94 protein-coding genes and 1 pseudogene (2 of these 95 only partly in view) are annotated in these 115343 nt (G+C 57.1%); 47 read left to right on the top strand and 48 right to left on the bottom strand.

The features are described from left to right. On the bottom strand, positions 1–1433 hold the 5' portion of the coding sequence (mbhE, locus tag LC059_RS10580) for a hydrogen gas-evolving membrane-bound hydrogenase subunit E (protein WP_226703819.1). 892 nt of this gene lie to the left of the window's left edge; 1433 of the gene's 2325 nt are visible here — the first part of the coding sequence; its start codon is at positions 1431–1433; its stop codon lies off the left edge, out of view. A 181-nt stretch (positions 1434–1614) separates the two neighbouring features. Further along, positions 1615–2844: a Na+/H+ antiporter NhaA gene (gene nhaA / locus LC059_RS10575; protein ID WP_226703818.1), complete on the bottom strand. Its 1230-nt coding sequence runs from the start codon at positions 2842–2844 to the stop codon at positions 1615–1617. A gap of 150 nt (positions 2845–2994) precedes the next feature. Between nhaA and LC059_RS10570 the strand changes: the two genes are divergently transcribed. Both LC059_RS10570 and LC059_RS10565 read left to right on the top strand, forming a co-directional pair. Further along, the gene (locus LC059_RS10570; RefSeq protein WP_226703817.1) at positions 2995–4527 is read left to right on the top strand and encodes a cryptochrome/photolyase family protein; all 1533 of its coding nucleotides are present in this window, start codon (positions 2995–2997) and stop codon (positions 4525–4527) included. A 96-nt stretch (positions 4528–4623) separates the two neighbouring features. After that, positions 4624–6483 carry an amidohydrolase gene (locus LC059_RS10565; protein ID WP_226703816.1) on the top strand — a complete coding sequence of 620 codons (1860 nt, stop codon included), beginning with the start codon at positions 4624–4626 and terminating at the stop codon, positions 6481–6483. A 7-nt stretch (positions 6484–6490) separates the two neighbouring features. Here the strand turns inward: LC059_RS10565 and LC059_RS10560 are convergent, their stop codons facing one another. After that, entirely contained in the window at positions 6491–7180 is a 690-nt protein-coding gene (locus LC059_RS10560) for a glutathione S-transferase family protein (RefSeq protein WP_226703815.1), read from the bottom strand. 155 nt (positions 7181–7335) lie between these two features. Between LC059_RS10560 and LC059_RS10555 the strand changes: the two genes are divergently transcribed. Beyond that, positions 7336–8070 (top strand): glycine zipper 2TM domain-containing protein, encoded by a 735-nt coding sequence (locus LC059_RS10555; protein ID WP_226703814.1) that lies wholly within the window; start codon positions 7336–7338, stop codon positions 8068–8070. Positions 8071–8126: 56 nt separating this feature from the next. Here the strand turns inward: LC059_RS10555 and LC059_RS10550 are convergent, their stop codons facing one another. Then, the gene (locus LC059_RS10550) at positions 8127–9092 is read right to left on the bottom strand and encodes an SH3 domain-containing protein (RefSeq protein WP_226703813.1); all 966 of its coding nucleotides are present in this window, start codon (positions 9090–9092) and stop codon (positions 8127–8129) included. Between the two features lie 284 nt (positions 9093–9376). On the opposite strand from LC059_RS10550, the gene LC059_RS10545 reads away from it, so the two are divergent. Continuing rightward, positions 9377–9877: a hypothetical protein gene (locus LC059_RS10545; RefSeq protein ID WP_226703812.1), complete on the top strand. Its 501-nt coding sequence runs from the start codon at positions 9377–9379 to the stop codon at positions 9875–9877. Positions 9878–9943: 66 nt separating this feature from the next. On the opposite strand, the gene LC059_RS10540 is transcribed toward LC059_RS10545, so the two are convergent. From LC059_RS10540 to LC059_RS10530, 3 genes are all read right to left on the bottom strand, one after another. Next, positions 9944–10612, bottom strand: a complete 669-nt coding sequence (locus LC059_RS10540) for a hypothetical protein (protein ID WP_226703811.1) — start codon at positions 10610–10612, stop codon at positions 9944–9946. A gap of 273 nt (positions 10613–10885) precedes the next feature. After that, on the bottom strand, positions 10886–13795 hold the full coding sequence (locus LC059_RS10535; protein ID WP_226703810.1) for a M16 family metallopeptidase: 2910 nt from the start codon (positions 13793–13795) through the stop codon (positions 10886–10888). A gap of 188 nt (positions 13796–13983) precedes the next feature. Next, a complete protein-coding gene (locus LC059_RS10530) occupies positions 13984–14610 on the bottom strand; it encodes a hypothetical protein (protein ID WP_226703809.1) in 627 nt (208 codons plus the stop codon). Between the two features lie 291 nt (positions 14611–14901). Between LC059_RS10530 and LC059_RS10525 the strand changes: the two genes are divergently transcribed. Then, the gene (locus LC059_RS10525) at positions 14902–15417 is read left to right on the top strand and encodes a DUF1993 domain-containing protein (RefSeq protein WP_226703808.1); all 516 of its coding nucleotides are present in this window, start codon (positions 14902–14904) and stop codon (positions 15415–15417) included. Positions 15418–15539: 122 nt separating this feature from the next. Here LC059_RS10525 and LC059_RS10520 read toward each other — a convergent pair whose 3' ends face one another. Continuing rightward, on the bottom strand, positions 15540–16283 hold the full coding sequence (locus tag LC059_RS10520) for a type 1 glutamine amidotransferase domain-containing protein (RefSeq protein ID WP_226703807.1): 744 nt from the start codon (positions 16281–16283) through the stop codon (positions 15540–15542). A 132-nt stretch (positions 16284–16415) separates the two neighbouring features. Here LC059_RS10520 and LC059_RS10515 point away from each other — a divergent pair, with 132 nt between their 5' ends. The 6 genes from LC059_RS10515 (at position 16416) to LC059_RS10490 (ending at position 23383) form a co-directional block, all read left to right on the top strand. Further along, positions 16416–17342 carry a LysR family transcriptional regulator gene (locus LC059_RS10515; RefSeq protein ID WP_226703806.1) on the top strand — a complete coding sequence of 309 codons (927 nt, stop codon included), beginning with the start codon at positions 16416–16418 and terminating at the stop codon, positions 17340–17342. A 71-nt stretch (positions 17343–17413) separates the two neighbouring features. Beyond that, the gene (locus LC059_RS10510; RefSeq protein WP_226703805.1) at positions 17414–17713 is read left to right on the top strand and encodes a hypothetical protein; all 300 of its coding nucleotides are present in this window, start codon (positions 17414–17416) and stop codon (positions 17711–17713) included. A 197-nt stretch (positions 17714–17910) separates the two neighbouring features. Further along, positions 17911–19203, top strand: coding sequence for a DEAD/DEAH box helicase (locus LC059_RS10505; protein ID WP_226703804.1), 1293 nt, complete (start codon positions 17911–17913; stop codon positions 19201–19203). Continuing rightward, positions 19187–19372 (top strand): hypothetical protein, encoded by a 186-nt coding sequence (locus LC059_RS10500; RefSeq protein ID WP_226703803.1) that lies wholly within the window; start codon positions 19187–19189, stop codon positions 19370–19372. Before LC059_RS10505 ends, LC059_RS10500 begins: the two co-directional genes overlap by 17 nt. Before the next feature lie 215 nt (positions 19373–19587). Then, positions 19588–22065 carry a hypothetical protein gene (locus LC059_RS10495; RefSeq protein ID WP_226703802.1) on the top strand — a complete coding sequence of 826 codons (2478 nt, stop codon included), beginning with the start codon at positions 19588–19590 and terminating at the stop codon, positions 22063–22065. 268 nt (positions 22066–22333) lie between these two features. Then, the gene (locus LC059_RS10490) at positions 22334–23383 is read left to right on the top strand and encodes an NAD(P)-dependent alcohol dehydrogenase (RefSeq protein ID WP_226703801.1); all 1050 of its coding nucleotides are present in this window, start codon (positions 22334–22336) and stop codon (positions 23381–23383) included. A gap of 73 nt (positions 23384–23456) precedes the next feature. On the opposite strand, the gene LC059_RS10485 is transcribed toward LC059_RS10490, so the two are convergent. The 7 genes from LC059_RS10485 to LC059_RS10455 form a co-directional block, all read right to left on the bottom strand. Further along, a complete protein-coding gene (locus LC059_RS10485; RefSeq protein ID WP_319005096.1) occupies positions 23457–24065 on the bottom strand; it encodes a glutathione S-transferase family protein in 609 nt (202 codons plus the stop codon). A 67-nt stretch (positions 24066–24132) separates the two neighbouring features. Then, the gene (locus LC059_RS10480; RefSeq protein WP_226703799.1) at positions 24133–24483 is read right to left on the bottom strand and encodes a hypothetical protein; all 351 of its coding nucleotides are present in this window, start codon (positions 24481–24483) and stop codon (positions 24133–24135) included. Between the two features lie 67 nt (positions 24484–24550). Next, positions 24551–24961, bottom strand: a complete 411-nt coding sequence (locus LC059_RS10475) for a YciI family protein (RefSeq protein WP_226703798.1) — start codon at positions 24959–24961, stop codon at positions 24551–24553. A 108-nt stretch (positions 24962–25069) separates the two neighbouring features. Next, positions 25070–26311, bottom strand: a complete 1242-nt coding sequence (locus LC059_RS10470) for an RNA polymerase sigma factor (RefSeq protein WP_226703797.1) — start codon at positions 26309–26311, stop codon at positions 25070–25072. A gap of 18 nt (positions 26312–26329) precedes the next feature. Next, positions 26330–29473 carry an efflux RND transporter permease subunit gene (locus LC059_RS10465; RefSeq protein ID WP_226703796.1) on the bottom strand — a complete coding sequence of 1048 codons (3144 nt, stop codon included), beginning with the start codon at positions 29471–29473 and terminating at the stop codon, positions 26330–26332. Between the two features lie 9 nt (positions 29474–29482). After that, positions 29483–30670, bottom strand: coding sequence for an efflux RND transporter periplasmic adaptor subunit (locus tag LC059_RS10460; protein WP_226703795.1), 1188 nt, complete (start codon positions 30668–30670; stop codon positions 29483–29485). A gap of 56 nt (positions 30671–30726) precedes the next feature. Beyond that, on the bottom strand, positions 30727–31965 hold the full coding sequence (locus LC059_RS10455; RefSeq protein WP_226703794.1) for a TolC family protein: 1239 nt from the start codon (positions 31963–31965) through the stop codon (positions 30727–30729). A gap of 337 nt (positions 31966–32302) precedes the next feature. On the opposite strand from LC059_RS10455, the gene LC059_RS10450 reads away from it, so the two are divergent. The 4 genes and pseudogenes from LC059_RS10450 to LC059_RS18115 form a co-directional block, all read left to right on the top strand. Further along, positions 32303–32671 (top strand): PH domain-containing protein, encoded by a 369-nt coding sequence (locus LC059_RS10450; RefSeq protein WP_226703793.1) that lies wholly within the window; start codon positions 32303–32305, stop codon positions 32669–32671. Between the two features lie 98 nt (positions 32672–32769). After that, on the top strand, positions 32770–33498 hold the full coding sequence (locus tag LC059_RS10445; RefSeq protein ID WP_226703792.1) for a spermidine synthase: 729 nt from the start codon (positions 32770–32772) through the stop codon (positions 33496–33498). Further along, the gene (locus LC059_RS10440) at positions 33495–33659 is read left to right on the top strand and encodes a hypothetical protein (protein ID WP_226703791.1); all 165 of its coding nucleotides are present in this window, start codon (positions 33495–33497) and stop codon (positions 33657–33659) included. The genes LC059_RS10445 and LC059_RS10440 overlap by 4 nt, the downstream gene beginning before the upstream one ends. Before the next feature lie 12 nt (positions 33660–33671). Continuing rightward, positions 33672–33905: pseudogene (locus tag LC059_RS18115) on the top strand (DUF1294 domain-containing protein); the annotation flags it as partial. On the opposite strand, the gene LC059_RS10430 reads toward LC059_RS18115, so the two are convergent. Continuing rightward, positions 33888–35531, bottom strand: coding sequence for an acetolactate synthase large subunit (locus tag LC059_RS10430; protein ID WP_226703790.1), 1644 nt, complete (start codon positions 35529–35531; stop codon positions 33888–33890). The pseudogene LC059_RS18115 and the gene LC059_RS10430 sit on opposite strands and share 18 nt — an antisense overlap. Before the next feature lie 173 nt (positions 35532–35704). On the opposite strand from LC059_RS10430, the gene LC059_RS10425 reads away from it, so the two are divergent. Further along, the gene (locus LC059_RS10425; RefSeq protein WP_226703789.1) at positions 35705–36514 is read left to right on the top strand and encodes a hypothetical protein; all 810 of its coding nucleotides are present in this window, start codon (positions 35705–35707) and stop codon (positions 36512–36514) included. Positions 36515–36605: 91 nt separating this feature from the next. Here LC059_RS10425 and LC059_RS10420 read toward each other — a convergent pair whose 3' ends face one another. Further along, positions 36606–37493, bottom strand: coding sequence for a hypothetical protein (locus LC059_RS10420; protein ID WP_226703788.1), 888 nt, complete (start codon positions 37491–37493; stop codon positions 36606–36608). Positions 37494–37506: 13 nt separating this feature from the next. Beyond that, positions 37507–39165: a hypothetical protein gene (locus LC059_RS10415; RefSeq protein WP_226703787.1), complete on the bottom strand. Its 1659-nt coding sequence runs from the start codon at positions 39163–39165 to the stop codon at positions 37507–37509. Positions 39166–39624: 459 nt separating this feature from the next. On the opposite strand from LC059_RS10415, the gene LC059_RS10410 reads away from it, so the two are divergent. The 3 genes from LC059_RS10410 (at position 39625) to LC059_RS10400 (ending at position 43099) form a co-directional block, all read left to right on the top strand. Then, positions 39625–40854, top strand: a complete 1230-nt coding sequence (locus tag LC059_RS10410; protein ID WP_226703786.1) for a DUF3667 domain-containing protein — start codon at positions 39625–39627, stop codon at positions 40852–40854. A gap of 170 nt (positions 40855–41024) precedes the next feature. Continuing rightward, positions 41025–42632, top strand: coding sequence for an ABC-F family ATPase (locus tag LC059_RS10405; protein ID WP_226703785.1), 1608 nt, complete (start codon positions 41025–41027; stop codon positions 42630–42632). Between the two features lie 257 nt (positions 42633–42889). Further along, positions 42890–43099 carry a cold-shock protein gene (locus tag LC059_RS10400; protein ID WP_066960971.1) on the top strand — a complete coding sequence of 70 codons (210 nt, stop codon included), beginning with the start codon at positions 42890–42892 and terminating at the stop codon, positions 43097–43099. A 71-nt stretch (positions 43100–43170) separates the two neighbouring features. Here the strand turns inward: LC059_RS10400 and LC059_RS10395 are convergent, their stop codons facing one another. Together LC059_RS10395 and LC059_RS10390 are read right to left on the bottom strand one after the other, a co-directional pair. Then, the gene (locus LC059_RS10395; RefSeq protein WP_413231554.1) at positions 43171–44994 is read right to left on the bottom strand and encodes an ABC transporter transmembrane domain-containing protein; all 1824 of its coding nucleotides are present in this window, start codon (positions 44992–44994) and stop codon (positions 43171–43173) included. A gap of 84 nt (positions 44995–45078) precedes the next feature. Beyond that, positions 45079–45495 (bottom strand): VOC family protein, encoded by a 417-nt coding sequence (locus tag LC059_RS10390; protein WP_226703784.1) that lies wholly within the window; start codon positions 45493–45495, stop codon positions 45079–45081. A gap of 308 nt (positions 45496–45803) precedes the next feature. On the opposite strand from LC059_RS10390, the gene LC059_RS10385 reads away from it, so the two are divergent. The 3 genes from LC059_RS10385 to LC059_RS10375 all read left to right on the top strand — a co-directional run bounded on the left by LC059_RS10385 (position 45804) and on the right by LC059_RS10375 (position 49422). Then, on the top strand, positions 45804–46601 hold the full coding sequence (locus tag LC059_RS10385) for an outer membrane protein OmpK (RefSeq protein ID WP_226703783.1): 798 nt from the start codon (positions 45804–45806) through the stop codon (positions 46599–46601). Between the two features lie 16 nt (positions 46602–46617). Then, positions 46618–47958: an NCS2 family permease gene (locus LC059_RS10380; RefSeq protein ID WP_226703782.1), complete on the top strand. Its 1341-nt coding sequence runs from the start codon at positions 46618–46620 to the stop codon at positions 47956–47958. Between the two features lie 198 nt (positions 47959–48156). Next, on the top strand, positions 48157–49422 hold the full coding sequence (locus LC059_RS10375) for an OmpP1/FadL family transporter (RefSeq protein ID WP_226703781.1): 1266 nt from the start codon (positions 48157–48159) through the stop codon (positions 49420–49422). Positions 49423–49675: 253 nt separating this feature from the next. On the opposite strand, the gene LC059_RS10370 is transcribed toward LC059_RS10375, so the two are convergent. Next, complete coding sequence (locus tag LC059_RS10370; RefSeq protein WP_226703780.1) at positions 49676–50668, bottom strand: LysR family transcriptional regulator; 993 nt, start codon at positions 50666–50668, stop codon at positions 49676–49678. A gap of 62 nt (positions 50669–50730) precedes the next feature. Here LC059_RS10370 and LC059_RS10365 point away from each other — a divergent pair, with 62 nt between their 5' ends. From LC059_RS10365 to LC059_RS10355, 3 genes are all read left to right on the top strand, one after another. Continuing rightward, the gene (locus LC059_RS10365; RefSeq protein ID WP_226703779.1) at positions 50731–52071 is read left to right on the top strand and encodes an aspartate aminotransferase family protein; all 1341 of its coding nucleotides are present in this window, start codon (positions 50731–50733) and stop codon (positions 52069–52071) included. Between the two features lie 150 nt (positions 52072–52221). Continuing rightward, positions 52222–53715 (top strand): CoA-acylating methylmalonate-semialdehyde dehydrogenase, encoded by a 1494-nt coding sequence (locus LC059_RS10360; RefSeq protein WP_226703778.1) that lies wholly within the window; start codon positions 52222–52224, stop codon positions 53713–53715. Positions 53716–54002: 287 nt separating this feature from the next. Continuing rightward, positions 54003–54950, top strand: coding sequence for a transglutaminase domain-containing protein (locus tag LC059_RS10355; protein WP_226703777.1), 948 nt, complete (start codon positions 54003–54005; stop codon positions 54948–54950). An 81-nt stretch (positions 54951–55031) separates the two neighbouring features. On the opposite strand, the gene LC059_RS10350 is transcribed toward LC059_RS10355, so the two are convergent. Next, entirely contained in the window at positions 55032–57254 is a 2223-nt protein-coding gene (locus LC059_RS10350) for a transporter substrate-binding domain-containing protein (protein ID WP_226703776.1), read from the bottom strand. 258 nt (positions 57255–57512) lie between these two features. On the opposite strand from LC059_RS10350, the gene LC059_RS10345 reads away from it, so the two are divergent. Together LC059_RS10345 and LC059_RS10340 are read left to right on the top strand one after the other, a co-directional pair. Then, positions 57513–59738: a hypothetical protein gene (locus LC059_RS10345; protein ID WP_226703775.1), complete on the top strand. Its 2226-nt coding sequence runs from the start codon at positions 57513–57515 to the stop codon at positions 59736–59738. A 212-nt stretch (positions 59739–59950) separates the two neighbouring features. Then, positions 59951–62464: a choice-of-anchor D domain-containing protein gene (locus LC059_RS10340; RefSeq protein WP_226703774.1), complete on the top strand. Its 2514-nt coding sequence runs from the start codon at positions 59951–59953 to the stop codon at positions 62462–62464. 85 nt (positions 62465–62549) lie between these two features. On the opposite strand, the gene LC059_RS10335 is transcribed toward LC059_RS10340, so the two are convergent. The 6 genes from LC059_RS10335 to LC059_RS10310 all read right to left on the bottom strand — a co-directional run bounded on the left by LC059_RS10335 (position 62550) and on the right by LC059_RS10310 (position 67374). Beyond that, positions 62550–63299: a TerC family protein gene (locus tag LC059_RS10335; protein WP_226703773.1), complete on the bottom strand. Its 750-nt coding sequence runs from the start codon at positions 63297–63299 to the stop codon at positions 62550–62552. A gap of 101 nt (positions 63300–63400) precedes the next feature. Continuing rightward, entirely contained in the window at positions 63401–63781 is a 381-nt protein-coding gene (locus tag LC059_RS10330; RefSeq protein ID WP_226703772.1) for an STAS/SEC14 domain-containing protein, read from the bottom strand. 100 nt (positions 63782–63881) lie between these two features. Further along, positions 63882–64193 carry a hypothetical protein gene (locus tag LC059_RS10325; RefSeq protein WP_226703771.1) on the bottom strand — a complete coding sequence of 104 codons (312 nt, stop codon included), beginning with the start codon at positions 64191–64193 and terminating at the stop codon, positions 63882–63884. Between the two features lie 193 nt (positions 64194–64386). Beyond that, a complete protein-coding gene (locus tag LC059_RS10320) occupies positions 64387–65892 on the bottom strand; it encodes an aldehyde dehydrogenase (RefSeq protein WP_226703770.1) in 1506 nt (501 codons plus the stop codon). A 200-nt stretch (positions 65893–66092) separates the two neighbouring features. Next, the gene (locus LC059_RS10315; protein ID WP_226703769.1) at positions 66093–66617 is read right to left on the bottom strand and encodes an asparaginase domain-containing protein; all 525 of its coding nucleotides are present in this window, start codon (positions 66615–66617) and stop codon (positions 66093–66095) included. A gap of 94 nt (positions 66618–66711) precedes the next feature. Next, on the bottom strand, positions 66712–67374 hold the full coding sequence (locus tag LC059_RS10310; protein WP_226703768.1) for a fumarylacetoacetate hydrolase family protein: 663 nt from the start codon (positions 67372–67374) through the stop codon (positions 66712–66714). A gap of 154 nt (positions 67375–67528) precedes the next feature. On the opposite strand from LC059_RS10310, the gene serA reads away from it, so the two are divergent. Both serA and rarD read left to right on the top strand, forming a co-directional pair. Then, positions 67529–68776, top strand: coding sequence for a phosphoglycerate dehydrogenase (gene serA, locus LC059_RS10305; RefSeq protein WP_226703767.1), 1248 nt, complete (start codon positions 67529–67531; stop codon positions 68774–68776). A gap of 192 nt (positions 68777–68968) precedes the next feature. Then, positions 68969–69898, top strand: a complete 930-nt coding sequence (gene rarD, locus LC059_RS10300) for an EamA family transporter RarD (RefSeq protein WP_226703766.1) — start codon at positions 68969–68971, stop codon at positions 69896–69898. A gap of 61 nt (positions 69899–69959) precedes the next feature. Here rarD and LC059_RS10295 read toward each other — a convergent pair whose 3' ends face one another. The 3 genes from LC059_RS10295 to LC059_RS10285 form a co-directional block, all read right to left on the bottom strand. After that, the gene (locus tag LC059_RS10295; RefSeq protein ID WP_226703765.1) at positions 69960–70940 is read right to left on the bottom strand and encodes an alpha/beta hydrolase; all 981 of its coding nucleotides are present in this window, start codon (positions 70938–70940) and stop codon (positions 69960–69962) included. Positions 70941–71033: 93 nt separating this feature from the next. After that, complete coding sequence (gene fba / locus LC059_RS10290) at positions 71034–72098, bottom strand: class II fructose-bisphosphate aldolase (RefSeq protein ID WP_226703764.1); 1065 nt, start codon at positions 72096–72098, stop codon at positions 71034–71036. Positions 72099–72276: 178 nt separating this feature from the next. Continuing rightward, positions 72277–73440, bottom strand: coding sequence for a phosphoglycerate kinase (locus tag LC059_RS10285; RefSeq protein WP_226703763.1), 1164 nt, complete (start codon positions 73438–73440; stop codon positions 72277–72279). A gap of 324 nt (positions 73441–73764) precedes the next feature. On the opposite strand from LC059_RS10285, the gene LC059_RS10280 reads away from it, so the two are divergent. From LC059_RS10280 to LC059_RS10265, 4 genes are all read left to right on the top strand, one after another. Then, positions 73765–74568 (top strand): alpha/beta hydrolase, encoded by an 804-nt coding sequence (locus tag LC059_RS10280; RefSeq protein WP_226703762.1) that lies wholly within the window; start codon positions 73765–73767, stop codon positions 74566–74568. A 2-nt stretch (positions 74569–74570) separates the two neighbouring features. Then, the gene (locus LC059_RS10275; RefSeq protein ID WP_226703761.1) at positions 74571–74765 is read left to right on the top strand and encodes a CPXCG motif-containing cysteine-rich protein; all 195 of its coding nucleotides are present in this window, start codon (positions 74571–74573) and stop codon (positions 74763–74765) included. A gap of 313 nt (positions 74766–75078) precedes the next feature. Continuing rightward, entirely contained in the window at positions 75079–76641 is a 1563-nt protein-coding gene (locus LC059_RS10270) for a S8 family serine peptidase (RefSeq protein WP_226703760.1), read from the top strand. Between the two features lie 217 nt (positions 76642–76858). Further along, complete coding sequence (locus LC059_RS10265; RefSeq protein ID WP_226703759.1) at positions 76859–77257, top strand: globin; 399 nt, start codon at positions 76859–76861, stop codon at positions 77255–77257. 93 nt (positions 77258–77350) lie between these two features. Here LC059_RS10265 and LC059_RS10260 read toward each other — a convergent pair whose 3' ends face one another. The 3 genes from LC059_RS10260 to LC059_RS10250 form a co-directional block, all read right to left on the bottom strand. Beyond that, positions 77351–77731, bottom strand: coding sequence for a hypothetical protein (locus LC059_RS10260; protein ID WP_226703758.1), 381 nt, complete (start codon positions 77729–77731; stop codon positions 77351–77353). A gap of 105 nt (positions 77732–77836) precedes the next feature. After that, the gene (locus tag LC059_RS10255) at positions 77837–78259 is read right to left on the bottom strand and encodes a hypothetical protein (RefSeq protein ID WP_226703757.1); all 423 of its coding nucleotides are present in this window, start codon (positions 78257–78259) and stop codon (positions 77837–77839) included. Between the two features lie 12 nt (positions 78260–78271). Then, a complete protein-coding gene (locus LC059_RS10250) occupies positions 78272–79096 on the bottom strand; it encodes an SPFH domain-containing protein (RefSeq protein ID WP_226703756.1) in 825 nt (274 codons plus the stop codon). 232 nt (positions 79097–79328) lie between these two features. Between LC059_RS10250 and LC059_RS10245 the strand changes: the two genes are divergently transcribed. Then, on the top strand, positions 79329–79559 hold the full coding sequence (locus tag LC059_RS10245) for a DUF350 domain-containing protein (protein WP_226703755.1): 231 nt from the start codon (positions 79329–79331) through the stop codon (positions 79557–79559). A gap of 11 nt (positions 79560–79570) precedes the next feature. Beyond that, entirely contained in the window at positions 79571–80386 is an 816-nt protein-coding gene (locus LC059_RS10240; protein WP_226703754.1) for a transglutaminase-like domain-containing protein, read from the top strand. A gap of 102 nt (positions 80387–80488) precedes the next feature. On the opposite strand, the gene LC059_RS10235 is transcribed toward LC059_RS10240, so the two are convergent. After that, positions 80489–82879: a zinc-dependent metalloprotease gene (locus LC059_RS10235; protein ID WP_226703753.1), complete on the bottom strand. Its 2391-nt coding sequence runs from the start codon at positions 82877–82879 to the stop codon at positions 80489–80491. A gap of 347 nt (positions 82880–83226) precedes the next feature. Between LC059_RS10235 and LC059_RS10230 the strand changes: the two genes are divergently transcribed. Both LC059_RS10230 and LC059_RS10225 read left to right on the top strand, forming a co-directional pair. Next, on the top strand, positions 83227–84045 hold the full coding sequence (locus LC059_RS10230) for a sulfite exporter TauE/SafE family protein (protein WP_226703752.1): 819 nt from the start codon (positions 83227–83229) through the stop codon (positions 84043–84045). Between the two features lie 52 nt (positions 84046–84097). Continuing rightward, positions 84098–85246, top strand: a complete 1149-nt coding sequence (locus tag LC059_RS10225; protein ID WP_226703751.1) for a pyridoxal phosphate-dependent aminotransferase — start codon at positions 84098–84100, stop codon at positions 85244–85246. A gap of 145 nt (positions 85247–85391) precedes the next feature. On the opposite strand, the gene LC059_RS10220 is transcribed toward LC059_RS10225, so the two are convergent. After that, complete coding sequence (locus LC059_RS10220; protein ID WP_226703750.1) at positions 85392–87941, bottom strand: TonB-dependent receptor plug domain-containing protein; 2550 nt, start codon at positions 87939–87941, stop codon at positions 85392–85394. 280 nt (positions 87942–88221) lie between these two features. Here LC059_RS10220 and LC059_RS10215 point away from each other — a divergent pair, with 280 nt between their 5' ends. Then, the gene (locus tag LC059_RS10215) at positions 88222–89037 is read left to right on the top strand and encodes a DUF2884 family protein (protein ID WP_226703749.1); all 816 of its coding nucleotides are present in this window, start codon (positions 88222–88224) and stop codon (positions 89035–89037) included. 140 nt (positions 89038–89177) lie between these two features. Here LC059_RS10215 and LC059_RS10210 read toward each other — a convergent pair whose 3' ends face one another. Beyond that, the gene (locus LC059_RS10210) at positions 89178–89699 is read right to left on the bottom strand and encodes a peroxiredoxin (RefSeq protein ID WP_226703748.1); all 522 of its coding nucleotides are present in this window, start codon (positions 89697–89699) and stop codon (positions 89178–89180) included. 328 nt (positions 89700–90027) lie between these two features. On the opposite strand from LC059_RS10210, the gene LC059_RS10205 reads away from it, so the two are divergent. Continuing rightward, entirely contained in the window at positions 90028–91290 is a 1263-nt protein-coding gene (locus LC059_RS10205; protein WP_226703747.1) for a hypothetical protein, read from the top strand. 107 nt (positions 91291–91397) lie between these two features. Here the strand turns inward: LC059_RS10205 and LC059_RS10200 are convergent, their stop codons facing one another. Then, complete coding sequence (locus LC059_RS10200) at positions 91398–93554, bottom strand: PKD domain-containing protein (protein WP_226703746.1); 2157 nt, start codon at positions 93552–93554, stop codon at positions 91398–91400. Positions 93555–93827: 273 nt separating this feature from the next. Between LC059_RS10200 and LC059_RS10195 the strand changes: the two genes are divergently transcribed. Then, entirely contained in the window at positions 93828–95132 is a 1305-nt protein-coding gene (locus tag LC059_RS10195) for a metal-dependent hydrolase family protein (protein ID WP_226703745.1), read from the top strand. A gap of 31 nt (positions 95133–95163) precedes the next feature. Here LC059_RS10195 and LC059_RS10190 read toward each other — a convergent pair whose 3' ends face one another. The 3 genes from LC059_RS10190 to tkt form a co-directional block, all read right to left on the bottom strand. Then, complete coding sequence (locus LC059_RS10190) at positions 95164–95655, bottom strand: DTW domain-containing protein (protein ID WP_226703744.1); 492 nt, start codon at positions 95653–95655, stop codon at positions 95164–95166. Between the two features lie 20 nt (positions 95656–95675). Next, on the bottom strand, positions 95676–96692 hold the full coding sequence (gene gap / locus LC059_RS10185; protein ID WP_226703743.1) for a type I glyceraldehyde-3-phosphate dehydrogenase: 1017 nt from the start codon (positions 96690–96692) through the stop codon (positions 95676–95678). A gap of 231 nt (positions 96693–96923) precedes the next feature. Continuing rightward, entirely contained in the window at positions 96924–98924 is a 2001-nt protein-coding gene (tkt, locus tag LC059_RS10180) for a transketolase (protein ID WP_226703742.1), read from the bottom strand. Positions 98925–99256: 332 nt separating this feature from the next. Here tkt and LC059_RS10175 point away from each other — a divergent pair, with 332 nt between their 5' ends. The 5 genes from LC059_RS10175 (at position 99257) to LC059_RS10155 (ending at position 106012) form a co-directional block, all read left to right on the top strand. Next, on the top strand, positions 99257–100234 hold the full coding sequence (locus LC059_RS10175) for a metalloregulator ArsR/SmtB family transcription factor (RefSeq protein WP_226703741.1): 978 nt from the start codon (positions 99257–99259) through the stop codon (positions 100232–100234). Positions 100235–100313: 79 nt separating this feature from the next. Further along, positions 100314–101534 carry a methionine adenosyltransferase gene (gene metK / locus LC059_RS10170; RefSeq protein ID WP_226703740.1) on the top strand — a complete coding sequence of 407 codons (1221 nt, stop codon included), beginning with the start codon at positions 100314–100316 and terminating at the stop codon, positions 101532–101534. 72 nt (positions 101535–101606) lie between these two features. Further along, entirely contained in the window at positions 101607–102992 is a 1386-nt protein-coding gene (ahcY, locus tag LC059_RS10165) for an adenosylhomocysteinase (protein WP_226703739.1), read from the top strand. Between the two features lie 68 nt (positions 102993–103060). Beyond that, positions 103061–103903 carry a methylenetetrahydrofolate reductase [NAD(P)H] gene (gene metF, locus LC059_RS10160; protein WP_226703738.1) on the top strand — a complete coding sequence of 281 codons (843 nt, stop codon included), beginning with the start codon at positions 103061–103063 and terminating at the stop codon, positions 103901–103903. Between the two features lie 102 nt (positions 103904–104005). Continuing rightward, positions 104006–106012 (top strand): OPT family oligopeptide transporter, encoded by a 2007-nt coding sequence (locus tag LC059_RS10155; RefSeq protein ID WP_226703737.1) that lies wholly within the window; start codon positions 104006–104008, stop codon positions 106010–106012. Positions 106013–106131: 119 nt separating this feature from the next. Here LC059_RS10155 and LC059_RS10150 read toward each other — a convergent pair whose 3' ends face one another. Next, complete coding sequence (locus tag LC059_RS10150; protein WP_226703736.1) at positions 106132–106752, bottom strand: OmpA family protein; 621 nt, start codon at positions 106750–106752, stop codon at positions 106132–106134. A gap of 263 nt (positions 106753–107015) precedes the next feature. Between LC059_RS10150 and LC059_RS10145 the strand changes: the two genes are divergently transcribed. Then, positions 107016–107768 carry a hypothetical protein gene (locus tag LC059_RS10145; RefSeq protein WP_226703735.1) on the top strand — a complete coding sequence of 251 codons (753 nt, stop codon included), beginning with the start codon at positions 107016–107018 and terminating at the stop codon, positions 107766–107768. Between the two features lie 24 nt (positions 107769–107792). On the opposite strand, the gene LC059_RS10140 is transcribed toward LC059_RS10145, so the two are convergent. The 6 genes from LC059_RS10140 to LC059_RS10115 form a co-directional block, all read right to left on the bottom strand. Further along, on the bottom strand, positions 107793–107957 hold the full coding sequence (locus LC059_RS10140; RefSeq protein WP_226703734.1) for a hypothetical protein: 165 nt from the start codon (positions 107955–107957) through the stop codon (positions 107793–107795). 33 nt (positions 107958–107990) lie between these two features. After that, the gene (locus tag LC059_RS10135; protein WP_226703733.1) at positions 107991–108650 is read right to left on the bottom strand and encodes an HAD family hydrolase; all 660 of its coding nucleotides are present in this window, start codon (positions 108648–108650) and stop codon (positions 107991–107993) included. A gap of 17 nt (positions 108651–108667) precedes the next feature. Continuing rightward, positions 108668–109030 carry a hypothetical protein gene (locus LC059_RS10130; protein WP_226703732.1) on the bottom strand — a complete coding sequence of 121 codons (363 nt, stop codon included), beginning with the start codon at positions 109028–109030 and terminating at the stop codon, positions 108668–108670. A 13-nt stretch (positions 109031–109043) separates the two neighbouring features. Continuing rightward, positions 109044–109784, bottom strand: a complete 741-nt coding sequence (locus tag LC059_RS10125; protein WP_226703731.1) for a 16S rRNA (uracil(1498)-N(3))-methyltransferase — start codon at positions 109782–109784, stop codon at positions 109044–109046. A 140-nt stretch (positions 109785–109924) separates the two neighbouring features. Further along, the gene (locus LC059_RS10120) at positions 109925–113059 is read right to left on the bottom strand and encodes an efflux RND transporter permease subunit (RefSeq protein ID WP_226703730.1); all 3135 of its coding nucleotides are present in this window, start codon (positions 113057–113059) and stop codon (positions 109925–109927) included. Positions 113060–113061: 2 nt separating this feature from the next. Further along, positions 113062–114315, bottom strand: a complete 1254-nt coding sequence (locus tag LC059_RS10115) for an efflux RND transporter periplasmic adaptor subunit (protein WP_226703729.1) — start codon at positions 114313–114315, stop codon at positions 113062–113064. Between the two features lie 359 nt (positions 114316–114674). On the opposite strand from LC059_RS10115, the gene LC059_RS10110 reads away from it, so the two are divergent. Further along, positions 114675–115343, top strand: partial view of a Tex family protein gene (locus LC059_RS10110; RefSeq protein ID WP_226703728.1) — the 5' end (the start) only. Its footprint extends 1683 nt past the window's final position; the window shows 669 of its 2352 coding nt (coding positions 1–669); its start codon is at positions 114675–114677; its stop codon lies off the right edge, out of view.

Genomic DNA, 115343 nt, shown 5'->3' with positions numbered 1-115343 from the left:
GGGCGCCCGAGAATGGCAGTTACCGCCGGCTGCACTAAAGTGTCGGCCACCAGCCCCGGCGCCACCCCGAAGGTAAACCCGAGCAGTGCCAGCACCAGCGGACTCAGCCACAATCCGGCACTGGCTTCGCGCGAGGACGCCAGTGTCGGCGGCAGTTTTCCGAGAAATGGGCGCAGTGCCACCGTTGCCGATACCGCGACCATCAGCGCGTTGGCAAACACCGCGGCAATGGCCACCAGTAAGGGCTCTTCGGCTATCGCCAGCGCGCCTTCGTATTTGAGCTCCTTGCCGATAAAGCCGAGAAACGGTGGAAACCCCGCCATCGATAACCCCGCCGCCAGTGCGATGCCGAAGGTAATTGGCAGCCGCCGAATCAGCCCGCCTAATGCATGCAGGTCCCGGGTGCCGGTCTGGTGATCGATGATCCCCACCACCATAAACAGCGCGGCCTTGTACAGGGAGTGCACCAGCACAAAGGTAATCGCCGCGGCGATGGCAACACTCGCATCGGAGCCGAGAAACATGGTGAGTGTGCCCAGTGCCACCACCGTGGTGTAGGCCAGCGACAGTTTCAGATCTGTTTGCCGCAGCGCCAGAATCGCGGCGACCACCGCGGTCGCAGCACCGACCAGGGTGAGTATCCACAACCACAGGCCGCTGCCGCCGAGTACCGGGTGCAGGCGTGCCAGCAGGTAGATACCGGCCTTTACCATGGTGGCGGAGTGCAGGTAGGCGCTCACCGGTGTGGGGGCGGCCATCGCGTTTGGCAGCCAGAAATGCAGAGGCAACTGTGCCGACTTGGTAAAGGCCCCGATCAGCACAAGAATCAGAATGGGCGTGTACAGTGCATGGCCTTGCACCTGGCCCCGCGATGAAAGTACCTGCACCAGGTCATAAGTGCCGGCGACGCTCCCCAACAGGATTAACCCCGCCAGCAGTGCTAGCCCACCCAACGCTGTAATGAGTAATGCCTGCAGCGCTGACCGCCGCGCACTGGCGCTCTCGTGGTTGAAGCCGATCAGCAGATAACTGGCAACGGTGGTCACCTCCCAGAACACAAACAGGGTGATCAGGTTTCCCGCCAACACCAGCCCGAGCATGCCGAGCATGAACAGCAGCAGATACAGAAAAAAGCGCTTGAGTAACGGATGGCCACGCAGATAAAACGCGGCGTAAAGAGATACGAAAAAGCCAACGCCACTGACAAGCAGGGCGAACAAAAGGCTCAGGCCATCGATCAGAAATGCCAGGTCAACGCCGAGGCTCGGCACCCAGCTGAGGGAGAACACCAGCGGCGCCTGATCATGCACAGGGCCGATCAGCGACACCAGCCACAGCGCTATGAAGAGGGAAAATATAAGTAGTCCCAGCGACCAGATCTTGTCGCCCCACCCTGCGGGACGCCGGTCGCCGGCATGCACATCGGTATACATCGCAATCCGTGCGCGGCACGCATCCGATATAAAAATCGAAAGCTGCGTTACCGTTTAATCCATTGGGGAAGGCCCCGAGTCCGCCAAGTATAGACCCGGAGTAACTCCCGACTGCGATGCATCGAGATACTGCGCACAACGCCGGCACTGATGCTTCAGCACAGCCGTCGCCAGAGTGTTATCAGCTAGTGGTCGCGGGCTCCAGAGCGCGCGCAGTGTCTTCGCTCCCGGCGCGTTTGCGCAGTGCAAACCTCAGCAGCAGGTAACCGGATACCCCGGAGAGCAAAGACCCCGCCAGAATCCCGACACGTTCGTCAAAGAAGCGGTCAATGCCACTCTGCTCAAACGCCAGTGAGCCGATAAACAAACTCATGGTGAAGCCAATACCACAGAGCATGGCCACGCCGTAGAGCATCAGCCAGTTCATATCTTTTGGCAGCTGGGTCAGCCCAAAGCGCACCGCCAGCCAGCAAAGACTCAGGATACCCAGCTGGTTACCGAGAAACAGGCCCAGGGCAATACCCACTGGCACCCCGTGCAACAGGTACTGTGGATCGGTGGAACCAAAGGTCACCCCAGCGTTGGCAAAGGCGAATACCGGCAGAATCATGAAGGTCACAATGGGGTGAATGCCGTGTTCCAGCTCTCGCAGCGGTGAGCGACCCGGATGCTTGCGTGACTTCATCGGGATAAACATTGCCAGCAGCACCCCGGCGAGGGTGGCATGCACCCCGCTTTTCAGCATCGACGCCCACATCACGAGACCGACCAGAATATAGGCGCGACGATTCTCGACCCCGGCGAACTTCATGAGCGACAGCACCACAAGACAGCCACCGGCCACGGACAGTGCCAGCAGGGAAATACTGTCGGTGTAGAACAGTGCAATGATGATGATCGCGCCGACATCGTCGAAGATCGCCAGTGAGGCCAGGAAGACCTTGGCGGCACGGGGCACGCTCGGCCCGAGCAGGGACAGCACGCCAAGTGCAAACGCAATATCGGTCGCGGCAGGAATGGCCCAGCCCTGCAGCGCCTGCGGGTTATCCCAGTTGAATGCCACATAGATCAATGCCGGGAACAACATGCCGCCAATGGCACCAATCCCCGGCAAGATGACTTGTGAGGGTCGCGACAGCTCGCCCTCGGTCATCTCCCGCTTGAGCTCAAGCCCGATCAAAAAGAAGAAGACCGCCATCAGGCCGTCGTTGATCCACAGCAACAGTGGTTTATCGATGCTGAACTCAGCAATGGAGACTTGCACCGGTGTCTGCAGCAGCAGGGCATACAGTGGTTCCAGAGGCGAGTTCGCCAGCACAATGGCAAGGAACGCGGCCACTATCAGCAAGATTCCCCCGGCGGCTTCCATCTGGAAAAAGCGCTGGATGGCGCCGGTGTCGAGTGTCTTCATCGAAATGCAAATCCCCCAATCTATTGTTCGGATACAAAACTTGTCTTTCCAGCTCGTTATCTACGCTGGCTGGCACAGTATGGATTTGTTTGCTACAACCCAAATTCAACCCCTGAATGTCGTAATCTCCCACAATCAGAGGAATCCTCTTTGAAAATCCTCAGGCTGATCCTCGGCGACCAGCTGAACCACAAGCATTCCTGGTACCAAAATGACGATGAAGACACTCTGTACTTTATCGCCGAGATGCGACAGGAAACCGACTACGTAAAACACCACATACAGAAAGTGGTGGCTTTCTTTGAAGCCATGGAGACCTTTGCCGATTGGCTGAAATCACGCGGCAAGCAGGTTATCCACTACCGGCTCGATCACCCGGACAACGCACAAAAACTGGGTAGCAATATCGCCGCACTGGTTCAGGCCCACGGCATCGAAAAATTCGAATACCAGCTGCCGGACGAGTACCGCCTTGACCAGCAATTGCAGCAACTGGCCGACGACCTGAGCATCGATGTGGAAGCGTTCGACAGCGAACATTTCCTTACCAGCCGCAATACGCTGGCAGAATTCTTCGAAGGCAAGAAATCCCTGCTGATGGAAAGCTTCTACCGGTATATGCGCCGGGAGCACGACATCCTGATGGAGGGCACTGATCCGGTAGGCGGCAAGTGGAATTTTGATGCCAGCAACCGCAACAAATGGAAGGGCTCACCGGAAATCCCCCACGAAAAGGGCTTCCGCAAGGATGTGCGCACCACGCTCAAGCGTATCGAGGATGCCGGAGTCAAAACCTTCGGTAATATCGATCCGCAACACTTCAGCTGGCCCACCAGCCGTGAAGACTGCCTGAAGGTGTTGCGGTACTTCTGTGACAACCTGCTGGTGCACTTTGGCGACTACCAGGACGCTATGGACCCGGAGCAGGTTTACCTGTTCCATAGCCGCCTCAGCTTTGCCATGAACAGCAAGCTGCTGCACCCGCGGGAAGTCATCGATGCGGTGATTGAACACTGGCAGGCCAACAAGAGTACGATTTCCATCAATGAGGTCGAGGGTTTCGTGCGGCAGATTCTCGGCTGGCGCGAGTATATGCGCGGCGTCTACTGGCGGGAGATGCCGGGATACGCGCGCTGCAACCGGCTGCGCAACCAGCGGGACCTACCGGCGTTTTACTGGAGCGCAGAGACCAAAATGCGCTGTTTGCACCACGCGATAAAAAACAGCCTGGACCACGCCTATGCCCACCACATCCAGCGCCTGATGATTACCGGCAACTTCGCGCTGTTGATTGGCGTGCACCCGGACCAGGTAGATGCCTGGTACCTGGGAATCTACATCGATGCCATCGAATGGGTGGAGATCACCAACACCCGAGGCATGAGCCAGTTTGCCGACGGCGGTCTCGTAGCTACCAAGCCCTATATTTCCAGCGGCAGCTATATCCAAAAAATGAGTAATTACTGCAATGGCTGTGCGTATAACGTCAAGGAAAAGACCGGTGAGAACGCCTGCCCATTCAACAGTCTTTACTGGCACTTTTTGGCGGAAAAGCGCGAGCACTTCCAGGGAAACCAGCGCATGGCGATGATGTTGAGCCTGCTGAATAAAATGGATAGCGAGGATCTGGAGGCGCTGTCTGCCCGGGCCAGGCAGATTATCCGGAACCCGGACGCATTCTAGCCACCCCCTCCGTCTCCCAACACCCCATCAACAGTGGAGGGGGCAAGGTATGTCTAAACTGGGTGAAATCGAAATTTTCCCAGACCGGGCAATCCAATGAATGATCTTCTGAAACTGGCCCTCAGTTACCTATTTCTAGTGCATTCACCATTTGTCTTCGCAGCACAAACCGCGGACACCATATTTCACAACGGCACCATTATCACTATCGATGACAATCAGCCCAAGGCAGAAGCCGTCGCGATCAAGGAAGGGAAGATTATCGCGGTGGGTACGCGCGAGGAGGTGCTGAAGACCGCCGGCGCCAATACCCAGAAAATCGATCTGTCGGGCAAAACCTTGCTCCCCGGTTTTTTCGACTCCCACGGCCACGCATGGATGATCGGCTTTCAGTCGCTGACGGCCAACCTGTTGCCTCCGCCGGATGGCAGGGGTAAAGACATCGCTTCTCTAATCAAACTACTGCAGAGCTGGGCCGCAGCCAATAAGAAATCAGTCAAGCAGCTTGGCTGGATTGTTGGCTTTGGCTATGACAATTCACAACTTGCAGAGCAACGTCATCCAACCCGCCAGGATCTCGACAAGGTATCTACAGAAATCCCCATTCTCATCGTGCACCAGTCCGGACACATCGGGGTAGCCAATTCCAGGGCACTCGAAATAGCCGGAATCTCTGCCGACACAGAAAACCCGAAAGGTGGTGTGTTCCAGCGCGAAGCCGATGGCAAGACGCCCAACGGGGTTGCCGAGGAGTATGCGTTCTTTCAACTGATCGGCGCGTTTGGCAAAGCACTGAACAAAGACGTGAACGATCTGTTTGCTGTCGAGGGCACCAAGCTACTCGCCACCTATGGATACACAACCGCGCAGGAGGGGCGCGCCACCCAGGCATCTCTCAACTCGCTAAAACGGGTCGCGGAAAACGGTGCATTGAAGATCGATGTGGTGGTCTACCCGGATATTCTCGAAATCGAGGACATACACCCGACACGGGAATACCGGCACCGCCTGCGTGTCGGCGGCGCCAAACTGACCATTGACGGCTCACCACAGGGTAAAACCGCCTGGCTGAGCAAGCCCTATTTCAAACCACCAGCCGGGCAGAAAGCGGATTACCGGGGTTACGCATCGATCACCGAAAAGCAGGCAATGGACGCCGTGGCCAAAGCCTATGCGCACGACTGGCAAATTATCACCCACGCCAATGGTGATGCCGCCATCGACCTGCTGATCAAGGCAGTGAAAGCCGCGGAAGCCAAGTACCCCAAAGTGAAAAATCGCCCGGTGCTTATCCATGGGCAAACCCTGCGTCGCGATCAGGTGGACGAAATCAAGGCGCTGGGTATCTTTCCCTCCCTGTTTCCCATGCACACCTTTTACTGGGGCGACTACCACCGCGACTCCGTGCTGGGCCCGGAGCGCGCGGAAAATATTTCACCCACCGGCTGGGTCCTTGAGCAGAAGATGATGTTTGGTACCCACCACGATGCGCCGGTAGCACTGCCGGATTCCATGCGCGTACTCTCCGCCACGGTAACCCGCCGCACCCGCAGTGGAAAAATTCTCGGCACTCAACATCGGGTGCCTGTCGCCACCGCGCTCAAGGCCATGACGCTATGGCCCGCGTGGCAGCATTTTGAAGAGGAGCGCAAAGGCTCGATAGAAGTGGGGAAACTGGCCGACCTGATCATCCTCTCGGAGAACCCGCTCGAGGTTGCCGAGGACAAGCTGGATGACCTGAAGGTAATGGAAACCTTCAAGGAAGGTGTATCCGTATACAAGCGTGGCCAGGAAACAGCGGAAGCGCCCTCTCCCGCCCTGTTCGGCCTCACTTTGCGCAACACGATCGAAGACCACCAGCATCCGCAGACAGCCAGCCACCTTCACGGCGACGGGTGCTTCAATGATGCGCTGGAGCTGATGATCCGGGCTATCGAGCAGGTACCGACAAATTAGCTGCGCCTCAACCGATCATCTTTCGCAGCGAGCGCTCTATCTGGCCGCCGCAGTAGTCGCGTCCATAACGCTCCCGCGCCCCGCTCAGGAACTCCGCGATACGCGGCCTTGCCTCGACGCGAGCACACAGTTTCGCAACCCCCGGAGCATTTTCCTCAAGGTCATTTTGCAGTGCGGGAAATGAATAGGTCATAGTCCCGAACAGCGCCGCAGTAGCGATATCGGCGACGGAGATGGTCGACCCCAGCAGATACCCCTTGCCGTCGTTGAGGCCGTGGGCGCGACCGGTCTGTTCGAACACCTGCATCCAATCCGGCAGGCGCCCGTAGCGGAACGTCTCCCAGGCACCCTTCTCCCACATCTGCATGCCGTTGAAGTTGGTGATTTCCATTAGCACATCGTTGCAATCCAGAAGAGCCTTCAGGGCCAGGGTGTGGGTTTCACTGCGTTTGGGCAGATAGTCATAGTCCCGCGCCAGGTGCATCAGGATCGCGGGCATCTGTGCGATGGTCTTGTCGATGCTGCCATCGTACAGATACGGGGGGGCCATCCCCGGATTGTGGATTTTCAGGCGCTTGTCGGGGTAGATCTCACTCGTATCCAGGCGCTGGTAGCTCACCCCCACTTCGTGCAGGAACATCTCGATAAACACGCCGCGAAATGGCAGTTCCCAATAGTAGAGCCTGTAGTCCGGCATCGCGTTTCCCCGTGTGGTTGCTACACGCAGCATAGACGCCGGGGCTCATCACTCCCGAAAACGTAGACGTATTCACTGTCTGTTCAGGCGACCCTTGTTAGGATTCGTGCCATTCGTCAAACATCGAACAATGAATAAGCGGTGGACACCAAGTCATGAAATATCTCACCACAGCCCTCGTCGCCATTCTGTGCGGCAGCCTCTCGACAGGCCTATTAGCGGAGCCACCGGAAGGTCGCGGCTGGAAGAAGCACAAGAAACACGGCTCGTACAAAGAAGAGTACTGGGACGGCAACTGCAAGGTAGAGCGCAAGTGGAAGCGCAATGGCGACTACGAGGAAGAGCGCAAATGCCGGGCTCCCCGCAACTACGGCCACCATCACCACGACCACGGCACCCGTGTGGTTGTGCTGCCGCCCTGGTTTGACCAGCGCGCCCCGGAACCCGAGTACCGCCCGGAATGGCGCCCGGCGCCGCCGCCCCAGCACACGACCGTTTCCCGCTGTAACAGCGACAAGGTCGGCAGTGTATTGGGCGGCCTGATTGGCGGTGTTATCGGTCACCAGATTGGCGATGGACGCGGCAACACCGCGGCCACTATTGGTGGTGCCATTGCCGGTGTTCTCGTTGGCGGCAACATCGGTCGCCGGATGGACCAGCGCAACCAGGCGTGCGTGGGACAGGTACTGGAATTTGCCCCCGAAGGCGAGCGTGTGACCTGGCAGAACCAGAACGGCCACGAACAATACGCCGTCACTCCGGGCGCTTATGAACAGCGTGGCGACCAGTACTGCCGCTCTTTCGTCACCGAGGTGATTGGGCAGAACGGCCAGAGCACCCAAAGCGTCGCCTGTCGCCGTCCAGACGGCAGCTGGGCACCCGCTTACTGATCATTCCACCGCAGTCGCCGGCCTTCTGTGCCAGCGACTGCGGCCTACATCCCCCTTCAGCCACCGTATATCACCGCATCCGGTATTTTGTAGCGCTCCGGACCGACCCGAATCAGAAAGTTGTCATCCTCTCTGCGGACACTGAACGCACGCGGTCCCTCCGCTTCTGCGGTGTCGGCCCCCGTCGCAACGCCCATTCTGAAAAACAGCGCCCGCTTGCGGCCGTTGGTGCGCGTAATCACCACCGTGGCAAATCCGCCGCCTGCGCGCGCCACCCCGAAATCACACCGCTGATCGCCACAGGGGACTTTGCCCGTTGCATCGAATTCTCCCCTGCCCGCGCGCAGCGCCGAATCGTCCTCGCCCGCAGGCATGGTGCCATCGGGGGCAATCGCCGGCCTCAGGTAATCCGCGGCAACGTAACCTACCGGGCCGCCGCCAAACCGCTGTACATAGCACCAGAGCCGGACACCTGCCGTCTTGCAACCCAGATTGTCGAGACGATGGCCATTCGCAAAGCGCCCGACAATACGGGCAGAGGCTGACGCCGAAGACCTCAGATTTAACCCGGAAGGCGCCCCGGTCACTTCCCACACGCGCGGACCGCCATCTTCGGTACTCGCTTTCGGGGGAACCGGGTCGAAAATATAGATGCCCGCATCGGCCATCAGGCTGAGGGAAAGCCGGCCATCGCGGATCATATAGCCGCGCAACATGGGCGCGTCCTTGGCAAACTTCCCGCCCAGGTTACTACCTAGGTTAGTGCCCGGGCAAAGGGCGAGCGTCGCCGCCACCGGACCAATTTCGATCTGGCCATTGGACGGGTCCGACGAGGGTGTGTGTTGCCATCGCGCACTTCCCAGATTGCAGTCGAGCTGCATACTGGCGGCACCGTCAGCACCGAATCGAATCTGCACGCTGCGCGGCGACGCCGGCCGCAGTGACCCGACCTCATCGCTCATGGAGCGGAATTCGGACAGGCGCCACGCGGTATCCTCGAGTACGCCGGCACGGGCAAACATCGTGTTTGATAGAAATACAGCAAGGACGACCCCCGTCCATTTTCCCCAATGCGGGAATATCAAGTTCACTGGTTTATCACCCCATGCATTGCGCATTTTCCTGAACACTCTCTTGATCATGGATTTTAGCGGGGGCCCGTCCTATTAAGCACGAAAGTTGCATGTTATAACTCGTGCTTACTCCTGTGGATTACTCACACCTGATTCGGTCCCAGCCGAAGAGTACTACAGGCTGCTTCTGGCGATCGCACAGCAAATAACAGCACTAAAAAGAGCGAAATCCAATGAAAAAGACCCTGCCTGCGGTGTTCGGCATGGCCCTGCTACAGGGGTGTACCGCCCTGTTACCCCCGAATACGCCCAATGACTTCGTTACCACACTGAGCGACTCCACGTTCGGAAACGTCTACACCGCCGCGCCGTCCATTCCCTACCAGGACTCCGTGCGCAACCTGAAGGCCAACATGGATGCCTGTGTCGAAGGCGTCATTCAGGGGCCCAGCATACGCTCGCAAAGTATCGTGATCGGGACTGGCTCGGGCGTCTGGCACTACGACATTACCGCGGCCAGTGACAACCTCACCCAATTCACCCTGCGCAGAAAAGTCATGGGATGGACCGGCCCCCAGCACGAGGGCGGCAATATCGTGGCGGTGATCAACGTCGAGCCGCAACCGGAGAGCGGCGCCTCCATTACCGGTTACTCCCCCTGGGGCTCTGCCTGGTTAATGGAACCGATCATGGCCTGGGGCAAGGGGGAGAATCCTGGCTGCCCGATTGGCTGAGAGAGCCGGTCATCGAACCCTGGGGACTTTTTCTGACAACCGTCCTCAGGGTTCTGACAACCGCCCTCAGGGACAGTCAGTACAGAAAGACCCCGCAAGGGTGCCGGTGACACCGCCAAACCAGTTATCTCCACTGCCATCAGACAATCTATTGTATTCAAGCGCGGTACCGACGGACGTACTCGTCAACACACCACTCGCACCCGCAAAATCTCCTGTGCCGCCTATGACCTTGTATTCAACGACAAGATCAAAGCTACCAGGTAATTCTTCGACCAGCTCTCCGGTCCCGGTATTGACGGTGAGATAAAAACATCCGCTGCCTGCCGGCATATCATTCACCGGCACCGCCTGCAGGAACACCTGCCCCTTCTCGAACGTCAACACCACATTGGATTTCACAACAAAGAACGGTGACTCTACAACAACCTGATCTGCACTGTCGGCCTCCGGGGCCGCCATGTTTGTCTCACAGGATCCGCTGACCGCATTAAAATCAGTTGCCGTATGGCTAAGAAATTTCCCAAGACCTTTCTTTTTGATTTCTCCCGTGGTCGTTGTGGAAATTGTTTTTTCATCGATTTCGTATTTGAAAAAAGACGTAATGAACGACCCTGAGAAGTCTTCCGGCCCGATCTCATAAACCTCGGCCTTTGTCACTCCGGCAAAGCCCAGACTGGCAACCAGTGTGACACCTCCCAAGATTGGGCCCCATGCTCTAGTAAAAGTTTTCATCCGTTGATCTCACGAAAATAACCCCCATTCTCGCGCCACAGTAATCGCTGCCAGACCGGGGGAAGATTGATGGAACCCCCTCGCAAAACCAGCCTGCGGGGGACACCGGAAGAGTAGACACACGTACAAAAACCGCTGAGTAAATGGCGGCAATGGAGACCAGACACTACAGAATTGTGCACTGGGTTAAGCGGGGAGAGGGGGGCAATCTGCAGAGATGCAATGGCCCGACAACTGCCGGGCCGCATTGAACGCTCGAGCGAATGGTTTAGGTTAATTGTTTGGCTTGGCGACCTCGTTCGCATCGATCAAAGTAACATCGCCCAGCTCCAGCGCCTTGAGCGGATCCAGCTGCGTGGCGCGATCGCCCACCACCAGCCAGATCATGGTCTCCGGTTGCATATATTCCTCGGCAATCTTCTGCACCTTGGGAATGGTCATCGCCTTGGCGATCGCCTCGCGCTCGCGCACATAGTCGGCGGGCCAGCCGTATTCGCTCATGTTCTCCAGCAGGCCCAATTTCGCGCGAGCGGTCTCGAAGGCGCGGGTATTGGCGCGCACCAGATAGGAGCGGGAGTTTTCCAGGTCGGCTTCGGTATAGGTGGGCGCGTATTGTTCGAGGATATCGTTGATCAGCTGCACCGACTCCGCGGTGACATTGGCACGCACACCACTGGCGATGGCGAAGCGACCCTGGGTTTTACCGCCGGACACACTGGAACCAATGCCGTAGGTATAGCCCTTGCCCTCACGCAGTTGCTGCATCAGACGCGAGGCGAAACCGCCACCGCCGAGAATGTAGTTGGTGAAGACCGCCGGATAGTAATCGTCCGATACCGCCGGCATCGCCAGGCGACCGATACGCAGTACGGACTGTTTGGAATCCGGCACATCCACAAAGTAGATACCCGGCTTGGCGGGTTCGGATTTCGGGCTGGGGATGGTTACCGGCTTGGCGGGCCACTGCTCGGCCAGCTTGGCAGCGGCGGCCATAAAGTCTACCTGCGCAATATCCCCCACCACATGAGCGCGGGCCACTGAGGGTGACAGGGCCTTGTTGTAGTAGGCCTTGAGGTCATCCATGGTGATTGCCGCCACGGATTCCTCGGTACCCAGGCCGCTGTAACCGCGAATACTGTCCTTGCCGTGCAACAGGCGCGCGAAGGTCTTGCCGGCGATTGCGTTGGGCTCGGCTTGCGAGCGCTTGATCTGGCTGGTGACGCTCTTCTTCGCCAGTACCAGTTCCTTTTCATCCCAGCGTGGCTCCAGCAGCATTTCCTGCAACAGTGCGAACACCTTGTCGAAGTTGCGCGCCAGGGTGGTGACATCAAAGCGGAAGCTATCCTGCCCGGCGTTCACGCTGATGCTTGCACCGAGTTTCTGGATTGCGGTTTCCAGTTCCTCCGGGGTGCGGTTCTTGGTGCCACGCTCCATTAGCATCGAAGTAAGCCCGGCAACACCGGTCTTGTCGATGCTGTCCTGCAACATGCCGCCATTGATCACCAGGCTGAAGGTCACCGTGGGCACTTCGCTGTTTTCGATACCGTAGACTTTAATCCCGTTTTCGAGCTTGTCTTGCCACACATCCGGCACCGCGGTTTCTGCCGGATCGCCGTAGGCCGGCTCTTTGGAGCGGTCAAACTTTGAAGGGGTTTTCTCGTACTCTGCACTGGCAGACGCATCGAACTGCGCTTCGGCGCCCTCTATAATCTTCTCTTCCACCACTTGTGCAGCGGTAGAGCCAGACAATGCCAGCACCTTTTCACCGCGTGGTACGAAGCTTGTCGCCACATAAGGCTTGTCCTTGATGTACTTGTCGTACACCCGCTTAACGTCTTCTTGCGTGACCGCGAGTAGCCGCTCGATGTCTTTGGTCACATAACCCGGGTCATCCGCGTAAATCTGGTACTGGGCCAGCTGGAAGCCCTTGCCCACCACGCTGGAGAGGCTGTTGTAAAACGCCACTTCCTGCCCGGCCTTGATTCGCTCCAGGTCTTCCTCGGTAATGCCCTCTTTCTCGAACAGGCCAAAGGCCTTCTGGATACCCGCGTAGACCGCGTCCAGATGGCCGCCGCTAAACGCCTGCACCTTTAATTGCATTTGCCCCGCCAGCTCGGACTCGTAAGCGCCCATGGATACATTCGCGGTGAGCTGCTCGTCTTCCACCAGCACTCGGTAAAGCGGCGCGCGCTTGCCGTCGGAGAGGTACTCCGACAGTACCGCCAGTGGATAAGTATCGGCGCTGTAGCGCGGCACCGTGGGCCAGGCCATGGTCAGTTCCGGCTGGCGGGCGAAGTTATCCTCGTAATACAGACGCTTGGTTTCCTTCAGGGTGACCTGCTGCTTGGGTGCGCGCTCGATGGGCTCCCCCGCGGGGATCTCACCAAAATACTTCTCTACCAGCTCCCTAGCCTCTTTCGGGTCAAAATCCCCAGCCACCACCAAGGTCACGTTGTTGGGCACATACCAGTGACGGAAGAAGGTCTTCACATCGTCCAGGGTGGCGTTGTCCAGATCCTCCAGCGAGCCAATCACCTGCCAGCTGTAGGGGTGCCCCTCCGGGTACAGATTGCGATCGATCACATACTGGGTGTGGCCGTAGGGGCGGTTATCCACAGCCTGGCGCTTCTCGTTCTTCACCACCTGCTTCTCTTTCGCCAGCACCGGATCGGTCACCGTATTGATAAACCAACCCAGCTTGTCCGCCTCCGCCCACAGCATCTTCTCCAGCGCATCCTTGGGCACCGTCTGGTAGTAATTGGTGACATCGCGGGAAGTCGAGCCATTGGCGCCGGAACCACCAATACGCGCACTCATCGCATCCAGCCCGCCCTTGCCCAGGTTCTCCGACTCCAGGAACAGCAGGTGCTCGAACAAATGGGCAAAGCCGGTGCGGCCCTCTTTCTCCCGTGCGGAACCGACATGTGCCGTCAGCGACACCGCCACCACGGGGTCAGAGCGGTCGATGTGGAACAACACGTTGAGGCCGTTATCCAGCTGGAACTGCTGGTAGTCGATGGCGAAATCGGGCTTAGCCTCTTGCTGGCCCGGGGCTTTTGATGTCGCCTCTGTTTGCGGCTTCGGCTCGGACTGGGTACTGGAGCGGTCGCAGCCGAACAGGCCGAGAGCCGGGATGGAAAGTGCGGTCAGCAACGCCAGGGAGGCGGTAAGGTTGCGGGGCATGGGGCGATCCTTTGCATTGTTATGCAGAGGAAGATAGCAGGAGTGATTAACTTGAGCGACATAGTGTTTCAAGTACGCGCGATGCAAATCAAGACAAGCTTTTCTGGAACTGCTCTACTTTTACTGCATATACAGCGGTTCAAGAGATGCATTAAAGAGGCGCCCCATATACGGTCGCATCTCCTCACTCAACTACTTAATATCATTGAATCGGGCCCATTTACTTGTTGCCAATCAGAGCCCGGGTAAAGTGACTGTAAACATTCAATGATCGTACAGAGATTCAATGGTTGGTTTTCAGGCATTCTACCTACCATAGCGATTAATCCGTTTGGACACTGGCGTATTTCTAATTTCGGGCATCCAATGTCCTCGGACTTAAAAACCTCGATTGGGCCCCAGAATTCGCCCGGCGTTCGAAACGTTCCATCAAAGAACTGCATATCCTCATCAAGTACAAGATCGCTACTTATTTGATAGCTTGAACCCAGGAACATTCTCTCCTCGGCATGAGAAGCGAGAGAAGTCAGGTCTTGCTCAAAACAGGTAGGAAACTTACAACAGGATCCATTGAAGGATATTGGCTGATCCAGTTCGATCAAATGCACCCAGTCAGTCGGTATGTCACGTCTTGTTGAAATACGATGCTCGGACCATATAACCGTCCCCGTTTTTCCGATGAGAGGCCCATAAAAATGGTGTTGGATTTTTACACGCTCAAAGCGAGTTAGTCTCGGAGGGAATGGTTTGATCTGTTTCTTATTACGGAATGCCTGCTTGATATGCTCAACAAGCTTTTCTTCGTCGATTTCCATGCTTTTAGCGACAGTCATCGCTTGGGATTGGAAGAGAGCCGCACAGTAAACTGGTAGATCTGGCGCGGCAAGATAACATCGCGCCAGATATTGAATGATTAGAGAAGTTGTCGCTTATTGAGCCAGCGGGCTCGCGGGGAAGTCCCACAGGTTACCATGGCCACCGGCGAACAGGATTGCATCTGGCGTTAATGCGTGCCTGACGGTTTATTCCCCGCTGCGCACTAGATACGCTAAAGTTTTGCCAATTATTGCGTGCCCAAAGCGCGCCCCCTTTATTGAGAGAGCATTATGGCCAACGAGCAAATTACTGAGATAAAACGGATTTTTACGTCACGGCTGGACGTTCTCGACCATCTCCTGGACGTTGCCGAGAAACACGTCGCCGATACCGACACGCTGATGCAGGAGCGCCTGGCGGATGATATGTTGCCGTTTGGCGCGCAGATTGTGTTTATGTGCAACCAGCCCCGCGGCTTTTCACAATGGTGTGCCGGCGAGCCGGTGGATAACCGCAAGCCGGAGCTGGCGACACTGGCGGAGGCGCGCGCGCTGATCAAAGAGACCCGCACAATGGTGGAGGGGATCGACGTGGACGACAGCAAGCTGGACGAGATCAAGCGCCTTGGACTCGGGCCCGGTGCCTTTTGCGAGATACCGGGGCACCAGTATGTGAACGATTACCTGATTCCCAACCTGTATTTCCACATCACCACCACCTACGCGATGCTGCGCAAAATGGGCATACCCCTCGGCAAGGCGGACTATATGACGTTCCTGCGCCCGCATATCCAGAAAGAGGCGTAACGAACCTCTGCAACATTACGCGTCCGCAGAAACAACAGAGCCCGGTGACTGTCTGTGCAATTCTCAACACAGGCAGTCACCGGGCTCTTTGCGTTTACGAACTCTTGCTTTGTTTGTAGCGCTTACTTGTTCAGGGCCTTTGCCAGCACCCGTCCCAGCTCCGCCGCAGACTGCGGGTTCTGACCGGTGATGATGCGGCCGTCCTGCACCACAAAGCTCTCCCACGCTTTACCTTCTTGGTAGTTGGCGCCCAGTGCGATGAGTTCGTCCTGCAGCAGGTAGGGCACGACCTCTTCCAGGCCAACCGCCTTTTCTTCCACATTGCTGAAGCCCGCGACCTTCTTGCCGGCAATGATCGGCTTGCCGTCCTGGCCGGTAACGTTCAGCAATGCCGCCGGGCCATGGCACACGGCCGCTACATAGCCGCCGTCGGCGAAAATAGCAGAGGCGACGCTATTGACCGCCGGGCTCTTGGGGAAGTCCCACACGGTACCGTGACCACCGGCAAACAGGATGGCCTGGTAGCGCTTGGGGTTTACGTCCGCGAGCTTGCGGCTGTTATCCAGCAGGCTGCGGGTTTGTGGGCTGGCGATGAATTCAAAGTTAATGGCGTCATCATCCGCAAGGCTGCGCGCGTCCACCGGCACGGCGCCGCCCTTGATGCTGGCGATTTCCACTTCAAAGCCCGCCTTCTTGAGCTCGTGGTAGGGGTGGGTCAGTTCCGACAGCCACAGGCCGGTTTTCTCGTCGGTATCACCCATTTGCTCGTGGCTGGTGGCCACGATCAGTACTCGCGGCGCGGCCAGGGCGAGGCTTGCGGACGATAACGCCAGTAGCGCCACAACGATCGAAAACAGTTTCTTCATGTAAGGTCTCCAATAGACAGTTTGCGCCGGTAACAACCACCGCACGGGCGGGCTACTACCGGATTGGGGGCTATCCTAGTGAATATCGTGATATAAGATAATTCGATTCATTGAATTACAGCCTTTCAAAATATGAATATCGGAAATAAGGACCTGAATCTGCTCAAGCTGTTCCAGGTGCTGTACGAGGAGCGCAATGCCTCGGTGGCCGCGGAGCGCATGAACCTGAGCCAGCCGGCGCTCAGCCACAAGCTAGCCAAACTGCGTAACGAGTTTGACGACACCCTGTTTGCCCGCGCGCCCCGCGGGCTGACACCAACGCCGCGGGCCCACCAGCTGGCGCCGCAGATCCAGACGCTGGTGCGCTCGCTGGAATCCTTTTACGACTACTGCGATGAAGAGAGCTTCCTGCTGCGGGAAGACCGGGTGCATATCTTTGGCACCGACTTTATCGAACAGTTGTTGCTACCCAAACTGCTGCCGGTGGTGAGCGAGCAGGCGCCGAAGCTGCAACTGGTATTCCACAACACCCGTGGCCGCCTGCCGCGCACCGAGCTGGAAACCGGCGCCTGCGATATCGCCATCGCGGGCTTCTTCGAGCAGTTACCCGCATCCTTCTATCAGCAAAAGGTACACAAGGAAGGCTTCAGTGTGCTGGCGAGCCGCAGCAACCAGCACATTCACAAGAGGCTGGACCTCAAGGCCTTTTTGGCCTGCGGGCATCTGGTCACTACGCTAACCGGGGATCTGGACGGTATTGTGGATAAGAAGCTGCACAAGCTCGGACATCAGCGGCGTATTGTGGCGGGGCTGTCGAGCTTCCTGTCTCCCGCCACCACCATCGAAGGCAGCGACCTGCTGATTACCTGCCTGAACTCAGTGGCCCAACAGGCCTGCCGCAGCCTGCCAGACCTGGTGAGCTACCCCTGCCCGGTCAAACTGCCGGATGTAGACATATTGCAGATCTGGCACCAGCGCACCCAGGACGATCCGCTACGGGCCTGGTTGCGCCAGCGTATCAAGGCGGCATTGACGGGAAGGCCAAGCGTCAAATCCTAACCTGAGTCTGGCTGCGCTATATTCCGTCCGGCCTTGCTACAATCGCGCCAAAATATTCACCCGGAAACATTATGGAACAGGAAATCCTCAAGGTATTTCTAGCCAATCAGTGGCTGGCCATACCGATATTCATCATCCTGGTAATCGGCGTTACGCTGTTCTGGTTCGGTGGCCTGATGGCTGCGCTGACGGCATTGGGTAATAACCGCTGGGTTTGGGGGCTGTCGTCTCTCATTCTCGGACCGATAACGGGTCTGCCCTACTCCCTGATTCACAAGGAAGCCGACTACCCGAAATCACTCATGCTCAAGGGCCTGATGTTCCTGCTAGCGGGGCTGGTGCTGTCACTCGTCACATGGGCTATTACCTGAACGGAATTTTCCCCTCCGCGGTCAGGGACCGACCGCGCATAACGCCTAAGGCATAAGGAATAAGGGAGCGACCGCTCCCAACGCCTAATATCTAACCGGCACCTACTCTGTACTTTACTGTTACCATGCCGCGCTGAAACCAGCCGCTGGCCATTCACCGGCCAATGCCCCTAGCTACCCCCCTTTAGAGAGTCCAGATGACATTCCACCCCCTGGGATTGAGCGCCCCGATCCTGCAAGCCCTTGAAGAGAAAGGGTATGCAACCCCCACCGAGATCCAGCGCAAGGCGATTCCCGCCATCCTGGAAGGACGGGACATAATTGCGACTGCGCAGACAGGCACCGGCAAGACCGCGGCCTTTGTGCTGCCAATGCTGGATTTGCTCAGTGGTGAACGCAAGCGGCGAGCGAAGCGCTTTCGCGCGCTGATCCTGGTACCCACCCGCGAGCTGGGCATGCAGGTGGAGGACAATATCCGGCTGTATGGCAAGCACCTGTCGGTGGTGTCCATGTGCATGGTGGGCGGCGTGGATCTGGAACCGCAGAAGCAGCAGCTGATTGAGGGTGTGGATATTGTGGTGGCCACGCCGGGGCGCCTGCTCGACCTGGCACACCAGCGCGCACTCTATTTCGACGAGCTGCAGATGCTGGTGATGGACGAGGCGGACCGCATGCTGGATATGGGGTTTATCGATGACCTCAACAAAATCCTTGCGCGTCTGCCCGAGCAGCGTCAGAGCCTGCTGTTTTCCGCGACCCTGTCGCCCCAGGTCAGGTCGCTGGCGAAGGACGTGGTGGAGAATCCGTTTGAGGTATCCATTGCAGCGAACACACAGTCTGCACCGAAAATTTCCCAGTGGCTGATCGCGGTGGACAAACACAACAAGTCGGCGCTGCTTAGCCACCTGATAAACGATCGTCACTGGACCCAGGCATTGATCTTTATCCGCACCCAGCACGGTGCTGCGAAGCTGGTGAGCCAGCTGGAAAAGCGCGGCATTGCGGCGGAATCCATCCACGGCGGCCGCAGCCAGGCATCGCGCTCGCGGATTCTCGAGGGCTTCAAGTCCGGCGAGATCAATATACTGGTGGCCACCGGCGTTGCCGCCCGCGGTATTGATATCGACGAGCTGGAGCGCGTGGTCAACTACGATATGCCCGACGATGCCGATGAGTATATCCACCGCATCGGCCGCACCGGCCGCGCGGGTGCTTCCGGCGAGGCGGTGTCACTGGTATCCAAGGACGATTTCAAACGTCTGTGCGCGGTGGAACGCCGGCTTGGCAAGATCATTGAGCGGGTGACGATCGAGGAGTTTCCAGTGGTCAAGGATCTGCCGGCGTCCAACCTGAGTTTTTCGCCGAAGGGCGGGAAAGGGAACAAGAAGGTCAATAAACCGGGCCGGCCGGAAAAATCAGCCAAACCGGCGGCTGACAGTCAGTCACGCAGTCCTTCCAGCAAAACCCCTTGGGGTGCAATCAAAAAGTAAGCGGCAGACAGAACAGGCCTGCCGCAGCCTACCCGATCTGGTGACCTACCCCTGTCCGATCAAACTGCCGGACGTGGATATTCTGCAGATCTGGCACCATCGTACCAAGGATGACCCGCTGCAGGCGTGGTTACGCCAGCACATCAAGGCTGCGCTACAACGCATTTAAAACTATTCCGCAAACGCATATTTTTCCATGGCACTTCGTTAGGCCTCGCGGTGGGTGGCGTGATATAAACGCCGACAAACGCTCAGCAGCGGTAACCACTGAGCGGGGTGGGCGCCCAAGGTATACAGGGGCTCCGCGAACAACCAGCTTCCATCGGCAAGCACTGACGTCTTGTCTCATACAGCTCACAAACCGTTACTTAAAAAAATAACACCATGAAACTCCCATCCCCGAAGCACGTCCTGTTCCTTTCTGTATTTGCAATTTCTGCTTGCGGCGGTGGCGGCAGTGGCAGCGACGATAATACGTCCGCGCCCCCTCCCACAGGAGGCAACCCGCCAGGGAGCATTTTTGAGGTAACTCCGACCGCGGACATTACGCCGAAGAATGTTTCAACCTTTGTTGGTATCGGTTATGAATTTATTGCGCTCAATAATGACCTGATCAATAGCTTCACCAACCCCATGGGAGTACCCGCTTTTTCTTCCAGCCACAACGGCACCAATGAAAGCGGCTGCCCTGCGGGCGGGCTAGTAACCAATACGATCTCTGAGGACGGTGCACTTCAACAAATCACCTTCGATGGCTGCTATGTCAATGCAGGCACCACGATGCACGGGTTTATGGAAATCGCCACATCCAAGCCCAACAACCAGAGTGCGTACGATATTGAACTGAGTTTCACCGATCTGGGCATCACGGATGCGGAAGGCACCAGCTTCATCCGCGGAACCACCATGGTGGAAGTACCGGGTACCGATGAAGACTCCAGGCGTGTAAATGTTATTTCGAATATCCAGGTGGAAGACGGAGAAAGTGGCGAACTTTATTCGTCCGAAAGCTTCACTTACCAGCTGCCGATGTCATTCCCCTATTCACTGACCGACGCGCTGAATATCAGCGGTGGCGTGGGTAATCTTGCCGATGGTGTTGCCGCCTTTAAAAAACAGTCGAGTAATATTGGCGACCGCTTTGCCGAGGGGTCCAATATTACCGGCACTGGGCAAAGCTTCGGGGTTATGCAGCTTGTGGGTGAGAGCAGCGATAAAGATCTGGAAATTCTTTACTTTTCCACCTCTGGCCAGAGCTTTTCTGATTTGGGCGTAAGACTACGCATGGCGGACATTGCCAATGGCGAGGTTGATTTCTTTTCCGCAGAAAACAGCGCTCCGCAAAAAAACGACCGAGCGTTCTTTACCAACAATAATCGCGTGGATTTGGGCGCCAAGGTCAATTTCAGCACTTACGATAAATACCTCACTGATTACGATGGCGACGTGCTTCGTATCGCCCCGGAAATGTACGAGTTCAAAAGCGAGTCCGATATTGATGCGTCAAACATCAGCGATTTCGCCCGGGTTGAGCGCGGCGGTTATGGAATACTTGAACTGACCTTCAAACAACCCGGTGACTACCAGGTTTATGTACGGGCCACCGACCCTGATGGCGATAGCTTCTCACTCTCGTTGGGCGGTGTTTATGTGATCGATAGCCGTGACACGGACAATGACGGCATCATTAACGAAGAGGACTCGGACGACGACAACGATGGCGTTGTGGACGAAGGAGACTTGTTCCCGCAGGACCCAACGGAATCCACCGACTTTGACGGCGATGGTATCGGCGATGTAGCCGACACCGATGACGACAACGACAGCGTGGACGACGGCCAGGACAGCTTCCCCGAGAACCGCAATTGCGCCCTCGCATCGGAAGGCACCGGGAACCGCTGCTATATCGAGCTGATCGCGAGCATGGCGAACTTTGTCGATCAGCAGGGGGTCGCCTATTTCTGGAATACCTGTTACTGGGATTCCTGCAGCCCGGTAGTGGGTCAGCTCATCCGCTGGGATATGAATACGGAAACCTTCCTGGCACCGCTCACACTCAGCAAGACCCTGAGCGACTCTCAAGATCCGTTCCGCCTGGTGTATTCGGACACCCTGAATCGCGCAGTCATTATATTTCCCGACAACGAGGTACAGTACTTCGACCTGTCCGAAGTTGACCCCCAGCCAAAGCAGGCGAGCCTGACCGCGCCACTTTACGACTGGCTCACCGGGCTGGAGTTTGAGGGCGAGTATCTGGTCCGCAGCAGTTACACCGGTGCAGACGCCATTCACTATGTTGAGGTTTTCGATAGCGCCTTCAACCCGGTGGAGTCCGCTACCCAGGAACTGGAAGCCAGCTACCAGTATCAGTCCAACAGCGCTTCAAGGTATGTAGAAAAGGGCTACACCCTGGACCGGGCGACGCTTCTGCTTGAAAAGTTCGATAATGCTACCTATCTGTCTGGCTCTTCCCCACTCGTGCTTTCCCCGGATGGCACGCTTGCGTTAGACAGCAGGACCGGCGAGATATTTGACATCGCTTCGCAACAACTTGTTAGCACCATTGATGGTCTTGTTTCTTCCGCAGGCCGCATCAAAGTTGTCTGGACACAAGATGGCATTATCAATGCGGGCTCCGAGTACAACTCCACCACGCGGCGGTATACGGCTCAGTTCAGACAGTTCAACAATGATTTCGAGCTGGCGCGAAGCGAAGACTTCCCGGACAGTGTGTTTGTATTCACCGATAGAGGAGAAATCCTGTGGAATGGCAACGACTACTTTCTTTACACGGTTAAGCCTGAGGAACGGGATGGAAACGGAGTACAGAGACGCTTCTTTACCAAGGTAACCGTCGAATAGGCACATCCAATGCAGGCAACCCGCGCCAGTATTACGCGGGTTGTCGCACACTCCACTAGGGACAGATCTGGCAGAGACGATTGCCTGCTGGCCCAGCCAGACCATAGAGCAGCACACCGCAAACCGTCTCCTCAAACTGCCACTACCACAGTCATCACCACCTCCGGCAAGGCAAAAAATTGCGCGGCAATGGCCGCCGTTGTGCGGTGGCTTACCTACACTCGGTATGGCCACCGCGCCCCACATTGCCAAAACTCCGGAGCCCACCATGAAAACCATCGGTTACGCCGCGCAATCCGCCGGCGACACTCTTGCCCCCTGGGAATTTGAGCGCCGCGACCTTCGCCCCAATGACGTCGCCATGGAGGTTCTGTATTGCGGCATCTGCTTTACCGACATTCACCAGGTGCAGGACGACTGGGGCTGGGGCATCTTCCCGATGGTGCCCGGCCACGAGATTGTCGGCCGCGTTACTGATGTGGGCAGCGACGTCACCCAGTTTAAAAAAGGCGACACCGTGGCCGTGGGCTGTATGGTGGATTCCTGCCAGGAATGCGACCAGTGCCACCACGGCGAGGAGCAATTCTGCCGCGAGGGCATGACCCTCACCTACGCTGGCCGCGACCGCATTAACGGCGAAACGACCCAGGGCGGCTACTCCAAGCACCTGGTATGCCGGGAAGAGTTTGTACTGCGCATACCGGAAGGGTTAGACCTCTCCCGCGCGGCGCCACTGCTGTGCGCCGGCATTACCACCTATTCGCCCCTGCGCCACTGGAACATAGGCCCCGGCAGCCAAGTGGGTGTGATCGGCCTCGGTGGGCTCGGGCATATGGCGGTAAAGCTCGCCGTAGGGCTTGGTGCGGATGTCACCGTACTCAGCCGCACCGAGGACAAGGAGGCCGACGCGCTGGACCTGGGCGCCGATGGTTTACTCGTCTCCAGCGACGATGCGGCGATGGAATCCGCGCAATCCTCCTTCGACCTGATTATCGACACCATCCCGGTCAAGCATGACCTCACACCCTATCTGCGACTGCTGGACATCAACGGCGGCTTGGTGCTCGTAGGGCAGATAGGCCCCATTGAGGAGTTAGACAGCGAGCCGGTCGTCATGGGCCGTCGCTGTATCGTCGGCTCGGCCATCGGCGGTATTGCCGAGACCCAGGAACTGATCGACTTCTGCGCCAAGAAAAACATCCTGCCGGAGTGCGAGATTATCAAGATTGATCAAGTGAACGATGCACTGGAGCGGCTCAAGCGCTCGGATGTTCGCTATCGGTTTGTGATTGATATGGCTTCGCTGGCGGCGCCCTGAGAATTAACAACCGCTATAGCGCGAGGTCAGTTGCCCAAATGCCCCGAAGAGACTCGGGGCATCCCTTTTTTGCTTACGCTTTTTCCATCAGCGCATCATCTTTTTCCGTGGCACGACGATAGGTTTCGCGACTGGTTACACGTTGTACGTAGTCGACAAATTCCTGACGTTTTTCAATAGTACCAAACTCCAATCCCCAGGCCATTTGAGCACCCACGTACACGTCTGCCGCGGTAAAGCGCTCACCAGTTACGTAGTCATGCTCCTTGAACCACGCGGAGAGATTATCGAGCACCGCCGCATAGCTACCGTAGCCAACCATTTTCTGTTTCTCGGCATCAACTTCGACCTGAAGAACCTTGGTATCGGTGATAGCGGCCTCCAGTGGCCCGGCGGCAAAAAACAGCCAGCGGTAATAGCTGGCACGCTCGTCAGGCTGTGGCGCCAACCCGGCTTGTGGAAAAGCATCGGCCAGGTACGCGCAGATGGCAGCGCATTCGGTGACCACTTGACCGCGATGCACGATAGCCGGCACTTTTCCCATGGGGTTAATCTTGAGGTAGGCGGGGGACTTCATACTGTCTTCGTATGCGAGCACCTCGGTCTTATAGGGCGCACCCACCTCTTCCAGCATCCAGCGCACAATGCGGCCGCGGGATTGGGGGTTAGTGTAAAAAGTCACTCCAGCTTGCATTGTCGTTCTCCATTGCTGTTAGTTATTTTATCCGTTGTCAGGAGGGTCTACCGGATCACGATGTCGGGATCGGCATACACTCCATCACCTCAACACAATCACCAGGGAAAATACTGAAGTGCGGGTGATTTTCAAACAACTTCGCCGCCGCCTCATGACTGTCAGCTTTTACGATGACATAACCAGTCATTTCGTTACTGGTGTCGCTAACGCCACTGGCATCGATGCGCTTAGTTTTGCCCAGTGGGCCACCTTCGGCAACCAGAATGTCACTGTGCTTTGTCATCCAGCCACCCCAGGCGGCCATACCCTCCTGAATACGTTGCTGACGCTGATCTTCCGACAGGTCTTCCCACCCCTTCATTGAGTTTGGAACGCCGAGGTACATGGCGAGAAAATGTTTCATGTTTATTCCCTATATTACTTTCGATTCAGTAATGTTGTGTGCAGGAGACTGTCTCCTGCATTAAGAGCTACTGGATGATTTCTGGCTCTACTGGGCGATCCACATAAGCCATGGATGGTTGACCGTGCTCCACTAAATCTCGTGCGGGGCGCACTTCTATCGAGCCATAGCGCGCCGGTGGAATCTTCCCGGCAAGGGCAATGGCTTCGTTGAGGTCTTTCGCTTCCAACATATAAAAGCCGGCCAGCTGCTCCTTGGTTTCCGCGAAAGGACCATCGGTCACGGTGGTACGCTTGTCCCGCACACGCACGGTGGTGGCGGAACTGGTGGGCATCAGCGGGCTGCCGGTAATGTAATGACCGCTTTCGCTCAGATCTTCCACACAGGAAATGCACTCCTGATTAAGGACATCCCACTCCTCTTGGGACTTTTGTTCCATCAATTTCTCGTCGTAGTACACCAGTGCCAGGTACTTCATCGTATTCTCCTTTGATGACTGCAATTGTGGCTATGTCATGGGTTAGTCGAACGGGAGCGGGGGTATTCGACAGGGACTGAAATTTTTTTAAATTATTTTTTCGGTGTATCAATTGGCGTCAATTTCACTCAAGCGGCGCGTGAGGAATCGCTGTTCCGGCCCTTGCTGCGACAATGCAAGGGTACGCTGGTAAGCGGCACGCGCCTGCGCCGTATCACCGAGGCGGCGGAGCAGGTCTGCCCGCGCTGCATGGATCAGGTGGTAATCCTCAAGTGTGCCGCGCGCAAGCAGGTCGTCAATCAGTGCCAGGCCCTGTTCGGGTCCATCACGCATTGCCACGGCCACTGCGGCATTGAGCTCGATTACCGGAGAGGGGTTCCGCTCCAGCAGCGCGCGGTAAAGACCAACAATCTGAGGCCAGTCGGTATCCTCCATGGTCTCCGCCTCCGAGTGCACCGCGGCAATGGCGGCCTGCAGGGTATAGGGCCCGAAGCGACGGCTCTGCAGAGCTCCCAGCACGAGGGCTGCACCTTCGCTGATTTGCTGTCGATCCCATAGCGAACGATCCTGCTGCTCCAGGAGAACCAGGTCGCCATCTGCGGAGACCCGGGCAGTGCGTCGCGCGTCTTGCAGGAGTAACAGTGCCAGTAACCCCTTGGATTCGGGATCAGGTAGCAGCTGGCATAGCAGCCGCGCGAGCCGGATAGCTTCTGCGGCAAGATCCTGGCGAATCAGTTCGTCCCCTGCAGATGCGGAATAACCCTCGTTGAAGATCAGGTAGATAGCCTGCAACACGCTATCGTGCCGTTCCGGTAACTGGTCCCCTTCCGGCACTTCAAAGGGGATTTGGGCGTCACGAATTTTGGCTTTGGCGCGTACGATGCGCTGGGCGAGCGTCGGCGTTGCGGTTAGAAAGGCTCTGGCGATCTCTTCGGTAGTGAGGCCGCAGACTTCGCGCAAGGTTAGGGCCAGTTGCGCCTCCGGCGCGAGGCTGGGGTGGCAGCAGGTAAAGATAAGACGCAGCCGGTCATCCTCAATTCCGTGTACCTCTTCATCCTCTGTGGCCAGCTCTGCCTCCAGCTGCTCTGCAATTTCCTCGAAAGAAATGTCGAATCGCGCTTTGCGGCGCAATTGGTCAATAGCCTTGAATCGCCCAGCGGAAACCAGCCACGCCCGTGGATTGTCGGGGATGCCCTCGCTGGGCCACTGCGAAAGTGCTGCCGTGAAGGCCTCGTGCAGGGCCTCCTCTGCCAAGTCGAAATCTCCGAGCAATCGAATCAGGGTAGCGAGCACCCGCCGTGATTCTGACTCGTAAATTCTCTGTAGATAGGATGGAAACTGGTCTGGCATAGGAAGAATACTACTGGTTTATGACCGATTGCCGATCTCTTGTGTCGAGCCCATCGCTGGTCTCTCTCTTTGACCATACGCCAGCCGGTATAGTGCTGGCAGCACCAGTAACGTTAACAGAGTGGATGAAATAATACCGCCGACAACGACCGTAGCCAGCGGTCGCTGAACTTCGGAGCCGATACCAGTATTGAGCGCCATAGGCAGGAACCCGAGCGATGCCACCAGCGCGGTAGTCAGTACCGGACGCAATCGAATTTGCGCACCCTCGATGATTGCCTGCTCAAGACTGTAGCCGTGCTCGCGGAGATCCCGGAAGAAGGCGACCATCACCAGCCCATTGAGAATGGCAATACCCGAGAGGGCAATAAAACCGACGGCGGCGGAAATGGAAAACGGGATTTCACGTATTAATAACGAAAATATCCCGCCCGTCAGTGCGAGTGGCACGCCGCTAAAGATGACAATGGCATCGCGCACTGACCCAAGTGCGAGCAACAGCAATCCCATGATCAGCGCGAGGGTCAACGGCACAACAATGGCAAGTCGCTGCGAAGCGGATCGCAGGGACTCGTAGGTGCCGCCATATTCGAGCCAGTAGCCCGGCGGTATCTCTACCTGGCTCACACGCTGCTGCACATCTGTGACAAAGCTGCCCAGGTCCCTGCCACGCACGTTGGCGGTAACGACCAACCGCCGCTTGCTGTTTTCGCGATAGACCTGATTGATGCCTTCCACTAGCTGAACCTCGGCGACCTCCTCTAGTGGTACATAGCTGCCGTCAGTACGGTGTAACGGCAGGCTGGCCAGTTCTAATGGATCCGTGCGGCGGCTTTCGGCCAGCCGCACAACGATGTCGACGCGCCGATCCCCCTCGTATAACTGCCCAGCGGTAGTGCCCTTCATCGCAGTGGCTAGCTGTTGCTGCACCTGATCGACATCCAACCCATGTTGCGCGAGCGCGGGCCGATCTGGCTGTACCGTGAGCAGCGGTAGCCCTGTTATTTTCTCGACCTGAATATCGGCAATGCCGTCGACATCGGAGATTGCGCGCTCGATCGCCTGACCGAGGACGGTCAGCTGCTCGAAGTCGTCGCCAAACACCTTGATTGCCAGTTCTGAGCGCACACCGGCAAGCAGCTCATTGAAGCGCATCTGGATTGGCTGAAGGAATTCATAGCGGTTGCCGGGAATGGGTTCCACCAGGGCCGCCAGCTCCTCGACCAGCTGCGCCCTGGGTTTATCGGGATCCGGCCACTGGTCCCGAGGTTTCATGATGATAAAGTTGTCGGCCACACTGGGGGGCACCGCATCGGTAGCGACTTCTGCGGTGCCGAGTTTGGCAAACACGCGCTCGACCTCGGGCAGCTCCTTAATGCGCGACTCCAGTGATTCCTGCAATGCAATCGCCTGCTCCAGCGAGGTGCCGGGGATACGCAAAGCATGCATGGCGATGTCCCCTTCATCCAGGTTGGGGACAAATTCACTGCCCAGCCTGGTCGCCGCCACAGCAGAAAGCGCTACCAGTGCCGCAGCCCCCAATACCACTATCAGCCGCAGCCGAATGGAAAATTCCAGCACGGGGCGATAGGCCTTGCGCATCAGGTCCAGAACCAGGTGCTTTTTTTCCACCACGGGCTTGCGGAAAAGGAGCGCGATACAGGCAGGGACGAAGGTGATGGAGAGCAGCATGGCCGAGATCAGCGCGATCACCACGGTGGTCGCCATCGGGTGGAACATTTTGCCTTCTACCCCCGAGAGCGCGAATATCGGCAGGTACACCGCGGTAATAATAAATACACCAAACATCGCCGGGCGAATCACCTCGCGGGTGGAGCGAAATACAATTTCCAGCCGCTCATCGAGCTCCAGCTCGCCACCATTCTCTGTAGCCTGCCCCAGGCGACGCAGGCAGTTCTCGACAATGATGATTGCCCCATCCACCAGCAGGCCGAAATCCAGTGCGCCAAGGCTCATCAGGTTGGCGCTGACGCGGGTTTGCACCATACCGGTAACGGTCATCAGCATCGCGATGGGAATCACCAGCGCGGTAAGGATGGCCGCGCGGATATTGCCTAGCAACAAAAATAAAATAACGATGACCAGCGCCGCCCCTTCTATCAGGTTGGTGCGCACGGTGTGCAGGGTTTTATCCACCAGTCCGGTGCGGTCATACACGGCGGTAACGGTAATACCGGGAGGCAGACTCGCTTTTACCGCCTCCAGCTTTTCGCCCACAGCATGTGCCACAGTGCGGCTGTTCTCGCCGATTAGCATAAACACCGTGCTCATAACGACCTCACGGCCGTTCTGGGTAGCGGCACCGGTACGCATCTCCCGGCCCTCGCCAATGCGGGCAACGTCGCCGAGGCGTATGGGTACACCATCCTTCTCCGCTACCAGGAAATCTTCCATTGCATTTAGAGTTTGCGCCTGGCCGGGAACACGCATCAGCCACTGCACACCGTTGTATTCGATAAATCCAATACCCCGGTTTTCGTTGTTGGCCTGTATGGACTTAACCAGGTCCTGTGGTGTGAGGCCGAAGGCGAGAAGGTTGTCCGGCTCAATAGATACAAGGATTTCCCGCTTGTATCCGCCGATGGGGTTGACCTCCACCACACCTGGCACGCGCAGCAATTGCGGGCGAATAATCCAGTCGTGGACGGTGCGCAGGTCGGTGGTGGTAATCGGGTTGCCGTGCTGGTCGACGGAGCCCGGTTCTGCATCCACCGTGAACATAAAGATTTCACCCAGGCCGGTGGAAATCGGCCCCAGCTCCGGTTCCAACCCCTGCGGCAGGTTGTTGCGCGCAGCAGTAAGCCGCTCATTTACCAGCTGGCGGGCAAAGTAAATGTCGGTGCCGTCTTCAAAAATAATGGTGACCTGAGAGAGGCCGTAGCGGGACAACGACCGGGTATAGGCGAGTTTTGGCAACCCGGCCATCGCACTCTCTACCGGGTAGGTTACACGTTGCTCTACTTCCAGCGGGGTGAAACCCGGCGCTTCCGTGTTAATTACCACCTGTATATTGGTAATGTCCGGCACCGCATCAATGGGCAACCGGGTGAAGTTCCAGATACCAATGCCGCACAACAACAGCACGACGGCGAGTACCAGGGCTCGGTTCTGTATGGAGGTGCGAATAATGAAGGCGAGCATCCGGTGACCTCAATGCTCGTGCGCGGCGCCGGATTTTTCGATATCCGCTTTGATGATGTAACTGTTTTCTACCACGTATCGGGCACCGGCTTCTATACCACCCAGAACTTCCACCCAGTCTCCGGATTCCCGTCCCAGGTCCAGCATCCGCACCTCGTACACATCACCGGCTTGCTGATAGACCACGTCGAAATCGCGAAAGGTCTGAATCGCCCTGCGCTTTACCGCCAATGGTACCTTGTAGCTCGCCACCTGAATCTCACCAGTGACAAACCGTCCTGGCGCCAGGCTTTTTGCTCCCCCCTTCAACGACACGCGCACGGTCGTCGACTGATTGGCTTGAATAACCGGCGAGACCTGCTGGACAACACCTTCGATGGGCGTGCGCAAACCGCGAACCATCAGTTTTACAGGATTGCCCACCTGAATACGGCTGCGCGTCGATGGGAATACATCGAGTTCGGCCAGCAGTGCGGTGTCGTTAGCAATCACCAGCAGATCTCGCCCGCCGGACTGCTCCCCCGGGTTCGCATTGCGCTGCAAAACTACCCCATCGATTGGCGCGTAGACCGTATAGGTTTTCAGGTTTTCATTACTGTTGATGGCGAGTACCGGTTGTCCTTTGGCAACACGTTCACCCAACCCCACCTTCACCGATTCCACGGTGCCGTCGAATCGTGCCCGTACCTCGCGGGTTTGCTCCGGGTTCATCACTACCTTGCCATAGACCCTGATGACTTCACTCAGTACCGCAGGGCCGACAATGGCAGTCTTGATACCCATGGATTTTGCAATGGCGGCCTCTATTTGCGAGCGCCCCTCGAAAGTCTCGTATTTCCATTCATAGCGTTGCCCTTGATATTGCGCGTTGACGGTTACGATGAAGGAGTGTGGCTCCCCGATGGTTTCTGCACTACGGAGATACTCCTCGCCGGCTGTGAAGCCGACAGGCTCTCGCACATTACCGAGCCGCGTCAGCATCAGGGTAAGCCCCACCTTCTGCGGTGCAACGGGCTTCCCCTTGTCCGTTACCCAGGCTCGGAACTCCGGCGGTGTACCGGATTCAACGATAGCGAGCTCGACCGCAAAATCTCCGCTGCGGAGCATGCGGCCATGGTTCGGGCCGACTTCTTGCTCTACCTCCTCCGCCACCTCGTCACTGGCTTCCGCATTTGCCGAGTATGCACTTCCACTCACTGCGAAAAATAACGGAGCGAGAAAAACGAGCGTTAAGAATAGCGTTACCGAGTCTTTCACTTCGCGTAACCCGTTGAGCCTGCTAACGGCAAACCGGTAAGTCGCTCAATTTCGATCAGGTAGAGATAGGCGGTGTACTGGGCCTCAAGGTAGGACAAGCGAGCGTCGATCAGGTCCTGCTGCGCTGAGGCCAGTTCGTAGTAGCTGTACTTACCCTGTTGGTATGCATGCTGCGTGTCAGACAGCGCCTGCTGCATACTGGGGATAATGCGCTGCTCCATCGATTCTGCGACATGCCGGCTGTGGCGGAGCTGCTCGGCCATCACATACACACGGGTTTCCAGCGCAACCTCCTCGGCGTGGCGCTCCGCACGATATTGATTTTGCTCTGCCTGCAGTGCAGCAATACGAGCGGAGTTGCGGTCACGGCGGCCGATGGGAATAGCGACGCCGGCTACGAAACCGTAATCATCACTGGCCTCCAGACGTCGGATACCGGCCTCGATTTGCCACTGTATCCCAGCCTCAGCCCTGGCAAGCTCGATCTCCGCATCGGCAATACGCTCACGATTGATAAATAGCGCCAGTTTGGGGTTTTCTCTTACCTGCTGACGTAAATACTGGATATCGACGGTGGGAATGGGAGTCGACAAGGTACCATCTAGCGCCGAGAACGTGGGCGCGCGCGCTGCCCATTGCGCGGCAAGCTGGTGTTTGGCAATGGCGTATTCATGTTCCACATCTTCTGCGGCAAGGCTTCTTCGCTCCAGCTCTGCAATTGCGCGGGATGCTTCGGCCTGCGGTAATTTGCCTGCGCTTACGTGCTGTTTGATGTCAACCAGGCCTTTCTGCGCCTGTGCCACCGCCTGTCGTGCTAAAGATAGTCGCTCCTGATGCGCGAGAGCCTGGAGAAAGTAGCGTGCGGAATCCGCCGCGATATCGAGCGCGGCAATTTGCTGTTGCGTATCGATCATCGAGACTTTGCTGCGTGCGGCCTGAACCCGCTTGTCGATTACGTCGCACTGTAACAACCAGCTCACACCCAGGGTGGTCTGCGCGCTGCTTACTCCACTGATATCGCCGGTACCGGCAACGTCTTCGATTTCAAGCCCCAATTCTGGACGAGGCCCTATCGCAGAATGGCGAACCATCGCGTCTGCGGCCTGAAGGCGAAACTCGTATCCCGCGAGTTCCGGGTGCTGCTGCAGGCTCTGGAGAACCGCTTGCTCATAGGAGATAGGGGATAAATCTACACCATCCGCGGCGTGCAAATACTCACAGACAGGGAGCACCACGAAAAGACTGCGGCCAAGCATGATGATCGATGATTGGTTAAATAACCTGATTTGGCACATCCATTGCCAACTGTGAAGCAGAAATAGAAGCACAGAGGTTCCCTTCAGACTGAAGGCCGCATTGAGCCCAGCCCGTTTATCGAACTTATGCAACTACATTAGCAGCTCCTGCATTCTCCGCTAGTGTTGCACCCTTCGGAGTATCGAGCAAAATCAAGGCTTAACGTTAAACCTAGACTCCATTATTCCCGCACACCCAAGGGACTATTTACTACTGCGAAGTTATGGCATTCTCTGTCGGCTCATTCCTCGAAGCACCAAAAGTAGCGAAGGCCCCATGATCGATTTCGAAAACAAAAGCTTGTTCAAACTCAAGCAAAACGCTGGTTTCGCAGAAAAAGTCGCGCCGTTATTGCTCGACGGTGAAGAAGTGCTGGACTCTTTCAAGTCCATGCGCGATGGCGTGGTATTTACCAGCAAGCGGATTATCGCGGTGAATGTTCAGGGCATCACCGGAAGCAAGAAAGATTTTACCTCCCTGCCCTACAAAAATATCGTTGCTTACTCGGTTGAAACCTCTGGCACCTTCGATATCGACAGCGAGCTAGAACTGCATTTCTCGGCGCTGGGCAAGGTGCGCTTTGAGTTCAGTGGCAAGGCACGCTTGATGGATATTGCACACTACATAGCACGCTACGCGCTCTAACAGAGAGCTCGGCCTGCGATTCAACATCACCATTTACTCTGCGCAAGGTGACAGGAAACTTGAAGTTTCACTGATGCCTGCCTAAGAAGCTATTCACCATGCCCTTATTATTTGAAGAAATCGACAGCCAGGCCTCTCCGCTAGGGGAGATCTCTCTGCGACGGCGGCGCATTCCGGCGCTGGGCGAGCGAGATATTTACGAAGTGAAGCTGGGCGAGGAATTCCTTATGTCCAGCATGTTTGTAGAAGCGGAAGAGGCGCTGTCGAGACTTGGCCTGGCGCAGGTTCAGGGCGACAACCTCAGTGTGGTGGTCGGTGGACTGGGCCTTGGCTATACGGCGGTGGCGGCTCTGCAAGACACCCGTATTGACGAACTGCTGGTGGTCGAGGCACTGGATACAGTCATCGGCTGGCACCGGGACGAGCTGGTGCCTCTGGGTAAAGAGCTGAATGCCGATGCCCGCAATCGCTATGTACACGGGAGCTTCTTCGACCTCGCCACCCTTGCCGACACAGGGTTTGATCCAGAGAATCCGCAGAGAAAGTTTGACGCAATATTGCTGGATATTGATCACTCCCCGACCGAGTACCTGAATGCCGATAATGCGAGCTTCTATACCACCGAAAATCTGACCCGGATGGCCCGACAACTGAAACCTCACGGCGTATTCGCCATGTGGTCACAGAACCTGCCGGAGAAAGACTTCGAAGCGCTGCTCAAAACGGTGTTCGAGTCAGTTGAATCCCATGTAATTTCTTTTTACAACCCCTTCATGAGTGCCGACTCTACTAACTCGGTCTATGTCTGTGTAAAAGGTACCAATTGATCCGACCGGTACTGTTCGCCCTGGTATTTATCGGACTACTTGCCATTTCGGCAGTATTCGGGAGGCTACCGCCAGGTATAGTGCTGCTTTACATTGCCATGAGCCTGCTGACCTATCTTTTCTATTACCTGGATAAGTCAGCGGCGCGCAACGGTGGCTGACGAAAGAAAGAGAGCACTCTGCATGTACTGGCCCTTTTGGGCGGATGGCCCGGCGCACTGCTGGCTCGACATAGATTGCGACATAAAGCCCGGAAGCAGCCGTTTCGCTTTATTTTCTGGCTTACAGTGCTCGCTAATATTGGCGTACTGGCCTGGCTGCACACGGCAGAGGGGGCTGGTTATCTACGAACGATTTTGGGCGATAATTTTAATTTCCCTTTGACTACCCTAGACCTTGCGCGATAGCTCGCGGATTTCTCGATTCAGTATCCGGTCGTTATCCTGGTAATCGACGGGGACATCGATCAGGTGCACACCGCCCTGGCTCATGCAGCGCTCGATGGTTGGGCGCAATTCCGCAGTTGCCTCGATGCGGTGCCCGCTGGCGCCGTAGGATTTGGCATAGGCAACAAAGTCCGGGTTGTTGAAGTCCAGGCCAAAATCGTGAAAGTCCATCTGCGCCTGTTTCCATTTGATCATGCCGTAGCCATCGTCCCGGAGGATCAGTATTACCAGATCCAGCTTCAGCCGCACCGCTGTTTCCAGCTCCTGCGAATTCATCATAAAGCCGCCATCGCCGCAGATAGCGAGCACACTGCGCTCCGGGTATACCAGCTTGGCGGCCATGGCAGATGGCAGACCGGCACCCATGGTGGCCAGCGCATTGTCGAGTAATACCGTGTTCGGGGCATGAGCCTGGTAGTTGCGCGCAAACCATATCTTGTACATGCCATTATCGAGCGCGATGATGCCATCGGCCGGCACCGCATCGCGCACTTCCTTGACCAGCCGCTGTGGTTTGATCGGGAAACCCTGCTCCTGCTCGCCTTCCTGAATGTGCTTTTGCAACGCATTTCGAATGCGGTGTGCGTCGGCAAAGCTCCAGTGTTCTTGCGGCTCCAGCCGCTCCTTGAGCTGCCACAGGCTGTTGGCAATGTCCCCCACCACTTCTATCTGCGGGAAGTACACCGGGTCCACCTGCGCGGAGCTGAAGTTGATATGCACCACAGCCGGGCCGCCGGGACGCATGAAGAACGGCGGCTTCTCCACCACGTCGTGGCCGACGTTTATGATGAGGTCTGCCTGATCGATGGCACGATGCACGAAGTCGCCATCGGAGAGCGCCGTATTACCGATGAAATTGCTGCTGGCCTCATCGATCACCCCTTTGCCCATCTGGGTAGTCACCGCTGGTATACCCAGCTTTTCCACCAACTCGCGCAGCATTTTGGCGGTGAGTTTACGATTGGCGCCCGCACCGATTAGCAAAAGCGGCTTGCGCGCCGCGGCAATGGCTTCTGCAGCCTGGCGTACTGCCTTTTCTTCGGCAATGGGGCGGCGGGTAAAGCTCGGTTCCAATACCGGCATGGTGGAGTGTTCGCGCGCAATGTCTTCGGGCAGCTCGAGGTGCGTGGCACCGGGCCGCTCCTCCTCCGCGTGACGGAATGCCTCGCGCACGTACGCCGGTACATTGTCGCCACTGACGATGACTTTGGTGAACTTGGTCAGTGGCTGCATCATGTCGACGATATCGATGATCTGGAACTGGCCCTGTTTGGAGCTTTTGATAGGCTTCTGGCCGGTAACCATCACCATGGGCATGGCCCCAAGTTGCGCATAGGCGGCGGCAGTTACCAGATTGGTAGCACCGGGCCCCAGGGTAGAGAGACAAACACCGGAGTTACCGGTAAGGCGACCATAAGTGGCAGCCATAAATCCAGAGGCCTGTTCATGGCGGCCAATGATCAGTTTTATTTTTGAACCGCGCAGGGACTCCAGCAAGTCCAGGTTTTCCTCACCGGGTATACCGAAGACAAACTCAACACCTTCCGCCTCCAGGGCGCGAACGAACAAGTCAGATGCTTTCACCATAATCCCCGCCAGTTTTACACAGCCTGTATTCCACTGGCGCCTCATTCAGTGGAAGCTACCCGGAACACCTTGACTAGCAGGTTAGCAGACCAACGGGTAGTGAGCTGCCGGCCACCCTCGCCAGCAAACTCGGACAATATGGGCCAATATTGCTGTAAACACAGGTTATCTGTATGTCATTCACCGATCCCTTAAACCAGCTTTCGTTGCCAGTATTCGGCGGACTATCCGTTCTGTTGGTGCTTATCTCCATGCTGGTGGGTAACTGGTTCGGCCGTTTCAGCGCGCGTAAAGGCCAGCTCAGTGATGCCTCCATCGGCAGTGCCGTTGCAGCAATTCTCGGGTTACTGGCATTTCTGCTCGCGTTTACCTTCAATTCGACAGCCGAGCGCTTTCTACAACGCAAGGCATTGTTGTTGGATGAAGTGAATGCCATATCCACCACCTACCTGCGATCCGACCTACTGCCCCAACAGCAAGAGCGGACCGCGCGCACGTTACTGGCAGAATATGCGGCAACCCGCGATATTGACCCCAAAGATACCCGTGACTTCCCGCAGCGGATGGAGCGAAGCGAAGCGATTCACGATGAGCTCTGGAGGATTGTGGCGGAACTCAATGACCAGCAGTACGACGCCGTCAGGCTTGGCAGATTTATGGAATCACTCAATGATGTGATCGATTACAACACCTCGCGGCTTCATGTAGGCACCCGCTATCGCATTCCCGGCCCTATATGGGGGGCCCTGGCGCTGGTCACAGCAATGGCGATGTTTGGCATCGGCTTTCAGCTCGGAGTAGGACGGCGCGGCTCCCTACAAATCACGCTGGTGCTGGCATTTTCCTTCTCGGTGGTGATATTGCTGATTGCCGATCTGGATCGAGCGGCGCAGGGCTGGCTGACCGTGGACCAGGCACCGATGTCCGAGCTGAACCAGCGATTGCAACAGACCGAAAGCGTATATAAACAGGGGCTACCATAAAGTTAGGGGAAGGCAGGCTAAAACAGATATGGGCAGACAATAAAAAGGGACGGCGGCCGACACCACCGCCCCTTTTTATTTTTACGTGAGATCAGGGATCAGCCGGTACCGGTGTTGGCGATTGCAGGGTATTTGCCTGCGCCACCGCAGCAACATCCGTGACCGTCACCCTCGCCCCGGGCACAACTGGCCCCGAGAAGTCCTGCTGCGCCTGTCGAGCATCCTGCGCACTGTTGATCCGGTAGTCCTGCAAATCCTGCAGGCTCTTGATCCGCGCACCGGGTGCTTCTTCCGGCAGCGTGTTATCAAATTCACTCCGGAACCAGCGCCGGCCATGGGTGACCACTTTGTCCGTGGAATCCTTCGCGCTGGGAAGTCCAGGCACCATATACTCCATGGTTAAACCATCGTAGTAAGATTGGATTTCCATTGGGTCATGGAAGTCGCTGAAGTCGATCGTGAAGGTATTGGAAATACTGAAATAAGTGAAACCGGAAACCTGCGTTTTCGGACCACAAATATTTTCCACCATCTGACAGGTATCGATCGGGTCCTGCATGATCTGGCAACCTTCAAACACGATCTTCGACTTTACAACAACACCGGTTTTCGCCAGGGCAGTTTGCACCGATTTGGTCGAGGGACTTCCATTGCCAATCAGCAGGTAGCCCGGCCCCGAGTGTACGTCGATGACCAGTGTATCGATACTGCTGTATTTGCTCAGGGCTGCGGCTAACTCGGCCAGTGATTTCACACCCACCAGCTTCGCCTTGGGGTAGTATGCACGCGCCAATATTGGTGCAAACTTACTGAGTTCACTATCTACGCTATCGTAAAGCAGCAACGTATTAACCGACGGCCCCTTCGCCGCGGAAGCGGCACCACCGGAGGCCACCTTGGTATTTGCCACCGGGGTCTGCGTCAGTTCCGCGGCATTAAGCAACGGCTGCACATCGGTGACTGGATGTCTTGGAGGCATGTTGGCGTCCTCCTTATTCAACCGGCTCGGTACTGCAGATGCGATTCAGGTCAACGATGGTTTCCAGACGATCTTCCAGTTTTGCGTCGGCAATTGCCTGCTGCACAATCCGCTCACGCTCATTGGCCAGGGTCTCCTTGTTCGCCGCCGCGCGCTGTATCGTCATTGCATACTCGTCCAGTGCATCCGCCTGGCCAAGCAGGGCCTCGACAATCACGCTGTCAGTGCGCATGGTGATTCGCGAGTCATTCAACAAGACGCCATCAACCGGGTTGCTGGATTCCTCCTGGCGCAGCGGCCCTGTTTTGAAACGGTAGTAGCTGGTGGCCGTGGGTACCGGGAACTCGCCATTCGCATCCAGCGTCGCCGGCTCGATTTCGATACGGGTGCCGTGATCCACGAGGTTTACGCGTTCGAGGGTCGGCACCATGACATCTTCGCGGTCGGCAATATAGCCTGCGATTTTCAGGATGGCGCGGGCGGTTTCCGGGATTTTACTGGCAACCACAAATTCTTCCAGAAAGCCCCGCAGGCCGGAGATCGGCACTTCGCGCCAGGAATCGCGACGGCCATTGGTAAACGCCACCCGCACGTCTTTCAGGTGCAACTTGGTAATGTATTCCTGATTCAATTCGCGGAATACAAAGTTGAGCACCCGGCGCATATTCGCATTGCTGATGGTGCGCTCGATGATCGTTTCCGAACCGGACTCTTCCTCGCGTTCTGAGCTACTGGTTACCGACATCTCGCGCTTGCTGGAGGACTCGGCGGCATGTTCCTTTACGGACTCCGCGGCCTGCTTGGCAAACTGCTCGCGACCACTGGAGTACTCACCACTGCCCCCACCGGAAACACTGGCGCTGCCGAAGCCCCAGCTGGCGGAAACTTCTGCCTCCACGTGCCACTCCTCGGTTTTGGATTTGGTCTGCTTGTCAGTGGTCTCGTTCTGGATTTTGTCGGCAAAGCGCTCGCGGGCGGACTGCTCGTGAGAATCAATAATACTGGAAGACTCCTCGCGGCTTTCCTTGGTGCTCTGCCAGGTACGCATGGAGATACGGGTGGTTTCACCGGGCAGCAAGGTAAAGGTCTTTACCGTCTTGCCCATACCGTAGTCTCCCAGGAAGGAGCTAACGCCATAACGCTCTACCAGGAATATCTTCGGCTTCTCCGATGATTCGACCGGGTGCGGGGTATACAGCAGGTTCCCGGCCCAGCCCACGGTGGGCACCATGACTACCCCAGATCGAATATTTTCCTTGAATACTTCCGGGTCGACGATATTGTTCAGCGCCGCGATGGTGTGCATCTGCTTGCCACCACTTTTGTTGGTAACGGAATTGTCTATCCCAGCGCGCGGTGGCTTTACATCGACTGGCAGTCGGGTAACCCGGGTACTGATACGATGAATACTCTCACTCAGAAAATTTTTCACATTCGTGTCATTGGGAATCAGGCCGTCTTTCACCTTGGGATCTATACCCAGGTAATCCTTGTAGGAAGTTCCCGCCGACTTTGCCTGGGAGGTGAAATCGTTGGCATTCAAGCCGAGATCCAGTTCCATGATCCGTCGTCCGGTGTGCGCACCGGGCAGGGGTACCTGATAATTGATTTTCGCGGGCTGCCCCGCTTCACTGAACTGAATTGCCTTGGGCTCATTATTGGTATCTGGCATCACTAAAATCCTTTTCTCGCTATTTGGGTACGAACGGGTTATGGCGGTCGTTTACGCTGGACAGTTTTCTGAATCCTTCCTAGAAATCCTGAGCGCGCGGCGAGAATATCAGTGAATGTTTTTTTCTGACAACAGTTCAAAAATGCGTTCCGCGACAGTTATTTTTAACCGAGACCACGTTCCTGAAACGCACGATGCAACTGTCTGAATTAAATAAGATTTATCGCGGATAGAGAAAATAACAAATCGATTACATATACTTACAATGTCATTACACGCTGTGCGCTACCGAGATAATAAGAATCACCACAACGCACCCTAATTGGTACGATGGTATTCTTTAGGCATGAATCTACTTATTATTAACATGTAAACGATCGGCGATATCGCACGCCTACTATTGATCACAGACAACGGATGACATTCCCTGCCTGCGTCTGCCTAATAACACCACAGAAAATGCATCAATCAGACACCCTGCCAGTAGAGGAACCTGAGGTTCCGGAGCCGCACCCGTTAGCCCAACGCCATGGCTCTGAAACAGATCCCGGTTGCGAAACCTCAGAAGGAACCACCCTGATTACCCACTGCGCGAACTGTACAGCGCCACTGCTCGGCCCCCATTGCTATGCCTGCGGCCAGCCGGAAAAAAGTCTGGTGCGGCAGTTCCCCGAGCTAATCGGAGATTTTTTCAGCACGGTGTTCGGCCTGGACTCACGCATAGCACGCACCTTCGGACCACTGCTGTTGAAACCTGGCTTTCTTTCCAATGAATACTTTGCCGGTCGGCGTGTGCGCTATGTCAGTCCGGTGCGGCTGTTCGTATTTCTGTGCCTGACGGCGTTTTTTGCCGCCAACCTCAGTAGCGACTGGGGCAGTTCGGTTTCAATCAACCCGAATAGCACGACCAAGGCCATGGCAGGCTTTAATCTGGACCATGTGGAAAGCAGCATTGCCGCCGCGACCACCGTGGACGAGGTGTTGCGTCTACGCGACCAGGCATTACAAGAGATTCACGAGGTTCAGCAGGACAGTGGCGATCTGCCGGGTGTCAACGAGTTGCTGCTTGGCGTGGAGCAGATACTGCACCAGCAGACTAACCTGCGCATTGTACAGCTGGACCCGCAAGCCGCAGGGAAGCTGACCGAGCAGACTCCGGCACAAACCCAGCACGCCGACACCGATGCAGTGCCATCAGCAGTGGACGCCTGGTTTGATCGGCAAAGTGCGCGGCTGACGATGAATCTCGCCCGTATCCAGGAAAACCCGAATCTGTTGAAGGATGCCCTGTTCGGAGTCATTCCCTCCGCACTGTTTATCATGCTGCCGATTTTCGCACTGAGTCTGAGCTTGCTGTACCTGTTCAGCCGACGCCTGTACATGGAGCACTTGATCGTTGCGCTCCACAGCCACGCATTCCTGTCGCTCGCACTGTTGCTGTCTGTGCTGCTGCTCGACCTGCGCGCCTGGCTCACTGAGCCAGATACACTGGTTCACACGGCATTCAACCTGGGGCTGCTCGCGCTTGCCCTGTGGGTGCCGGTTTACCTGCTACTGATGCAGAAGCGCGTATACCGGCAGAGCTGGCCACTGACCGCTTTGAAGTATTCGCTACTCGGTGTGGTCTATCTGATCATGCTTGGCTTCGCGACTGCGGTCGCCGGGCTGGCGACCGTGGCAAGCTTCTGAGATAGCACCGATAGCCGCGGCGCTGTCGCGGTTAGTTTTGCTCAAATTCTCGACACTCCCGCCCCAAGCCCTTATAGTGCGCGGCCCGTCATAGCTCCCGGAGCGACGGGCCTCATCGAGGTTATTCATCACCCTTCGGCCCACCCCCACAAGCCCCCGGAAATACTCTCTTGATCACCACCGCCAATATCACCATGCAGTTTGGTGCCCAGCCTCTGTTTGAAAATATCTCCGCCAAGTTCGGCAACGGCAACCGCTACGGCCTGATCGGAGCCAATGGCTGTGGCAAGTCGACCTTCATGAAAATTCTCAGCGGTGCGCTGGCACCGAGTGCCGGTAATGTCTCCATCGAGCCAGGCTGTACAGTCGGCATCCTGAGCCAGGACCAGTTCGCATTCGAGGAATACTCGGTGGTCGACGCGGTGATCATGGGCGATTCGCGCCTGTGGGAGATCAAACAGGAACGCGACCGCATTTACTCGCTGCCAGAGATGAGCGAGGAAGAGGGCATGCGCGTGGCCGACCTGGAGGTACAGTTCGCCGAGCTGGACGGTTACAGCGCGGAGAGCCGCGCGGGCGAGATCCTGCTGGAAGCGGGTATCGAGGAGTCCCTGCACTTCGGCTCCATGAAACAGGTGGCCCCGGGCTGGAAAGTGCGGGTGCTGCTGGCACAGGCGCTATTTGCGGATCCGGACATCCTGCTGCTGGACGAACCCACCAACAACCTGGATATCCACACCATCCACTGGCTGGCGGAAGTGCTGAACCAGCGCCGCTCCACCATGATCATCATTTCCCACGATCGCCACTTCCTCAATCAGGTCTGCACCCATATGGCAGATATCGATTACGGCGAGCTGCGTATCTTCCCGGGCAACTACGAGGACTTTGTTGCAGCCTCCACCCTGATCCAGGAGCAGCTGCACTCGGAGAACGCTAAGAAGACCGCCGAGCTGGAAGAGTTGCAGTCCTTCGTGAACCGCTTCTCCGCCAACGCCTCCAAGGCCAAGCAAGCCAGCTCGCGAGCGAAGAAGATGGAAAAGATCAAGCTGGAGGAGGTAAAACCCTCAAGCCGGGTAAAGCCTTACATCACCTTCCAGCAAAGCAAGAAACTGCACCGCCAGGCACTGATTCTCGAAGGCCTGGCCCACGGGTTTGCCAATGAGCCCCTGTTTGCTGATGGCGAGATGATCCTGGAAGCCGGCGCACGCCTGGCGGTAATCGGCGAGAATGGCGTGGGCAAGACCACCCTCCTGCGCTGCCTGGTAGATCAGCTCCAGGCCAACAGTGGAGTGGTGAAGTGGTCCGAGAACGCAGCCATCGGCTACTGCCCGCAGGACGCCAGTGCGGATTTCGACAACGACCTGACCATCTTCGAATGGATGTCCCAATGGCGCACGCCCAAGCATGATGACCTCGCGGTACGCGGTATGCTAGGGCGCCTGCTGTTCACCGCGGACGATGCCAACAAGAAAGCACGGGTTTGCTCGGGTGGTGAGAAGAACCGCCTGCTGTTCGGCAAACTGATGATGATGGACACCAACGTGCTGATCATGGACGAACCGACCAACCACCTGGATATGGAATCCATCGAAGCCCTCAACAAGGCGCTGTCCCAGTACGAGGGCACACTGATCTTTGTCAGCCACGACCGCCAATTCGTGTCGTCGTTAGCAACCCGAGTACTGGAGATCAAAGACCGTCGCCTTTACGACTTCCAGGGCACCTACGACGAATACCTGACCGATCGGGCACGCGCGGAAGCCCGGGCGGCCTGAAAATCAACCATGGCGCGGTATGACGGTAAAAGTTGCGCATAATGCGACTATTTATTGAGCAATTTATGGACAGGGCGGCCAGTTACCTATACAGTGCACCCTGCTAGAAAGAAAGACTTTTACAGATACCGCTATTTTGCTGTCGTACTCGCAATGCCACGCCTCGATGTATCCGTGTCCTGCAGTTACTAAGAGCCTTTACCTCAAGCACCACCCGCCTCTCGTAGGCACACTCTTTTTAATTTCAGGAATTAGTTATGTCCAATACTGTAACCGGAACCGTTAAGTGGTTCGACGAAGCAAAAGGTTTTGGCTTTATTGAGCAGCAGTCCGGCCCGGACGTGTTTGCACACTTCAGCGCCATCTCCAGCAGCGGTTTCCGCACCCTGACCGAAGGCCAGGCCGTTGAGTTCACCGTAACTCAAGGCAAAAAAGGCCCGCAGGCTGAAAACATCGTAGTGGTTTAATCCCCTACAGATGTGAAAACGGGCCCTTCGGGGCCCGTTTTTGTTTGTGCTGTGTTTGTCTTCCGTTCCGCTTATCGCTCTGATTCCTGAAACTGCAATTCTGCCAACCGCTTGTACAGCGGTGATACCCCGATCAGTTCCCTGTGGCTACCCTGCGCCACCAACCGCCCTTTATCCAATACCGCAATACTGTCCGCATGCAGAATCGTCGCCAGCCGGTGAGCGATGATGATAGTGGTTCGATTTTGCATCAGCGCCTCAAGTGCCCGCTGCACGTGGTATTCACTCTCGGCATCCAGCGCGCTGGTGGCTTCGTCCAGCAGCAGAATTTTGGGGTCCGTGAGGATAGCGCGGGCAATAGCGATGCGCTGCTTCTGACCACCGGAGAGGCGTGTGCCCTGCTCACCCAGATGACTGTTGTAGCCCTCCGGTAACTGCTCAATAAATTCGTGGGCATGGGCCGCTTTGGCGGCAGCGATCACCTCCTCATCGCTCGCATCCGGTTTCCCGTAGCGGACGTTGTACCAGACATCCGCGGTGAACAGGGCCGGTTGCTGTGGCACCACAGCGATCTGACTGCGCAGGGTAGCGGTGTCCATTTCCCGGATATCGATCCCATCCAGAGTGATACGGCCACCCTGTGGATCGTAGAAACGCTGCAACAGCTCCAGCAAAGTGGATTTTCCTGCGCCAGAGGGGCCCACCAGTGCCAGGCTTCTCCCTGCGGGTACATCCAGATCCAGGTGATGGATCGCCGGGTGCTCCAGCCGCGTCGGGTAGCTGAAATCCACCGCCTCGAACTCCACCCGCCCTGGGCCCTCTACCTTGGGCATCTCCAGGTCCGGGCCCAGCTTGCCGACGGGAATCTCCGACTTCACGTGCAGCAGGTCCATCAGGCGCTCGGTGGCACCGGTGGCGCGCTGCAGCTCGCCGTACACTTCTGAGATGGTGGCTACTGCGGAGCCCATCATCACCGCGTAGAACACGAAGGCGGCGAGGTCGCCACTACTCATGCGGCCGGCAATCATATCGTTGCCGCCCACCCACAGCAGGCCGCTCACCGCGCCGAACATCAGCAGGATCACGACTGCGATCAACAGGGAGCGCTGGCGAATACGCCGCTTGGCGACATCAAAGGCGGTTTCCACCTCCGCGGCAAAGGCTTGCATTTCTGCGGCCTCGCGGGTGTAACTCTGTACGGTCTTGATGTGCTGGATAATCTCACCGGCATAACTGCCAACGTCCGCAATGGAATCCTGGCTGGCCTTGGAGAGCTTCCGTACCCGGCGGCCGTAGAGCACGATCGGCAACAGCACTAACGGCACCCCAACGAGCACCATCAGGCTCAGCTTCAGGTTAGTGACCAGCAGTAGAATCAGCGCACCCACAAACATCAGCGCACTGCGCAGCGCCATGGAAAACGACGTACCGATGATGTGTTGCAACAGTGTGGTATCGGTGGTGAGGCGGGACATAATCTCGCCACTGCGGTTGGTCTCGAAATAACTCGGGTGCAGAGTTACGATGTGGTCAAACACCGCCTTGCGCAGATCTGCCACCACCCGCTCGCCAAGCCATGACACGAGGAAATGCCGCGCATAGGTACCCATTGCCATAAACCAGGCCAGCCCCAGAAGAACGAGAACCCAGTGGGCCAGTTCATCACTGGAGTCGCCAGTGAGGCCGTTATCTACCAGCAACCTCACTCCCTGCCCGATGGCGAGGGTAATACCGGCGGTGAATACCAGCGCCACGCCCGCACCCAGCAAGACTTTTTTGTACGGCCGCATAAACTGCCACAGGGCCGCCATCATCTCCCGCGCACTCATGCTTGAGGCTGGGCCAGGTTCTGCGGCCTGAGTGGAAAGGTTTACGGCTTCAATTTTGCTGGACATAGGAATTTGAGGTCGTCGAAAGAATGGCGACCAGTATATCGAGTCAATGCTGCTACAGGGCCTTCCGTAGCGGAAGCACCGAACTTATTTGAACATCAGCTCCGGGTTCACCATGGACTTCATTTCCAGAACGTTGCCATTGGGGTCCTTGATGAAAAAAGTCTCCTGCTCGTACTCGTCTCCCACGAATCGGCGATACGGCTTGTCCAGATACTCTAGCCCCGCGGCCTCGATGCGCGCTTTGAGTGCCTGAAACTCCGCGTCCGGCAGGTGCGCTCCGAAATGCGGTACGGCCACGGCACCCATATCCACTTCGTGGCGCACATTGGGCAACTGCTCCTCGCTCTGGTGCAGGGTCAGCTCATTGCCCCAGAAGTCGATATCCACCCAGCGCCCTTCTTCGCTATTACCAGATTTGCAGCCCAGGACGTCGCAATAAAACGCTTTTGTGACGTTCAAGTCACCAGCCGGAATGGCGAGGTGCATGCAGTTGGATTTCATAACCAGTCCTTTGAATAAGAAAATGGGGTTCACTTGCGGGGCTGAAGTATTTTAGTAGACCGCGTATCCGTCACCGGCAGCGGTGTTCGCGGCAAGTATCGAAGCGCGCCCGAATAGGAAAATTTCCCTCATTCCCGCCAAATCACACACCTATTCTCCGCATAAAACCAGGCGGTCTCTGTGCGTGCGATCAAAATGCGCATAACTGGCGTGAAAATCTTGGAAATCTGGTCATAAATCCGGTAAATTCCGCGCCTATTTTTTAACCGCCCACGAATATCGCCGGCGCTGTTGGCTAAGAGGTACCGATGACTTGTCCACGCCCCCTGTCTGTTCTCGCTTCCGGATTTATCGCCCTCTCGGCTTCACTTATGGCCCACGCCGAAATGTTCTGGCAAGACAACAGCCTGAGCGCACTGCACGGCAAGGGCTACGAGGTCGATTACAGCCTCTCTACCGACGATAGCACCCGCACCGTATTTACCTTCGAACACGCCAGCGGCCACAGCTGGGGCGACCTGTTCCTGTTTAGTGATTACCTCACTTCCGACGATGGCTCCAACGAACTGTATGGCGAAATCTCGCCGCGCCTCAGCCTCGGCAAACTGGGTGAGCGCGATGTGGAATTTGGACCGATCAAGGATGTACTGCTCGCCGGCCAGCTTGAGCTCGGCAATATGGATGACCCCGACCGCCTGACGGCAACCGGTCCGCGCTTTATCAACAAGCTCGCCGGTATCGGCTTTGACCTCGACGCACCGGGTTTCTCCTACCTGCAAGCGAACGTTTACCACCGTAACAATGAAAAGAAGGCGGATAACGAGCAGCTGACTCTGGCCTGGGGCCTGCCGTTCCAGCTGGGTGGTGAGGAATTCCTGTACGACGGTTTCATCGACTGGACCAGCGCCTCCCGCGATTCGCACCCCAGTATGAACTTCACTTCCCAGCTGAAGTGGGATCTTGGCGCTCGCAGTGGTAACCCGAAGAAACTGTACGCCGGTATCGAGTATGTGCACTGGAACGATAAGTTCGGCATCAAGGACGGCACCTTCGGTATCGATTCCAACGAGCGCAATATCAACCTGCTGCTGAAGTACCACTTCTAATTGCCGGAGCAAAACCATGACTGAATTCAGCTCAACGGGTGCCGCCGACAAAGCAGCACCCAACTCGATTCTCGAGCGCCTGTTCAAAATCTCCGAGCGCCAGACATCGGTGCGTCAGGAAGTCATCGCAGGATTGACCACCTTCCTGACCATGGCGTACATCATTTTCGTTAACCCGAACGTGATGGCCGCTGCGGGCATGGACCAGGGCGCCGTGTTTACCGCGACCTGCCTTGCGGCCGCGGTGGGCTGCCTGATCATGGGGCTGTACGCGAACTACCCGTTTGCGCTCGCGCCGGGCATGGGCCTGAACGCCTTCTTCAGCTACGTGGTGGTTGGAGAAATGGGTTACAGCTGGCAGGTGGCACTGGGTGCGGTATTTATTTCCGGCGTGGTGTTCCTGCTGCTGAGTATTTTCAAGGTACGCCAGTGGGTCATCGACAGTATTCCCATGTCCCTGCGCCAGGCGCTGGCCGCGGGTGTTGGTCTGTTTCTCGCAATCATTGCACTGAAAAGTGCCGGCATTGTTACCGCTAGCCCGGCAACCCTGGTCACCCTCGGTGATATCACCTCCAGCGATGCGGTACTGGCGGCACTGAGCTTTGTGCTGATTGCGGCACTGGCTTACCGCCGCATGCTGGGTGCGGTGATGATCGGCATCCTGATCGTAACCGGTATCTCACTGCTGATGGGCAAGGTGCAGTACAGCGGCCTGGTCTCTGCACCGCCGAGCATGGCACCAACTTTCCTGCAGCTGGATATTGCGGGTGCCTTTAACGTAGGCATGATCAGTGTGATCTTCGCCTTCCTGTTTGTGGATCTGTTCGACACCGCCGGCACACTGTTGAGCACCGCCGACCGCGCCAAATTGCTCGACAAGAACGGCCAGCTGCCGGGTATGGGCAAAGCGCTGATGGCTGACAGCTCCGCCTCTGCGGTGGGATCCCTGATTGGCTCCTCTACCACCACCACTTACGTGGAAAGCACCGCGGGGGTTGCCGCAGGCGGCCGCACCGGACTGACTGCAGTGGTCTGCGCGGGCCTGTTCCTACTGGCAATGTTCTTCTCACCGCTGGTGGGCATGGTGCCGGCCTACGCGACGGCCGGCGCGCTGATGTATGTAGCGGTACTGATGACCTCCGGGCTGTCTTCCATCGACTGGGAAGACATCACCGAGGCCGCACCGGCGGTGATTGCCGCGGTGATGATGCCGCTGTCATTCTCCATCGCCAACGGTATCGCCCTCGGCTTTATCGCCTATGCCGCCATTAAAACCCTGAGCGGGCGCTCGCGGGATGTGAGCATTGCCGTTTACGCACTGGCGGCACTGTTTGTTGCCAAGTTCATTTTCTTTTAAAAAAAGAATCTCTACATAAAGTCGCCAGGCCAAGCCTGGCGACTGCCACTTTCCCGGTTAAATCAACCGCAAGGCGGCATAAGCATAGAAACTTTTCATATTTCCCCACCAACATACGCTGCTTTTAGAATCCCCGCCCCAACAAAGTAATTCGCGCCAACTCCTTGCGCGAAACTCACTCAGTAAAAAGCAGTTTCAATGACAACCAAGTTTGCCCGACTGCACGCCGCAGTCATTTCCTCGACCGCCCTGTTCAGCGCGGTTTCCGCCCACGCCACCAATGGCTATTTTATCGAGGGTGTCGGCCCCAAGGCCCAGGCAATGGCGGGCGTGAGCATCGCGCTGCCCCAGGATGCCCTGGCAGCCGCAAACAACCCGGCGGGCACCGCACTGGTAGGCGATCGCCTGGATGTCGGTTTGACCTGGTTTAGCCCTGACCGCAGTGCCCGAATTCGCGGCAATCAGGCGGGCGCCGATGGCAGTTACGACGCCAACAAAAAGAAGCATTTCGCTATCCCCGAGATTGGCTACACGCGCACGCTCACACCCACCCTGAGCTACGGGGTCGCGGTTTATGGCAATGGCGGTATGAACACCGGCTACCAGAACAATCCATTTTCCGCATTCGGCTCCAGCGGCACGGCAGGTGTGGATCTCAGCCAGCTCTTCATCACCCCATCGCTGGCCTACCGCCCGACACCGGACCACGCATTCGGTATTGCCGCGACCTTCGCGGTACAGCGATTTGAAGCCACCGGTCTGCAGGCTTTCGACAACCCCTATGTTTCCGCCAGTGCCGGTGATGTCACCAATCGCGGTCACGACACATCGAACGGTTGGGGCGTGAAGCTGGGATGGATCGGTCGCGTACACGAAACGCTGAGCCTGGGGCTGACCTGGTCTTCCCGTATTGAGACCGGCGAATTTGATCGCTATCAGGGCCTGTTCGCCGATGGCGGCGGTTTCGATATCCCCGAGAACTATGGGGTGGGCCTCAGCTGGAATGCAACGCCACGCCTGACGCTGGCCGCAGACTGGCAGCGCATCCTGTACAGCGAAACCGGATCTGTGGGCAACTCTCTGGGACTGCTGTTTGAGGGCAAGCCGCTGGGCGCCGACGGTGGCCCGGGCTTTGGCTGGCAGGATGTGGACGTAACCAAATTGGGAGCGGCCTACGGCCTGACTGATGACATCACTTTGCGCGGTGGTATCAGCCATGCACAGCAGCCGATCCCGGACAGTGAGGCATTTATCAACATCCTCGCCCCCGGTGTCGTCGAAGACCATGTGAGTCTCGGCGCCGATTGGCGTACTGGCCTCGGCGAGTTCACCGTGTCCTATGCCCATGCGTTTGAGAACACTGTGCAAGGTGCCAACGCTATTCCCGCGGCGTTCGGTGGTGGTGAGACCGAGCTCAGCATGAGCCAGAACCAGCTGCGCTTCGGCTGGTCTCGCCAGTTTTAAGCCAGCCCTGTCAGTAATCTTTAACGGAAACGCCGGCGCGCCTCGCGCCGGCCCCTCCGACTGGGTCAGCGCCTCTACCGATGCGTATCCGGCATGGCCCAGCCGATCGGCGATCACCGCCCGTCTCGCCGCAGACCATTTTTCAACCAAACCCCACCTTCCACTCGTCGTCGCCCCCGCTTCGCCCTACCGCAAAGACTCCAGTCGGCACTTCCACTCACCGCACAATCCAGCATTTTCATCCGCTCGGTATTTATCGGTGAGCCCCCTGCAAGCAATCCCACAGAGTCTTCACAATCCGCGAAGGCTTCGGCGATACCCGCTGAATTGCCACGAAGTCACACTGGTACTGATAGCGTTGCGGGCAGATCGCACGGATTTCGCCTTTCTTCACAAAGGATTCCGCGTAGTGATCTGGCAGGTAGCCGATATAACGGCCTGACTGCAAGCAATGCACGATGGCCTCCTGATCGTTGACGGTGACATCCCGCTCCAGCCCCAGTTTGTTGCCCACTTCCATATTCGGTGAGTGGTAGCCCAGGCCGGCATACTTGCAATCTCTGACGGCATCATCATCAATGGAGATATCCGCAGTGCCGAAAAACGGGTGGCGGTAGCCACAATACAGGTACATCTGCTCATAAAAGAGGTGCTGGTAGTCGAGGCTGGGAGAGGCTCGATGGGTGGGGATAACCCCCAGCTGGAAGCGCCCCTCCATGACCCCACGCTCGACCTCGTTGATGGGCTCGATGTGGATATCCAGGCTCACCTCCGGAGCCAGGTCATCAAACTTGCGCAGGGCCTCCGCGATGTGCGCGGCGGGGTTGGTGACCATCTTGTCGAACAGGGCGATGGAAATATGGCCGGTCATCCGCTTGTGGACATCGGCCACCTCGCCGCGGAATGTCTCCAGGGAGGCGAGCAACTTCAGGGTCGCCTGGTAAATCTGCCGCCCCTCCTCGGTCAGGGCAAACCCGGCGCGGCCACGTCGGCACAGAGTCACCCCAAGACGCACCTCCAAATCCTTGATATGACGGCTGATGGTCGAGCGCCCGACATTCAGCTCCAGTTCGGCAGCCGAGAAGCCACCGGCCTCCGCGACGGCGCGGAAGACCCGCAGCAACCGCAGGTCGATATCACTCAGCTGGCCCAGCAAGGCGGCCTGTTTGCGTCCCATCGGATACCCCTCAAAGATAGTTTCACCAATATGAAACCAAACGTAGATAAATTGCAATTTATGCAACATTAAAGCTCACCTACAGTGACTGGTATTCCACAGTCATACCGAGTGTTTCCGGGAGAATAAGAATGAGTGACAAGTTCGCCGGGCTGACCCAGGCACAGCTGGACGCCCACTGGATGGCCTACACGGGCAACCGCCAGTTCAAGAAGGATCCGCGCATCATCACTGGTGCCGATGGTTGCTACTACACCAGCGCAGACGGCCGCCGCATCTTTGATGGCCTGTCCGGCCTGTGGACCTGCGGCGCGGGGCACAACCGCGTAGAGATTGCCGATGCCGTCAGCGAACAGCTGCGGACCCTCGACTACTCGCCGGCGTTCCAGTTCGGCCACCCCAAGGCCTTTGAACTGGCCGAGCGAATCACCCAGTTCATGCCGGAAGGGCTGAACCGCGTGTTCTTCACTGGCTCAGGCTCCGAGTCTGCCGAGACCTCGCTAAAGATCGCCCGCGCCTACTGGCGTAAAAAGGGTATGCCCACCAAGACCAAACTGATCGGCCGCGCCAAGGGTTACCACGGGGTGAACTTCGGCGGCATCAGTGTCGGTGGCATCGGAGCCAATCGCGCCCTGTACGGCACCGCCGTGGATGCCGACCACCTGGCCCACACTGTGCTGCCAGAGAACAAGTTTAACAAAGGCATGCCCGAGGAAGGCGCGCACCTGGCAGACGAGTTGCTGGAACTGATCGCCCTGCACGATGCCTCCAACATCGCCGCGGTGATCGTGGAGCCCATGGCCGGCTCAGCCGGTGTACTGCCGCCGCCCAAGGGCTACCTGAAGCGCCTGCGTGAAATCTGCAACCAACACAACATCCTGCTGATCTTCGACGAGGTAATCACCGCGTTCGGCCGCATGGGCGCCGCCACCGGTGCCGAGGCCTTCGGTGTAACGCCGGATATCATCAACACCGCCAAGCAGCTGACCAATGGCGCTGTCCCCATGGGAGCGGTTATCGCCAAGCAGGAGATCTACGACACGTTTATGGAACAGGGGGGGCACGACTACCTGCTGGAACTGCCCCACGGATATACCTACTCCGCCCACCCGGTAGCCTGTGCCGCTGCACTCGCCTCCCTGGATATTCTGGAGAAAGAAAACCTGTTCAGCCGTGCCAGCGAACTGGCTGGCGTGCTCGAGGAGCGCGTACACCAGCTACAAGGACTCCCGCTGGTCACCGACATCCGTAACTGCGGAGTGGCCGCTGGTCTCACCATCGAGGCCGCACCGGGCGAACCCCTGCTGCGCCCCTACCAGATCGCCATGAAGATGTGGGAGAAGGGCTTCTACGTGCGTTACGGTGGCGACACCATTCAGCTCGGCATGCCATTTGTAGCCGAGCCGGAAGAAATCGATCGACTGGTAAGCGCGCTGGGCGACTGTATCAAGCTGGTTGCCGACAGCCAGTGACAAATCGATTGGGGCCTACTGCATTCGCGCCTGCTCGCGCTGCGCGGTGCCGGTATAGCAGCCAGCCACGCACTGCGGCCCCAAACGCGTTGTCGACAAAAAACTGAAACAAGAAATTCCGCAAGATTGAGAATAGAGAGAGGTTCTTCCATGAAGACTGTGGGTCACTACATTAACGGCCAGGTAACAGAGGCTGCCGAGCGCACCCAGGACGTATTCAACCCGGCTACCGGTAAAGCGACCAAGCAGGTCGCCATCGCTGCCAAGGAAACCGTCGAAGAAGCGATCGCCGCAGCAGCGGCCGCTTTCCCGGCCTGGCGTGACACACCGCCGGCTAAGCGCGCCAAGGTCATGTTCAAATTCAAGCAGCTGCTAGAGGAAAACGCCGAACAGATCTGCGCGATGATCGGCGAGGAGCATGGCAAAATTTCCCACGACGCCATGGGTGAACTGACCCGTGGTATCGAGAACGTGGATTTCGCCTGCTACGCACCACAGATGCTGAAAGGCGAGCACAGTCGCAATGTGGGCCCCAACATCGATTCCTGGAGTGAAATGCAGCCGCTGGGCGTCGTTGCAGGTATCACCCCGTTCAATTTCCCGGCCATGGTACCGCTGTGGATGTTCCCGCTGGCGATCGTGTGCGGCAACACGTTCGTGCTGAAACCGTCCGAGCGTGATCCGTCCGCCGCTATTTACCTGGCTCAGCTGCTGCAGGAAGCCGGCCTGCCGAATGGCGTACTGAACGTGGTTAATGGCGACAAAATTGCCGTGGACACCCTGCTAACCGCACCGGAAGTCCAGGCTGTCAGCTTCGTAGGTTCCACGCCGATTGCAGAGTATGTTTACTCCACTGCCAGCGCTCACGGCAAACGCTGCCAGGCACTCGGCGGTGCCAAGAACCACGCCATCATCATGCCCGATGCCGACATGGATAACGCCGTCGCTGCGCTGACCGGTGCCGCCTTCGGCTCCTCCGGCGAGCGCTGCATGGCTCTGTCTGTTGCCGTCTGTGTGGGCGACGAGGCCGCGGACACTTTTATCGAAAAGATGACTGGCGAAATGCAGAAGCTGAAAGTCGGTGCGTATACCGACAGCAGCAACGATTTCGGCCCGGTGATTACCGAAGCACACAAAAACAAGGTGAACGGCTACATCGCCAGCGCCGAGGAACAGGGCGCAACCATTGTTGTGGACGGTCGCAATCCGCAGGTAAATGGCTATGAGAATGGCTTCTTTGTCGGCGGCACGCTGATCGACAATGTGAAGAAGGGCATGACCTGCTATGAAGAGGAAATCTTCGGCCCGGTACTGTTGGTAGTACGTGCCAAGAGCATGGAAGAAGCCATGCAGATGATCAATGATCACGAATATGGCAACGGCACTTGCATCTTCACCCGTGACGGCGAGGCAGCCCGCTACTTCAGCGACAACATCCTGGTGGGCATGGTCGGCATCAACGTACCCCTGCCGGTACCGGTGGCCTACCACAGCTTTGGTGGCTGGAAGCGCTCCCTGTTTGGTTGCCTGAGTGCTTACGGTCCTGACGGTGTACGCTTCTACACTAACCGTAAGACCATCACCCAGCGCTGGCCGTCCAGCGGCGTACGTGAAGGTGCACAGTTCTCGTTCCCCAGCAACTGACCTTCAAGAGCAAGCCACCCCGCTGACACTGTGCCGCGGGGTGGCATACGCAAAGAACACCTTACCTACCTCCCCGCCAACACACGCGACTTCCAGCCCCTGCGCCTGTAGCAGCCCCTTTTTCGACCAGGATCCAATATCCACTCGTCGCCGCCCTGCCTTCGCCCCGTCGCAGAGACGCCGGTCATCATTTCCTCTCACCGCACAATACAGCACCTTCATCGATAGATCGCAACCAACGCAGTTCTTTTGTGCGTCCATATGCCCATCAACAGGAGGATATTCCGATGCGATGGGTAGTGATATTGATAACAATGATTCAGCTTGGCTGTGCTAGCAGCAAGCTGCATCAACCCACAGTGATGCCGGACAAGGATGTCGAAGCACTACTGGATACCGCTTTTGCCACACGTACTGAGGCGATGGCCGGCGAGAAAATCGCCGGCGCACCTGGCCCAGGCAATGACAGTAGCATCAGCAGCCGCACTACCAACAATGCGGGCCAGCTACTGGCTCTCAGCCCGGAAATGAAAGCGTTTGTCGACACCATTGATCCATCGCTGAATCCGAAGAAGCGATTCCGCCGTATCCTGCGCACCCTGAAGATGGAGCGCTTCGAGCTGGAATACGACCTGGACACTACCACCACCGCCGCGGAGGCGTTTGCAATGCGGCGCGGGAACTGCATTTCATTCGCAGCCCTTGTTGTGGCGCTGGCGCGGGAGGTCGGGCTGGAGGCGCACTTCAATCAGGTATATGCACCCATGGAGCGCCGCGCCGTTACCAGGGGAAAAGGCCAATTGCTGGTGCAGGACGTTCTGCATATCAATGCGGAAGTCTCGCTTGGCTGGACCACACGGGTATTCGAATTCAATTTCGAACCGCGCTTCAACTACCATCATGAAAAACTGGCAGACGCCACAGTCCAATCCCTGTACCTGAACAACCGGGCGCTAGAGATGGTGAAAGCGCAGCAGCTTGACGAGGCCCTGGCACTGCTGAATGAGGCATTGACGCTGACACCAAATACCAGCCTGTTGTGGAACAGCCTGGGCTACGTGCACCGCAAATCAGGCAATCTGGAACTGGCAGAGTTCAGCTATACCCAGGCGCTAGCACTGGACAGTAGCAACACAGCGGCCGAAAACAATTTGCGCCGGGTATATGAGTTGCAGAGCAAACGCAGCCTTTCTCAGGCAAGCAAGGAACCCGACACTAGTGGTAAAGGGTCCTGAGAATATCACCGGTTTAATACGACCTTGTGGACATCTCGACACTTTCCAATGCGCGGCCCTTGTGAAGTGACAACCCAAGTTTTACGGTGCTTGGTCCGGCAATCTTTCCTGTCGCGCGACGGATAGATAACCGAAGTAACGGTCGCGGATTTCCCGCACATAATGCACCGGCTCTCGTCCACGCACATAACCGAAGCGCGCCTTTTTGTAGTACTCCGGCTGCGACAGCAGCAGCATGGCGTCTTCCACATTATTGAACCAGCGGTTGGGATCCTTGCCCAATTGCTCTGCCAGTACCCGTGCATCCCGCACGTGGCCGTGACCCGCATTGTAGGCGGCGAGGGTAAAATAAATTTTTTGGTCAAAGGGCAAGGTTCGCGGGAAGCGCTCTTCAAGCCAGCCCATGTAGGCCACACCTGCACGGATGCCATTTTCCGGCTCGTAAAGCCCGGCGATGCCCATCTGGCGCGCCGTGCGCGGCATTACCTGCATCAGGCCGCGGGCGCCGGCAAATGACCGCGCCTTGGGGTTGAAGCGACTCTCCTGGTACATCTGTGACACCACCATGCGCCAGTCCCTGTCGGCTGGCACCGCGTGCTTGCGCACCAGGGGGTCGTAGGGAGATAAACTACTGGTGTCACGCAGGCGCTCGCGCTGCTTTTTCTTCAGGCGTTTTTCTTCGCGGAAATACTTATTGTAAGTCACGTTGAAAAACAGCCCGCGGTAGTACTTGTTCAGGAAGCCGTTTAATTGTCCCAGCAGTTCCGGCTGGTCGCCGCGTACCGCCCAGGCAATATCGCGCTCGCCGGAAATATCCCCGAGCACGGCGAAGTCATCCCGGTAGGTCTGTTCGATCTGCACCAGATGGGAATCCGCCACCGTGTAGTCGTAACGCCCTTCCGCCACGGCATCGATCAGTTGTTCGGTGGTAGCGCCAGCGACGGCCAGTACATCGACCGAGGATGCACTGGTATCTGCCAAGCTAACCAGATTGGTGTAGTAACTACTCAGCGGGTTCACTGCAACAGACGCGCCCTGCAGGCGCTGCGCTACCGGTATGGTGTCGGTAGTAATGCCTTCCTTCGCAGCCGTAATCAGCTGTTCTGTCACCTGCATATAGGGGCGGGTAAACACCAGACCCTGCTGCTTACGTGTTTCAGTAACAGTCAGGGACGCAGCAATCAGGTCGCCCTGGCCTGCCGCCAAAGCATCTGCCAGGTCCACATCCGGCCCCGGGACCACCATACTCAAGCGCAGACCGTGGTCCTTGGCGAAGCGTTTCAGTAGATCGTAATCAAACCCCATCAACTCTCCGCGCCACATAAAGTAGGAAGCGGGGTGATTACGCGTGAGCACGCGCAGGGTGCGGGTTTGTTTTATCTGCTCCCAGTCTCGCAGGGCACTGGTACGTCGCTGTGCTGCGATCAAGTGCTCTTCGGTGAAGTATTCATTTAACGCACGCTCGAGCTTTTTACTGTCGCGGCGCACCGCCCATGCAATGGCACGACGACTATCGCGCAGGTTTTCGGCCTGAAGCGACGGGTAATCCACAAGCAGGACCTCCGCCAGATTGCTGTCGATTACGGTCGCATCGAATACCCCTTTCACCACGCCTTCGAGTAACTCATCCTGGGTAACCGGACCATCCAGAAAACTCGGCATCAACATACGGGACTCGGTGGATTGCTGTGCCAGGGTTTCAGCAAAGGCACTGCCATTGCGCAGTGCCACTTTTAACTCTGATTTTTCTCCACCTTGCCGACGGGTGATTAGCTGTTCCTGTACGTATTCCAGCGGCCGTGTGAATGCCACCTGCATCGCGCGCTCACGGGTACGGGAAAAATTTACTGCGATTACATCACCCCGCCCTTCGATCAATGCGGGAATCAACTGCGCAAAGTCATCCACATACACCCACTGTGGTTGCAGGCCGCGCTTTTGTGCAAACTTCTCGGCCAGCGCGCGCCACTCTCCGGTGGGAAGGCCGTCACGTGGCAGGGACTCCTCTTCCAGCCCACGAGGCGCCAGCAGACGCAAAGTTCCGCGCGTCGAAATCGCATCGAGGTCGCCGCGCTCAATATAGTTTTCAAAGGCAGGGGGAAGCTCCTCATCCGCCACCGTGTCGGCCGCAGACACCTGCGCCTCCTCCGCTACTGAAGATGTCACGGACTCATCTACCGCATGCTTGTCTCCACAGGCAGCAACTAGCGTGACGATAAATAAACTGCCAACCAATTTACTGAGGGCACGAAATATTCCCCGGCCAGTCAGCAGCCCTGTTTCCATACCTGGCAAAGCAGTCATCTTTTACACCTCAATTTCGCATTTGTGGTGCGATTAATGTCTCACAAACGGTGATACATATCGAATCTGTTCAAATTTTGTGCGGCAACTTCCTGTAAATCCCGCGACTGGTCCTATGACAACTTCGCAGGTGGCGCTATGTGGAAGTCGGGTATTACGAGAACCTGAACAGGCATTCTCAGGTCGCGCGTGGGCTAGATATCCCGGTCACGCACGCGATAGCAACCCACCCAACCCGTGCGACCCAAAACAATGAAGATGATGCGACACCTCAGCTTGGCGGCAGTACTCAGTGCTTGCGCAACACCGGGGCTGCAAGCCAGCACGCTGCTGGATGAAGACTTTCAGGACGGAAACATCAGCGGTTGGAGCACCACCGGAACCGTTTACACCAATGCTTACTACGGTAACTACTCGATCGGACTGCGGGGAGGCACAGCCAGTGCTACCTATTCACTGTCCACTTCCGGGTACGTTAATGTGAATATCTCTCTGGATATCTCTGCCCACTCCCTGGAATACGGAGAAAGATGTATCGCGGAAGTATCCAACAATGGCGGTATTTCTTGGGTCAATGCGATTACCCTTTTCAACGGGCAGGACAACAGTGCCCTGTACTCGGCAAATAGCGTGGCCATTGACGCAGATAACAAGCCCCAGCTGATGATCCGTTATCGCAATGGTGGCAGCGACTATTACGACTACTGCTACGGTGACAACATCCTGGTTACCGGAGACGTGGATACCGGGAGCGGCAGCAGCAGTGGCGGTGGGAGCAACGACGACTATTACGACGAACTGACCGGAAATGGTAACGTTTCTCGCAGCCTGCTGACCTACACCACATTAATGAATGGAAGCGATCCCGGCAGCCGTGTCAATCTTTCTGCCTACGCGGTACCACAAAATGCCGCGCATCCACAGAACGCTTTTGCGGGACGCCTCACGTTAAATAACGAAGCCACCAGCGGCAGTTTTTCTGAAATAAAAGACACCTACAACTACACCGGCAGTGGCGACAACACACGTAAACATCTGCCGGAATTTTCATTCCAGTTTATTCAGACGGGCAGCCACATTTTTCCACTCGAGCGCGGATCCATAGCCAGCACACACCCAAACTGGGAGTATGTATTGACGCCGGGTCGCGTATGGCGGGAAAGTGGCGATAACGGCTACAGCCGCGCAGCGATTCCCTTTGCGCTACAACAACGCAATGCCAACTGCATGCATAACGGGGTGATGACATTCCTGTTCAAGGAAGACGGTTCCACCTCCAAGGTGGCTTACCAGATCAGCAGTGAAACCTGCCTGTACTTTAAGGCCGACTGGTGGGGCCTGCCCAGCGCCACTTACACACCGGAAACCATTGCCAACCAGAACCTGCTGATACAGAAATACCAGGAAGAAATCGCCAATCGGATGCCGACCAAATCACTGTCGGCACTCAGCGCGGATTATCCCGGCACCGATGTTTCCGCATTTGAGGCGCCTAACAGCACCGATGCGAACCACGTATCCATCGCCGGATTTATCTACGGTGGTATTCACTATCGAGGCGATTGCGTCACTCGCTCTGGTAACTACCCCTACTGCGATTCCATAGTGGTGCCGTCTTACTCCTCGGCCAAATCCTTCTTTGGCGGGGTAGCGATGATGCGTCTGGAAAATCTTTATCCCGGCGTGCGCAATACTTCGGTGGCGAGCCATGTTCCCGCGTGCAACAGCAATGGCAACTGGTCCGACGTGACGCTGAACAACCTGCTGGATATGGCAACGGGGAATTATGGCGACGCAACCTACATGGCAGATGAGGGCGCATCCCATACCGACAACCTTTTCCTCAGCGATAGCCACAGCAGCAAAATCAGTTACAGCTGCGGCCAGTATTCACGCAAGGCAACACCGGGTAGCCAGTGGGTATATCACACTTCGGACACCTACATCGCCGGCACCCATATGAACGATTACCTGCAGGGCCAGCAGGGTAGCAGCGCGGATATTTTTGCGGACACTATCGTTGCGGACTTGTGGGAGCCGATCGGGGTCAGTCCTACCGGCCAGTACACCCGTCGTACCTACGACTCGGTGGAGCAGCCCTTTACCGGCTGGGGCCTGATGTGGCTGCCAGATGATGTGGCAAAAATTGCCAGCTTTGTTGGCGTCGACGATGGCGAGATCAATGGACAGGTAATGCTCGACAGCAACCAGCTCGACGCGGCGCTGCAGCGCAACAGCGCCGATGTCGGCACCGTGCCGCTGACCGACTACCGCTACAACAACGGTTTCTGGGCACACAATGTGGCTGGCAACCTGAGCGGCTGCAGCGGGGCCCAATGGATTCCATTCCTGTCCGGCTACGGGGGCATCACCGTGGTACTGCTACCCAATGACAGCGTGTATTACTACTTCAGCGACAACGACACCTACTATTGGCTCGAAGCCATACAGGAGGCGCACCAGATACAGAGCGCCTGCCAGTAAACAGTTTACTCCTGCGCAATCGCACTTCGGCGGGCCCGGTGTCGGGCCCGCCTTTTTTGTGCTTGAAAAATGTTTTAAAAATAATTTTCCACTGGCACTACGTACCCGTTAGAGCTGGCCCTACAGGATTTCACGGCAAAAGTTCATGTTACTCCCATGCAACTGTACTCACACAGGGGCAGCCCCAGCTCATAAAAAATAAAGGTGCGGATATGAAATCGAGATACCAACGGCCTCGGGCACGACTCGCGGCTACTATTCTATTGTTGAGTGTCGCTGCCTCTGCCAGCACTAATGCCGAAACCATTTATTCGGACAGTTTCGCTAGTGGCAACATCGCCGACTGGAGTGCAAGCGGAAATGTCGACGCGCAAAACGGCACCATCCGTTTACGCGGTGGGTCCACCGCAACCCGTACGCTATCCACCGCAGGATACACTTCCGTTTCTGTATCGCTCACTCTGTCGGCCGGCTCCCTGGAAAACAACGAATTCTGCTACGGGGAAATTTCCACGGATGGCGGCAGCAATTGGGCCACAGCAGTGACCGTTGCCAACGGTGACGACAACGGTACCCAGTTCAATGCAAACGTCTCGCCTTCGGGCATCGACAACAACACCGATGTGCGACTCCGCTTTCGCGGCACCGGGTCAACGATAGGCGACTACTGTTACGGCCATCAGGCACTGGTCACGGGCACGGGCGGGGCACCCACCGACCCCGATATCAGTGCGCCGGGGAGTGTAACCTTTGCGAATATTTCACCCGGCAATAGCAGCACACAGATACTTACGGTTTATAACCAGGGTTCCGCGGCACTGGTTGTTGGTAATACCAGCGCACCCTCGGTACCTTTCAGTATTACGAGCAACAACTGCGGCACCGTACCCGCAGGCGGAAGCTGTGCAATTTCCATTGAATTCGCGCCTGCGGTCGAAGGCAGTTTCAACAGTTCTATCATGCTGACGTCCAACGACCCGGACGAGCCCAATATCACCATTACCCTCAGCGGTTCGTCCAGCGAGGGCGGCGGTAGCGTGGAAGATTTTGATCCGCTAACAGGTAGCGGCAATGTTTCCCGCTCTGCGCTGACAATGACTACCCTGATCAATGGCAGCGACCCGGGCAACCTTGTGAACTTTTCCCACTACGCCCTTCCAACCGATGCGGCCATGCCGACCAACCAGTTTGAAGGTGTGCTTGAGCTTTTCAGTGAAGCCACTGGTGGCGCTTTCGATGAGCACAAGGACACTTTCCGCTACACCGGCTCCCAGGATACGACACGCAAGCACCTGCCGGAATTCGACTTCGAATTTGTGCAGACGGGTAGTCACATTGTGCCCAGGGAACGCGGCTCAATTGCAAGCACACATCCGGAATGGGAGTACGTTCTGACACCGGGACGCGTATGGAATGAAAATGCGGATGCCGGCTACAGTCGCGTTGCCCTGCCTTTTGCGCTACAACAGAAGAACGCCAACTGTATGCACAATGGGGTGATGACTTTCCTGTTCAAGGACGATGGTTCAGTCTCCGATGTGGCCTACCAGATCGCCAGCGAAACCTGCCTGTATTATCAGTTTGATATGTGGGGGCAGCTCTCCGCCAGCTACACACCGCAGTCCGTCAATAACAGCGCAACCCTGGTCAGTGATTACCAGGCGGAAGTTGCCGCGCGTATGCCAAGCAAGCCGCTGAGTGCACTGGCACAAGACTACCCGGGCACCGATTACACCGCATTTGCTACGCCAAATGGCAAGGATCCAATGGCAATTTCCCTGGTCGGTTTTGTTATCGATGGCACTCACTACGTGGGCGGCTGCAGCACGCGTCAAGGCACCTACCCCTATTGCGAGTCACTGGTGGTTCCGTCTTACTCTAGCGCCAAATCGGTATTCGCCGGAGGCACGCTGATGCGTCTGGAACAGAAATATCCGGGCACCTTCAATCAGTCCATTGGGAGCTACATTAGTGAGTGCAACACTAACGGAAACTGGAATGACGTAACCTTTGGCAATGCGCTGGATATGGGCACCGGCAATTACAAGCTCGCCAGCTACATGAGCGACGAGGGAGCCAGCCATACCAACGACCTGTTCTTGCCGGAAGACCACACCAGCAAGATCAACTACAGCTGCACCGAGTATCCACGCAAAGCGACGCCCGGCACCAATTGGGTCTATCACACCTCGGACACCTACATTCTGGGCACCGCCATGAACGCCTACGTGAAGAGTATCGAGGGTGGCAGCAGCGATATTTTCACTGACATTCTTATCGATGAAGTACTCGCGCCACTCGGCGTCAGCCCCACTGCGGAATTTACCCGCCGCACTTACGACGGTGTGCAGCAGCCGTTTACCGGCTGGGGACTGATGTGGCTGCGGGATGATGTGGCCAAAATCGGGGCCTTCCTGTCAGGTGGTAGCCAAACCGTTTTGCATCAGGGGCAGCTGGATGCCGCGTTGCAACGGGATGGCTCTGACCGCGGCCTGGAGCCGCTCACCGATTACAAATACAACAACGGATTCTGGGCCCACGAAGTAAGCAGCGATATGAGTGGTTGCAGCAGTCCACTCTGGCTGCCCTTTATGTCTGGCTACGGCGGCATCTCTGTGCTGATCCTGCCGAACGATTCCGTCTATTACTACTTCGGTGATGACGACGAGTATCTTTGGAAGGATGCAGCAAAGGAGGCTCACGGTATCCGGAGCCTCTGCCAATAATTCACTTGAAATTTAAGGACACAAAAAAAGGGGCGATGCTTTTATAGCAGCGCCCCCTTTTTCCATCCGAACTGAAACCGAAAGCCTATTCTGCTTCCCGTATCGGTTTGTGCAGTTTGACGGCTTTGGCCTTTTTACTGCGCATACGGATATTGAGCATCTCCACCGCAACAGAGAACGCCATGGCAAAGTAGATATAGCCCTTGGGTACGTGCACATCGAAGCCCTCGATGATCAGGGTCACGCCCACCAAAATTAAAAACGAAAGTGCCAGCATTTTGATGGTGGGGTGGCGATCCACAAAATCCCCAATAGGCTTGGCCGCCAGTAACATGACCGCAACGGCCAGAACAATGGCGATGGCCATAATCGAGATATGGTCCACCAGTCCCACCGCGGTAATCACCGAATCCAGTGAAAACACGATATCCAGGATGGCGATCTGCGCCAGCACCATGCCGTAAGTAGCCGTCTTTGTACTGGAGGTTTCGCCGTCTACACCCTCCAGGCTGCCATGGATTTCATGGGTTGCTTTGAACAGCAGGAACAGGCCGCCACCAATGAGGATCACATCGCGCCCGGAGATTTCCTCGCCGAACACGGTAAACCAGGGCTCGGTAAGCCCAATGATCCAGGCAATGGAAAACAGCAGTGCCAGTCGTGTGATCATGGCCAGCGCCAGACCGATAAAGCGTGCGGATTCCCGCTGCTTCTCCGGTAGACGGCCAACCAGGATGGAAATAAAGATGATGTTGTCGATCCCCAGAACAATTTCCAGGGCGGCCAGGGTGGCAAGAGCAATCCAGGCTTCTGGGCTCGCGATCCATTCGAACATTAAGCTATCCCCGATTTGCGCAATTGCGCCAGACAAGACACGGCCCCTGCCGTGGAGCAGAGGCCGCGATAGAAATTATTTGAAAGGGGAGTTTATGCGTATTAGGCCAGCCAGGCCAAGGCCTTCGCTTTGTCGTCAAACACCTTGGCTTCACCACCAATAAACCAGGTGCCGATCTTGGCTGCCACGTCCTGCCACTGCTTGTCGCCGACCATGGCTACCTTATTGAACTGACGCCCGTGCTTGAGCCCCAGGTTCAGGTCATCCCAAGCTGCGCGGATTTCCCAGCCTTCGAGATCGCGCATATCGAAGAGCACATCCACCTCCGGGTGCTCCATTCCTGCGATGGCGGACTTCAGCATGGGAACCAGGGTTTCATAGTCCTCATGCTCCAGCTTGCCGCGCACGTGCATCGACATCAAAACCCGCTCGTCTCCCGTGCGCTCGATGCTGACGGAAAAGCCGTGGTGGTATTCACCCATGAATGATCTCCCCGGGCAGGTTGGCCCAAATACTCAAACGTACGTATACCCGCAGGTATAGCGTAATCCGGTACTCGTGGCCAATGCCGGCGGACGAATATCAGTGAGAAAGGATGTCGACAATCTCGTGAGTGGCATGCATGAGGCGAATTAATTCACCTTCGATACGCACGGTAACCAGGCCGCGGCTGTCCACAGGCTTCACTATTACGGCGTGGCGGTAGATTTCATTCTCAAGTACGTAGCCAGGGCGCAATTTCTTCTTCCAGCCGGGAGGCAGTTCACCACCGCGCTCGACCTTCTTTTGCAAGCCCGGAGGTAAATCGCCGCCTTTGTCCGGCTTGGCCATTACCGTGGCGGCAGGTGCCGCGATGGCAACTGCGACAAATATACTGGTCAGGCTCTTCAGCATGAGTGGTTACTCCTGTCTGTCATTTATTTCCCGGATGCGGGCGCAATATCGTATACCGTCTAACGATCAAGGTGCTCGCAGCAGGTCACATTTCCATTATTCATACCTGTGTCTGACTGCAGGCTGAATGCAATAAAAAAGGGCCGCGAAGGCGGCCCAAATGGAGTCAAATACCGACAAATCAAATCTGCTATCAGCTGATATCAATCCAGGTGGACTTCAGCTCACAATACTTATCCAGCGCATGTAGCGACTTGTCTCGGCCGTTGCCGGACTGTTTGAAGCCGCCGAAGGGTACGGTGATGTCGCCGCCGAAGTAATTGTTAACCCACACGGATCCAGCGCGGATATCCCGGGCCATACGATGGGCGCGGCTGATGTCTTTGGTCCACACGCCAGAGGCGAGACCGTAGATGGAGTCGTTGGCAATTTTCAGCGCCTCTTCTTCGGTCTCGAACTCAATCACGGACAGGACCGGGCCGAAAATTTCCTCGCGCGCGATGGTCATATCGCCGTTCACGCCCTTGAAGATGGTGGGCTCGTAGTAGTGACCACCTTCGACGGCATCTGCGGGCTTGCCGCCGCACACCAGTTGCGCGCCCTGCTCCAGCCCCTTGGCCACGTAGAACTCAACGGTGTCGAACTGGCTCTGGTCGATCAGCGCGCCCATCACGCTGTTCGGGTCTTGCGGGTGGCCCGGCCTGAAACGTTCGGAAGCTTTCTTCACCTTTTCAATAAAGGTATCGGCGATACCCTTCTCCACCAGCAGGCGGGTACCGGCAGTACAAGTTTCACCCTGGTTGTAAAACACTGCCAGCGCCGCGGCTTCTGCCGCCTTGTCCAGGTCTGCGTCGGCAAACACGATGTTCGGGCTCTTGCCACCCAGCTCGAGGAAGGTGCGCTTGAGGTTGGACTGGCCGGAGTATTCGGTGAGGGTCTTGCCCACTTCGGTAGAGCCGGTGAAGGTCAGCCCGTCGATATCCATATGCAGACCAAGCGCCTTGCCCAGGCTGCTACCCGGTCCGGGCAATACGTTCAGCACACCATCCGGCAGGCCCGCTTCTTTAGCCAGCCCTGCCAATTTGATCGCGGTGAGAGGGGTATTGGAGGCCGGCTTCAGGATTACGCTGTTACCCGTGGCAAGCGCCGGGCCCAGTTTCCACGCGGTGGTGGAGAGCGGGAAATTCCACGGCACGATAGCCGCCACCACCCCCAGGGGCATACGGGTAATCAGGCCGATTTCGGTCGGGCCGGTAGGCGCGATCTCATCGTAGATCTTGTCGATCGCCTCGGCATTCCAGCGAATGGTGGTTACCGCACTGGGTACGTCCACGTTCATGGTGTCGCTGATGGGCTTGCCGGCATCGAGACTTTCCAGCAACGCAATTTCAATCTTGTTCTCTTCGATCAGCTCGGCAAAGCGCACCAGGATCTTCTTGCGGTCCATGGGCGGCATATGGGACCAGACGCCGGATTCGAAGGTGTCTCGGGCCACTTTGACCGCGCGCTCGGCATCTTCCGGGCCACAACTGGCGATCTGAGCCAGCTCCTTGCCATCGGCGGGATTGATGCCAGGGCGGGTCTGGCCGGAGAGCGCATCAACGTATTCGCCGTTGATGAAGGCGCGACCCTCGATTTGCAGGTCGGCGGCCAGCGCCTGCCATTCCTGCAGGGTTTGCGGGGTTTGTTGTTCTGCCATGGCACACCTCTATTCTTGCTATACGATTCAAAACTGAAGGATTATTCAGTTTATACCTAAAATGTGATCACAAATCAAAGGAAAGCAGAGGTTAACAGTGTAGCTTGCGACTGTGTAGGTTTTTCGACGGGATTTCAAAGGCTCGACGCGCCTGCGGACGGTATCCCGCAGAGCGCGTGCTAGCGCGATTCAACGGGCCATCAAATGGCCTCGAAGGTACCGGTTTCGAGGTTTTTTCGGGCGCCGGGGATCGGGAACACCCGGTTGTGGAAAGCAATATAGAAGCCCGGCTCTACCAGCCGTGCGGTGAGCAGTGCTTCGGTAACATTCTGGCGGGCGTCTGAATCGATAAAGCCCATGGGTTTCATCGCGCCAGTGAACACCACCGGTACTTTAGGAGCCCCCATCTTTCCGTAGCAATAATCGGCAGTGACAGACATGGTATCAGTGCCATGCAGTACCACGATGGGGTCACCTTTCTCTGCGGTACTGGCGATGGCGGCACAGATCTGGTCGCGGTCACTATCATCCATCTCCAGGGAGTCCTTGTTGAGGACACTGTCCAGCTCGAGATGGGTATAGGGCAGGCGCAGGCTGGAGATCAGACCGTCGCGAATAATGGAGGCGCGATTTTTCAGGGTGCCCTCGGCTTCGCAGTAGCTCTTCTCGATGGTGCCACCGGTGGTGAGAATGCGGACAGTGGTCTTTTTGTTGAGATCTGTCATCGTTTTTCCCGCTGATTGAGTACAGAAGTGCGCATCTTAGTGGGGGTTTTGAAATGGGACAATCTTAGCTTGCACTAATTCAAACCACGCTTTTTCAAACTACTAGAGTCTCCGCCCGCAGCCAGTCCTCCTCCAATCCCATCGCCACTTTATCCCCGACTTGCAGCTCCCCCACTCCAGCAGGCGTGCCGGTCAACACCACATCACCGGGCAGCAGCGTGAAGTAACTGCTGATGTAGGCCACCAGGTCCAGAATCGGCGTGAGCATATGGTTGGACTTGCCACGCTGGCGGATCTCGTCATTGAGCCACAGGGTATAGGTGAGGTTATCCCAGTCCGGCAGCCAGTCGAGTTTCACAAACGGCGACAGTGGGCAGGCGCCGTCGAAGCCCTTGGCTTTCTCCCAGGGATGTCCCTGTTTTTTCAGGTCTGACTGCAGCTCGCGCAGCGTCAGGTCCAACGCCAGGCCCAGACCTGCAACGGCTCCCGGCACCTCGGCGGCATTGGCGTCCGTCAGTCGCTTGCCGATCAGCAAGGCCAGCTCGCCCTCGAAATGGCAGCTTCCCCGGCCACGGGGCAAGTGCACCGGCTCGGCCATGGGGGCTGCGGCGGTGGCTGGTTTAATGAACAGCATGGGCTCTTCCGGGACCGGGTTATCCAGTTCCTCGGCATGGGCCGCGTAGTTGCGGCCGACGCACACAATCTTGCCCAGGGGCAGGTCGACAGGAGTTTTGCAGGTGAAAGTGTGTTTATACATAACCAAATTCGATAACTAGGATAAAAATTGCGTATAAAGCTTTGTAAAGCCCTTGTGTTATGATGCCGCCCTCGCCGGGTTCCCGGCGGTCTCCAACTATATTTCGACAACCTTTCGCGTAACCTCAATATCGCGCTCGGCCAAGAGACCCGTTATGGCTCCTCCCAGTATCGACAAAAAACAGTCTCTCAATAAAGACAAAATCCGCATCCTGCTACTGGAAGGCGTCCACCAGTCTGCGGTGGATCTGCTGTCTTCCCGTGGCTACACCAATGTGGAATATATCAAGACCGCTCTGCCGGAAGACCAACTGATCGAGAAGATCGCCGACGCCCACTTTGTCGGGATTCGCTCCCGCACCCAGCTGACGCGCAAAGTGCTGGAAAATGCCAACAAGCTGATCGCCGTGGGTTGTTTCTGCATCGGCACCAACCAGGTGGACCTGGACGCCGCTACCGATCTGGGCATCGCGGTATTCAACGCCCCTTACTCCAATACCCGTAGCGTAGCCGAACTGGTGATTGCCGAGGCAATCATGCTGTTGCGCGGTATCCCGGAAAAGAACATGGTCTGCCACCGCGGTGGCTGGCAAAAATCTGCGGTGGGCTCTTATGAAGCCCGTGGCAAGACTCTGGGCATCATCGGCTACGGCGCGATTGGCTCGCAGACCTCTGTGCTGGCCGAAGGCATCGGCATGCGCGTAATCTTCTTTGACGTAGTCACCAAGCTGCCGCTGGGTAACGCCAGCCAGGTCAACAGCCTGGACGAGCTGCTGGCCCAGTCCGACGTGGTCTCCCTGCACGTTCCGGAGCTGCCATCCACCAAGTGGATGATCGGTGCTGAGCAGATCGCCAAGATGAAAAAAGGGGCGATCCTGCTAAATGCCTCCCGCGGTACCGTGGTGGAAATCGAGCCACTGGCCGAAGCCCTGAAGAGCGGGCACCTCGCCGGCACTGCCATTGACGTATTCCCGGTGGAACCGCGCGGTAACGACGACGAATTCCTGTCTCCCCTGCGCGGAATTGACAACGCCCTGCTCACCCCGCATGTGGGCGGCTCCACCGTGGAAGCGCAGGAAAATATCGGCGTGGAAGTGTCCGATAAACTCGCGCTCTACTCCGACAACGGTACCACCACCAGCTCGGTCAACTTCCCGGAAGTCGCCCTGCCCGGCCATGCAGGCGCGCATCGCCTGCTGCACATCCACAAGAATGTGCCCGGCGTACTCGGCGCGATTAACCAGGTGTTCTCCGACAACGGGATCAACATCTCTGCCCAGTTCCTGCAAACCAACGAGACCGTGGGCTATGTGGTGATCGACGTAGACGCGGAGTACTCGGACCTGGCGCTGGAAAAACTGAAGAATATTCCCGGCACTTTGCGCTGCCGCGTGCTCTTCTAACGGATACCCTGCGTCTATGCCCGGCGCTCATACCCGGCGCCCATTTCTGACAGGCTACTTGTCGGTCTGTTAGACTTCTGAAAACCCGGTTGTTGTGTATCCAGATACGCGACGACCGGGTTTCCTGCTTTCTGTCTTCCCGAATCAATTACGCCGACGGGCTTCACCGTCTCCGAGCCAGGGCCACTTCTCTTGCAAAACCAGGTCGTACAAAACCAAAGTACCGACTCCGCCGCCACAGGCTTGCTGGCGGGTCTGGGCGCCTACCTCATCTGGGGCATTGCGCCACTCTACTTCAAATTACTCGGTGATCTGTCTGCGCCGGAGATTCTTGCTCACCGCAGTATCTGGTCGCTACTCCTGGCACTCATCCTGCTGGCGGCGCTGGGTAAACTGCGCGGGCTCAGAGCGGTTCTTACATCGCGCAAGACCATGCTCGCGCTGATGGTTTCCACCGCGCTGATCACAACCAACTGGCTGATCTTTATCTGGGCCATCGTCAACGACCATCTGCTGGACGCGAGTCTCGGCTACTACATCAACCCGCTGATCAGCGTCTTGCTGGGTGTGCTGGTACTTGGAGAGAGGCTGCGCCCACTGCAGTGGATTGCCGTGGCGCTGGCGACACTGGGGATTGGCTACGAACTTTGGCAGTTTGGCAGTCTGCCTCTGGTGGCGCTGGGGGTTGCACTCACGTTTGGCTTTTACGGACTGGTACGCAAGAAAACACCGGTAGACAGCCTCACCGGGTTAACCGTGGAAACCCTATTTATGCTGCCGCTGGCCGTTGGCTTCCTGATGTGGACCACAAGCCCAACCAGTAACCTGCTGAACAACTCTATGGCGTTTAACGGCCTGTTGTTATTAGCCGGCCCGGTAACCCTGACACCGCTACTGTTGTTTAACATCGCCGCGCGCCGATTAAACCTCTCCACCCTCGGATTCCTGCAATACCTCGGGCCCACGCTGATGTTTTTCCTCGCGGTGCTGCTGTACAACGAGCCCTTCGACAAAGCCAAGCTGGTCACGTTTATCTTTGTGTGGGCAGCACTGGGCTTTTACTCGGCGGATGCGCTGATGCAACGGCGCAAGCGGCGGATGTTGAGGAACAAGCCCTTCTAACTGGCTCATCTAACTGGCCTATCTGAACTGGCTCGTACGACCTGAAGCGAAAAGTGCGTTTTCAGGGCTCTGCGAGCCACTCATCCAGTGCCGCGAGAATTTGCTGCCGGTAAGGCTGGGTCTCGTTAATCATCTGGTGGCGCGCGCCGCGCACGATCACCCGTTTGCTGTTGGGGAAGCGGCCGTGAATCGCGCGCATGTTGTAGCGCCAGTCAACGGTCTGATCATCGGTTCCCTGGATCACCAGAATCGGCCTGGGGTTGCGGTTGGTTTTGGGGAATACCTTCAGCCAGTCCACCATGGCACCCAGCCATCGGATCGACATCACCGGGGACTGCAACGGATCCCGGTGCGCCTGGCGGCGTGCGAACTCGGCGTCGTGGGTATTGATATTGAAGCCGCGGCTGGGGTGCGGCATCAGGTAGCGACCGAGGTAGAACATCCACTTGCGCAGATGCCAGTTGGCCGGACGCACCAAAGGCGCCAGCAACATGATCTTGTCGAAAGGTTGCCACAGGCTGAACTGCAGATAGCTCAACAGGGTGGCGCCGCCGGTACTCTGGCCCATGCCATGCCAGGGCTCGGGCACCTTTCCACGCGCCCGGCGCAGCAGCGCTTCCAGCACCTCCCGGTATTGCAGAAAAGTATCAATGGCCACTGGCTCTCCACTGGACAACCCATGCCCGGGAAAGTCGACCGCAACCACGTTGAACTGGCGCTCAAGGCCAAAGCGAATAGCGGCACCGTAGATCCCGGTGTGGTCGAAATAACCGTGGCAGATAAACAGGGTGCCCTTTGGCTTGGCGACTTTCCAGTACTGGGCGACAAGCTCGAACCCGGCGGCCTTGAAGGTACCGATACCAGTGCCGGAGGCTTCGTCAAAATTGAGGCGATAGTAATTGCGGTAAGAGATTACCGAATCGGGGAGAGGCTTATCGCATGTGAAGTCCAGCTGCGGCAGTTCCTTGCGCAGCGCAGAGTAGTCCGGCCGGCGGATCACCGGGCTAGGGTCGACAGCGTTAAAGTCTTTCAGCAGATCCATGACTCAATGGTACTGCATTTTAAAATGAAAAAGGGTGAACCTTATTCAACCGAGGTTCACCCTTTTTCATTATCAAGCTAGCAGTGCCAAGAATTAATTGATCTTGGGCACCAGCTCACCCTTTTCGTAACGCTGGTACATGGTTTCCAGGCTGATAGGCTTGATCTTGCTGGCGTTGCCGGCAGTGCCGAAGGCCTCATAGCGAGCCAGGCAGATTTCCTTCATGGCCTGGGTAGTGACCTTGAGGAATTTGCGCGGATCGAATTCCGCCGGGTTCTGTGCCAGGAAGCGGCGTACGGCACCGGTGCTGGCGAGGCGCAGGTCGGTGTCGATGTTGACCTTGCGCACACCGTGCTTGATGCCTTCGCAGATCTGCTCGACCGGTACACCGTAGGTTTCCGGGATCTCACCGCCGAACTCGTTGATCACCTTCAACCACTCCTGCGGCACCGAGGAGGATCCGTGCATGACCAGGTGGGTATCCGGGATACGCGCGTGGATTTCCTTGATGCGATCGATCGCGAGGATGTCACCGGTAGGCGGACGGGTAAACTTGTAAGCACCGTGGCTGGTACCACAGGCGATGGCGAGGGCGTCCACCTGAGTCTGCTTGACGAAGTCTGCAGCCTCTTCCGGGTCGGTAAGCAGCTGGTCGTGGGACAGCTTGCCCTCGGCGCCAACACCGTCTTCCTCGCCGGCCATGCCGGTTTCCAGGGAACCCAGGCAACCCAGCTCACCTTCCACGGAGGCGCCACAGGCGTGGGCCATTTCTACCGCGCGCTTGGTCACGTCGACGTTGTACTCGTAAGAGGACGGGGTCTTGCCGTCTTCCATCAGCGAGCCGTCCATCATCACTGAGCTGAAACCCAGCTGCAGGGAGCGCTGGCATACCGCGGGGCTGGTGCCGTGATCCTGGTGCATGACCACCGGGATGTGCGGGAACTCTTCCACGGCCGCCAGTATCAGGTGGCGCAGGAAGGGAGCACCAGCATATTTGCGGGCACCGGCAGAGGCCTGAACGATCACCGGAGAATCGGTCTCGTCGGCCGCCTCCATGATCGCGCGCATCTGCTCCAGGTTGTTGACGTTGAACGCCGGCACGCCATAGCCGTGTTCGGCGGCGTGGTCCAGCAGCTGACGCAAGCTGATTAAAGCCATGAAAAAACCCTTTCTCGTCGATATAAAGTTGGTATTAGTTACAGCACGTGTGCGATTCCTGAGCGGGGCCCGGTCGCATCTCTTTTTAATTTGGGTACTACTCGGTACTGCTTTTGCAGCTAACTAAAACTGCCAAGCGACGCGCCCGGGACCAGTTCCGGCCGCGCCCTGTGAACACTTACTCGCTGGCGCGGCTTTCCAGCATGGCAACTGCCGGCAGCACTTTGCCTTCCACGTACTCGAGGAAGGCACCACCCCCAGTAGAAATATAGGAAACCTTCTCGGCAATGCCGTACTTGTCTACCGCTGCCAGGGTGTCGCCACCGCCGGCGATGGAGAAGGCGTCGCTATCGGCGATTGCCTTGGACAGGCGCTCGGTACCGCCGCCGAACTGATCGAATTCAAACACACCCACCGGACCGTTCCAGATAATGGTCTTGGCGCCCTTGAGGATTTCTGCCAGTGCTGCGGAGGAATCCGGGCCGATGTCGAAGATCATATCGTCGTCGGCAACGGAATCCGCCGCCTTGGTTTCCGCCGCAGCGGACTCACTGAATTCCTTGCCGGTTACCACATCAGTGGGCAGAGGGATGTCGCACTTCTGCATCAGGCCCTTGGCGGTATCGATCAGGTCGAGTTCACACAGGGACTTGCCTACCGGCTTGCCATCTGCCGCGAGGAACGTGTTGGCGATACCACCGCCTACGATCAGCTGGTCGACCTTGTCCGACAGGCTTTCGAGCACGGTCAGTTTGGTTGAGACCTTGGAACCGCCGACGATGGCAACCATCGGGCGCGCCGGCTCCGCCAGCGCTTTTTCCAGCGCGTCCAGCTCTGCAGCCAGCAGTGGGCCGGCACAGGCAACCGGAGCAAACTTGGCTACACCGTGGGTGGAAGCCTGGGCGCGGTGCGCAGTACCAAAGGCGTCCATCACGAAGATGTCGCACAGGCTCGCGTACTGCTTCGCCAATGCCTCATCGTCTTTCTTCTCGCCCTTGTTGAAGCGCACATTTTCCAGCAGCACTACATCACCGTCTGCAAGTTCCACGCCGTTCTGCCAGTCCTTGATCACTGGCACGTCTTTGCCCAGCAGCTTGCTCAGGTGGGCGGCAACCGGGGCCAGGGAGAATTCTTCAGCGTACTCGCCCTCGGTGGGGCGGCCCAGGTGGGACATCAGCAGGACTTTGGCACCGGCTTCGGAGGCGGCCTTGATGGTGGGAAGTGCGGCGCGGATACGCGCATCGGAGGTGACCGCACCGTCTTTAACCGGCACGTTCAGATCTTCGCGGATCAAAACGCGCTTGCCCGCCAGATCCTGGTCCTTCATCAATTTAACCGCCATGTCCAATCCTCTTCTGCTGATTTGTAAATACTTACCCACCCCGGCGCGCAGCCGGAGAAAGCGGGCGCGGATTATACGCCCTGACCCCCTCGGCGGTCACCGCTCCTGCGGTAGATGCGGGACAACTGGTCAGGCCGCGGAGTATATCAACCGGTTTTGTAAATGAATTACCGCACAGTACGAATAACTAACTGACATCGCTGTCATTTTTACAAGAACGCAAAAAAGTGCGTTCACATGCGTTGCCCGGTCATTTTTCGCTCCCTACCATTAGCTGCGACTACCGTATTTGCTCACAAAAAAAGCAGCCGACAGGAAGCCCTCATGCCCCCAAACAACACTGGCAAAGCCCGCCGCAAGCACAAGGTGACCTTCCCCAACGCCAGCGGGCAGACGATTGCGGGCATTCTGGAAACACCAACAACGGCGCCGACAGGCTACGCCCTGTTCGCGCCCTGTTTTACCTGTGGCAAGGATGTGCTGGCGGCCTCTCGCATCAGCCGCCGACTCAGCGAGCTGGGTATTGCCACCCTGCGCTTCGACTTCACCGGCCTCGGCGACAGTGAGGGCGACTTCAGCGAGACAAATTTTTCCAGCAATGTGGAAGACCTGAAAAGCGCGGCCCGCTTTCTGCGCGATGAGTACCAGCCCGCGGATCTGCTGGTGGGCCACAGCCTGGGTGGCGCCGCCGTACTGGCCGCGGCGCAAGATATTCCCGAGGCGAAGGCGATTGTCACCATCGCCGCACCAGCAGACCCGGATCACGTACTCAAGCAGTTCTCGTGTGCGCTGGACACCATTCAACAACACGGGCAGGCGGAGGTTGAGCTTTCGGGCCGCCCTTTCGTGATTCAGAAACATTTTGTGGAAGATGTGGCGTCCATTCAGGAAGGCTATATTCACAGGCTTGGGCGCCCACTGCTGATTTACCACTCCCCGGTAGACCAGGTTGTCTCTATCGACGAAGCCGCAGACATCTACAACCGGGCCATGCACCCAAAGAGCTTTATCAGCCTGGATGACGCCGATCACCTGCTAACCCGGCGGGAAGATGCTATCTATGTAGCAGACACACTGGCAGCCTGGGCGAAGCCCCACCTCAAACAGCAGACAAACGGGAGCAAGTGACCATGCACAAGGTAGAAGAATTCAGCGCCCAGTGCCCCTACTGTGGGGAGCCCATCCTGATGCTGATCGATACCTCTGCGGGCAGCCGCCACTACATTGAAGACTGCACCGTTTGCTGCCGCCCCATTCAGGTACTGGTGAGCGTGGATCTCGAGGGAGACTGGCAAGTGCAACTGAAGCACGAGAACGATGTTTAGCCCAGGGGCCTCAAAATAGAAAATATTCCGCCTGAAAAATTAATTTCGACTCCATGATTGCCCGCGCACGGCCTTCGCGCAGGCTGACGAACAAGTGCGCCGTTCCCTCCAACAGTTTGTCGCTTATCTCCTCCTGAAAAACACCTTTTGCTGAGCATCGCACACTGCACACAGTGAATCATTAGCGGTGCGTAAAATGCTGCTAGATTTTATCCACCGGCGGTACGCCAGTGCCTATTCAAAGGCATTGGCGTACCGCCCATCGTCATACCAACAATAAGAAGTACCAGACAATCCTGGAGCCCAAAAAGAAATGAAAAAAAGTATTACCGCCCTGTTTGCCAGCGCGCTGGCCCTCGCCATTTCCACTCACGCCAGTGCCGCCGATGACCGTTACATCGTCAAGTTCAAAGAGGGCAAAGGCCCTTCAGTGACCGCGATGATGAATAAGAACGGCGGACGTTCACTACAGTCCCTTGAGAAACGTAACGCCATGGCGGCGGCGCTTTCCGACAAAGCACTTAATGCCCTGCGCAACAACCCCAATGTGGAGTACGTTGAACTGGACGTAAAACGCTATCCGATGGCAGAGACAGTCCCGTTTGGCATTCCCATGGTACAGGCGGATCAACTCAGTGATGCCATGGCCGGAAATCAGACGGTGTGTATCATCGACTCCGGTTATGACATTGGCCACGAGGACCTGTACAACACGAATGTCACCGGTAATTACGATTCAGGTACCGGCGACTGGTTTACCGACGAAAACGGTCACGGCACCCATGTTGCCGGAACCATCGCCGCCATCGGCGGCAATGGCACAGGTGTCGTTGGTGTGAACCCGAACGGCAATCTCAACCTGCACATCGTCAAGGTGTTCGGTGCGGACGGTTGGGCGTATTCATCCTCCCTCGTTGCCGCCGCAGACGAATGTGCCGCCAACGGTGCGACCGTTATCAACATGAGCCTTGGCGGCACCCTCAAGTCCCGCACCGAGGACCAGGCCTTCGCCGACCTCTACGCGAACCAGAATGTGCTTTCCATCGCTGCCGCAGGCAATGACGGCAACACACGTCACTCCTACCCCGCGTCCTACGACTCGGTAGTGTCGGTAGCCGCTATCGACAGCAACAAGATGGTCGCGGACTTCTCCCAGCAGACCGGTCAGGTCGAGCTGTCTGGTCCGGGTGTGGATGTACTCTCCTCCGTCCCTACCGGCTCAAGCCTGCAAACCACTCTAACTGTGGGTGGCAGCAACATTGAGGCGGCAGGTATGGAAGGCAGTCCTCAGGGTGACGTCACCGGCGATCTGGTGGATTGCGGTTTGGGTGAGTCCGCCTGTACCGATGCTTCCGGGAAGGTGTGCCTGATTTCCCGCGGCAATATCAGCTTCGCGGAAAAAGTGCAGGCCTGTGAGGCCGGCGGTGGTGTGGGAGCGGTAATCTTCAACAATGAGCCGGGCATGCTGTACGGCACCATGGGTGAAGTTGTCACCGGAATCCCCTCTGCCGGTATTTCTGACACCGACGGTGCCACACTTCTCGGCCAACTGGGCAGCAGCGCAAGCCTGACCCTCGAACCCGGCGACTACGCCTACTTTAACGGCACTTCCATGGCCACTCCGCACGTTGCCGGTGTCAGCGCCCTGGTATGGAGCCACTTCCCCAGCTGCTCCGCGAGCGAGATCCGCTCGGCACTGACCAGCACGGCGGAAGACCTGGGGGCCGCTGGCCGCGACAACGCCTACGGCTACGGTCTGGTGCAGGCCAAGGCGGCGGTAGATTACCTGACCGCGAATGGCTGTAGTGGCAGCAATGGCGGTGGTGACAATGGTGGCGGCGACAAACCCTGCAAGGGCAAAAAGTGCTCTCAGTAATCCGCAAACACATCCATCGACGCTAATCCACAGTAATTACTGCCGTTAGCAACTAACTAAAGGGGCCCTCGGGCCCCTTTTTCATAACAGCCGAAATAATAGCCACCCGCCCACGGAGACTTGATCCAGATCAATTTTGCCCCGCTGTTCACCGCTAGAATCCGCGGTCACTTGCGCCAGCTCGCGCAGATTAAGAATAGCCACGGGAGTAATCGCAATGGGAAGTGCCGACAGTGACATCGTTTTCCAGAGTTATGGCCGCTGTTGCAACAACAAAAGTTTTTTCATCGACTTTTACGACCGCTTCATGGGCAGCTCCGAGGCCGTCCGCGCACTGTTCAAAAATACCGACATGCCAGCCCAGCGCCACCTGCTGCGCAACGGCATTATGCAGCTGGTACTGCACGCTCGCGGCATGCCCGCCACCAAGTTAAAAGCGCTGGGGGAATCCCACTCTCGCAAGGGTTATAACATTCGCCCCGAGTGGTATGGGTTATGGCTGGAGTCATTACTGGTAACACTCAGAAAGCACGACCCGCAATTTGACGATGACACCGCATTGGCCTGGCGCCGCGCGATCGAGCCAGGCATTGAGCTGATTCGCGGTGCTTACTGATTAACCGCGGTTTATAAATCAGAAAGAAATAAAAAAGGATTGCCGGAAACCGGCAATCCTTTCTTACCTTCAAGTCTATATGCCGAAGGTTAATTACTGCAGATCTCTGATGCAGCGGTTGTACTCGTTAATGTAAACCTCACTGCCCCGATTGGGAACCTCATTGGATTTATCAGCAGCCGCATTACGACAGCCTTCAATCTGGTCACCAGTCAGCCCGGTGCCCTGAAGAGTCCGCTGGCTACGGTGCGATTGCTGCACACGATTCTGGTGAGCTTGCACAGTGGGCTGAGGAACCTGATAAAACATACCGGTTTCCTCATTGAACTGATAGAAATTGTCACCGCTGTGCCAATAGGTTTTACCCATGATCTGCACTTCCGAAGAACCTGCCGGAAGCTCACTCATTGGTTGTTGCGCCATAGCGACGCCAGACAGTGAACAAAACAGTACTACAGGTAGTAAGTAACGCATGGAAAACTCCTCCTCTTCCAACGTGTCCGGAAGTCTACTCAGTGCCGAAACCGTTCCCCACCCAAAAACCTGCTAAAATCTCGCCTTTATGAAACCCAGTTCCCGTTATCGGTCAGGGGTTTCTTCTTCTGCAATTTCAGACTGCTGCTCTTCTCTTAATGCCTCCAGGTGCGCACTGGTTTCCTCTGCGGTGGGCTTTTTTGGAGCAAGGTTTTCCAGCCCCGTGGAACCCCCTTCCAGAATACGTTGCCGCGCGGCCTGTTCGTCACTGTAATCGGGCGCCAACACCAGCTTGGGACCGTTACTGTTGAACCCGATCAACACCCAGATAAAGAACAACAGGCACAGGAAGCGGATCACCAGGCTGCGATCCAGCAGCCAGTGCAGCTCCTCACCGTGGCTCTTCAAAAAGCGTATCCGCAGAAAAATATTCAGCGCCAGCAGCACACAGGCAGCGGCGACGATCCATGTGGAAAGGCCGCCCAGAGCGGCCATCAACCAGTTGGCAATCTGTGAATTGAACTCCATATGCCCCCCAACTCAGCGCTTGCGCGCCACTTGTTTCATCTGATCAGAAAATACCGCCTGCTGCAGGCCGATGGTGCCCAGCGCTTCGACGGGAACGAACACTTTGTTATTGGACTCTGCCATACGGTCCAGGACTTCGAGGGTGCGATAAGCGAGATACTTGTCAGTGACCGATTTCGCCAACAGATCGTTTACCTCTTTCTGCCCCATGGCTTTTTCCCGGGCGATGGCTCGATTCATTTTTTCACGCTCCAGGTCCCGTTCCATCTGAATCTTCTGGATTTCAAACTGGGCCTTTTCCTGCTCAATCAACTCGCGGCGCTCGGCGGCGCGCTCCTTGGCTTCGGTAATGACTTTGGGAAACTGTACATCGGCGATGCCCAGACGCTTGATTTTGATCGGCGTACCCTCGAGAGAGGTGGTCACGGCAGAGAACAGTTCCTGGCTCAGCATTTCTCGGGAGGAGGCGATTTCATTGATGGAATACTTGGCGATAACCCGGCGCACCACATCGCGAATTACCGGCTGGGCGTAGGTGTTGTATACCTGATTTACAGAGATGTTGTCGGTATTCGGCGGCACGCGATCGAAGATATTGTCGATATACCGCTCATTGACAGAGCCTGTCATGCGGATATCAAAACTCATGTTGAGCTGATCCTTGGGCATGAACAGCTTGAACTTTTCCAGGTGACCAAAATCCGCAGTGGCCAGGGTGATCAGCTTGTCGCAATAAAATAGACAGGGATCCAGGCGAAACTTGGAGGGTGGTACATTGCTCGGTTTGTAACCATTCTTGGTAAGAATCTTCCCCACATGTGCCGGAGGCACTTCCACGCGGTCTCCGCAGGCGGCAAGCCCGGCAACAACAACCAAAATTAATAACTTTGACAACTTAGACAACATCGACAATCCCTTTTGTATTCAAATTCGCCGCTCACAATAGAGAGCCAGCCTGCTCTCGGCAAGTGGCTTCCGCCCAGCCCACGAAATCGAGGCCAAGCGGGCGGAATTACGCTGCGGGTTGTGATCTAATTACCCGGGTATTTTTTTACATGGATCAATAATCGTGCAATCTGAATTTCTTACCGCGACCCTGTTCAATCTTGGACTGAACCTTCTTTACACGCTGCTGGCGCTGATGATCGGCATGGTTGCACTACTGATCATTGACAAGAAACTACTCAAGCATGTGGATATTGAGGCAGAGCTGAAAAACGGCAATATCGCCGTGGCCATTTTTGCCTCCACCATTCTGATATTTGTAGCCGTGATCATTTCCTTCGGGCTCAAGGGCTGAGGCAGCTCATCATGCGCCTGTTGCTGAGCGGAATAATTCTGGGGCTTGTCTTGATGCTGCCCGAGCTGCTTTTGAAGCAAAAGCAGTCTGCGCAGGACCAAATCGTGATGGAGGCACAGCGCCGGGCGTCTTACCGCGCTGCAGAAAAATCCACCGAGAAGGACATTCAGCGCGGCACCGTGATCGTAACCGGCAGCCAATCCCCGCTGACGGAATCCATGGTGCAAGGGGCGGTGGGCAAGCGCTCTGAACAGGAGAGCGGCTATATATCTATCTGGAACTGGCAGGGATTGGAGTCGGTGACCGCCTCCGCACGTGGCCTGGACAGGCTCCACCACTTTGCCAATAGCTACCTGGTGGGCTTCCAGCCGTTCGAGACCAAGGACCTGTGGGTTCCCCTGTATACTCTGGCGATCCGCAAAGAGTATCAATATGACCACTTGCAGTACGCCGGCCTCGCGGATATCTGGCAGACCTCTCGTCAGGCGTACTATCAAAAGCGTGGCGATTGCGAGGACCACGCTATTTTGCTCGCCGACTGGCTGATCAACCTGGGTGTGGATGCGCGGGTGGCACTGGGCACCTACAAGGGCGAGGGGCACGCGTGGGTAGTGGCCATTGTAAACGGCACCGAATACCTGCTGGAGGCCACCAGTAAGCGCCGCCAGTCCAACTGGCAGGCCATGCCATTGGCAGCACTGGCCGAGGGCTACGATGTAGAGTTCCAGTTCAATCGGGACTACTTCTGGGCGAAAACCACTTCAGCCCCCACACGCAACTACCGCGGCAGGCACTGGATCCGCAAGTCCCAGTTTATTCGTGGGTGATTGCTAACAGGGCTTGCAAGCTGTGACGCAAACAAAGAGGCCGTGCAATTTGCACGGCCTCTTTGCTTATAGACACCAGTCGAGCAGTGAAATAAATACCCGTTAGATCGGCGAACCCGGTGGCATCGGCTTGATGTCCCCAGGTTCAACCTTCAGGTCACCATCCATAAACGACGCAATACGATTGGCCTCGTAGAAGTAATGTGCGTTGTAACCGTGCGGATCATCGCCAAACAGCTTCATCTGACCAATCGCGTGCTGGAATTTCACCAGCTCGAAGTTGGCGCGTGCGCGGGCGGATTCCGGCGCTGTCTTGTCGGCAGCCAGCAACATTAGCTGGTGGATAAACACATGGTTTACCCGCTGGTGTATCGCCGCTTCCAGGCCTTCGTAGCTATCGCTGCCCAGTGCCTGCTCCGTCAGTTGGGCAAGCAGTGTATTGAAGCCGGGGCCTTCCCCCCGGCGCGCCTGCTGTTGCTGTAAGCGCGCTGCACGCTCTGGGTTCAGCAGGATCGAGTAGGTATGACCAGCGGCGGCTTCAGCCATTGCGATGCTGTCGAAGGCCACACCGGTATATGCCGGGAAGCTTTCATTAGTGCGGCTATAGCCATAGGACTTGGGTGGTAACAGCTGCAATACCTTTTCCGGGAGGGTCAGAAACTCCGGTTTCAGGGTTGCCAGCAGAGCGTCGATCGCCTGCTGCTGCCGCTGTGCGGGCACCATGGTGTAGCTCTCGGCTTTGTCATCGTTATAAAGGTAGTTGTAGTCCAGCCCGCCGATTAGCTTGCCTACAGCTTCGGCCTGATAGCGGTGTCCGTAGTAAACCGGCACAAGAGTCTCATCCAGCGAAGACCGGGCAACGTCCGGCCGGTTGGCCGCTACTGAAAAATTCTCCAGCGCGTATCGGCGTAAATCGGTCATGCGCTGAAACTCGTCCACGACGTCCGTCCCGTTATCCCACAGGTGGGACTTGGCGTGCGCGTTGTTGATAACACGCGAATCCGGGTCCGAGATATAACGCAGATTCTGTTTCTCCGCCGCTGCAATGATGTCGGACAGATACGCGGACTCGCCCTCCGCTGCGATACCGTAACCATACTGCACGGCGAGCTTGTCCCACGCGCCGATACCGGTGGCATAGGCCTCATTAAGCGCAAGCTTTTTGCCGTCCAGGGTTACCAGCGGTGCGGGATAGTCCATAACCGAAGCGCGGCCTTCTGTACTGGCAACAAAGTTGTGTGCGAGTCCCAGGGTATGCCCTACCTCGTGCGCGGATAGCTGGCGGATCCGTGCCAGTGCCATCGCCTTCAGCTTTTCTGTATCCGCATCCTCTTTGCCGTAGGGCTGCAACAGCCCCTGGGCAATCAAAAAGTCCTGTCGCACCCGCAGGGAACCCAGGGTGACATTGCCTTTCAGGATCTCGCCAGTACGGGGATCGTAAATAGAATAACCGTAGGACCAGCCGCGGGTGGAACGGTGCACCCAATTGATGACGTTGTAACGCACATCCAGAGGGTCGGCATCTTCCGGCAGAATCTTGACCTGAAAGGCGTTTTCAAACCCGGCCGCTTCGAATGCCTGATTCCACCAGCTGGCACCCTCGATCAGCGCACTGCGCACAGGCTCCGGCACGCCGGAATCGACGTAGTAAATGATGGGCTCGACTGCTTCATTGCTATCCGGCTTTTTCTCCAGGTGGTGGCGAAAAATCAGGCGCTGATCCATCGGTTGGTCGATGGCAGTGGCATAGTCACGATATTTGAGCGGAAAGTAGCCGCTGCGACTGTGGAATTTACGCGGCTGATAGCCATTGTCTGGCAGCGCCACCAGAGAGATATGCTGCCGCAAAGTGACCAGCTCAGGGGTAGGCACAACCTCTTTCATATATTTGCCCGGCTCACTGCCGGCAAACGTCAGCTGTGCCTCAAATTCCGTGTTCTGAGGGAAACTTTTGGTACGGGGCAGGTAGACTGCCGATTTGCCGGCGTCGATGCTGTAACTGCCCTGTTTGGCACTTTTGAGTCGCTCGGCAATGCCGTGCTGGTCGCTCAGCAGGAAGGGGGTGAAGTCGATCAGTACGCCGCTACCCTCTTCCGCAATTACCTCAAAGCCCCACAGTATCGAGGTCGCAAACGCCTCCTCCACCGCACGTCGTTCCGCCGGATTATCCGACTGTGCGCGGTAATCCAGATTCACCTGGTGAATCAAAACCTTGTTGCCAACCCGCTCGAACTTCACTACACGGCTTTCGCCAGCCTGGTTGCGATCGAGCCCTACCGGGTTGGAACCCAGCCCCTGGGCCAGCCCCGAGAGCAGCAGCAACTCCCGATCAAATTGATCAACCTGCAGTAGAACGCGGCCTTTGCGCTCATCCCAGTAAAAGTCAAACAGCCCCTGCTGCTTGTCCATGGTGGCGGTCAGGTTACTGATGGTTTCGGCCTGTGCACTGATACTGATTATCAGTGCCACCAGCACCATTATTTTTTTGCGCATATCTCCCCCGGCTGCGCCTTGCGGAATTCTCTTACAGAGTTCAGTAGGTGCGAGCTTTGTAACTTCAGTTTTTGAAAACCCTGGCGGGCACTCTTTCTACAACAAAGAGTCGACGAATATTGCGACGAAGATAACCAGCCAGTGCCCCTGCGTAAACCTCTGAGCAGTATTTGGACCGAAGGGCTAACCAGCGACGGGCCATATTACGGTACGGCTAAAACCAGAAACTCGTCGCTCTCGACTTATCGCGATCGGGCCTCATCTTATCTCAGTAAAGTTCGCAAGGCGTCCATTGGCACGGTTAATGCTATTGATAGCTTGTTCAACAAAGAACACCGGGAGAGCCAATGAGCGTTGAGGAAGTATCACTGTTTATCCTGCTGCTGTGCGCTGCAGGCCTGATTGCCGGAATTACGGCGGGACTCTTTGGCAACGGAGGCGGTTTTGTTGTAGTTCCCGCGCTTCTCGCTGTGTTTCCGTTTTTACACAGCGCATCGGACGAAATGATGCGCGTAGCCGTAGGAACCTCACTCGCTTCCATTGTGGTTTCTTCTGCGCGCTCTGTGCAGGCGCACAGTAAGCGAGGAGCGGTAGATTTCAAGGTGCTGAAGGACTGGTCCGTATGGATCGTACTTGGTGTCGGCGCAGGCCTGTACATAGCCTCTTTCACCAACAGCAAAAGCCTGGTACATGTATTTGCCGCGGGCGTTCTGCTCTATTCGGTCTACTTCCTGTTTCCCAACCTGTTTGACGGCCTAAAGGGCAAGCTGGAAATGCCTACCGGTATCGCACGAGCAGGGCTTGCCAGCTTCCTCGGTGGATTTTCGTCTCTACTTGGTATTGGCGGTGGCACCATCACGGTAATGACCATGGTGCTGTGCAACCGACCGGCGCACCAGGCGGTGGCTACCGCTTCCGGTATCGGTTTCCTTATTGGCCTGCCTGGCGCAATTGGATTCCTCATTATGGGGCTCGGTGCACCGGATCTGCCCATGGGCTCCATCGGCTATATCAATATCCCGGCGCTACTCGCCATTTCCGTATTTTCAATAATTTCAGCACCTATCGGCGCCCGCTGGGCGCACAGCATGAATGAAATGCACCTGAAACGTTTGTTCGGGGTATATCTGATTGCGGTATCCATGGCGATGTTTGCCAAGGCTTGAACCTTTTCATCCAACACCAGGATGAGAAACACACAAACGGGAGAACAAAATAATGCATAAATCATTGAGCAGGCGAATGTTCTTGCAGGGCACCACGGCAGCCTTCTCGGCAGCCACCATCGGTGGCCTCGCCAGTAGCGCAGCAGCGAAAGAGATCTCGCGACCAACACCGATTTACGGACCGCCCCCGGGCGTTGCCAAATTGAACGCCAACGAGAACCCCTATGGTCCCAGTCCCGCGGCGCTCAAGGCGATGATGGAAGCGAGCCAGAAAGGCGCTTATTACGTCTACGATAGCGTCGCCCGCCTCAAGTCGATGATTGCCGAGCGCCACGGCCTCACTCCCGACCATATAACCCTGGGGTCTGGTAGCAGTGCCGGGCTTGCGGCTGCGGCTATTGCCGCCGCACAAAAGGGCAGCATCCTCGGCCCGGATCTTTTCTGGGACACCACCTCGCGCGTGGTAGAAATCCAGGAAATTGGCGAGATCAAGCGCTTGCCCAAGATCGAGTCCCTGGCGATTGATCTCGATGCCATGTATGCGTCCATCGACGATTCAATTTCCATGGTGCAGGTCACCAACCCAAACAACCCTACCGGGATGTTGATCGACCCCGTCGCCATGCGTAATTTCTGCATCAAGGCGTCGAAAAAGTGCACTGTGCTCGCCGATGAAGCCTACAACGAGCTTACCGACAACAGTGATGCCAACACCGTGATTCCGCTGATCAAGCAGGGGCACGATGTGATTGTGGCGCGGACTTTCTCCAAAATCTATGGTCTCGCAGGTATGCGCGTAGGCTACCTGATCGCCCAGCCCGAAAAAATCCAGGAGATGGAACGCTACGGCCTTGGCTGGTACGGCCTCAATCAGGCCGGTCTCGCCGCCGCCATTGCCTGCTACGAAGATCAGCAGTTCATGGACTATTGCCGGGCAAAGGTAAAAGAAGCGCGTGAGATCGTCGGCGCTGCGGTGAAGGAAAATGGTCTAACCGCGCTGCCATCGGTAACCAACTTCATGTTCGTCAATCTGGGTGACCTGAACGCGGAGACATTCCGAGCAGAGATGCAAAAAGAAAGCGTCCTGATCCGCGGTATTTATCGAGACTACACCAACTGGTCTCGAGTCAGCATGGGCCGCATCGAAGATGTGCAAAAATATGCATCTGCATTACCTAAAGTGCTGCACCGAATCAGCTAATAATTAGTAAACACAGTCGCTCCGTGGCCAGCACTACCGCTGGCCTTTTTTATGCGTGCTAATTAAGTGGACGTCATACACAGCCAGATTCGAGGCAAAAAAATCCCCGCGATGAGCGGGGACAGTAATTGTAGAAGAGTAATTTTTAGAAATTGTGCCGTACACCCATGTAGTAGAAAGCACCCTGCCAATCCACCACGGTGGCCGATGGATATATCCGGCCACAGCAGTAATCGCCAATTTCATCTTCATCGGGGTAGGTATCAAAGATGTTGCGGCCACCCAGAACCACACTGGTGGAGTCCGCCAGGTAATACTTGCCCTCGAGGTCAACCTGCACTACCGGATCATACTTCTGCACCATAGAAGCATCGCCTCCGGGGCCGGAGTTTTTGGAGCTACCATACCAGTTGGCGCGCGCCATCAATGACAGGGCACCGACACTGTGCATGGCGGTCATGGCACCGCGCATTTTCGGATCAAAATTTTCAAAATCGTACTGATCTTCTGCGTTCAAGTACTCATCCGGATCAGAAGTGAATTCGGATTTATTGTAGTTAAACGACGCCGTGAAGTTGGTAACGCTTTCATCGGTCCAGGACACAGGGAAAGTAGCGACCACATCGACACCCTGGGTGCGGGTATTAAATGCATTGGTGAAATAATTCGCGCCACCAATGGACTCTGCACCAACCACGCCCGCATCTACCAGGGCGAGGTAGTTATCGTATGCCGCCCCGGAAGTTGGGTCGGAGGATACGTCCAGGGTGGAAATCGCGTAGGTACGATCATCGACGTCAATGCGGTAAAAATCCACAGTCAAATTGAGGAGATCAAAGTCTCCTGTCATACCAAAGGTAAAGTTTGTGGAGGTTTCCGGTTTAAGTGCTTCGGCACCCAGGGCCTGGGCAACGCTGCTGCTCGCCGGGAATAGGCCGGTAGCCACTGGAACACCGTTCGGCAGACGCGTTGATACGTTGGTGGTGCCCTGCTGACCCGGTGTCGGTGCGCGGAATCCGGTACCGACGGAAGAACGCAGGCCGATATTTTCCGTGAGGTCGTACTGCATGGCGAGTTTACCCACGAGTTCCGAGTCAAAATCAGAGTAGTCCTCAAATCGCAGAGCTGCCTGCAAGAACAGCTTATCTGTGGCATCGGTACTCAAATCGCCGTACACCGCGAAGGAATCGCGAGCGTAGCTGCCAGAGTATTCCGGTGAATAGCCGGGGAAACCGTTGGAGCCCACACCAACAACTCGATATACGGGGTCGCTATCGTCCGCACAATTGAGGCTGGAACCACTCGCCATTACAGCCAAGCCCGCCAGGGTAGGATTGGCGCCGTCACAGAATCCCCAGGGATCTGCAGAAGCATAAGGCCCCGCTTCATAGGAGGCGGGATCACCACCGGTGAGCTCGTAGGACTCATCCATATAGCTTAAGCCGAAAGCCGCGGTTACAGGGCTATTCAGTCCGAGATTCAGGTCTTTGGAGAAGTCTGCCTGAACCTGAAATTCCTCATTGGCCAGGGTGCCAGGATTGAACGAGGTGGGGCTATCCGGCCCCATGGACGGGTTGATGGTGTTTTTCAGGGTGTAGTCGATTTCACTAAATCCATAGCGGGCACTGAAATCGTACAACAGGCCAGAAGCCATCTCGCCTTTAAACCCGGTTACGGCCGAGTAATCGGTTACCTCGCCAAAAAACCGTGGTGTAAAACCGCCGGGGAATTTTTCCAGTGGGCTATAAATCGAGCCGTCTTCTTCACGCAAATCCTCGATGGTGTCGTTGCCAGGGAAGCGGTAAAAGAAGCCGCCATCCGCCTCGCTCTCTGAATAGTTACCAAAGGCATACAGTTCCTTGCCCTCACCCAGGTCATAACCGGCATTGAAGAATATGCGCGTGGCCTCCGCGTTGGGCTGCCCCCAGGGCTGAACCACGTCGCCCTCCAGTGAGGCGCTTTTTGCCGCTTCGATGTATTCCGGATCCTGCTCATCAACACAGAACCAGTCTTCACAGTACTGCTCACTGCGGGAAGTGAAGTCAGATTTGGACATTTCTCCCGAAATACTGAGGAAACCATCACTTCCCAGCGGCAGGCCCACATTAGCACTGGCCGTAGTCTGGAAGCCGTCACCTTCGCTGTATTCGCCGGCCTGCACATTAAAGGAGCCGCCCTCGGCGTTATCTTTGAGCAGGAAATTAATCACGCCCGCAATCGCATCCGAGCCATATTGAGCCGCCGCACCATCGCGCAGCACTTCTACAGACTTCAGGGCAGAACTGGGGATGGTCGCAATATCCGGACCCTGAGTGCCAGAGCCACCAATTTCGACAAGTGCAGCGCGATGTCGGCGCTTGGAATTTACCAGCACCAGAGTCTTGTCTGTGGGCATGCCGCGCAGCTGAGCCGGGCGGATAAAGGTGCCACCGTCGCTGATGGGCTGTCGGCTCACGTTGTAGGAGGGAACAAGTGTTTTCATCACGTCATTGGTATCGGTATAGGAAACCGATTCCAGTGCCTCGCTTCCGAACACATCCACAGGTACCGGTGAATCCGACACCGAGCGAGGCTTGCCGCGCACCCCGGTGACCGCTACCTCTTCAATTTCTTCCGCCAATACCGGAGTGACCGGCACTGAAGCCAACCCGGCGGCGACCGCCATAACAGCACAACTCAGAGCTTTACGCTTCATGGATTTTCCCCACTCTTCTTATGAACAAATGTCAGAACCCGTACTTTTTTCAGGCAAAAACTGCCCGTATTGCGTATCGAGGAGGATTCGCAATGGAATTCGTGTTTTTACATCGGATACTTTTGGTGCAGAGGAACCGCGACTGCCGTTAACCAGAGAAGAGCAATAAGCGTGCCAGCCGGCGATAGCCAGCTTTCAAAATTTTTTTTGTACCGGTGCATCCAGAACGGAAACCAGGTGCGTCACACCGATAACAACCTGGAAATTCAGAAGAAAAACCATGAACAAAGCCCTTGCCCTCGTTTCCGCCATTGCCTTCACCGCACCGGCACTCGTATCAGCGAGCGAGATCAAAGTCAGTCACGACATCGATACAAACTGCTCCATGAGCCTGCACCACAATACGCGTGTCAGCGCCGATTTTTTTGAAATCATTCACGACGATGACGCACAGACATTGCGTTATGAGGCAGACAAGCCACAGCAGCTGACGATCAATGATCAGGTAGTAATACTGGACGCCGCACAACAGAATCAATTGGAGGCATATCATGCGGGTCTGCTCCAGTCCGGCCGGGACATCACCAATATCACTATCGATGCGGTAGATATCGCTATGGAGGGCGTCGGTATTGCACTGACCACGCTGGCGGGTGCAGATCATCCGGATTCCGTGGAGTTCCGCGAGGCCGCTCAGCAAATTCGCCAATCCACCCGCGACCGCCTGCAGAATGAAAACGGCGTCTACGTACTGGGTGACAACTGGGATGAGGAAGCGGGAGAGAATATCGAGCAAACCATCGAACAGATCATTGAGCAGGAATTGGAGCCGCGTATTGAAAAGATCGCCCACCAGTCCGCAGGCAAACTTACCTGGCATGCACTGAAGGCAGTATTTACGGGCGGTGCGACGATCGAGCGTGACGCAGAGATAGCAGCAGAAGCGGCGGAAGAGGTTGTCGAGGCCAGAGCACTGACCCTGGAATCACGTGCGGAGAATCTTTGCCACAACCTGAAAGTCATGGACACAATCGAAACCGATCTTCAGGGAAGCATCCCAACTATAAAGACGTTTGAACTGATCGAACTTAACTGAGCCAACGCCAGCAAACGCGTTCGACCAGCGTACCGTCATCCGGAGTTCACATCATCTTCTTTCCTCTGAAATGAGGGTCAAGAAGAAAACCCCCAGTGTTAGGCCGCAATAGCGGCCTTTTTTTTATTACCGAGAAGCTCTTAGCCCTTTTTCGCGACTCCAAGCTCACCCAGTGTACGCGCCATATCTTGCGCGCTGGTCGCCGGCTTGATATCGCGGTCGATTTTCAGAATCTTGCCATCTTTGCCAATATAGATGGTCACCCGCTTGGCCATATTCAGCACCGGCATTTTTACATCGTAGGCTTCAGCCACCTCACCGCTGGGATCACTCAGCAGGGGGAAGTCCGCTTTCATCTCTTCAGCAAACTTGGTGTTGTCCTCTAGCTCATCGGTACTGGCCATAAAGTAGGCAACATCGTATTCGCGAATCAGATCCCCATTCTCAGCCAGAGATTTGCACTCGATGGTGCAACCCTTGGTGAAGGCCTTCGGGTACCAGGCAACGGCCACCGCCTGCTTGCCCTTGAAATCGGCCAGTCGATAGGTTTTCCCATCGGACGCGGCCAATTCAAATTCGGGAGCCTTGTCGCCCACTTCCAGGGCAAAAGAGGGTAAAGAAATCGCAACAGCACACAGCAGGAAGAACAGTTTTCTCATCATTTTTCTCCAAAGTTATCCTTGCCTCATAGTGGCAGAAACTGACTAACAATTCAGGTGAAACGCTGTGCAGTGGGCACTGGAAGCGTACATTTTTTATCCGTAGAATCCGGTACTTTTACGCGCCCTGGCTCCCTTCCGATCACTCGATCTTGGTACTGGCACCAGAGGCGCGCACCGGGATGGATCGGGGGCACCGGCACAACACGCACAACGGATTGGGCTCGAATACCAATAACCCGTGGACTATGGCCAAGCGTCCACCATTACGCAACCTCAATCCAGAACTATGCTATCCCGACTATGCGGGCCGCTGGGCCTTAGCCTCCTTTTGACCCTTGCCACCGGCTGTAACGGCGGCAGCGGGGGCGATAATGACACCGAAGCAGACATCTCCCCGCTTCCCCCCTCATCCAGCGCCCCCGACGGCGACACCGGGGGTACAGGCTCTCCCAGTAACGGCGGACAGGGCTCCCCCGCTTCTGGCGAGCCCGTTGCGCCGGGTAATTATGCGAAAGTATTCGCCACCCCGGACTGCCCGCTGATCGCCGGTACCGAATCCGCCCCCTTTACGCTGTTGTTCGCCAACCTGGACAATGCACCCTATTTTGACGCGATCGTACAGGACGCTATCTCGAATCAGTTCCAGGGGCTGGCACCTTTTCGTGACTTCCCTGCAAGCTTCGCTTTTTACCAGACCGCATTGTCCGATGCCGAGGCACTGGGCTGTGCATCAACGGGCAGCGACATTGCTGCGTCCTTTGCCTGTGAAGACGACAAGGTGCATGAAGCGATACTGCAGCAATGCGATATCGATGACATCTACGGTGTGATCAAGGTGGTGATCACCGATAGCGGCTACGGTGCTTCCGGTGGCGAGCTGATCTATTTCGGCAGCGACAGCGAGTGGCCGGATCAGGACACAGCCTTGTACAAACTGCGCAATCTGGTGGTTCACGAGGTGGGGCACAATTTCGGCCTCGCCGACCTGTACGACGGCGGTACCAATGCCGACGGCTCGGCCGTTACCGGCTGGGAAAGCGAACTGGCCCGGGAATGGCGCAACCTGGACGGCCCAGGCTGTGAAAAGTGGTGCGGTAGCTTCAAACCCGCTTCCGAATACACCCTGTCCACCAGCGCTGCGTGCCATACCTTCGACAACAAAGACAGCTGTATAAGCTACAACCGCAACGAAGCCGGTGAATGCACCACGGACGACGGCGGTACTGTCGAGTGTTGTGCCTGGTCGGAAGACACGGTGGATGACTATTTCGGCTCCCAGTGCACCCCGGCCTGGGGCACAGAGGATATCGGCCTTGACTGTGTTCAGGGGACCGGCTGTTACTACGGTGGAGCCTATGGCAACAGTGCCTGGCGACCGGCCAAGTCCTGGCCCGATAGCATCATGTACGGTGCCGGTCACTCCGACGGGTTTGACGGCCAGTCCGAACGCGAGCTGGCAGAGGCCATTCGCTGTTGTGGCACATCGGACGATGGGACCCAATCCTGCGCGGCCTTTCGCGAGGACTACCTTTCGTTTATGGACAATTACCAGCCTTACAAACAGCGCATCGGGTCCTGCGGCTTTAACTAACCCATAGAAAAGGCCTGCGCCCGGCATCTCCGGAGGCAGGCCTCTGTTCTTGGGATATCACTTCCTCATTGCGCGCTGCGGCTACCACAGCTCTCGCGCGTTTTTCTTTACTGACACAACCCGTTGCTGGTTCCGCTGTCGTGGCTCAGGCCACCACTCAGGTCGGTGACACAGAAGCTTACCGAGAGGTTACCGCCGGCCGTAGTCGCACTGGTGATATCGGCCATACCGTTGCTATCGGTGAGCCCGCTCGCACCAGTTTCGACAATGCTGCCGCTAAAGTTGCCGGTCACAGACACACCGGGCACGCCGCGGCCAAGATCATCCAGTACGGTCACCGTTGCGGTGGCGTACTTCTGCCCCTTGCCCGCGGACGCGGTACCGGTTACCACACTGGAAATGTACATGGTGGTGGCCTCGGTACCGTCAGTCACACTCACATCGAAGCTGGTCTGGTCGCTCGCGCCTTGATCATCAGTAACCGTGAGAGTCACGGTGTAAGTACCCGATGCGGCATAGGTGTGGCTGGTCGTGACGGTAGATGCGGAATTACCATCACCGAAATCCCACTGATAGCCCACAACTGAACCATCACCGTCCGTGCTCCCGCTGCCGTCAAAGCTGCAATCCAGTCCGCTGCAGGCCTGACTGGCACTGGCGGTGGGAGACTGGTTGGCACCGGTATCGAGACCGTAGATATCGAAATTGTCCCAGTAATAGGTGTCAGCATTGAAGGTATTGGGGTCGAACAGGATCACCAGGCTGTCCACGGCGTTCGCCGGAGTAGCACCATCGATACGATCATCCAGCTCGAACGTGAGCCGCTGCCAACCACTGCCCTCGCCCACATAGGCGGCGTACTTGGAGTGGCGCCCGCTGGGGTAATTACTCGCGGTAGCGGTGGAACTGTCCTCCAACTGCACCAGGATCTGGGTACCCGGAGCGGCGCTGGTGAACACATCCATATAGAACGCTTTGTCGCCGGAGAGGAACGGATCCGCATCGGTTATCGCGCTGGTGTCGGCAGCAATCACGTCGTACTGGGCACCGGCAGAGCGCGTATACATCGCCACGCTCGCTGAACCATTGGTAGCGTCCGCCTGCGGGTTGGCGGCGTCCTGAACGAAGGTGCCATCAAATACGCTGTAGGCCAGGTTACGCTGGGACTCAAAGTCATCCAGCACGGACTCCTGTACCAGCTTGGGACCCACATGCACCGGCAAACTCAGCTCGCGACTGCCACAGCTGTCTGTGACGCTGACAGTCACTGCGCCTCCGGTGCTGCCCCACTGCACGGTGATGGTATCGCTATTGCCTCCGGCTACCAGGGTCGCGTCTGCGGGCAGGCTCCAGGCGTAACTGGGGTTGCCGCCAATAGCACCCGCTACGGAATAGGTAGTGGTTTCACCGTTATCCACAATACGGTCGCCTATCACGCTGGGCTGGCCGTGATCGTAGATCCGCACATAATCCACCTGCATGGTTTGCGGCAACATGGCGTCATCCACCGCACCGCCGAGGTTACCGCCCACCGCCAAATTCAGCAGGAAATGGTACTGGTAATTTTCGAAAGTCCAGTAGGCTGCGTCGGTCAGGTCATTGGGGGTAAGCGTTGCGTAAAGCTGGTCATCCACGTACCAGCGCATCTCATTCGGCTCCCACTCCAGTGCGTAGACATGGAAATCCGCCGACCAGGGCTCTGGCTGGATCAGCAGGCGGTTACCGGTATGGGAATTGTTTGGGTAGAATTCGCCATAGTGCAGCGTACCAAAGACATATTCATCCGACTGACCAAGCGACTCCAGGATGTCGATCTCACCGCTGATCGGCCAGCCCTCGGCGGGATCGGTGGGCAGCATCCAGAACGCGGACCACATGCCGGTACCGTCCGGCACTTTGATGCGTGCCTCGAAGCGGCCATTGGTCCATTCGCCGCCGTTGGGCATATTAGCGGTGCGCAGGCGTGCGGACGTGTATGCCTTGCTCTGTACCCGCTCCTTGCGCGCGGTGATCGTGAGCAACCCGTTGGCCACGGTCGCATTCTCGGCCTTGTAGTACTGGAGCTCGCTATTGCCCCAGCCACAGATGCCGTAGCTACAACCATCGCCAATCATGGGTTCCCACTTTGAGGTATCCAAAGTGGTACCGTCGAAGTTGTCTTCCCACACCGGTGCCGGAGACTGGCACTGTTGGCCGAACGCCGGTAATGCGGCCGTCAGGCCAGCGGTGAGAAGCAAACTTTTGTATCTATTGTTATTTTGCATTGTCGTTTTCCCTCATTGGTTGAGGCACACCCTGAGGCGTGCTTTCCCAATCTACCAATTCAGGTTCAGAGCAATGCTCCCACTATAAAACCACGCTCAAGGTGGGACAGCTTTCTCGAGTGGCGCCGGTTCCGGAAGGGAGCAACACTCGCTTCGCAGTTGTCGAACTGAAAACCGTCAGGCCACCCGGTACCCGGCGATTGTGGGCAGGTGCCTTTTGCAGTAACTTGCAGTGAAAACAATAAAGCTTTCACCAGCGCAAAAGGCCACCCCATGAAAAAGACCCTCATCGCAGCATTCGCTGCCGCCGCTGTCTCGTCACAGACGCTCGCCACCACCACCGTTATTCACGCAGGCACACTGCTGGCAGAGCCAGGTAAACCACCTCTGCGAGAATACAGCGTGGTGATTGAGGACGGGACGATTACCGATGTCACCATGGGCTTTATCGACAGGGCTGACGCAAAGGTTATTGATTTGAGGCACGCCTTTGTCATGCCTGGTCTGATGGACATGCACGTGCACCTTCAGGGAGAACTCGGGCCCAAGAACGATTCTGAAGCTCTGAGAATGTCAAAGCCTGCCATGCAGATGCGCTCACAACAGTTTGCCATGCGTACCCTCAAGGCCGGGTTTACCACCGTTCGCGACGTCGGCAACAGTGGCGAAGAGTTGTACGCACTGCGGGATGCGGTGAACAAGGGCTGGGTGGACGGCCCACGTATCATCGCTGCGGGCATGGTTGGCATTACTGGCGGACATGCGGATATCAGCGGCATGAGCCCGGAGCTGATGGCCTACCACGACGAGAGCAACAAGACGGTCTGTGACGGTCCCTATGACTGCCGGCGTGCAACTCGTCATACGATCAAATACGGTGCCGACCTGATCAAAATCACCTCCACCGGGGGCGTGCTTACGGACCGCGCCACAGGCACAGGCCAACAGATGGAAGCGGACGAGCTGCGCGAGGTTGTGCTGGCCGCACAGCGTATGGGTCGCAAGGTTGCCAGCCATGCACACCAGGAAGATGGCATTATCGCCGCCCTGGAGGCTGGGGTAGACAGCATCGAGCACGGAACCTACGCCGGCCCCAAATCACATCGCCTGTTCCGCAAAACCGGCGCCTATCTGGTGCCCACACTGCTGGCTGGGGATACCGTGGTCCAGATGGCAAAGAACACCGACATTCTGACCGAGTCGCAGAAAGCAAAAGCGATACGGGTAGGCGCCGATATGCAGGGCAACTTCGGCAAAGCTGTTGAGGCAGGCGTAAAGATCGCATTTGGTACGGACAGCGGTGTCTCCAGGCACGGCGAAAACGCACGAGAAGCGGTATTGATGTATCAAGCCGGCATGGACCCCATGTCCATCATCCAGTCCGCCACCGTAAACGCCGCAGACTTGATCAACATGAGTGATTCGATCGGCACGCTCGCCGTGGGCAAGCAGGCTGACATCATCGCTACCGATGGTTCGCCACTGGAAAATATCGAAGAGCTACTGGACGTAGACTTCGTGATGAAAGGCGGCAAGGTATTTGCGAACAAATCAGACAGCAATATGGAAATGCTCTAAATATTTCCATCATGAGTTAATAAGCCTGCGTTCAATGCCGCCCTTCAACAAGGCCAGCATTGAACGCAGCAAATTCGGATTCCATCTCCGCCGCCAAAGCCCCCTGCCCCTTCTGCCTTAAAATCTCGATAACGCATTCCGCCGTGCACAAACCGCCCTGCCGCTGGTTCCGGCGCAGCGTATAGCGAGAAGTTTCTGTCACATTCAGCGCAACACGTTTTAGCGGATGCAAATAGGGGCTGCGATTGTACATCTTGCGCGCCTCCTGCCAGGTAGCGTCCAGCAAGACGAAATGTTCGCATTGCTCAAGCGACACCTCGGGGCCCGCAATTTCCGATTGCGGATACAACAATCCACTGTCGCCACTTTCCAGCACAGAGAGTAATGGCTGGCTCGGACTGGTGCGACTCCATATCACACGCTGAACCAGCCCCCCATCACCACCTGCGATGGACAGCGCAATTGACCCGGTATTGGTAGGCCTGTCGAGCTCACGCTCGTGAGTCAGCAAATAGATTTTCACGGTACCGCGGAACTCGGCAATTAATCGCGCAGCTGCCGGGTTATATCCAGCATGCGATTAGCAAACCCCCATTCGTTGTCGAACCAGATCAGCACCTTTACCAGGCGGCCACCGGCGACCCGCGTTTGACTGGCATCGACGATGCCGGAACGAGGGTCGTGGTTGTAATCGCAGGAGGCAAGAGGCTCTTCGGTATAGCCCAGCACGCCTTCGAAGCGGGTCTCCGCCGCTCTCTTCAGGAGCGAGTTTACTTCCGCCTGGGTAACATTTTTTTTCAGCTGTACCGAGAGATCGATGGCGGACACATTAATGGTGGGTACGCGCATGGCCTGGGCTTCGAACTTGCCGGCCATATCGGGAAATATACGCTCGATCCCGCGGGCGAGGCCTGTGTCAACGGGGATTATTGACGAGATAGCGGAGCGGGTTTTGCGCAGGTCGGTATGGTGGTAAGCGTCGTTTACCGGCTGGTCGTTCATCGCGGAATGAATGGTGGTGATGACACCGGCTTCGATACCGAACGCGCTTTCCAGCGCCGCAATAACGGGGATGCTGCAGTTGGTGGTGCAGGAGGCGGCGGAGATGATCGTCTCACGGCCGTCCAGCGCAGTGTCATTGACGCCGTAAACAATGGTTGCATCGACGTCGCTCTGGGCCGGTTGCGAGAAGATGACTTTTTTCGCGCCGGCTTTCAGGTGCAACTCGGCGCGTTCGCGTTCGGTGAAGCTGCCGGTGCACTCCAGGACTATGTCGACCTGTGGATTGCGCCAGTCGAGCTGCTCGAGTTCTTCATGGTGGGTTACGGCGATTATGTCGTCGTTGACCTGCAGCATTTCATCGTGCACAGCGACGGTGCCGTGGAAGCGGCCATGAACAGTATCGTATTTAGTGAGGTGGGCGATGGTAGCGCAGTCGGCCAGTTCGTTAATGGCGACGATCTGCAGCTGGTCGCGCAGGTTGGATTCGTACAGGGCTCTTAAAACCGAGCGCCCGATGCGGCCGTAGCCGTTAATTGCGAGTCTTATTGGGGTGGGCATACGTACCTCGGGCTCTATCCACCGCCCTCGGTCTTGCTCTATTCCAATGCGGTGGCGGCCGGGCACTGGGTACGGGTTTTCAGGACCGGGCTAGGCGCCCCCCTTCAACCCATCTCTGGGCGCTGCGTCGCAAACTTCCTGTTTGCCGACGCTCCTGAAAACCCGTACCCGGCACCCGACCTTCTATTCTGGCTACAGAACTTTGTGAAAAGTTTCGGCAGCCAAAGTTACTTACTTCAGCAGTCCTTCAACCGCTTCCGCAACTTTCTCGGCAGTGATACCGAAGTGCTTCATCAGATCACCAGCCGGTGCGGATTCACCAAAGGTTTCCATACCGACAATGGCACCGTCAAAGCCCACGAACTTGTACCAGTAGTCCTTGTGACCGGCTTCTACGGCTACGCGGGCGCGCACGCTGGAAGGCAGTACGGATTCACGGTAGTCGGCGGTCTGTGCTGCGAAGGCTTCGGCACAGGGCATGGAAACCACACGCACTTTGCGGCCGGACAGTTGTTCAGCAGCGGCGGTGGCGAGCTCCACTTCGGAGCCGGTGGCGATGATGATGGCTTCGGGTTCGCCGTCACAATCGCGCAGGATGTATCCGCCTTTCTCGACGTTGGCCAACTGCTCATCGGTGCGCGCCTGCGGGGCGAGGCCCTGGCGGCTGAAGATGAGAGCGCTGGGGCCGTCGTGGCGGGATACGGCCATTTTCCAGCTCACCGCAGATTCAGTGGCGTCGCAGGGGCGCCAGGTCTGCAGGTTGGGCGTGGAACGCAGGGCGGTAAGCTGCTCTACCGGCTGGTGGGTGGGGCCGTCTTCGCCGAGACCAATGGAATCGTGGGTGTAGACGAAGATGACCTTCTGCTTCATCAGCGCGGCCATGCGCACGGCGTTGCGGGCGTATTCCATAAACATCAGGAAGGTAGCGCCGTAGGGTACGAAACCACCGTGCAGGGCGATGCCGTTCATGATGGCGCTCATGCCGAATTCACGCACGCCGTAGTAGACGTAGTTGCCGCTGGCATCGTCGGCGCTAACACCTTTAGAACCCGACCAGATGGTGAGGTTGGAGCCGGCGAGGTCGGCGGAGCCACCAAGGAATTCCGGCAGCAGCGGGCCGTAGGCATTCAGGGTGTTCTGGCTGGCCTTACGGGAGGCGATTTTGTCGCCGTCGGCCTGGCACTGCTTGATGTATTCATCGGCCTTGGCGAGGAAGTCCGCGGGGAGGTCACCCTTCATACGGCGCACAAACTCATCCGCCAGCTCCGGGTGGGCTTCCTTATAGTCTTCGAAAATATCGTTCCACTCGTCTTCCTGCTCGGCGCCTTTTGCGCGGCCGTCCCAGGCGTGGTACAGGTCTTCGGGGATCACAAACGGCTCGTGCTTCCAGCCCAGGGTCTCGCGTACCAGTGCGATCTCTTCGTCGCCCAGCGGCGCACCGTGACACTCTTCGCGGCCCTGCTTGTTGGGGGAGCCGAAACCGATCACGGTCTTGCAGCAAATGATGGTGGGCTTGCTGGTTTCTGCACGGGCTTCTTCGATGGCAGCCTTGATCGCGGCCGGGTCGTGACCGTCCACATTGGGGATGACGTGCCAGCCATAGGATTCGAAACGCTTGGGCGTGTCGTCGGTGAACCAGCCTTCCACTTCACCGTCGATGGAGATGCCGTTGTCGTCGTAGAAAGCAATCAGTTTGCCCAGGCCCAGGGTACCGGCCAGGGAGCAGGCTTCGTGGGAGATACCTTCCATCAGGCAGCCGTCACCCAGGAAACAGTAGGTGTTGTGGTCAACCAGCTCATAGCCTTCGCGGTTGAACTGAGCGGCGAGAACTTTCTCGGCCAGTGCGAAGCCCACGGCATTGGTGATGCCCTGGCCCAGGGGGCCGGTGGTGGTTTCCACGCCCGGGGCGTAGCCGTACTCCGGGTGGCCCGGGGTCTTGGAGTGCAGCTGGCGGAAGTTCTGCAGCTCATGGATAGACAGGTCATAGCCTGTCAGGTGCAGCAGGGAATACAGCAGCATGGAACCGTGGCCGTTGGACAGCACGAAGCGGTCGCGGTCCGCCCATTCCGGGTTGGCCGGGTTGTGTTTCAGATAGTCGTTCCACAGCACTTCGGCGATATCTGCCATACCCATAGGGGCGCCCGGGTGGCCGCTTTTGGCTTTTTGGACCGCGTCCATGGACAGGGCGCGGATGGCGTTGGCCTTTTCTGTGCGAGACGGAGTAGAAGACATAGGGATCTCTCGGTTTGGGATCTTCGGTTCATCAGATGCGCTGCGGGCCCGGCTCTGACGGCCAGTTTGCCGCGATTCCACGCTGCCAGCAGTTTTCGATCAATGGTCTAAGTCTGGCAAAACGGGGGGCGTATTTTCCCGTAAACCCCCGTCGGGCGCAAAGGCTGCGGACTCAAATCTCCCGCCCGGGGAATAAGATTTTCCCGGGCAATCAAAATCTGGGGTAATCCGGCCAGCCTTTCACAAATTGGTTACAACTGTATCAAAAAAAATTTATGCAGCTGCATCAAAATATTTTGATGCAGGGCAGAAGCACTGCTAGACTCGCCGTCATGCTTGATTCCAACAGTGCCCCTGACGACAGCGCAGAGGGCGGCAAAACGCACAGCAGCGACCAGCTTCCGCAACTGGCGGCGACCCTCAAGGCCGCTGGCGACCCCCTGCGCCTGGAAATTCTGCGCCTGCTGGCGCAGGACTCCTATAGCGTGCTTGAGCTGTGTCGCATCTTTGACCTGCGCCAGCCGGCCCTTTCGCACCATTTAAAGGTGCTGGCCCAGGCCGGGCTGGTGAGCAAGCGCCGCGAGGGCAACAACCTGTTCTATCGCCGCACAGCAAGCAGCGACCTGCTACAACAACTGTTTCACGGCCTCGATCAGCTGCCGCTGACGGAAACCCGCGCGGCGACCGTGGCCCACATTGCCGCCGAACGCGCCGAGGCCTCACGCCGCTTCTTCGCCGACTACGGCAACCGCTTCCGTGAACAACAGGAGTTAATCGCCAGTTATAGCGTCTACGGTCCGCAGGTAGCACAGCTGCTGAAACCGGGCCGTCACGCCCTTGAGGTCGGCCCCGGTGAGGGCGAGTTCCTGGAGGAGCTGGCAAACCGCTTTGGCACGGTGACGGCGCTGGACCTGTCGAAGACGATGCTGGAACGGGCGCAGGCCTTTGCCGATGAGAAAGGCCTGCAAAATATCGAGTTTGTCTGCGATGACACCCGTGCAGCGGCGTCGCGGCCTGATAGTTCGGATTGCATTGTGGTGAACATGGTGTTGCACCACACACCGGAACCCGCGCAGATCTTTCACGACCTGCAAAAATCACTGAAGCCCGGTGGCCAGCTGTTGATTACCGAGCTGCACGATCACGCCCAGGACTGGGCGCGCGATGCCTGCGGGGATTTGTGGCTGGGGTTTGCGCCGCAGCAATTGGTTGAATGGGCAGCCGACGCCGGGCTGTCAAAGGGGCGCAGTGTACACAGTGCGCTGCGCAACGGATTTCAGATCCAGATTCAAGAATTTTTGAAAGTTTAAGACCGCCAGTAGCGGACTAACTATATGGAGCGCATGAAAGCGCAAAAGGAGCGCCTGCGGCGCAATTGGAGAGAACACAATGAGTGAATACAGCATCTTTACTTCGGAATCCGTATCCGAAGGCCATCCGGATAAAATCGCCGACCAGATTTCCGATGCGGTACTGGACGCACTGCTGGCGCGCGACAAGAATGCGCGCGTCGCCTGTGAGACCCTCGTAAAGACTGGTATCGCCGTAATCGCCGGTGAAATCAGCACCTCCGCCTGGGTAGACCTGGAAGACCTGGTGCGCAAAGTAATTACCGATATCGGCTACACCTCTTCCGATGTCGGCTACGACGGTGAGACCTGCGGTGTCATCAACGTCATCGGCAAACAGTCTGTGGATATCGCCCAGGGCGTGGACCGGGTGAAGCCGGAAGACCAGGGCGCCGGTGACCAGGGCCTGATGTTTGGCTACGCCACCGATGAAACCCCGACCTTTATGCCCTCCCCCATCTACTACGCACACCGCCTGGTAGAACGCCAGGCCGAAGCGCGCAAGTCCGGCCTGCTGCCGTGGCTGCGCCCGGACGCGAAAAGCCAGGTGACTTTCCGCTACGACGAAAACGGCAAGCCGTGCGCGATCGATGCGGTAGTGCTATCCACCCAGCACAACGAAGAAGTTTCGCAGGAAGACCTGCGAGAAGCGGTACTCGAGCTGATCGTGCACCACGTACTGCCAGCAGAACTGCTGCATGAAGACACCAAGTTCCACATCAACCCCACCGGCAAGTTTGTAATCGGCGGACCGGTTGGCGACTGCGGCCTCACCGGACGCAAGATCATCGTCGATACCTACGGTGGCTCTGCCCGTCACGGTGGCGGCGCATTCTCCGGCAAGGACCCTTCCAAGGTGGACCGCTCCGCGGCTTATGCCGGCCGCTACGTGGCGAAAAATATCGTCGCGGCCGGTCTCGCCAGTCGCTGTGAGATCCAGGTGTCCTACGCAATCGGTGTTGCCGAGCCGACTTCCGTGTCGATCAATACCTTCGGCACCGGCAAGGTAAGCGATGAGAAGCTGATCGAGCTGGTGCGCGAAAACTTCGACCTGCGTCCCTACGCCATTTCCAAGGCGCTGGACCTGCTGCACCCGATGTACCAGCTCACCGCTGCTTACGGCCACTTCGGTCGCGAGCCGTTCGAGCACACCTACAAGTGGACCGACAGCAACAGCAAAGAGCAGACCGAAACTTTTACTGCCTTCCCGTGGGAAAAGACCGACAAGGCAGAGACCCTGCGCGCGCAAGCAGGTATTTAATGGAAGCAGGCGGGCCACAAGCCCGCCCAATACGCTTGGCAAAACCAAAGCGACAATTCAGAGAATTAGGTAATGAACCAGATGAGCACCGAATTTAAAGACTTCAAAGTAGCTGACATTTCCCTGGCCGATTGGGGCCGCATGGAAATTGAAATCGCCGAAGGCGAAATGCCCGCACTGATCACCCTGCGTGAAAAGTACCGCGCAGAGCAGCCGCTGGCAGGCGCCCGCATCATGGGCTGTATCCACATGACCATCCAGACCGCGGTGCTGATCGAAACCCTGGTAGCGCTGGGCGCTGAAGTGCGTTGGTCCTCGTGCAACATTTTCTCCACCCAGGATCACGCCGCAGCCGCCATCGCCGCTTCCGGCATTCCGGTTTTTGCGTGGAAAGGCGAGACCGAAGAAGAGTACGAATGGTGCCTCGAGCGCACCATCGGCGCTGATGTTGCCGGCTGGCAGCCGAACATGATTCTGGACGACGGTGGCGACCTGACTGAGCTGCTGCACCGCAAATACCCGCAACTGCTGGACAACTGTCACGGCATCAGTGAAGAAACCACCACCGGTGTACACCGCCTGCAGGACATGCTGAAAGCCGGTACATTGAAAGTACCCGCGATCAATGTGAATGACGCTGTCACCAAGAGCAAGAACGACAACAAATACGGCTGTCGCCACAGCCTGAACGATGCCATCAAACGCGGTACCGACCACCTGCTGTCAGGTAAGAAAGCGCTGGTTATTGGCTACGGTGACGTGGGCAAGGGCTCTGCCGCTTCCCTGCGCCAGGAAGGCATGATCGTAAAAGTAACCGAGGTTGACCCCATCTGTGCCATGCAGGCCTGTATGGACGGCTTCGAGCTGGTATCCCCTTACATCAACGGTGTGAACGACGGCAGCGAGTCCTGCATCAACAAGGAACTGCTGGCCAATACCGACCTGATCGTGACCACCACCGGCAACGTCAACGTTTGCGACGCCAACATGCTGAAGGCACTGAAGTCCGGCGCCGTGGTTTCCAACATCGGTCACTTTGACAACGAAATCGACACCGCATTTATGCGTGCGAACTGGGAGTGGCAGGAAGTAAAACCGCAGGTGCACAAAATCGTGCGCGACGCAGCAACCAATGACCACCTGCTGCTGCTGTCCGAGGGCCGCCTGGTGAACCTCGGCAACGCCACCGGCCACCCCAGCCGCATTATGGACGGCTCCTTCGCCAACCAGGTGCTGGCACAGATCCACCTGTACAACGAAAAGTTTGCCGACCTGCCCGCGGACCAGAAAGTTTCTGCACTCTACGTAAAAGTGCTGCCGAAACACCTGGACGAGGAAGTGGCCAAGTACATGGTGGAAGGCTTTGGCGGTGTGATTACCCGCATGACCGAAGACCAGGCCAAATACATCGGTGTATCCGTTGATGGCCCCTACAAGCCGGAAAGCTACAAGTATTAATTGACCTTTGCGATGCTGGCCCCGGACTCATTCCCGGGGCCAGCAAGCCGAGGGAATGGAACAGAACAATGAGTGATTTACGTATCAGCTTCGAATTTTTCCCGCCGAAAACCGAACAGGGTCGGGAAAAGCTGTACAACACCCGCGAGAAACTGCAGGCATTCAACCCCGCGTTTTTCTCGCTGACCTACGGTGCCGGCGGTACTACCCGTGACACTACCGCTAACATCGTTACCAGCCTGCGCCGGGACGGTATCTCCATCGCCCCGCACCTTTCTTTCGGCGGCGACAACGAGGAAACCGTACTCGGCCTGCTGGAGCGCTACAAGGAAGCCGGGGTCGATCGCATCGTTGCCCTGCGCGGTGATATCCCCTCCGGTATGGGTTCAGTGGCGCAGCTGGTTTACGCGAATGAGCTGGTGGCATTTATCCGTCGTCACTACGGCGAACACTTCCACCTGGAAGTAGCCGCCTACCCGGAAATCCACCCGGAAGCAGAAAGCTACGACGCCGATATCCGCTTCCTCAAGGGCAAGTTTGAGGCGGGGGCGAACAGCGCGCTGACCCAGTACTTTTACAACCCGGATGCCTATTTCTACTTCCTGGACCAGTGTGAAAAGGCCGGTATCAACGCGCCCATTTATCCGGGCATCATGCCGATCACCAACTTCACCAACCTTGCACGCTTCTCCCGCAACTGCGGTGCCGAAATTCCACGTTGGCTGAAATACCGCATGGAAAGCTACCGCGACCCGGAAGACATAAAAAAGCTGGGGCTGGAGATCGTTACCGATCTGTGTGAAACGCTGCTGGAAGGCGGCGCACCGGGGCTGCACTTTTACACCATGAACCAGGTGGAGCCGACCGCAAGTATCCTGAACGCACTGGAGATCGAGCAGAGCGCGAACTGAGTTTTTATAAAGAGAACGCAAGTATTCAGGATAAAAAGGGGCAGACTGCCCCTTTTTTTGCTATCTAAAGAGACATAAACGCCTAACAACACGGAATTGTTTATGGCCGACCGTCCTCTTGTACCCGCCGATCAGATACTCAATGAGCTAACGCTTAAGGCTCTAATCCTCGGCGCCTTGCTCTCCGCAGTGCTCTCGGCCGCCAATGCCTATATCGGCCTGCTGGTCGGCCTTACGGTTTCGGCTTCCATTCCCGCTGCCGCCACCTCCATGGGGATACTGCGGCTGTTCCGACGATCCACCATCCTTGAAAACAATATGGTGCAGACCTCCGCCTCTGCCGGTGAATCACTGGCGGCGGGGATCATCTTCACCATGCCGGCACTGGTGATGATGGGTGCCTGGAGCGGTTACCACTGGAGCACCCTGACCCTGATCGGCATTCTCGGCGGCCTGCTCGGTGTGGCATTTACCATTCCCCTGCGGCGAGCCCTGATCGTGGAAACCGAGCTGGCATTCCCCGAAGGTGTGGCGACTGCGCAGGTGCTAAAGACCGGCGGTATCGAAACCGACAAAGATCACCCTGAATACCGCCCCAACAAAGAGGCCAAGCGTGGCCTGCACTTGCTGTTGCGCGCCGCCGGGCTCGGCGGCCTGATCAAAATGCTTGAATCCGGTGTTGGCCTGCTGGCCGGGGGCGTCGCCGCCACCAAGAGCTGGCTCGGCGGCCACTGGCTGTTTACCGGCAATATCACCCTCAGCCCAGCACTACTCGGGGTGGGCTACATCGTTGGACTGAACGTGGCCGTGCTGGTTTTTATCGGCGGGGTGATCGGCACCCTGATCGGCGTGCCGATTAACTGGTTGATAAATGGAGAGGAGCTTCGGCAGCTCGCCGGTGTCAGCGGCGATATGAGTGGCTGGAGCGCACAAGACTGGGACAACCTTGCCAACGCCTCCTGGCAACAGTGCCGACGCATCGGTGTGGGCGCCATGATGGTCGGCGGCGTCTGGTCACTGATCACCCTGGCACGACCATTGGTAGATGGCGTCAAGGCCTCCCTGCGTGCGCACCGGCAGGCGAAAGCGGGCCAGATACCGCTGCGCACCGAGCAGGATATGCCCATTCCCTACGTCAGCCTGCTGGTATTGCTGTCCGCAGTGCCGCTGTATTTCATTTTCCTGCACGCCCTGGACGGCTTCCCAAGCCGCTTCTGGATTGCCGCCATCATGTCGGCACTGATGCTGGTACTGGGATTCATCTTCGCCTCGGTGGCAGGGTATATGGCTGGCCTAGTGGGTTCCAGTAACAATCCAATCAGTGGTGTAACCATCGCCACGGTGATCGTCTCGGCGCTGATCCTGTTGCAACTGATGGGGAACGAGGGAATCGCGGGACGACTCGGCCCCATCGCGGTTATGTACCTGGCAGGCATGATCTGTTCCGCCGCCGCCATCGCTGGCGACAATATGCAAGACCTCAAATGCGGACATATTCTCGGCGCCACCCCCTGGCGCCAGCAGGTTTTCCAGCTTGTTGGTGTGGTCGCTGCCGCCGGGGCCATTCCGTTGGTACTATCCATTCTCGACCAGGGCTACGGCATAGGCCGGGCGAGCCCGGTAAATCCCGGAGCAGTTCCGCTTTCCGCGCCCCAGGCGAGCCTGATGCGTGATCTTTCAACCGGGATTTTTGGTGCGGGTATCGAGTGGAACTTTATCTTTATTGGCTTTGGCTTGGCAGTACTGCTTATCGCGCTGGATCAGATACAGAAAAAACGCGGGGCCGAGTTCCGATTCCCGGTACTCGCAGTGGCCGTAGGTGTTTATTTGCCTCTGGGACTGTCAATCCCGATCTTCCTCGGCGGCCTATTGGCGCACTGGCAGCGCAAGCGCCGCCAGTCCCATGGGCAACCCCAAGAGACTGAAGGCGATGGCTTGCTGCTGGCTTCGGGCCTGATTACCGGTGAGGCTTTAATGGGGGTACTCGTTGCTGTCCTCGCGGTGAGCGCACCGGGCAAGGTGCCCTATATTGGTGACTTTGCCCTGGCGCCGTGGCTCGGCCTGGGGGGGCTCGCAATTTGCTTTTGGTATCTAGCAAAAAAAGGCTAGTTTCCATGAACGCAGACATGAACCCAGAGCCCGGGAAGCCATTCCCAATGGTAGTCGTTCAGGCGTCAGGTCATTACCCCCCGCGGTTTCCGGTGGGCAAGTGCTCCGCGTTGGATAGGTCAGGGGTTTGCGGGTCGCGCTTTCTTTTCGCGATTTAGCTGAACCTTAAGCGGCTTGCCATCGAAGTCCACAACACGCACGACTAACCGGCGATTTTTTTCCCGGCCGCGCTGGGTTTCATTATCCGCGATCGGGTCGGAATCACCGAGACCGGCGGCTTCCACTCTCGCCTCGGCAATACCGCGCTCCAGCAAAAACTGCTTCACCCAGTTGGCGCGCCACTGTGACAGTTTACGGTTTTTCTTAGGGTCGCCGGCATTATCCGTATGCCCCTCCACGACGATTTTCAATGCCGGAAAGTCCCGCATAATGACCAGCAGGGCTTCGATATCGGTGAGGGTATCCATCTTGGGCGCGAAGCCGCCGGGCTCGAAATCTACATTCAGTACGAAAGTATCGCCTTGTTCCCGTGCCTGCCCCATCAGGTAACGCACCATGTCGTCACCAAAAGGCGCGGCCTCACGCGCAGTTCGCTCTCCCAGCCCACCAGTGACAAGATCCCGCGGATCAAGGGTGTATTTCTTGGTAGGGTCCGGGCACCCTGTGAGCAGCAGCGCCGGTATCAAGACAAGCAATGAGCGCGAACGATTACGATGGATAGCGAAAAGGGGTGCAGGCATGGGGCCAGCTCCTCTTGGGTGCTTAAGAAAGTTGCCTAAAAACCAGTGACTCAAGCAACGACAAGCGAACCGTCGTTTCGAGTTTAGGTATAAACGTCCGCAGTATTTTAGAATCGCTGATTGGCAATCCGTAATGCTGAAAGAAACGGTTCATGTACGGATCTCGTGGGCCGAACGTGCGGCAATAGTCGTGACGCGCAATTTCTGAGATGATCGGAGAGACCCTACCCTGTACGAATACCTGCACTCCCCGGGAGGCCGCGATGAACAAACAATTAATACTGACGATACTCGGTGCTATCGCAATCGTGATTGCGGCAGTGATGGGCTCCTCGGTCAATGCCCAGCAAATCGTCACCGTAGATCCGGGTGACGGCTGGCTTAATGCAAACGAGGGCTACCGGGAAACCGTGACCTGGCGCGTAGCGAGCAAAGGTGGTGCCGCTTCGCCCCGAGGAGTCTTCGTCAATCTGGATAACAATAAAGAGCTGGCGGTAGTCGACCAGATTCTTGAGTTCAGTGGCGACCGCGGGGAAGTCACTGAGGTGGTGCAAATCTCGCCGGAGCAGGCACGCAGCTGGCACGCCAAAGGTGTGCGTCGAGTCGGCTATCGCCGTGTATTCGCCGGAGCTGCCGGCAGTCTTTCCAATCATATTCTGTTTGACCTGGATGCGAGCGGCCGGCTGGCGCAGGTAGAAGCCTCCCCACCTTCACAAACAGTGAGCGGCAAGTCCAGACAAATGATGCTGGCGTGGAACCTGAACGGTGATATTGGGAGTATCAATGCCGTATCGGAGAGCGGCCAGTTTCTGGTGGGTGACAGGGTGGTTTACGAAGTGGCTCGCCCATTAGTGGCGGAAGGAAAGAGTACCCTGAAGGAAACCGTTGAGTTGCCGCCTGGACTGGTCAATGAACTGATCGCCAGTGGCGTCAATCAGGTGCGTTACACCCGTACCTTCGTGGATGACAAGGATACCCGACGCAGCGCCTCGGTGGATATCCGCCTGACCCAGTGATCAGGTGAATTGAATCATCGAATTTCAGCTGTCCCGCCTGCGGCGGAACAGCTGAAACCAGAAAATACCTTCGAGCACCACCCCCAATACAAGAAAAACAACCCCGCCTACGGGGATGCCGAAAACATAACAGGCAATCGCTGCAAACAGGCAGACAAAGGCGATCAGTGTTCGTTTTATCCGGCTCACTCCAAGTCTCTCCCTAACTATCAGATTCAAACGTCAAAAATAGTCCAACAGCAACTGCATATCGTTGATGACCCGTGCTCCCTCGGCTTCCAGCTGACGCGCGCGCGCGCCGTTTTGACTGTAGCCGATCACCGGCATCCCCGCGCTCACCGCAGCCTTTACCCCGGCAATGGAATCCTCGACCACCAGACAACGCTCCGGTGCGATATCAAACTGGGCCGCGCTGTGTAGAAACAGGTCGGGCCAGGGTTTTCCGCGGCCCACATCGTCGGCACTGTATATGCGCCCGTCAAAATATTCCCACAGGCCGGTCTTGTTCAGGGTGATCTGCATTTTCGCGTGCGGGCCGGAGGAGGCCACACAGGTCTGCAAGTCGGTGGACTGCAGTTTTTCCAGCACTTCGTGAATACCGGCTACCGCCTCCAGTTCGGTATGGAAGGCTTCGCGGATACGTCGCTCTGTGACATTGAAATAGGATTGCGGCAACGGCCCGCCGTAGCGAGTCTCTATATCTAAAATACAGTCCTGGGTAGGACGTCCGCTGAACTGTTCGTCCAGTTCTTCTACAGTCGCAGGCATGCCCAGCTTGGTCATTTCCTCTGCCACTACCCGGCAGACAATGGTTTCGCTATCCACCAGCACGCCATCGCAATCGAAAATCACCAAACGCGTTTGCGCAAACGGGTTGTCCATCAAACTTCCTTATTCGGTCAGGTAGCGGAGATCAGCAGGATTCCGATCAGCACACCGGCGCCACCGGCGATGCGCACCAAGTTTTCATTGCCGTGCACTATGCCCAGCACCAGTTCACGGGTACGTTCAAAACCTGCCTGTAGCGCATAGGCACCAATGATCACCAACAGAATACCCAGCACATTGAACAAGGTACCCCAGCTGCGGGTATCCGAGATTAGCAGGAACACAATACCGATCACGATGCGCGCCCAACAGCCAAAATAATACATCTGCGGGTTCATCCGCTCGCCGATATCCCGGGCGATTTGTGGTTTCAGAATAACCAGCACAGACATTGCGGTTATCGCGATGCCAATCAACCAGACTAATGCTTTCATAGATGTTTCCCTGTTAGATATCGCCCCATTGGAATTGGAGTACCGATAGCGCCGCTACCGGTGCAGTCTCTGTACGCAGTACTCTTGGGCCGAGACGCAGTGGGTGGAACCCCTGCTGTAGTGCCAACTCGATCTCCTCCGCCGACAACCCGCCTTCGGGCCCAACCAATAATAGCGCGCTACCCGGCCGACCCGACTGCTGTTCCAGCTCGTCCAGGGTGGCATCGGTGCGGTGGTGCAATACCAGCTTGAGCGCATTGCTCTGCTTCGACGCATCCAGTAATTGCGGAAACTTGAGCGGCGGCAAAATTGCGGGCACCCGGTTGCGCGCGCTTTGTTCACAGGCGCTGATGGCAATCTGTTGCCATTGGCCCAACTTTTTCTGCAGGCGATCGCCGGTGAGTTTAACTTCGCAGCGTTCGGTAAACAGCGGCTGGATATCGGTCACCCCCAGCTCGGTGGCCTTCTGAATCACCCAGTCAAAGCGATCGCCGCGGGAGATGCCGATGGCCAGGGTGATGGCCAGCGGTGACTGCCGGTCTTCTGCCGAGTAGTTGCCGATTTTCACCCGCGCCTTTTTACCCGCCTCCAGCAGTTCCGCCTCGTATTCACCACCCTCGCCATCAAACAGGACCAGTGGGCGGCCTGGGCCAAGGCGCAGCACTTTGACCAGATGACGGGACGCGGCTTCATCCAGCAGGGCTTCGCTTTTACCCGCCAGGGGATCGCTAGAAAAAATTCGGGGAATGCGCAAAGGAACTTCCTAACCAAGGAAAACGTTGCGTGAAGGGTAATACAGGCGGGAACGAAGTTGTAGGGACGCAGCAAAGAACGCGCAGCAAAGCCCCGTTAAAAAGCGCCACCGGGCCCAATAAAACCCGGTGACGCACTCAGTCAAGCTTTCTCCAAGCTGACAGGCAACTCCTCCGCGGACTTGTCGCCTTTTACTTTAAACCGCAGCGTCTCGATCACCTTGTACAGATTCGGCACCAACAGCAAGGTCACGAAGGTGGCACAAAGTACGCCGAACGCCAGACTCACAACCATCGGTATCAGGAACTGCGCCTGGATCGAGCGCTCGAACATGATTGGCAGAAGACCGATAAACGTGGTGATCGAAGTCAGGATAATCGGCCGGAAACGGTCGCGCCCCGCCTGCACCACCGCATCCATCACTGCCAGCCCCTCCGCGCGCAACTGATTGATACGGTCCATCAGTACCAGGTTATCGTTCACTACCACGCCTGCAGCCGCCAGGAAACCCAGCATCGACATAATGCTGATGTCATACCCCATCAAAAGGTGACCCAGGATTGCCCCCAGGAACCCGAAGGGCACCGCCGTCAGAATCAGCAACGGCTGCGAGTAAGAGCGGAACGCAATCGCCAGCAGTGCGTAAATGGCAAACAGCGACAGGATAAAGAACGCCAGAATGGCCGACCCAAACTCTTCCTCTTCCTGCATTTCACCAGCGGTCTTCAGGCTGAAACCGGGGAACTGACTCTCCCACTTTTTCAGGTTTTCATCCCGCAACTGTTTCAGGATCTCGTGCGCCGGCGACGTACCCGGGATCAGCTCCGCGGTGATCTGCACCGTGCGCTCACGGTCGCTGCGGCGGATGGTGGTATAGCCGGGCACATACACCGCGTCGGCCACCGCACTGAAGGGAATCTCTCCCTCATTGGTACGGATGCGGATACGGTCGATCTGCTCTTCGCTGGCGCGTTCCTCCTGGGGATAACGCACCATCACCCGCACGTCTTCACGCCCGCGGGGAATACGCTGGACTTCTTCACCGTAGAACCCCTGGCGCACCTGCTTGGCCACATCCGCGAGGCCAATCCCCATGTTGGTGGCATGGGGCTTCAGCTGGATTTCAATATCTTGGCGCGCGGCGATCAGGTTGTCGCGCACGTCGTACACACCGGCAAACTTGTTGAGTCCCTTCTTCACCTCATCTGCCGCGCGACGCAACTCTTCCATGTTGCCGGAGGCGGTGCTCAGGTTGAGAGACATACCCTTACCGCCATCATTGATGGTGTGCTGGATATTCATTTCTTCAACACTGGCCGGCAGCTTGCCGACATAATCCCGCCACTTCAATGCCAGCTGCTCGGAGGTCACATCACGCTCCTCGCCATCGGTCAGTTGCAGCAGAACGGTCACGTTACCGCGCCACAGGAACACCATGGTGTTCTGCACAAACTCCTTACCGCCATTGGCCGCCAGCATGTCCGGATCCTTGGCGAGCTGCATACCTGCGCGCTCAAACTGCTCCAGCACCCGCTTGGCTTCCTCAAAGGACTCACCCTGGGCCATGGTGGTGCGCAGCTCCAAAAGATCCGACGGCACCTCCGGCGAAAATGCCTTACCGATATAGCCCTTGGCAAAAAGGGCAATCGACAGGACCAGTGCCATGAAAAAGATCATTACCGTGGCGCGGCTGTTACCGAGGGATTTCTCCAGCAGCGGCAAGTAGTACTTGTCGCCAGCGGCTTTCATACCACCGGCAAATTTGCCGCGCACATCCTGCAACTTGCGGCCAATTCCGGACGTTGCCTGCTTCTCGGGCTTCAGGTTCACCAGGTGCGCCGGCAGGATCAACAGTGACTCGATGAGGGAGAAGGCCAGGCACAGCAGTACCACCACCGGCAATGCCATCATCATCTGTGAGGTGTAGCCGGGCAGGAACAGCATGGGCACGAAGAACACCATGGTGGACACCACAGCGAAAATCACCGGCGCGGATACAGTCTTTACACCCGCTTCCGCCGCCTCCAGTCCCGTTTCACCGCGATCGTGGGCGGCGTGCACCGCCTCGCCGACAATGATGGCATCGTCGACCACGATCCCCAGAATCATCAGGAAAGCAAACAGCGACAGCATATTCAGGGTGACGCCAGTCACCGGCAGCAGCCAGAAGGCCCCCATAAATGCAGTAAAGATACCCACGGTTACCCACACCGCCAGCGCCGGGCGCAGGAACAGCATCAGCAGCACAAACACCAACGCGAGACCGGTTACCGCATTCCAGAACAGCATGCTCATGCGGCTTTCATACGCTTCTGAGAAGTCGAACCAGGTTTCGAACTGCATGCCCGGCGGCAGAGTTTCGCGGGCCTCCTTCATGAATTCGCGAATGCCCTCGGCGGTAGCCACCACATCCAGCGGCTCGCCCTGCATCACCCGCAGGTTCATCGCCGGCTTGCCATTGAAGCGGATGATGGAGCCTTCTTCCTCGAAGCCATCGTTGATGCTAGCCACATCCCGCAGTAACAACTGGGTACCGTCGGCACGACTGATCACGGGGATGCGCGCGAAGTCGTCGGCGGTATACGCCTGACCGCGGGTTTGCACCTGAATATCGCCGCGATCGGAGCGCACACGCCCAGCCGGAAGATCCAGCGAGGATCGGCGCACCGCGTTGGCCACATCGTCAAAGGACAGGTTGTAGCGGCGTAGGTTTACCTCGGAAACTTCGATGGAAACCTCGTCGTCGCGATCGCCCCACACATCCACACGGCGCACACCGGGAATCAGCATTAACTTGTCGCGCAGGTCGAGGGCGGTTTGCTTGAGCTGGCGCTGGGAGACGGGACCGCCGATGGCGATCATCATCATCTGCTGCTCCCACTCCTCCAGCGCAATCACCGGGCGCTCGATATCTACCGGAAAGGTGTTGATGGAATCCACCTGCACCTTGATGTCATTCAGCAGGCGCAGCTCATCGTAGCCATCCACGGCCTGGATACGCACAGTACTGTTGCTGCGAGAGGACCAGGAGTTCACCTCCTTGATGCCCTTCACCTCGGAGATGGCTTGCTCCACCCGCTGGGTGACCTGCTGCTCCACCTCGGCAGGACCGGCACCGGGGAAACTGATATTGACGCGTACCACGCCCGGGTTGATCGCCGGGAAGACTTCGCGCCCCACATGGGAAATACCAAAGATGCCGCCAATGATGATCATGATCATCAGCAGGTTGGCAGCCTTACTGTTGCGGACGAACCATCCGATAATGCCCTGCATGATCAGTAGGCTCCCTGTGCGGACGCGCTGCTGCCGCCTGAGGCTTCAGCTTCGGTCTCTTTCTCTTGTGTTTTCTCGCCCAGGAACAACCCTGACGGCTGCTCGTTCAGCGGGTTCGGACTCAGCACCATACCTTCACGGGAATATCCCAGGCTGGAAATCACAACCTTGTCACCGGTAGCGATATCGCCACGCAACCACACCTCCTCGCCAACCGCCTGCAACAGCTCCACATCGCGGAAGCCAAGCTGGTTCTCTTCGTTCAACACCAGAATATGATCACCCTCGTGCAGCGCCTGGCGCGGCAGCAGGGTGATGTCGTCATAGGTTTTACCGGCGATCTGCGCTTCCACGAACAGACCGTTGATCAGCGGCGCATCGCCCTGGTAGGGGTTCTGCACCTGGGCCACGGCGTAGACGAAGCGACTATTTGGATCGATCGCCGCCTCGGTGCGCACGATCTGGCCGCGCCACTCACGGGACTGGCCGGCAAGGTTGGCACTCAGGCGCACGGCCGGGCCATTCTCGATGGCGCGCCCCAGGGGCAGCTCCAGCAGCGATAACTGATGATCGGTCAGCGGCAGGCGCACTTCCGCCACCCCCACGCTGTGAATACGGGCCAGTTTGGTGCCGGCGGTGACGTACTGACCGATGTCCACCAGCGTCTCCACTACACGGCCGGCAAACGGGGCTTTCACCGCGGTACGCTCCAGATCCAGCTTGGCCTGGTCGCGGTCTGCTTTCGCGGCATCCAGCGCAGCGCTGGCGGCGGCAAGCTGCGGCTTGCGCAGGAACAGGGCATTGGCGGTCTCACTGCCCAGGTCGCGCCACTCGCGCTTGGCCTGTTTGGCGCGCCCCTCTTCCTGTGCCAGGGTTGCGGCGGCGTTGGCCACCTGTGACTGGGCGCGCGTCAGCTGGTAGCGATAGTCCGCAGGCTCAATCTGCAGCAGGGAATCGCTTTTCTGAAAGAATCCACCGGGCACGAACGCATCGCTCACGCTCTCGATAACACCGCCCACGCGGGCCACCACTTCAATTTCGTGGCGGGCGTGTACCGAGCCCTGGCTGGGTACCAGCAGCGTGTGACGGCCGGGTTCCGCATAGAGAATATCGGCCACCGGCGGCAGTGCCGCCTCTGCAACTTTTTCCTCAGGCTTGGGGGCCATCAATACAACAGCGGCTACCGCTGCCACGCCCACCAGCGCCACGATACCCAAAACTTTATTTTTGCTAGAGCGTTTGTTCGAAGGGTTCACAGATGCATCCATTGGTCAAAATTTAACTAGTTGCGCATTTTACAGGGCTTCGACGTCATTGGAACTGTCCTGAGATGCAGACCGTCGCGTCAAATTGCGCTTGGCCGCAAACGGCGCCTGTGCGGGATTTCGCGCCTGCACTTAACGTGACAAAAAGGGGCCGCTGTCAATCTTGGTCGCCGGCGCCGCATAGCCCATAATGGCCGCCCATTTTTGTGATCGGCTGCGGTGATTGGACAGGCAAGTTTGCTGCACTATCGCCAGCGCCGGCCATTAGCGCGCCCATTTTTATGACCTGACCCGGCGCCACCGTCGAACTGATGAAATACCGATGACTTTCCGAGGAAGTAGATAACAAGATGTTGGATATCAACGCCCGTATTGCCGAAGAACTAAACGTGCGCCCACAGCAAGTGGCTGCCGCCGTAGGCCTGCTGGACGAGGGCGCCACGGTGCCCTTCATCTCCCGTTACCGGAAAGAGGTGACCGGCGAGCTGGACGACACCCAGCTGCGCACCCTGGAAGAGCGTCTGCGCTACCTGCGCGAAATGGAGGAACGACGCGCCGCCATCCTTAAAAGCATCGACGAGCAGGGCAAGCTGACCCCCGAGCTGGCACAGCAAATCAATGCCGCCGATACCAAGAACCGCCTCGAAGACCTCTACCTCCCCTACAAGCCGAAGCGCCGCACCAAAGGCCAGATCGCCATCGAAGCCGGACTGGAACCCCTCGCGGACGCCCTCTACGCCGACCCGACCCTGAATCCGGAAGAGGAAGCACAGAAGTACCTCAACACCGACAACGAAGATGCGGCCCTGCACGTCAAAGACATCAAGGGCGCGCTGGACGGTGCCAAGTTCATTCTGATGGAGCGCTTTGCCGAAGACGCCGAGCTGCTGGGTAAACTGCGTGACTTCCTGAGCCGTGACGGCCAGGTGAAGTCCAAGCTGCTGGACGGCAAAGAAGAGGAAGGCGCCAAGTTCCGCGACTACTTTGAATATGCCGAGGACTGGGCCAAGGTACCCAGC

Source organism: Microbulbifer elongatus, assembly GCF_020524885.1.
Lineage (GTDB): Bacteria > Pseudomonadota > Gammaproteobacteria > Pseudomonadales > Cellvibrionaceae > Microbulbifer > Microbulbifer elongatus_A.
The sequence above is the reverse complement of the archived record's forward strand: the minus strand, read 5'-3'. Positions and strand labels throughout refer to the sequence as shown.

Coding starts and splice junctions, on each gene's coding strand:
- LC059_RS10215 (WP_226703749.1), top strand. CDS start 88,222: ATGAACAAAGCCCTTGCCCTCGTTTCCGCCATTGCCTTCACCGCACCG.
- LC059_RS10550 (WP_226703813.1), bottom strand. CDS start 9,092: ATGTTTGCCCGTGCCGGCGTACTCGAGGATACCGCGTGGCGCCTGTCC.
- metK (WP_226703740.1), top strand. CDS start 100,314: ATGAGTGAATACAGCATCTTTACTTCGGAATCCGTATCCGAAGGCCAT.
- LC059_RS10380 (WP_226703782.1), top strand. CDS start 46,618: ATGACTGAATTCAGCTCAACGGGTGCCGCCGACAAAGCAGCACCCAAC.
- LC059_RS10390 (WP_226703784.1), bottom strand. CDS start 45,495: ATGAAATCCAACTGCATGCACCTCGCCATTCCGGCTGGTGACTTGAAC.
- LC059_RS10295 (WP_226703765.1), bottom strand. CDS start 70,940: ATGGATCTGCTGAAAGACTTTAACGCTGTCGACCCTAGCCCGGTGATC.
- LC059_RS10480 (WP_226703799.1), bottom strand. CDS start 24,483: ATGAAACATTTTCTCGCCATGTACCTCGGCGTTCCAAACTCAATGAAG.
- LC059_RS10225 (WP_226703751.1), top strand. CDS start 84,098: ATGCATAAATCATTGAGCAGGCGAATGTTCTTGCAGGGCACCACGGCA.
- LC059_RS10145 (WP_226703735.1), top strand. CDS start 107,016: ATGAACAAACAATTAATACTGACGATACTCGGTGCTATCGCAATCGTG.
- LC059_RS10505 (WP_226703804.1), top strand. CDS start 17,911: ATGACATTCCACCCCCTGGGATTGAGCGCCCCGATCCTGCAAGCCCTT.
- LC059_RS10445 (WP_226703792.1), top strand. CDS start 32,770: ATGCCCTTATTATTTGAAGAAATCGACAGCCAGGCCTCTCCGCTAGGG.
- LC059_RS10240 (WP_226703754.1), top strand. CDS start 79,571: ATGCGCCTGTTGCTGAGCGGAATAATTCTGGGGCTTGTCTTGATGCTG.
- LC059_RS10255 (WP_226703757.1), bottom strand. CDS start 78,259: ATGGAGTTCAATTCACAGATTGCCAACTGGTTGATGGCCGCTCTGGGC.
- LC059_RS10560 (WP_226703815.1), bottom strand. CDS start 7,180: ATGCCGGACTACAGGCTCTACTATTGGGAACTGCCATTTCGCGGCGTG.
- LC059_RS10200 (WP_226703746.1), bottom strand. CDS start 93,554: ATGCAAAATAACAATAGATACAAAAGTTTGCTTCTCACCGCTGGCCTG.
- LC059_RS10515 (WP_226703806.1), top strand. CDS start 16,416: ATGAATATCGGAAATAAGGACCTGAATCTGCTCAAGCTGTTCCAGGTG.
- LC059_RS10470 (WP_226703797.1), bottom strand. CDS start 26,311: ATGCCAGACCAGTTTCCATCCTATCTACAGAGAATTTACGAGTCAGAA.
- gap (WP_226703743.1), bottom strand. CDS start 96,692: ATGCCCACCCCAATAAGACTCGCAATTAACGGCTACGGCCGCATCGGG.
- LC059_RS10385 (WP_226703783.1), top strand. CDS start 45,804: ATGACTTGTCCACGCCCCCTGTCTGTTCTCGCTTCCGGATTTATCGCC.
- LC059_RS10540 (WP_226703811.1), bottom strand. CDS start 10,612: ATGAAAACTTTTACTAGAGCATGGGGCCCAATCTTGGGAGGTGTCACA.
- LC059_RS10495 (WP_226703802.1), top strand. CDS start 19,588: ATGAAACTCCCATCCCCGAAGCACGTCCTGTTCCTTTCTGTATTTGCA.
- LC059_RS10430 (WP_226703790.1), bottom strand. CDS start 35,531: ATGGTGAAAGCATCTGACTTGTTCGTTCGCGCCCTGGAGGCGGAAGGT.
- LC059_RS10230 (WP_226703752.1), top strand. CDS start 83,227: ATGAGCGTTGAGGAAGTATCACTGTTTATCCTGCTGCTGTGCGCTGCA.
- LC059_RS10555 (WP_226703814.1), top strand. CDS start 7,336: ATGAAATATCTCACCACAGCCCTCGTCGCCATTCTGTGCGGCAGCCTC.
- LC059_RS10450 (WP_226703793.1), top strand. CDS start 32,303: ATGATCGATTTCGAAAACAAAAGCTTGTTCAAACTCAAGCAAAACGCT.
- nhaA (WP_226703818.1), bottom strand. CDS start 2,844: ATGAAGACACTCGACACCGGCGCCATCCAGCGCTTTTTCCAGATGGAA.
- LC059_RS10350 (WP_226703776.1), bottom strand. CDS start 57,254: ATGACTGCTTTGCCAGGTATGGAAACAGGGCTGCTGACTGGCCGGGGA.
- LC059_RS10525 (WP_226703808.1), top strand. CDS start 14,902: ATGGCCAACGAGCAAATTACTGAGATAAAACGGATTTTTACGTCACGG.
- LC059_RS10375 (WP_226703781.1), top strand. CDS start 48,157: ATGACAACCAAGTTTGCCCGACTGCACGCCGCAGTCATTTCCTCGACC.
- LC059_RS10395 (WP_413231554.1), bottom strand. CDS start 44,994: ATGTCCAGCAAAATTGAAGCCGTAAACCTTTCCACTCAGGCCGCAGAA.
- LC059_RS10355 (WP_226703777.1), top strand. CDS start 54,003: ATGCGATGGGTAGTGATATTGATAACAATGATTCAGCTTGGCTGTGCT.
- LC059_RS10195 (WP_226703745.1), top strand. CDS start 93,828: ATGAAAAAGACCCTCATCGCAGCATTCGCTGCCGCCGCTGTCTCGTCA.
- LC059_RS10285 (WP_226703763.1), bottom strand. CDS start 73,440: ATGGCGGTTAAATTGATGAAGGACCAGGATCTGGCGGGCAAGCGCGTT.
- LC059_RS10210 (WP_226703748.1), bottom strand. CDS start 89,699: ATGATGAGAAAACTGTTCTTCCTGCTGTGTGCTGTTGCGATTTCTTTA.
- LC059_RS10275 (WP_226703761.1), top strand. CDS start 74,571: ATGCACAAGGTAGAAGAATTCAGCGCCCAGTGCCCCTACTGTGGGGAG.
- LC059_RS10155 (WP_226703737.1), top strand. CDS start 104,006: ATGGCCGACCGTCCTCTTGTACCCGCCGATCAGATACTCAATGAGCTA.
- LC059_RS10530 (WP_226703809.1), bottom strand. CDS start 14,610: ATGGAAATCGACGAAGAAAAGCTTGTTGAGCATATCAAGCAGGCATTC.
- LC059_RS10425 (WP_226703789.1), top strand. CDS start 35,705: ATGTCATTCACCGATCCCTTAAACCAGCTTTCGTTGCCAGTATTCGGC.
- LC059_RS10565 (WP_226703816.1), top strand. CDS start 4,624: ATGAATGATCTTCTGAAACTGGCCCTCAGTTACCTATTTCTAGTGCAT.
- LC059_RS10340 (WP_226703774.1), top strand. CDS start 59,951: ATGAAATCGAGATACCAACGGCCTCGGGCACGACTCGCGGCTACTATT.
- LC059_RS10410 (WP_226703786.1), top strand. CDS start 39,625: ATGCATCAATCAGACACCCTGCCAGTAGAGGAACCTGAGGTTCCGGAG.
- LC059_RS10280 (WP_226703762.1), top strand. CDS start 73,765: ATGCCCCCAAACAACACTGGCAAAGCCCGCCGCAAGCACAAGGTGACC.
- metF (WP_226703738.1), top strand. CDS start 103,061: ATGAGTGATTTACGTATCAGCTTCGAATTTTTCCCGCCGAAAACCGAA.
- LC059_RS10520 (WP_226703807.1), bottom strand. CDS start 16,283: ATGAAGAAACTGTTTTCGATCGTTGTGGCGCTACTGGCGTTATCGTCC.
- LC059_RS10400 (WP_066960971.1), top strand. CDS start 42,890: ATGTCCAATACTGTAACCGGAACCGTTAAGTGGTTCGACGAAGCAAAA.
- LC059_RS10150 (WP_226703736.1), bottom strand. CDS start 106,752: ATGCCTGCACCCCTTTTCGCTATCCATCGTAATCGTTCGCGCTCATTG.
- fba (WP_226703764.1), bottom strand. CDS start 72,098: ATGGCTTTAATCAGCTTGCGTCAGCTGCTGGACCACGCCGCCGAACAC.
- LC059_RS10415 (WP_226703787.1), bottom strand. CDS start 39,165: ATGCCAGATACCAATAATGAGCCCAAGGCAATTCAGTTCAGTGAAGCG.
- tkt (WP_226703742.1), bottom strand. CDS start 98,924: ATGTCTTCTACTCCGTCTCGCACAGAAAAGGCCAACGCCATCCGCGCC.
- LC059_RS10370 (WP_226703780.1), bottom strand. CDS start 50,668: ATGTTGCATAAATTGCAATTTATCTACGTTTGGTTTCATATTGGTGAA.
- LC059_RS10235 (WP_226703753.1), bottom strand. CDS start 82,879: ATGCGCAAAAAAATAATGGTGCTGGTGGCACTGATAATCAGTATCAGT.
- LC059_RS10345 (WP_226703775.1), top strand. CDS start 57,513: ATGATGCGACACCTCAGCTTGGCGGCAGTACTCAGTGCTTGCGCAACA.
- LC059_RS10315 (WP_226703769.1), bottom strand. CDS start 66,617: ATGACAGATCTCAACAAAAAGACCACTGTCCGCATTCTCACCACCGGT.
- LC059_RS10535 (WP_226703810.1), bottom strand. CDS start 13,795: ATGCCCCGCAACCTTACCGCCTCCCTGGCGTTGCTGACCGCACTTTCC.
- LC059_RS10360 (WP_226703778.1), top strand. CDS start 52,222: ATGAAGACTGTGGGTCACTACATTAACGGCCAGGTAACAGAGGCTGCC.
- LC059_RS10420 (WP_226703788.1), bottom strand. CDS start 37,493: ATGCCTCCAAGACATCCAGTCACCGATGTGCAGCCGTTGCTTAATGCC.
- LC059_RS10325 (WP_226703771.1), bottom strand. CDS start 64,193: ATGCTGAAGAGCCTGACCAGTATATTTGTCGCAGTTGCCATCGCGGCA.
- LC059_RS10490 (WP_226703801.1), top strand. CDS start 22,334: ATGAAAACCATCGGTTACGCCGCGCAATCCGCCGGCGACACTCTTGCC.
- LC059_RS10120 (WP_226703730.1), bottom strand. CDS start 113,059: ATGCAGGGCATTATCGGATGGTTCGTCCGCAACAGTAAGGCTGCCAAC.
- LC059_RS10265 (WP_226703759.1), top strand. CDS start 76,859: ATGGGAAGTGCCGACAGTGACATCGTTTTCCAGAGTTATGGCCGCTGT.
- ahcY (WP_226703739.1), top strand. CDS start 101,607: ATGAACCAGATGAGCACCGAATTTAAAGACTTCAAAGTAGCTGACATT.
- LC059_RS10510 (WP_226703805.1), top strand. CDS start 17,414: ATGGAACAGGAAATCCTCAAGGTATTTCTAGCCAATCAGTGGCTGGCC.
- LC059_RS10365 (WP_226703779.1), top strand. CDS start 50,731: ATGAGTGACAAGTTCGCCGGGCTGACCCAGGCACAGCTGGACGCCCAC.
- LC059_RS10220 (WP_226703750.1), bottom strand. CDS start 87,941: ATGAAGCGTAAAGCTCTGAGTTGTGCTGTTATGGCGGTCGCCGCCGGG.
- serA (WP_226703767.1), top strand. CDS start 67,529: ATGGCTCCTCCCAGTATCGACAAAAAACAGTCTCTCAATAAAGACAAA.
- LC059_RS10330 (WP_226703772.1), bottom strand. CDS start 63,781: ATGGGTGAATACCACCACGGCTTTTCCGTCAGCATCGAGCGCACGGGA.
- LC059_RS10465 (WP_226703796.1), bottom strand. CDS start 29,473: ATGCTCGCCTTCATTATTCGCACCTCCATACAGAACCGAGCCCTGGTA.
- LC059_RS10135 (WP_226703733.1), bottom strand. CDS start 108,650: ATGGACAACCCGTTTGCGCAAACGCGTTTGGTGATTTTCGATTGCGAT.
- LC059_RS10270 (WP_226703760.1), top strand. CDS start 75,079: ATGAAAAAAAGTATTACCGCCCTGTTTGCCAGCGCGCTGGCCCTCGCC.
- LC059_RS10175 (WP_226703741.1), top strand. CDS start 99,257: ATGCTTGATTCCAACAGTGCCCCTGACGACAGCGCAGAGGGCGGCAAA.
- LC059_RS10545 (WP_226703812.1), top strand. CDS start 9,377: ATGAAAAAGACCCTGCCTGCGGTGTTCGGCATGGCCCTGCTACAGGGG.
- LC059_RS10335 (WP_226703773.1), bottom strand. CDS start 63,299: ATGTTCGAATGGATCGCGAGCCCAGAAGCCTGGATTGCTCTTGCCACC.
- LC059_RS10475 (WP_226703798.1), bottom strand. CDS start 24,961: ATGAAGTACCTGGCACTGGTGTACTACGACGAGAAATTGATGGAACAA.
- LC059_RS10320 (WP_226703770.1), bottom strand. CDS start 65,892: ATGGCAGAACAACAAACCCCGCAAACCCTGCAGGAATGGCAGGCGCTG.
- LC059_RS10310 (WP_226703768.1), bottom strand. CDS start 67,374: ATGTATAAACACACTTTCACCTGCAAAACTCCTGTCGACCTGCCCCTG.
- LC059_RS10260 (WP_226703758.1), bottom strand. CDS start 77,731: ATGCGTTACTTACTACCTGTAGTACTGTTTTGTTCACTGTCTGGCGTC.
- LC059_RS10130 (WP_226703732.1), bottom strand. CDS start 109,030: ATGAAAGCATTAGTCTGGTTGATTGGCATCGCGATAACCGCAATGTCT.